This is a genomic window from Microcoleus sp. D3_18_C4 (genome assembly GCF_036702355.1).
Taxonomy (GTDB): domain Bacteria; phylum Cyanobacteriota; class Cyanobacteriia; order Cyanobacteriales; family Microcoleaceae; genus Microcoleus.
In genome coordinates this window covers 1-115343 of sequence record NZ_JAUBTF010000016.1, presented here as the reverse complement: position 1 = coordinate 115343, position 115343 = coordinate 1, and the positions used below count along the sequence as shown (strand labels likewise).

Genomic DNA, 115343 nt, shown 5'->3' with positions numbered 1-115343 from the left:
TATTTTTGATAAAATATTGTCTCGCAATCCGGCGGCAACGCTTAAAAAACTGGCAATTTTTGTCAGCCCGATCGCAGATAGACTCCCCCGACTTTACTCACGCCGCGCTGGCACGCCCGCTACGGCAAAATTATTTATCTATAAGACTCAGGTGAACAATAACCGTACTGTTTCAGATACTAAGCGAAGTTTCTATACGATTCACACTCGACCGATCAACTCAATTTACCGTCGAGTGGTGGAAGAGTTGATGGTAGAAATGCACTTGCTTTCAGCGAATGCCGATTTTCAATACGACCCGATTTATGCTTTGGGTGTAGTGACAGCTTTTGATCGATTCATGCTTGGGTACGCCCCAGAAGCCGACAGAGTTTCGATTTTTAACGCTTTGTGCAAGTCCCTAGAAGACGATCCAGAGCGCTACAAGCAAGACGCTCAGCGATTGGAAAGCTTGGCAGATAGACTTTCTGGGCAAGAGTTGCTCTCGTGGCTCGATCGCTCTACCAGCTTTGAAGATACAGCGGATTTGCAAGCGTCTTTAGGGGCGATCGCCAGCAACCCTCAATTTAAGTACAGCCGCTTGTTCGCGATCGGTTTGTTCTCGCTGTTAGAAAAAGCTGACCCTAACTTAGTAAAAGACCAAGAAACGCGAAACGACGCGATCGCTAAAGTCTGTGTGGCCTTGCACCTGCCAGAAGACAAAGTTAGCAAAGATTTAGATTTGTACCGCAGCAATTTGGAAAAAATGGCTCAAGCACGAATAGTGCTTCAAGATGTCATCCAAGCGGAACGGAAAAAACGCGAAAAGCGAGAAACAAAAGTTACCGCTGGCCCCTCCGCTGAGTCTTCTGACAGCAGCAATTAATCGTTTGAAGGAAGAAGGAAGTTCGGCAACGGATTCTCTAACGGATGTAACGGATGTCAGGAACAAGGAAGAAGGAAGTTCGGCAACGGATTCTCTAACGGATGTAACGGATGTCAGGAACAAGGAAGAAGAAAGAGGGAGTTTTTTATTTTTTACATCAAATAAAAACTCTTAAATTTTTAATTTTTTTTCTTGAATTCTGGCTTCGGCCTTGTGCCTTCAGATGTTGGTTGCCCAGAAACTAAAAATCCCGCTTTCTGAATTGAGCGGGATCGACTTAATCAAAATATAGCTGTTGGGGTGGTACTAAGGCTGGGGCTCAAAATTAGTGGCGTTAGCTTGCAGCCAAGTGCTTAGCTGTGAAAGAACTTCGTTTCCCGAAGACTTGCCCAAAGCTGTGGGGTTTGGGGTGTCGGGCCGATCCAAGTTGCGGGCGATCGCTGCGTTGACTTCTTTGGAAATCAAATCGTGAAGTTGCTCTTTAGCCCTAGCCCTTTGAAAGTGAGCGCCCTCTTCCGTCGTAGCGTACAGAGGTGGCAGCCTATTTAAAGCATAAGCTGCAATATCTCCCACATCCAGACTCAGGTCGCTCGTCGCCTCAATTTCTGCTACCCTAGCGATCGCATCGCTGAGTACCAACTCTTCCATCACGTTGATGAACTGTTTGCGTGGCAGAACTACAACTTCGCCAGTCAACAAAGAGCCCATCAGACGATCGAGAGCCATGTACTCTTCGATCGACAATTCCGAAGCCGTATTGCAGATCCGTCCCACCTCAGCTTCCATAGACGGCGTTAAATAGCCATCCTGCAAAGCCTGTTCAACAATTTTTTCAATACTCATATATGCGTCCCCGCTCAACGGCATCATCAATAAAGTTTTGTGAAGACGCGATTGTTAGCGTCTTGAGATTCGAGTTTTGAGAGTTGAGTTGAGAAATTTTATACAAATCCTAACTCAATACTGATAACCCATCACAGTTATCTGCACACCCTAGCCACAAACTTACCCCATAATTGACTGATAAATCCGTCAAAACCTGTAAAAACTCCTACTCAACTCCCTGAAGTCGCCAAGGTACAGGATCGACCGACTGCCCATGCACGTAAAGTCCCCAATGCAGGTGAGGGCCTGTAGAAGCCCCCGTTGACCCCACAGTACCAATTACTTGACCGGCTTTCACGACATCGCCTTCCTTGACATCAATCCGGCTGAGGTGCATCAAAATACTTGCTACGCCCTGACCGTGGTCGATACCAACCACGTTTCCGTGGATTTTGAAGCCTTGCGATTCACGTCCCACTAGAGACACGCGACCGGCTGCTGGTGCCACTACAGGGGAACCGGAAGGACCCGCGTAATCCACGCCGCGGTGGTAGTAGTCTTGAGCAAATACCCCATTATAATAGCGTCGCACCCCGTAAATAGTGGTAATTTCGCCGGAGTTGGGGCGCAACAATTTGCCGTCCCAAAATTTTTCGGGTGTCACGAGTGCTTTAAATGCGTCTACGCGATCGAATTCAGCATCTGTACCTTCCTCGTCTTTCCCAGGCGGTAGCCAGATGGATTGAGTGGGAAAATTTCGATCGCGCACTTGCACGCTCAAGTTCTGCACTTGTCCGTCACCTGCGACTTGGATTTGGCGGGCACCGGGTTTCTCTACCGGCGTCGTCGGCAACAGGGCCCGAAAGCGGCCGTTGCCGATCGGAAACGCGGGGTAGTTTTTTTGCTGTAGAGACACTTTGGGAGTTTCCCCGCCGTTACCGTCAACTTGAATCATTACTGACAGCGTATCTCCCAGTTGGGGATTGGCCGGCGTCACAACTACCTGCAAAGCTTGCACCGGCAGGGCAAAACTCAGAAAGCCAGCAACAATTCCCCCGATCGAACTAGCGGTTAGCTTGTTTGCTTTCAACTGCCCCCACCGCAAAATCCGACCTGTAATTATTTCCGTACTTAGCCCGCAGTTGTCTCGATTCACACTCATTACCATCACTAGCAGTCCTTAACCTTTCTCTCGCTGATATATTTTTAACTATCTAGACTAACTATAGCAATCCGCAATGAGTCCAGAGAAACAGCCGTAGATAAAAATTGAGAATGGCTATAATCTTATCACCTAAATTTATAGGGATTCAAAGGTAGCGGTGAAACCATTTAAGGTTAAGCATTCTTCCATAAATTCCTCTACATCATTGACATTCTCAAGCTGATATTCCATAATCCGTTGACCATCGCCTTTCATCTTTTTGGAAGAAAGAGGCGTAGCCGGATATTTATCAGCGATCGCTTTGAAAGCTTTGGAATGGGTATCCCAGCTTTCAGCAGAACATTTTATGGTTAAAAGCCACATGATGAAATTCCTCCTTGGGTTGGGTTTAGTAATAGTCTGACACGAGTAAAACTTAAATCGATAGTGCCGAAAAATCAAGAGATTCGGTGGTTTGGAAAAAAGCTAAAAGCCTAGCCACTATGCGAGCGACACCACCCTTAACATTCGACTCCACATTCAAAGGCATCACCGGATCATGGAGTGATAAGCGTAACAGAAACCAGCCGGATTCGCTAGCTGACGTGCTGGAAATTCGCAGACCTTCGTAGTTATTGGGAACTATTTTCCAGTCTGCTTGCGTCGAGACAAATTGTTGCAGTTGTTCAATAACCCGATCGCCGTGAGCCTTGAAATCATCCACACCAATTTTAATCCGAAATTCTGCACTTTCTTCGGGTTCTTTTAAATTCGCAATTAAATCCGGCAAAGATTGATTTGCTAGCTTTGATTTAGCCAATTCAATCAACAATTTGCTGACCAAATAAGCGCCATCATCCAGAAAGTAATTTTCTTTCAAAGCTCCATGTCCAGAGGTTTCAATCGCCAGCCATGATTCCTGTCCGGCTTCATTGAGGCGTATCGACTCGTCAATCACATTTTTGTAGCCGCGTTTAAAGCGATGGTGAATCCCTTTTAAATCTTGTTCGATGAATTGCGTTAAGCCATCGGAGGTGATAGAATCCGTGACAATGGTAGAGCCTGGGTGTTCTTTTAAGATGATGGCAGAAATCAAGGCAATTAAGCGATTGCGATTGAGTTCCTTGCCAACTTGATCGACGGCCGCACTGCGATCGACATCGGTATCAAAAATAATCCCAAAATCAGCTTGGTGTTCAATTACCGCTTGACAAATTGACTGCATTGCCTGTTTATCTTCGGGATTTGGCACATGATTGGGGAAAGTACCATCGGGTTCTAAAAACTGACTGCCCGTAGTGTCTGCACCTAAAGGTTTTAAGACTTTATCAACATAAAAACCGCCAGCACCGTTTCCTGCATCTACAACAATTTTTAATCCTGTTAGTGGTTGCTCAAAATTATCGGGATGATTGACTGCTTCCCTAATGTTGGTGACAAATTGGTTAGCATAAACTGAGATAAAATCATGCTTTGTAATCTTACCGGGCGATGAGGCGGGCTGAAAGTAATTGCTTTGGGCTAGTGTTAAGATATCTGTAATATCCTGCTTTTGTAACCCACCTTTGGCAGTGAAAAACTTTAAGCCATTGCGATTAAATGGCAAATGGCTAGCAGTGAGCATAATCGCGCCGTCGCAATCAAAACCAGGGGTAATGGTACTCATAAACATGGCGGGGGTTGAGGCCATGTCAAAGTCGTACACTGTTGCACCAACTGAGGCGATTCCCTCCATGACTGCTTGCATTAAGGTTGGGCCTGATAGGCGACTGTCACGCCCGATCGCGATCGTTAATTCTGCCGCTGGTTTATTGACTTTTTGCACCAGCCAACTGACAAATGATTTACCTAAGATTGTCGCAATTTCGGGCGTTAGGTTGACTTTTTCATTGGGAACTCCTTCGAGGGCGATACCGCGAATGTCTGATCCATTTTGAAGTTTTGTCCAGTTGAAGATTTGCATAATAATGGATGGTAAGTAAAAAGATCGGAGTCGGCGGTTGAAACCGATAATACAAAGTTTTGTCTGTAGCTAGACGGTTCGACTCAGCTTACCCGAACGTCTTTCGCGGACTAATAAATAAACAGGGGAGAAATTTGGGATTTGGTATTATTAGTCATTAGGGTGACAGAGTTTTTCAATTCAATCAGCTAATCGGCATTTAAGTTGTATTTAAAGAAACAATCCCAGTCTTGTGGGTGGGATTTGAGCAACGCCCAAAATATCCAATTGAAATGTTGACCCGCTGACGGAGAATTTTGACCCCATCACCGCTAAGCTTAAGCTCTAATTTCTTAGTCGCGTTCCACACTGTAAATTGCCTGCAAGCGGAACTCACCATGAGGGGGAACTTCGACAATATCTGTAGCTGCATTGGTCGTTTCTACGCAGAGTAAACGCTGATAATCTGCATCATCAAGGTCGGCCATATTTGCAGAAATTGTCACCCAGGGATTCCACACTACGACGGATTTACTACCAGATGATTTAATGCGAATCCGACGATTGAGGGCGCTATCGTCAATGACTAATTCATTGGTGACATCAAGATAAATACGATCGACTTCACCTGTTACTACTACTGCACCCACTTGAGTTTTTTCGACACCACCATCCGCTTTATCAAGATACTGGCTATTTTCTAAGCCTAAAATCTGCACGCGGTTGATATCGCCGACTTGGAAATAGGTGTGGAAAGCTTGGGTGAGGGGAAATGCTTTGTCGCCTAGATTGCGGGTGATTAATTCTACCGTGAGGCTGGTGCCGATCGTAATTGCGATCGCCAGTTCAAAGGCTTGGGGCCAAATTGCTCTAGTTTCATCGGTATCCTTGAGTCCGAGAGTGACTTTGGTTGCGCCGTCTGGGGTTGTGGCGGTTTCTAGCACATTCCAGAGGCGATTCCGCACAAACCCATGACTCGGACGCCCCAAGGCTTCGGGATCGGGGCCAAACCAGGGCCAACAGATGGGTATACCGCCTTTGATGGCTTTCCCTTCGGCATAGTAGGCTTTGTCGCTGACGAACATCAAGTCTGTGGTTTCGGTGGCGGGTTGAAAGGAGAGAACTTGACCGGAATACACAGAAATTAAGGCTTTGGCTTGACCGTTGTCGATGTGAATCATCGGGAAACCACCGTTTCCGGTGGCGAATGTGAGGTTCCCGGCAATGCCGTAGTCTGTGTTTAATTGGTCAATACTCATGCTGTTGGCTTGGTGAATTGCTTTACAATTATCCGATATTATGGTTGCGAGATTGATTAGATTGTTGGGTTGGACGCGGGAAGGTGCGATCAACACAATCATGCACTCAGAGAAACGAATTGGGAGTGCCAACACCTCGCCAGGGGATGTGCGATCGAACCCACCGACACACCTTGCTGAGTTCCCCGTCAGCCAGCTAATGCAGCAGTTCCTCAAAACACGGCGCAGCCGCCAAACTCCGCATCTCTTCGAGGGTGATTTCAGGTGACAATTGCCAGAAATGCGCCTAAAACAAGCCAAAGAGCGCTATCCGAGTGACTGCATCCGCTAGCGTTCGCATCGAATCACGTCACGGCAATGGGAACCTGCCTTGTACTTGAGGCCGCATCAAAAAAGCCTTTATTGAGCGACTGGTTTACAGAAACACTAAAAAAGTTATTCCTAGTGGATTTGTGTAAAACCGACGATCGCAAATCCGCTTAATTACCAAGCGCGATCGTATTGAATTGGAGCAGGCACCGACTGACGTAGTTGCTTCGCAGCCCGCATCGGCCAATAAGGATCGCGCAGCATTTCTCTGGCAAGTAACACCATATCTGCTTGACCTGTACGAATGATGTGGTCAGCCTGGGCGGGTGCAGTAATCATACCAACGGCTCCGGTGGCGATGTTCGCTTCGCGTCGAATGCGATCGGCAAAAATAGTTTGATAACCTGCACCCGTGGGAATCTTTTCACCGGGTACAATTGCGCCTGAAGAACAATCGATTAAATCAACGCCCAGTGACTTTAATTTATCGCTGAGTACAATACTTTGTTCAATGTCCCAACCATTTGGAACCCAATCGGTTGCAGAGATGCGAACCCAAAGTGGTATTCGATCGGGCAAAACATTTCGCACCGCTTGTACAACTTCACATAAAAACCGGATGCGATTCTCAAAACTGCCACCATAGTCATCAGTCCGTTGATTGCTCAAGGGAGACAGAAATTCATGTAGTAGGTAGCCGTGAGCAGCATGAATCTCGATTACCTCAAATCCGGCTTCTAGGGCGCGTTGAGCTGCGTTGACAAAGAGTGCCGTCTGCTTCTGAATCTCTTCGATACTCAGAGCAATGGGGGCGGGGCTATCGGGTTTAAATGGAATGGCGCTAGGGGCGATCGAAGTCCATCCTCCCTCAGATTCCGAAAGCACATCGCCGCCCTCCCACGGAAGTGCTGTACTGGCTTTTCGACCTGCATGAGCCAATTGAATTCCCGCAACCGCACCGTTGCGGTGAATTAACTCGACGATTCGCGCCAACATTTCAATATGAGCATCGTCCCAGATTCCCAAATCTTGCGGCGTAATTCGTCCTTCAGGCTCGACTGCCGCTGCTTCAGTCATGACAAGCCCTGCCCCTCCTACGGCTCGACTGACGAGATGAACCAGATGCCAATCATTCGCGAATCCATCAACGCTTGAATATTGACACATGGGAGAAACTGCAATGCGATTTCGGAAGGTAACGCCACGTTGATCCAATGGCTCAAATAAATGCGACATGGTTGTAAACCCGTGATTTATAAAATGCTACAGATGTCAAGTACAGACTTTCTTGACGCTGGGAAGTTGACTGACTTCATTCCACCAAGTCCGCAGTTTCGGAGTTTGAGCCATCGTTGCTTCGTACTCTGGGGTCTGCGATAGGTAGGTGAAGACCGGAATTAGGTAAAAATCGGCAATGCTCAGTTCGTGACCGAGCAAATACGGGTGTCCTACAGTTAGGGACTCGATCGCCTCTAGTGCAGTTTTTACAGGTGCGATGGCAGCTTTGTCCAACCTACATCCCGAATGGACAAGTCATTTTGAGGTATCAAGAGCAACGACCAAATCACTTGTCTAAAACCTAAATCTTTATTGTTAGCAAAACCGGGGATTACTAGAAAAAGACACAAAAGTGCCTGAGTAATTATCCAGTATATCGGGTAAATCCGCAAGCAGGGCTTGAATAAATAAAAACGATGTTAACTAATCCTTTTTACCGAGCGCCGATCTGTGAACGTAAACCGTGATAAAACCGCCCAATAGAAAAAAGTAATCAACACCACTTTATTCCGCCTGAAATTCATTAAATAAAGTAACTTGATTTAATCTCTCCGCGCTCATATCGTTGAGGTGAAACATTACCCTCAATCAAGGCGCAATGCCTCGATCTACTTGCAAGAGGTTAAGCTTCTTTTGAGGAGTGAAACTCTTTGGTATCAGAAAATACCTGGTTCTATAGTTGCAGTTGCCCTGACTCCCCAACTACATTCAACCCACTAAACATAATCAACACATTAGACACTATAATATAACTTTATACTTTTTTCATAAAGTTGTGCAAGAAGACTTCCGACTGATCGTTGACTTAGTTCTAGTTCTCGCTGCTGCCGCAGCAGGAGGACTCTTTGCATCGCTATTGCGACAGCCGGTAATTCTCGGCTACCTCCTTGGAGGGATCGTAGTTGGGCCGGCCGGTTTGGGGCTGATTAAAGAATTAATTCAGGTAGACACCCTGGCTGAATTCGGGGTTGCCTTTCTGTTATTTGCCTTGGGAGTGGAATTTTCTTTCGCCGAACTCCAGAAAGTTAAAGCCATTAGTTTGGGCGGGGGGGGCTTGCAAATTGTGCTGACGATCGCCATTACTACTGCAATTTCCTTGGCTGTAGGGTGGGTAGAATCGCCCGCTCAAGGCGTGTTTTTAGGATCGATTCTGTCGCTTTCCTCGACCGCAGTCGTCCTGAAATGCTTGATGGAACGCAATGAATCCGGTACTTCCCACGGTCAAGTCATGCTGGGAATATTAGTAGTTCAAGATCTGGCTTTGGGGCTAATGCTAGCAGTTTTGCCCGCACTCAATCAGCCAGCAGAGGCGATCGGCATGACGGTAGCGTGGGCCCTGCTGCGGATCGGGTTATTTGCGATCGGTGCTGTAGTCGCCGGCATTTGGATGGTACCGCAGTTGCTGCGATACCTCGCGCAAACAGAAAGCCGGGAACTGTTTTTGCTGGGAGTTGTGGTTTTGGCTTTAGGAATTGCACTACTGACAGAATATCTGGGTTTTTCGATCGAGATGGGCGCATTTGTGGCGGGTTTAATGATTTCGGAGGTGGAATATGCCGACCAAACTCTAACTTATGTCGAGCCTTTGCGAGATATTTTTGCATCCTTATTTTTTGTCACTATCGGGATGTTAATTGACCCGATGTTTCTGTGGAACCATCTAGAAGTAATTCTGGGACTGGTATTTATAGTATTTGTCGGCAAATTCTTGATTATAACGCCGATCGTCCGACTATTTGGCTATCCACTAAAAACAGCATTGATCGCAGGTTTGGGCTTAGCTCAAATAGGAGAATTCTCCTTTGTACTCGCTAGTGCCGGCCAAGTTATGGGGCTGGTTTCGCGGGACGTTTACCTGTTAATTTTAGGAACGACAGCCGTCACCCTCGTGCTAACTCCGTTTGTGTTGAGAAGCGTGCCACAGTTATTGAAATGGGCGGAAAATTTCGGGCCTTTGCAGCGCTATTTTGACGAAACATCTCAACCTGTGGAAATAGCTGAAAGTTTGCCGGAACAAAATTATGTTGTGGTTTGTGGCTACGGGCGAGTCGGCAGAATTTTAGTCAAAATGCTGCAAAGCCGCAACTGTTCTGTTGTGGTAATCGATGAGTCAGAAAGTAGAATTCAAGAGTGCAGAATGCAAGGAATTCCTTACATTTACGGGAATGCTGCCAGCTTGCACGTATTGGAAGCCGCGCGGGTGGAACGGGCAAAAGCAATGGCGATCGCCCTTCCCGATCCCATGAGCACTCGCTTGTGTCTGAAGCGGGCTTTAGAATTAGTCCCGGATTTGGATATTGTGGTGCGGGCCAACCAAGATAAAGATATCGAACTGCTTTACCAACTGGGGGCCTGGGAAGTCGTGCAGCCGGAGTTTGAGGCTAGTTTAGAACTGTCTGCCCACTTGTTGGCTAGTATTGGGATCTCGGCAATGGCGATCGGGCGGGAAGTGCAGCAAATTCGCAGCAGCCGCTATCTGGAATTGCGGCCACCGCGCGAACCTTTGGCGGTTTCGCGGGATTTGAAAGTGGCAGTTCGAGATATGAACAGCGAGTGGTACAGCTTGCCGTCGGGTTCTCCCATTGCCAGCATGACTCTGGAAGAAACTAACCTGCGCCAGTTGACAGGCGTCAGTGTGATGGCGATCGTCCGCGAGAATGGTGAGGAAATTGATTATCCTAACGGCAAGACAGCTTTGCACTCGGGCGATCGACTTTTTGTAGTGGGAGAACCGGAAGAACTCATCAGTTTTGAGTTGCTGGCGAAGGGGGAAGTTGCAGTACCGCAGGGTGACAGTTCTTGCCAGTGGCTGAGGCTGCCAGCAAAGAGCCCTTGGGCGGGCAAAAAACTGTCAGAGGTAGATGTGCTGACCCAGTACGGGGTGCAGGTGCGGGCGATCCGCCGGGAAGGGAAATTTACTCGCTGGCCCGACGGAAGTAGCAATTTGCAAGAAGGCGATCGTTTGCTGCTGTGTGGCGGCTTCTACGAGCTCGGCTTGATGCAGCGGACGGCCTCACCACCGGTGCCGCAACCTGCTTTCAAGCTGCCTTTGGTCAAGGCCCAAGTCAGCGAAAAGCTGTTTAGCGATTAGTCAGCGGGCAGTGGGCAGTGGGCAGTGGGCAGTGGGCAGTTGGCAGTTGGCAGTTGGCAGTGGGCAGTTGGCAGTGGTGAGCTTTCCAGCGAACAGTCAACAGCGAACAGTCAACAATGCCCCATGCCCCATGCCCCATGCCCCATGCCCCATGCCCCATTCACCATTCCCCACTCTCAGCCGTTGGGTTTGAGATAAGCAATGGCTGGTCGCGAGATCAGAATTTGTGTTTCTGAGGGATCGAGGAGGCAAATGCAGCTATTATCCTGCCAAAAAATTCTGCCAGCTACTAAGTCGCCGGTAAGGAGTTTAATCTCCACCTGTTTTTTGTCTTTGATGTAGCTTTGTATTAAGCGAACGCTGGGCAATCCGGTTTCAAATTCAGACATAGTTCAGAAAAATATAGTCAAATATTACCTTAAACCATATTCTTCTCTTTATACCGTTTAACCTTTACTGCCGCAACTACAAGCGCGTCTAATCGATGAGGGAGAAACCCATTGGCAGTTACTTTTCGACGAATATTCATTGAGCCATTGACATCAGCATTAAGTAGGTATCCCTGTGGAGTTATAAATATTATATTTGTTTATATTTCAGTAGAAAGGACTATAAATTGCATAAAGTTTTATAATACTGGGAACTGGGTAATTTGGTAATCAAATTATCTAATCAGCTTTAACCAAAAGAGGTTTGTTTTTATGCCGATCGAGTTTGCGAAGTATCAGGGACTGGGCAATGATTTTATTCTAATTGACAACCGCCACTCGTCAGAACCCGCGCTCACGCCAGAACAAGCTGTGGATTGGTGCGATCGACATTTCGGGATTGGCGCAGACGGTGTGATATTTGCTCTTCCGGGTCAAAACGACACTGATTATACAATGCGGATTTTTAACTCCGATGGTTCGGAACCGGAAATGTGCGGCAACGGGATTCGCTGTTTGGCTAAGTTTATCGCCGATTTGGAAGGGTCAGAGGCGAAAACTCAGTACCGCATCCACACTCTGGCTGGTGTGATTACCCCGGAATTGCGATCGGACGGTCAGGTGAAGGTGGATATGGGAGTGCCCCGGCTGCTGGCGGCGGAAATTCCGACAACTTTGGCTGCAGCGGATGCCAAAGCTATAGATGTGCCGATCGAAGTTGCTGATAAATCTTGGTCTGTTACCTGTGTCAGCATGGGTAATCCTCACTGCATTACTTTTGTAGAGGATGTTGCGGCTGTTGCTTTAGAAACTGTCGGGCCTCAATTCGAGCACAACAAAGCCTTCCCGCAGCGTACCAATACGGAATTTATTCAAGTGATACGTTCAGACTATGTAAAAATGCGGGTGTGGGAAAGAGGCGCGGGTGTTACTCTAGCTTGTGGGACTGGTGCTTGTGCTGCTGTGGTAGCTGGGGTGTTGGTAGGCAAGTGCGATCGGGTAACTGCGGTTGAACTCCCCGGCGGCGTTTTGGAAATCGAATGGGCAGAAGTTTCTGGACGGATTTACATGACTGGGCCGGCACAGCGAGTATTTACTGGTTGTATGAGTGATTAGTGATTAATCATTAATCATTAGTCATCAGTCATCAGTCATCAGTCATCAGTTATTAGTTATTAGTAACTGGTCAGAAGGTTTTTTGGGTGGAATTAACAAACAATAAAAATTATTGAATTCAAAATTTTTATTGAATTCTGACCAATGCCTTCCGCCTTCACAAGTTATTGGCTGCGGACTGAAGACTGAAGACTAATAACTAAGCCTGAAATCTAAAATCTAAAATCTAAAATCTAAAATCTAAAATTAACTAGGTGGGCTTGCATGGCTGGAGGTATTTATCTCATTCAGGACGACGATAGGCTGGTAGAAATGATGGAACAGCCCTACGACTCGGAAGACCAGTTACAAGATTTGCTAGTAACTTATCCTAATTTGATCGCGGGAGACCAAATCGATCGCGCGACGCCGCGCAGGTGGCTGTTAATTTCGCGGGAAGCTGCACCCAGCGATGAGGAAACAGCGGTGCAGTGGTCGCTGGATCATTTGTTTCTCGACCAAAATGCAGTTCCTACTTTGGTGGATGTGCGGCGAACTCCGAATGCCGAACTGCGGCAAAAAGTTTTGGGTCAGTCGATCGACTATGCTGCTAATGCGTTGTTTTACTGGCCCATCGATTCAATTATTGCTCTGTTTGAAGCTAATTGTCGCGATCGGGGTCGCGATCCTGAACAGATTTTTGAAGAGTTTCTCGGTGCGGATGCTAATGAAGACCTATTTTGGCAGAAGGTTAAAACTAATTTGCAAGCTGGTAAAGTTCGCTTAGTGTTTGTAGCTGACGAGATTTCCGCTGAAATGCGTCGAGTTGTGGAATTTCTCAACGAACAAATGGACCCGGTTGAAGTTTTGGCCCTGGAAATTAAGCAGTATGTAAGCGAAGACGGTTTGAAAACGCTGGTTCCCAGAGTGATCGGTCAGACCGCCGAAGCACAGCAGAAAAAATCCAGCGCAACGCGCGAAAGAAGGCGCTGGGATGAATCTTCATTTTTTGCGGAAATCAAAGCTAGACGAGGCGCGGACGAGGCGCAAATGGCAAGAGAAATTTACCTGTGGGCAAAAAGTCAAGAACCCGAAGTTCAAATCCAGTGGGGAACGGGGGATGCCTACGGCGGTTTCGCCGCTCAATTGCCTCAAAAGGGCAGAAAGCCCTATCAGTTATTCACTGTAGATATTGCTGGCAGAATGGAGATTTCTGCTGATAATTATGGTTCCCAGCAGCCTTTTAATGCGGAACAAAATTGGCTGGAATTGAGAAGTAAGCTGAGTTCGATCGGTCTGTCGCTGCCTACAGAACCGGGTGAGAGAAGGTCGCCGACTCTGGCTTTGTTTACTTTGCAAGATGAATCTGCCCTCAACCAAGTTATGGAAACTTTTGATTGGGTGATTGAGCAAATTAAAACCTTATAGTTACACTCAGAGATGAGAGAAACGGAGGACACGGCAGTGCCGTTTCCCTACCCCGATTAATTGTAGGGAAACGGCACTGCCCATTAGTGTGAATTTAACGTAAAACCGATAGTCCGGCAAGGGTTGAAACCCCTGCCTCAAAGCTAAAGTCCTCTCAAAGAGGACTAATGAGTTTTTCAGTCCTCTTTGAGAGGACTTTAGCTATTAGACAGGGAATTCATTCCCTGGCGGACTGTCGGGTGGGCGGGAGGACTGGCGCACAAAAAGCTTAAGTTGACACTTATGGGAACTGCGGTGTCCTGATTGTGGGTAATATTAATTCCGATGCTACCGGATTTGATATGACGCACCCTACCCTATGTGCTGGGTAGTATGTATATGCCCGGTTCAGCGTCATCCCCAGGCAGAATTTCACGGCTGCTTTTAACACCTTTACTTTCGCACAGATTTGCAAACGATTCTAAACCCTCTAATCTGGCTGCAAGTTCACTCAACCCATCCAAATATTCAGCTACAGCAATTTGGCGATGTGTCCATGTTTGATCAAATTTAGCAGAACTATAGCACATTTCAAACTCTACATCAACATAATTTTTTTTGCCTCTGATTTGGTCAGGAGATAAAGTGCGATCGCTTGGTGATATTTCCGTAATTCGTTCTACTCGTTCTGAGGCAATATGGTTTTTAAACCGAGAATTAGTAAAGCGATAAGCAGTAGATAGATAAGTGTTTTCATCATTGATTAGTGCCTTACCCCATCTTTCCGCGACTTGTTTAAATTGGGGGATTTGTAAGGCCAGTAATTCTTTAGCTTCTTGATGTTTCCCTATTTCTAAGAGAAGATTGGCTTCTGTTGCTATGGCTACAGCCCAACCTTGAATAGAAACATCAGCATTAAGCATAATTTCAGCATCTAATTCTGGGGTAGCTTGCATTGCTTGATTACTGAGAAATAATCCCACACGGGAAGCTGTTTTAATGGCTGATCTCGGTGATTCATCAGGAAAACGAGAGCGCTCGTCAAGTTCAGCTTTTAAAGCTGCAATTTCTTTAATTAGCATGGCTTGATGAAGATGGGAAATAGCTTTAGCAAGGCTTTTTTGCTTTTGGCGGCTGTCTTCTACCAATAAATACAGATATGCCAATTGTTCAGAGATAATATCTAAGCGATTATCAATCCGGTTAAAGCCTTCTTCCATTGACTGTTGAATGTGACCTAAAGTTTTTTGTACTTGGTGCAGTTTAGATCCCATATAGGCAAAGCCAGCAATACTGATACCAAGGTTTAAAACACTTGCGCCGGCAGCAATTTGACTTAGCCCCATCACTGAGGATAAGGTTTTTTCAAAGCCGATTAATTTACTATCGATACCGATTAATTTATGATCAACACCTATTAATTTATGATAGGTAAGCCCATGACCAATAACATCAATTCCTGCCAAAATGGGAGAAAATGGAACAGTCATCATTGTGCTAGTCACTCCGGGAACTTCGGCTAAATGGCGGACAATTTGACCAGCCTTTACAGTTCCCGCAGCCCATCTAATAACGCTTCCATAGCGTTGCATGGAACCATCAAGTAAACCCTTGAGAATTTCTGGATGTTTAACTAAAAAAGTGGCATCAATCAGCATTTTACTTTCTCCGGTTTAGCGATTATAAACTCCAAGTTTTTCATAGGCTTCTATTTTCAATCTATCAGACACTTTAACATTACCTGCTAAATCAGCTAATTTACGAAAAGCATCATATCTATCGAGTTGATTGACATTACGCTTAAATCCTTCGTCAGATTGCTTGAGTTTAATCTCAACCAAGTAAATGTTATATTCTGATTCGGCTCCTTGGGCCACTGAATACTCATTGATATGAGGTATTTTCTGAGAAAGTTCAGTTTCAGATCCTAGCCATAAATATCTCGTAATTTGGTAAAGTTGTTCTCCCTCACTAACATCAATCTGCTTTTTGTCTTTTAGCGATTCAAGAAAATCTGCGTGCGAGGCGGAAATCACTAAAACTAAAGAAGGTGGTTTGGGAGAAAGTATTCCTAATACTGCTTTTACTCCTAATACTGCTCCTCCTACTACTGCTCCTGCTAATACTGGTACTCCTAATACTATTAATAAACTCTCCATATCCGTAGATTCCATTTTTTAACTCCTGAATGTCATTAGGTTTAAAAGTTGCTTCACTGACGAAAAATCTCTTGTAACTTTTCACAATCTGCTGTTGCATGATCTTTTTTAGCTTCAAACTCACGCCAAAACTGTTTTTTTTGCTCAAAATTGCCCTCAATAATACTTGATTGTTGCTGCAAATCACGTTCAGCTAGATTGGTAATCTCATCAACGGATTCTTTAAAGATATCGCTAACATAATCTAACCGTTGGAGAATCCACTCAAGCAAAATATCCCACAAACTCCCTTTCCCTTTCTCAATTCCACTTGACCATTGTGTTGCCATTAAGCCTGGAGACGGAAGGAAAAGTTCGATGTATTCACCGTCTGTTTTTTTAGAACGGTTTTGCTTAATATTATTTTCTGGCAACTCAAAAAATCTTTCTGGTAAAGTTGGCAAGTTTGGAGCTAACTTTTTGCCTAAATTACTGATGGCTGCTTTTTCAAGATTAATCGAAGAAAAGTTGCCCTCGGTCAGAAAAACTTTTAGTTTCTTAACTTGTTCATCAACTAATGATTCTAAAGCTTGTTCAAACTGTTGTGCGTTTGATTGTAGAACAAACTCTGCCCTTGCAGATATAGCTTCTCTCATCCTGTGATAGAGCAAGCGAACATAGCGTTCATCATCTTCAAGTTCTTTTTTCCCCTTATCATCATCAGCCCGTATACGCTTAACTAAGTATTCTGACTCACCAGAAAATTTACTGAGTCTGCGACTAACATGATCATAGTATTTAGAAATATCCTCAGCTAATGAAGGTAATGTGACTTCCCTTAGTTTATCTCTTAGCTCAAAAGCTCCTTGATTATTTTTAAAAGCATCGCGAACGAGAACAATTAGAGATGTGGTTAAATCCCCTACTACATTTTTTTTAACCGCATCAAATTCAAGTTCTTTTTTCCCCTTATCATCATCAGCCCGTATACGCTTAACTAAGTATTCTGACTCACCAGAAAATTTACTGAGTCTGCGACTAACATGATCATAGTATTTAGAAATATCCTCAGCTAATGAAGGTAATGTGACTTCCCCTAGTTTATCTCTTAGCTCAAAAGCTCCTTGATTATTTTTAAAAGCATCGCGAACTGGAACAATTAGAGATGTGGTTAAATCCCCTACTATATCTTTTTTAACCGCATCAAAAATCCGCTGAAATCCATTACGTCCTTTTTTTACAGCCTCTTGTACGAGTTTATCATTAATTTTAGGATCATTGCTTTTCAAGCCTGCTTTCAGTCCCTCAATTTCTACCTTAAATTCTTTCCCAACTTCTTTGATATTATGAAAATAATGATGGCTTTTCTCTATTTTATTTCTTTCTTGCTCAACCTGTTCCTGTTGGGAAATTTTTATGGGTGAATCCGAATTTCCAGAGATTCTGCTAAAGCATTGTAAGGATCGAATACTTCCAACAATGCAGGAAGTATTACCAATTCAGCAAATGATTCTTGAACCCGCACACGGAAACGATCCCAAAGTTCTCTACCTCCACTCCATTCAAAAGAATAGTGGAGAATTTGCCGCATGGTTTCATCATCAATAGCCTCATTGTCTTCTACCCGATCTTCAATATCGCGAAACCAATTCTTTAAATCTCGGTTATCTTTAGTATTTGATTTAATAACTCCTGCACAGTCTTGAAACATAGCTTTAAGGAGTTTTAACCGTATCTCCTGACTCATCACTGACGGTTGGTTAAAAGCTCCTGAACCCCAAGCACACTGAGCATAATATAAAAGACGAGCATTAAAAGGCAGAACATCAGGAAGTTCTGGAAGCGATAAGACCTCTTTAATTTCTTCTCTTAACTTATCAATCCGCTCTGATAGGGGTAAATCATCGGTTCCTCGGTTATCGACCCGATTTAAGATAAAAATCATCGAATCTGTGCGACCTTGTAGATATTCGACAACTTTCTTTAATTCTTCTAATAAGCGTTTTCTGTGCTCATCATCTACCTGCATATAGTCCAAAGCCACTAAACTAAAAGCTTTATTAACTTGCTTTTGGATAGTTGCTAAGTTAGCCCGGTCTTGAACTGATTTCAATCCAGGTAAATCAATCAATTCGACTCCGATCCCGTTGGGTAAACCCAGTAAAGAAGCATCACAAGCAGGTAAAAGAGGAACATAAGCTGTTATTTGTGGCGCAACATACTCACGCTTTTTCCGCGCATGGTGATAGGAGTGCATCACGGTGCTAATTCGCTGGTATAAATCCTCATCGCTTAATCCCGTCCATTCACCAGTATCCCAAGCAGCATCTTCCGTTTCTGCAATCATTAATCTCTGTTCTTGAGAATGTTTGATGGTTAATACACCCCCACTCATTTCTCCGGCTTCAATCGGTGCGATTTTTCGACCAATCAGCGCGTTAACAATCGTTGACTTTCCAGAGGAAGTTGTGCCCAGAGTAGCAATCCGAAAACTAGGATTTTCTAGGCGTTGGACGGCTTCTTGATAAACAGTTAAAAAATCCTGTAGGCAAGATTGAATCCCCGAATCAGCAAAAACATCCGGGGACGAGTTGACTAAGCTAGAGACTGAGTTGCCTAATTCTTGTAAAAGGTTGCGGGTGTTGTTTAACTTAGATTCAATTACAGGCATGGCAAAAATGCTTCCTTAATGATCTTTGTTAAGTATAACTAAGGAGGCACGGCGTCGGACATCGTACATCCACGGATGTTTTAAACCTTGCCACAAAATAAAGAGTGACTCTTAAATCAACTTGTAGAGTGCGTCGGAGATTGATTATTTCGATTTTAACCGGTTTATTCTGCTCCGGGGCATCCTACACACTAGGCTGTCCCGCACCTTGCGTTATATTTTTCGGGCGGGCGGGACACCCCACAATAATTTCATCAAACTTGATTGTACAATTTGTATGCGCCTGAGCTTGTTAATCTCATTATTATGTTTAGGGGATAATGGGTGTCACCCTCAACATAATAATGAGTTGATGCAGAGTGAGCGGCCGATCGCCAATAACCAATAACCAATGACTACTGACTAATATCGAATGTTTGCTTGTTTCAAACGCCGCAGGGCTTCTCCCAGTCGATCGCAATCTGCAATTAAACTAATTCTCACATATCCTTCGCCGCCCGGCCCAAAAGCATTACCAGGAGTCACCACAACACCCGTTTGCTGCAAAACATTCAGGGCAAAATCAGTAGAACTCATGCCGCGAGTGCAGGGAACCCAAAGATACATTGCAGCCAGAGGTTTAGGAATATTCCACCCTAATTCTGCCAATCCTTCCACCATGAAATCACGGCGAGTCCTGTAACGATTCTGCACTTCGTGCAAGTAACTGTCCGGCAATTGCAGTGCTGTTTCTGCTGCTGTTTGCAATGCGGAAAATATACCGTAATCTAGGTTAGTTTTTAATGTCCGCAAACCTTGAATAATCTTGCTATTTCCTACTACAAAACCGACGCGCCAGCCTGCCATATTGTAAGTTTTGGACATGGTGTGAAATTCGACGCCGATTTCTTTACCGCCGGGAATTTCTAATAAACTTGTCGGTTGATAGCCGTCAAAGGCTAATTCCGCATAACACAAGTCGTGAACCAGCAAGATTTGATGCTTGTGTGCGAAAGCCACAATATCTTTGTAAAATTCGCGGGGTGCAGTTGCTCCAGTCGGATTGCTGGGATAATTGAAATAGAGTATTTTGGCTTGTTCGGCTACGCTGTCGGGAATGTCGGCTAAGTCAATTACCCAGTCATTTTCGGGTTTGAGGATGATGTTGTGAACTTTTGCACCCGCAATGATTGGCCCGCGAAATAATACGGGATAAGCAGGACTCGGTACTAATATTACGTCCCCTGGATTGATATAGGCGATCGCAAAATGTGCTAAACCTTCTTTAGAACCCAACAAAGGCAATGCTTCGCTTTCTGGATCGAGTTCAACATTGTAGCGACGGCTGTACCATTTAGTAATAGTACGGCGAAAACTGGCAGTTCCTTCAAATGGTGGATAGCCGTGATTTGCAGGATTTTGGATGGCTGCGACAGCGGCTTCTACTACTGGTTGAGGAGTGGCACCGTCGGGGTTTCCCATTCCTAAGTCTATTAAATCGAGTCCTTGTTCGCGGGCGCGGGCTTTGAGTTCGTCGAGACGGGCAAATACGTAGGGCGGTAGTTTTTGCAACCTGTCAGCAGGGCTAATCCAATCCAAGGTCATTTATTTTGTGTCAGTTGTCAGTTTTCCTGGTTTGTAGTAAGGACTTTCGTCCTTGCTAGCACAGCCTTTTCAGGACTTTAGTCCTTACTACAAACTGTTTTAATTCTTAATCTTTAATTCTCCCACAGGTGCGGTGGTAGAAACCATCGCTGCCATTAATTGTTGGGGAACAACTTTAAAAGGCAGTCGGTGGATGTCGGAATTGGGATTGCAGGCGATATCGGCGGCGCGCTGCAATTCTGCTATGGTAATGTCTCCGAGTCCGAGGTTCTCTAAAGTTTGGGGCAATCCAATTTCCGCGTAGAATTTTAGCAGTTGCTGTCTGGCGCTAGCGGCAAGTTGATTGTTTTGCAGCATTTCTTCTAGTCGCAGTTGCACTAAAATGCCGTAGGCAACTTTTTCGCCGTGCAATGTGCCGTGACTTGCTAATAGATGAGTTAGACCGTTGTGGACGGCGTGGGCGGCGACGGTGCGACATTGGGCACCACCAATTCCGCCGATTACTCCTGCTAGCAATACGGCGGCATCTGTGACTTCTTGCCAGGTTTCGCTACCGGGTTCTTTGAGGGCGGTGGCTGATTTTTGGAATAATATATCGCGCAGTATTCTAGCTTGTTGAACGGCGGAAATAATCAGGGTTTGTTCCGAGTGTCCGCTGCTGACTGATGCTTCGTACCATTTGGCGATCGCATCTCCAATTCCTGCTACTAATGTCCGCTGTGGTGCGGTTTGAATTAAGCCGTAGTCTAGTATTAATAAGTCGGGACATCTGGCTAATGTGACATCGTATTGGAATGCGCCTTGTTCTGAATAAATGTTAGAAAGGGCTGTCCAAGCGGCACAAGTGGCTGCTGATGTGGGAATTGTGACGATCGGGATTTTGCACTGATAAGCGACGAGTTTGGCAGCGTCTAAGGCTTTGCCGCCGCCTACACCGATGATGAAATCGGCTTCATGGGTTTGGGCTGCTGCGCGGAGGGTTTCGAGGCTGGTTTCGCTGCAATCCTTGCCGTAGGCTGTTTCAGCGGATTGTAACTGCTGCTGTTCGAGGATTGGTTGCAGGTAGGGTTGGGCGGCGGCGAGGGAGTTACTGCCGCCGACGATTAGCGGCCGCTTTCCGAAACGGGCGATGGCATCTCCGGCTTGTGCGATCGCCGATCGACCTCGCAATACACAGGCGGGAGCAATTGTCAAGGAATAAATTGCAGTTGCGGTGGCGGTTTTGGTGCTTTGGGTTTGAGTCATCGAACCACTGGATAAGTGACGAGAAGGTTGACGCTTTGCAGGATTGCTGGATTTTATAGGATAACTCTAACCCATGTTGGGCGATCGGGTAAGTTTTGTAAAGTTTTTATTAAGTATTGTTGGGCTGTTGGGGGATGGGAGAGGGGAGTTGAGGGCGATCGCTATGATAAATTTAGGAATATAAGCAATTTCAAGGATAGGGCAATGCTGACTAAACAAGATTGGGACTGGTTAGCAGTGTGTTCTCATTATCAAACGGCTGTCACAGTCCAGACACTTCTCAAAGAAGGAAAATCTATGGAAGCAACGGCAGGTTTAGAATCTTTAATTGAAGCAATGGGAAGAACCGAAAAACGAGCAGTAAAAAGCCAGTTAATTCGTTTAATGCTTCATATTATTAAATGGAAATTTCAACCTGAGAAACGAACTGCTAGCTGGGCTATTAGTATTCGTTCGGCGCGGCGAGAGATTGAAGAAAGTCAAGAAGAAATGCCTAGTTTAAACCGTGATTTTATTGAGTCTGTCTGGGAGAAATGTTTTAAAGTTGCGGTGAAAGATGCCGAGGATGAAATGGGTAAAAAATGTCAATTAACCTCACTTTCTTGGTCAGAAGTTTTTGAAGATGAATATACTTTGTCGGATGGCGCTTTAGAAGATGAAAAGTTTGAGTAATTTGCGCGATCGCATTTTTTGGACTGATGCAGTCACCTGGTTTCTCAACCTAACCTGTTTACTGATCGGGACTTACGCAGAACCTTTATATGTTATTAAAATTGAGGCTTAACGTACAAATCCCAGACTCGTTTCACTTCTGCTGCATCTGGTTGAGAAATTTGCCCGATTTTTGCTAGCAACAAAGACTTTTCCAGACAATCTAATCTAGACAAGCGTACTGTTGAAGCAACGCGCAAACCGCTGGCAGACCAATCATTAAGAAATACATCAGTTTGGCTGCGGGGTTTTGCAGAGGTAACGACTGCTGCTACCACATCCTCGCTATCCAACCACAGTAAAAGTATGGGGCGTTTTTTAGAGCCTGCGCCGCCTGTAAAGGGAATATTTGCTACCCAAAAATCACCAGGCTCAATAGTCGTCATAAAGTCCTTCGTCTTCGGGTGCGTAACCTTTCAAAAAAGCATCATGACTGCGAGTAATTGCTGGGTCAATTAAATAGTCTTCGCCGTCTAGTAGCGAGCGCTGGAGAGGCGGTGTTTCTGTTGTTGAAGTGCCAGATTCGGAACTTATGCTAAACTGCTTTGTCTGTTGGGCTTTGTACAAGAGGAATTGAACGAAATCGAGCACTTCCTCTTGTTTTTCTATCGACAGAAGTCGCAAATTTTCTGACACGGTTTGTTCGACATCAATAGTGGGTTTCATTGAATTTTTACCCTTCAGCTTTGTTATATTTCTGCGTTACCTACATATATTGTCACGACTCTCAAAGGTGAGAGCGTTCCTGATTCTAGCCAGTCCAACAATATAACCGGCCAAAGTTCCTCACCTCTGTGGTTTTAATCGTGGGAGGTGGGCTGCTTTTTCCGGCCAAACACACCCGACATACTTAAACCAGTCACTAGCAAGCCAATCATTCCCAAGCCGTTTAAAATCGGGTAAATTGCTTGCAGGTGAAAGATTTCACCTGTATGAATTTTTAACAAGAATCTTGATGAAATTTCTATACCAAGCGGCCACTCTCGGACAATTGTGATCACCATTCCAGTCAAGACAGTCAGCGCGATCGGCAAAGCAACAATAAGGCCTAGAATGCGGTGGTACTTGCGAAATGCTCTCTTCATAGTGGTTGAAAGTTTGGGAATACTGAGGTTATATAAGGAGCGAACGTTGAGTGCTTTTTTCTAAGTAACTGCGATCGCATAACTCTCACAGGACTTACGCACTCCGACGCACATAAACCGGATATTTTAACTTTTATTCAAGGTTTGAACCAATTACCGGAGTTAAAAAACTCGGTTTCTGCGTCCCAGACTTTAGAATCAAGCACTCACCACTTAAATTTAGGACTTAGGAATGCTAGTAATAGTCTTTTCAAGCGACTGCAATTGAGTTAGCACTTGGTCTTTACTTGGCTGAGACTTTTTGAGCGCAGTCATCACTTTTTCTGTGGTATCCTCAACTGCATCGTAGCTTTTAGGAGCTTTAGCTTTGATACCGTCTTCTACTTTCTTCCAGGCATTCTCGAATTTGTCAAATTCGGTTTTGGCTTTGGTAAAGTTTCCAGCCTGAACTGCTGCTTTGGTACTGGACACCACACCACTCAATTCTGCATAGTTTCCCTGGGATGCTGCTTTCTCAGTTTTAACAGCAGTAGCAGCAGGAACCGGGGCGGGTGAAGTTTGCGGAGTGGAAGCTTCCTTAGCGCTGTCGCAACCAGCCAAAGCTATAAGGCTGATGGCGCTAAGGACAAGGATTTGATTAAAACGAGCCATGAAAAATCCTCACATAGATGGATACTAGATTCTATTGTGTCACAAACAAATCAGATCCGTGGGAATAAATCAACATCCTGCGGGATAGTAAATTTTGAAGCTGGAAGTGGGCGGATAGTTGGGTAAGTTTGGTAAGTTTGGGTTTAGGGAGGAAACGCCACTAGATGATGGTTTGCCACTGTTGACCTGAATCCAGTGCCACCCAACCTATTGACTAGCCTCTGGTATGTTTTATGTTCAGAAAGCTAATTCGGGCGAGCGACATTCCTGGTTTTATGGAGGATAATCAACACAGATAATTAAGCTTATTACTAATTCTTGCACAACCGTTTCAGAAACTTTTCCGATACATCTGACAAATCGCTCAGTAGTTACACTCCGCCCTTGCAAAACCTTCCCTGCTGAGTCGGCGTTTCAACAGTTTTCTTCTGTTAGCTGAATCAGAATCATGAAAGGGCGACTTTAAAATTTAGGTTGCCCTGTAGCCACAGGAATTATAATCCGCATGGGGATAGAACTAAACATTTCCGAACTAATCACAACCGCAGGACGTGTTTTCTGAATTTCTTGTCCTCGGGTTGGATCAAGTTGTACCAGCCAAACCTCTCCTCGTTTTGGGTTAGTAGTCATACTCAGTCTCCCAGTCTTCGCCATCGAGTACCGAAAACTCGCTTAATTCAGGATATGTCAAAAAATCTTCGGCTGTAGCAGGTATAAATGGTGCTAGTATTTTATGGCGTTCTGCTATTGGCAGGCTATCAATTTCTCTAACTGATAGCTTGAGAGTAGGTTCGGTTGTTGACGAACTTTTAGACTCGGAACTTTCGCTGGATAACTGCTGTTTCTGTTCCGTTTTTTGCACCAGGAATTGTGCAAAGTCGAGCAATTATTGTTGTTTCTCGGTTGGCAACTGTCGCAAATTCTCTAACAGTGCTTGCTCAAAATTAATGGTTTCTGACATTTCAATTACTTTCCCTAAGTGTTTATCAGTTTATTCGTCACGCAGTCAAGTTTTGTAGTTCCATATTGGCCAATCGACCATAATTTTTATCTTTCCCTCTTACTTCACCCATCACACCGCCAAATCTTGATACTGCCATCATTACTGCCACTAACCAGAGTGTTTCCATCCGGGCTAAAACAGACCGAATTAACCCTGGCTGAATGCCCTTTGAGAGTGAAAATTGTGTCTCCATTTTTTAGATTCCAAAGCTTGATAGTGTTGTCTCCACTACCACTAGCAATAATTTGTCCATCCGGGCTGATGACAACGGAAAAAACCGACTCTGAATGCCCTGTGAGAGTGCGAATTTCCTGTCCGGTTTTCCGATTCCATAGTTTGATAGTGTTGTCTCGACTAGCACTAGCAATAATTTGTCCATCCGAGCTGATGACAACGGAAAAAACCAACTGTGAATGCCCTGTGAGAGTGCGAATTTCCTGTCCGGTTTTTAGATGCCAAAGCTTGATAGTATTGTCATAACTGCCACTAACCAGAGTGTTTCCATCCGGGCTGATAGCGACAGAACAAACCGAGTATGAATGCCCTCTGAGAGTGCGAATTTCCTGCCCGTTTTTCAGATTCCACAGTTTGATAGTATTGTCTTGACTGCCACTAGCAAGAGTTTCTCCGTCTGGACTAAAAGCAAGAGACCGAATTAAAGATGAGTGACCCTTTATGGTTCTAAATTCTTGTCCAGTTTCCAGATTACGCAGCTTAATTTGTTTGTCATAACTGCCACTAGCTAAAATTGTTCCATTAGGGTTAATTGCAACGCAATAAACCGCGCCTGAATGCCCAGAAAAATTACCAATCAGCTCTCCTGTATGGAGATTGCAAAGTTTGCTGCAATTTCCACTGCTGTTACTAGCAAAAGTCTTGCCATCGGGACTAATAACTACGCAATCAACAGATGACATAGCTACGCCATTAAGAGTTTTTACACATTTGAAGGAGTGAGCTTTTCTAATGATTTTTTCTTCTATTTGGTGTTGGCGTTGAGCTTCCGCTTTGGCAGCTTTTTCTATTGGTTGTTGGCGTTTTGCTTCAGCTTTGGCAGCCTTTTGAGATTGACGTTCAGCCTCTACTTGCTCCATCAGCTTTTTCAACTCCTGTTCATACTGTTCTCGCTGTCGCCGCTGAATATCCTGAAGAATATCAAAATAAGGTTTCACCCACTCTTCTGCTAATCCATATTCAGCCAATTCATCCTTTAAATTAAATAACAAAGGTTCATAGCTGGGGTCAATATTGAGATAATACAAATCCGCTAAAAAGCCCGCCAGCAATTTGTGAATCGCTACAATCAACTGCCGAATCATGCGGAGGGCTTTTTTCTCACTTACTCCAGATGCTAAAAGTGCATCTTTGGCCTCTTCCCAGTCAAAAACTTTGGTAGAAAACAGGGATACTTCCTGATTATTCAGGAATCCCCAAAAGCCGACGCGAAAAGTTACGGCATAGTCGCTGATATCGCTATATAAAATTGTAGTAGGAACCGGAGATAAAATTCGCTGCAAGCGTTCCACATCAATATCACCAATCGACTCAGTGAAATAGTCGCTATAAAACTTAACTGGGCGTAAGACATCCTGTTGAGGATAATGCTGTCTGAGAAAATCTCCCACACTTCTCATCTCAATTGGCAAATCTTCACAGAATGTTTCCGGGCATTGCTTGCTAATTTTGGGCGGTGATAGTAAGATTAAGAGGCGGTGTTGCTGCTGAAGTAAAATCTGCTTAGTTTCCTCTCGATTCAACTTAGAAAACCAAGTATTTTTATCCCAAATTGTTTGAATTTCAGCCAGCTTGACCTGAATATCCTTTGCTTGCAATTCCCGCATCAAATCCCGCTGCAAGGCTGCCAGCTTCAGTCTGTCTCGCTGTTCCTGTTCCTGCAACTCAAGGCGGCGTGCTGTTTGTGCTACTGTTAGCTTTAACAATTCCCGATCTCTAGTATCTTTGGCTTTCGCGTATTCCAACATTTCTTGAGAATAACGCTGTTTTGCTTGCTCTATCTCAGTCGAATCCGATGAATTATTGGGATATGGAATCAGGATATCTCGGTAATTTTGAGAGTTATTGCCGAAGGCTTCTCCTAGTTTGTAGCCAATATTTCTGGCGATGGGTGAGAGCACTCCCGATATGTAGGGAGCGATAGCGGCGATGATTGTTGGAAGCATAAATGTGGGTGAGGATGCGGTTATTAATAGTGTAGCAGGATGTTAGGAGGTATAATTCGGATGGTTGCCAGATATTCTGCACTTGTTGATTTTTAGATTTAATTTCATCATTGATACTCCTGGACGCAGAAACCAGGTTTTTTACGGAAATACTGCATTTGACGCTTAAATACTGGTGAAAAACCCGGTTTCTTTGGTATTTAGGCGTCCAGGACTAATTAAACTACCTCTAAACGTGCGATAATCTAAAATCTAAAATTTAAAATCTAAAATCGAATGACTGAACAGCCAACCGCAACCTACCGCACCGAAAGCGACTCGATGGGAGACAAACAAATCCCATCTAATGTCTATTATGGCATCCAAACTCTAAGGGCTATTGAAAATTTTCCGATCAGTGGCATTAAGCCTTTATCAACATACGTTGATGCTTGTGTTTTAATTAAGAAAGCTACGGCGCTCGCCAATGGCGAACTCGGCTGCATTCCCCAAGACATCAGTCAAGCAATTGTCCAAGCAGCAGATGAAATCCTAGCAGGCAATTTGCGCGATCAATTTGTAGTTGATGTCTACCAAGCCGGCGCCGGAACTTCTCACCACATGAACGTTAATGAAGTTCTTTCAAATCGCGCTTTGGAAATTATGGGCGACGAAAAAGGTAATTACAAGCGCGTCAGTCCTAACGATCATGTAAACTACGGTCAATCGACAAATGATGTGATTCCGACGGCGATTCGGATCGGCGGATTGTTGGCGTTAGAAAAAACTCTGTTTCCGGCTTTGTCGGATGCTGTAGTTGCCCTAGAAAACAAAGCAGAAGAATTCAAAAATATTGTTAAATCCGGCCGCACTCACCTACAAGATGCTGTGCCAGTTCGACTCGGCGACACCTTTGGTGCTTGGGCGCAAATTTTGAAAGAACATACCTTGAGAATTGACAGGGCATCCGATGATTTGACATCCCTGGGATTGGGGGGAAGTGCGGCAGGAACAGGCTTAAATACTCACCCTGAATACTGTCAAAAAGTTGCTGAAATTCTATCCGAATTAATCGACCAACCTCTGAAACCAGCAAAGCATTTAATGGCTGCTATGCAGAGTATGGCACCATTTGTAAATGTGTCTGGTGCACTGCGAAATCTCGCTCAGGATTGCGTTAAAATCTCCCATGACTTGCGTTTGATGGACTCCGGGCCGAAAACTGGTTTGAAAGAAATTCAACTGCCTCCTGTGCAACCAGGTTCGTCTATTATGCCGGGAAAATACAATCCTGTGATGGCAGAAATGACATCGATGGTTTGTTTTCAAGTTATGGGTTACGATAGCGCGATCGCCCTGGCCGCCCAAGCGGGACAATTAGAATTAAACGTGATGATGCCCCTGATTGCCTACAATCTCATTCACAGCATCGAAATTTTAGGCAATACCATCAGCGCCCTGACTACACAATGCCTCGCCAAAATTGAAGCTAAGGGCGATCGATGTCTCGCTTATGCTGAAGGTAGTCTCGCCCTCGTTACCGCCCTCAACACTCACATCGGCTATCTCAACGCCGCCGCTGTCGCCAAAGAATCTCTAGAAACCGGCAAATCTTTGCGGCAAATTGTGCTAGAACGGGGTTTAATGAGTGCAGAAGACTTGGCAAAAGTTCTAGATTTAGAGAAAATGAGTGCGATGCCAACATCTTCTGCTAACGTATAGGCGATCGCAGGTATCAGCTAGAAACTAGAAGGCTGAACTCGATTTAATTCTGCCTTCTGCCTTCTGAGTTCTGCCTAACGGCTGTCACAGGTTAAAGTTAAACAATTCAGAATTCAATTTTTTTAGATTTGATTCTGGATTTTTTTATAGTCTAAAGTTTGGGAGCAAGATTTATGCGCGCAGGTTCTTTTGCCAAATTAACTCAAGATAAAGAGAACACAACTCAAGTGACATTTCATTATGTGGAAGGTCAGGCTGAAACTTTCACTATTCCGATGCCTGCACAAGAATTCCAAGAGGAAGTGCTGACTTTGTTAAATCAACCTTGGTTGACTTTCCATTTAGCCGATCAAACGGTTTTTATCTGCACAGCCAGGGTGGTAAAAGTAGAAGTAAAACCTGCTATCCCTGAACTGCAAGGTCAAGGAATATTCTCTAACTCACTGCGAGTTAGTACCATGCAGCGGGCTGCTGTTGGTAGATTGCCGATGAATAGTTAGGGTTCATTTGTATTGAGATGATTCTTGGTAACGCAGGCGCAGATCACCCTGCTTAGGGTGTTCCGTGCCTGCGTTACATTGAGATTATTCCCCCATCGATAACCAATTACAAATTAATTCATAATTATGTCTGCTGTTAGTTTAGTTCAGGCCAATTCATACGATCGCCAAATCTTGCAAGTATCTTTAGAAAGTTTGCTCGCACCCTTGGGCGGAATCTCGGCTTTTGTCAAATCGGGCGATCGGGTTTTACTCAAACCCAATCTCCTCACCGGTTCTCGCCCTACAAAAGAATGCGTCACCCGCCCAGAATTGGTTTACTGCGTCGCTAAAATGGTCATTGAAGCCGGAGGAAAACCATTTTTAGGCGATAGTCCAGCTTTTGGTAGCGCTATGGGTGTAGCCAAAGCAAACGGTTATTTGCCACTGTTGGAAGAACTGAATTTGCCAGTAGTTGAGTTTCAAGGAAAACGCTACGAAACTGTCAGCGAAGATTTCAATCATCTGCGAATTTGCAAAGAAGCAATGGAAGCGGATGTAGTGATTAATTTGCCCAAACTCAAATCTCACGTTCAATTAACCGTGACAATGGGCGTGAAAAACTTGTTCGGCTGCGTCCCCGGCAAAATGAAGGCTTGGTGGCACATGGAAGCTGGCAAAGATAGCGCCAGATTCGGTGAAATGCTGGTAGAAACTGCCCGGGCAATTAACCCAAATTTGACGATTTTGGATGGCATTATCGGTCACGAAGGTAACGGGCCAAGCGGCGGCGAACCTAAATTTTTGGGAATTTTGGCCGCGTCTGATGATGTGTTTGCTTTGGACAGAACTTTAGTTGAAATTATTAATGCTGATCCGGCGGCGGTTCCCACTGTAGCTGCGGCGATGAGATTAGGACTGTGCTCGAATTTAGAGGAAATTGATTTTCCGCTGTTGCAGCCGGAAAATCTCAAGGTTTTGGATTGGAAGTTGCCGGAAAACATGATGCCGATCGACTTTGGTATGCCCCGCGTGATTAAGTCTACTTTCAGGCATTTTTATATCCGGTTTATCAAAGAACGGATGGGGGCTTACGCCGATCGATAGGAGGCATTCGCTACAAACTCATAAAAATGCGCGCTTGTCAATCAGCTCTTGTGCTGAAGATTAAAGAAAAGTTTGGCTTCCCAACTCAATTGGGAGCTAAATTTTCAGATCAAGGAACAGTAGCGGGCGCAACATTTGCGCCCACCGATATATGAAATGGCAAATTTTATACTTCGCTTTCGCAAAAGATTTCAGCAATATTATTGAGGTACAAATGCAAGAAAGTTTTTATTGGTCTCGCTCGCAGCCTACATCGCTACCCAGTTTTATAACTTAATTTATACTTGAAGTATTGCTGAATTCGTAAATATATGAAAACTTACTCAGATCCCGATCGCGGAATGTGAAGTTTTTTTATGCAAAGTGACAAAGCAAGTTAAATGGGTTAGCTTAAATTCGATGTAAGCTGAAAACCACGCCGCAGCAATCGTGTTTCCGAAACCTAATATTTTTTGGGCAGTCATCTGCTGTATTTCGGATTCTGCAATTGTTAATCGCACATAATTGATTTCTGGATTTGACATCCGACACGAGTGGTTATTAGTACGTCAAGTACCTAAATAATGAAAACTCCAATGCAAAGTCAAACGTCCTTAAGCCCTACCGTCGTCTGCCCGATATCGGGAGAGAGTATGAAACCGTGGCTATTCATACCCGGTGATTGGCGCAGACCTGCAAACAAAGAGTCATTTCAATTGTATTGGTGCGAAAAGTCACAACTTGGATGCATTCATCCTCTACCCGATCTCAACAAAATCGCCAGCTTCTACGACATCGATGAGTATTATACTCATCATATAGACTTTACAGGCTTCGTATCGGCCTCTTCTATTTCCTTCTTCGATAAATTGCGTACCCATCTAGCTTGGCGTTTTGATCGCGGAGTAGATGTCACAAGTAAATGGTGGAAGCAACAGTTCGGGACTGCTTCCTGCTCGATATTAGAAATCGGTTGCGCCAACGGGCACCTGCTGCAAGAATTGCAAGCAGATGGTCACAAAGTCTGGGGTGTAGAACCCGATCGACAAGCTTTGGTTTTGGCCCAACAGCGAGGTCTTGATGTATTTTATGGTACTGCTGAATCTTTGCCCCCGGAAGTCAAGTCTAGACAGTACGACCTAATTGTGATGAACCACGTACTCGAACATACCAGAGATCCTTTACTTGCACTCCGCAATGCCATGCAATTGCTCGTGGATGGTGGCAAATTGGTAATGGAAGTACCAAATAACTCTTGTATTGGGCTGAAGTCATCAGGGATTGCATGGATGCATCTAGATGTACCAAGGCATTTGTATTTCTTCACACCGCAGAGCTTCCGCGCTATCTGTGAAAAAGGGGGATTTGAGATAATTTCTACTGAGTTTAATGGCTACTATCGCCAATTTGCCAACAGTTGGATCGATGATGAAAGAAAAATTTTCAGTGTGTTCGATTCAATGGCATCTCATCAGATAGTAAAGCTCCAAGAAAACAGTAAATTCCAAGCTTGGAAGCTACTGCTGACAACAATTGTTGCTGCTGATGAAAACAAGTACGATTCGATCCGGATTGTGGCACAAAAGCCATAGCCAAATCGAGGTAAGGGCAATAAACTTTTGGTTTGATTATCAAGTTTGGTTATACACTCACACTACTTTTGTGATCCCCTGCGATCATCGCCCATGGCAGGATTACAGTCAAACCAAATGCGACTATTGACCCAGCAATCCACCTGACTCGATCAAAACTGAGGCACAAACTTTGTATGTAATGTGTGCAGTCCGCACCTTACCACATAGATAATTTAAAAATTGTTTTCTGGCGTAAGATCGTTTCCAGTTGCATCGGAATCATATATTTGGATCATGTCATATCATGTCCGGTCGTGCGACCGCGATTGTTGTAGGGCCTCCCCTCACGAACAATACCTGCCAATAATTGACAATCTCAAAAACCCGCCCCGACCGGGATATTATGGTTAATCGCTCGGACATGATATCAGTGGGGGCTTAAGAGCTCGCGATTTGGGTAGCGAGCTCTTAAGCTCCCACTATACTTCGGATGCCACCGGATTTGATATCAATTTTATTGAATAAGCTGTCGCGCATTTAAATTGTATATTCAGGGCGGGCGGGACGCCCACCCCACAAGACTTTAATTTTTTTTGACAGACAATTTAAATGCCGGAACAGCTTATGCGATCGCAGTTGCACCTCAAAACGATTAGTTACGATGTGTTTGCTTTTTAAATTTTTTCTTGTGAGCAGCAATAATTCACAAGAAACTTTTAAATTTCAACCATATAATACTTCTTCTACAGGCGGCGTCGCGTCTGTGGGGTCGAACTGTTTGATTTTCAAAGCTTGTAGCAAAAACAACCAGATATAAAGCGGATTCAAAAAAACATACCGCTGCCAAAGGCGCCGAGGTTCCTTCATCATCCGAAACAGCCATTCCAAACCTATTTTAGATAAAAAGTCAGGAGATTTAGCCAAATTACCCGCATGAAAATCGTAAGCAGCACCTACAGCAATCAACGGCATTGATAAGTCGTCCCGGTATTCGTAAGCCCAGACTTCTTGCCGGGGACACCCCAAACCGACAAACGTAATTGCTGCACCGCTGTTGCGAATTTCCTGTGCAATTTCTTGTTTCTCCTGGGGCGAAACGTGCCTAAATTTAGAAGGCTGAGTTCCAGCAATAATTAACTTGGGAAAACGCTGGCAGAGATTGCGAGATAAAGCTTCTAGTACAGAAGCTTGAGATCCGTACAAATAGATAGGCAATCCTTCTTCTGCCGCACGTTCGCAGATTTGTAACATCGCATTCGGCCCGCAAACTCGATCGGGCAATTCCGTATGGTATAGCCAATTTAACGCCCACCTGACCGGCTGTCCGTCTGGCAATACTAAGTCAATGTGATTAATCCGATAACGATGAGTGCTGTCTAGAACCCCAGTCATTACCCCGTGAACCGCTAAAGCAGAAACTGACATTGGTTTTCCGGCGCTGGCTGCTGCAATAATTTTGCTAACAGCCGCTTCATAATTAACGGCATTTACTAATATGCCCAGTACATTCTTTTTCCCTTTATCAATCATGGAGCACCTCTTTAAGTCAACGCTCGCAGTTACACTCATAAATCTCCCCTAAGATTTGTTTAACTTTGTATTCTTCAATCGTTTACCAAAATTCCCAGCACATTCTTTTTGCCCCGCTCAATCATTGGCATCTTCTTTCAGCCAACGCTCGCGGTTACATTCATAAATCTCCTGTAGAATTTGTTTAACGTTATATTTCATTTTCCAGTTGGGATAGTGACTGGAAAATTTTGAATTGTCGCTAATCCACCAAATGTGATCGCCAATGCGATTCCCTTCAGCATAAGTCCAATTAAACTTGCGTTCCGCAATTGCCTCGCACATCTGGATAGCTTCTAACATCGAACAATTGCTGTACCTGCCTCCTCCTGTATTATAAACTTGGGCGCTTTTGGGAGCTTTATAAAATTCATAAAATGCCGAAATTAAATCAGCGCTATGAATGTTATCGCGAACTTGCTTGCCTTTGTAGCCAAACACGGTGTAGGGAGTTCCCGTGACAGCACACTTCATCAAGTAGGCGAGGAAGCCGTGCAATTGAGCTCCAGAGTGATTTGGGCCCGTCAAACAGCCGCCGCGAAAACAAGCGGTGTTCATATTAAAATATCGACCGTATTCTTGGACTAAAATGTCAGCAGCTACCTTAGAAGCACCAAACAAACTGTGCAGGCACTGATCAATTGACATATCTTCCCGAATGCCGCTTTCGTAAGTATGGCCTGGTTCAATTTCCCACCTGTGTTCTAATTCAATTAAAGGCAAAGTGTTAGGCGTATCGCCGTATACTTTATTGGTAGAAGTGAAAATGAAAACCGCTTTAGGACAGTACAAGCGAGTTACTTCTAGAAGATTGAGAGTGCCGTTGGCATTGACGGTAAAGTCTATTTTCGGAGCACGGGAAGCCCAATCATGGCTGGGCTGGGCTGCTGTGTGAATTACTAATTCGATCGACTCGCCGTACCGCTGAAAGATATTGGTAATCGCTTCATAGTCGCGAATGTCCACATCTAAGTGATAATACTTGGTACCCAAAGACTTTTCGAGCAGTTGGCGGTTCCAGTTTGTAGAACCATCAGCACCAAAAAAGAACTGGCGCATATTATTGTCGATGCCAACTATATCTAAGCCTTGTTTGGCAAAGAACTTACACGCCTCAGAACCAATTAAACCCGCCGAGCCAGTAATGATTGCAACGCCCACGTTTCACCGCCTGAAAAAATATAGTTTTCTTTGTTTTGCCCGATCGAACAATCAGAAGTTATCCTGATTTTCCATCGAATACATCTTCGCACAATTGGGCAAAGAATAGACCTTTAACATCCCAATCATAGATTTCCCTGACGCGCGTTTGACCCGATCGACCCAAGCGCTCTCGCAATTCACGATTTTGCGCTAAACACACTATAGCTTCTGCTAGACCTTGCACAGTGCGATCGGGGTCAGTAGCAGCCACTTTAATCCCCGTTTGAGCCGTCACTTGAGTAGCCGGGCCCCCCAAATCCAAACAAATCGTCGGACGGCCAACCCCCATCATTTCCGTGCACACAAAACCTCCAGAGTCATGCAAACTCGGATGGAGGAGAACGTGAGACTCCCCCATTTTAGAAAGAGTTTCAGTGCGAGATAAAGTTCCCCAAAAAAATACTTTATTTGCCAGTCCCAATTCTGTTGCCAAAGCTTCCAAGCGCTGCCTTTCGGGCCCGTCTCCGACAATCCAGTATTCCGATTGTTCCAGCTTCGCCTCCGCAAATGCACGGAGTCCCAAGTGCACCCCTTTCCAGTGTAAGAGACGACCGACACTGATGAATCTAATTGGTTGCTCAGGCGGGGGAGAAAACTTCTCTAGTTCTTGAATTTCCTGCTGCGATAAACCGACTTGCGAGAAAATCTTCACGTTTTTTGCTTTGAGAAATCGCAGTCTGGCTGCGGTTTCTTCCGTAGTTGCCAGCGCCACGGCACTGCGACGCGCCGTCAGACCCACAAACGGATCTCGTTCTCCTACGCTTTGAGCCAATGCCCGCAGCGTTTCGTAAATTTTGCCCCGGCGGCTAAAATCTTGCCAAAAAGGCTTTGGTGCTGCTTCTGCACCCCCCACAGGCCCCCAAATAAAAGGATGCGGCAACAGCGCCAAGAAACTTGGAGACCAATGTTTGACATAAGTTACGTGATGTACTATGTCAAAACCAATTTCGCGATCGAGCTTCCGAGCGATAAAATAAGCCCAGATTTGCCACAGATAGTAGTGAAGTTGCAGCAATCCTTGTTTCCCCTTCCAATCTTCGCTCCACCCAAACGGATCAAAATAAACAAAGTGCAGATTTGGCACTGGGTTCCGCTCTAGTTCAGCTTCAATGTACGATCGACAAAACGTGCGAGTAAATACCCAACTTTCGTGATGTTTAGCAGATTGGATAACAGTATTCCATCCTACTCCCTCTTCGGAGCCGAGATTCGGTTCGCAGGCAAAGGCAGATAAAAGAACTTTCATCAACTTTTCTCCAATACTAGCGCTGTCACATCTGCTATTAATTTGGCAGCCTTTTCTGGTGTATGTTCAGCGATCAGTTGCTGGGACTTTTGCCCCATCATCACTAACTTTTCGGGGCAATCAATCAAGTCCCGCATCGCGTTTGCAATACCTTCCGACTGATAGGGATCAAAAATATAACCATTTTCACCTTCAACGATCATTTCGCAAGCCCCAGCCCATTTTGAACACAAAACCGGCTTACCAAATGCCATCGCTTCTAGCACCACCATTCCCCAAGTATCTTCTAACGTAGGAAAAACAAACACATCAGCTTCTAGAAAATAAGACCCCAAGTATCCGTATTCTATCCACCCTGTCCAAACAATTTGTTTTTCTAAACCCCATTCTTTTGTAAGTGCTTCTAGTTCCGGTCGCTGTTCTCCGTCTCCAACGATAATGACTGTGTAATTCGAGTACCCCTGGCTTTGCAAAATTGTGCAAGCTTCTAACAGATTCTTAATCCCTTTGCGAGAAATTACTTGACCCACGCACAAAAAAATTGGGTGGGGAAATGACAACGATACAGACTTATTATTTTCTAACTTTTGTACCAAAGCTTTAGCATCAGGAACCATGTAAGGTTTAGCAAAGATATTACTTTCGTCGGCCCCAATCACTTCTACCAAATATTCTTTACCTCGGCGACTATTAGAAACAAAGGTATCAGCAAATTTCCCCATCCAGCGTCGAATAGTCGAGCGCACCTTAGAATCTCGAAAGTCTACATTCGGGGAACTACTTTCATAAACTAAAACCAGTCGCCATTTCCCTATAGGCTTAAAGATTATAGCTACCAATGTCCAGATCGAAAATCCACTAGCAAAAATGACCTGGGGCTTGAATTTCAAAAGAGGAAAAATAATCCCAGGAGTAGCCTTAATATAACCACGACTGTACCCCGTTTCTATCTTTTGGGTGGTGATGAATTGAGTATCTCCCACAACTTCGACTACTTCTGTACCAGGAGCTTCCGGATCGTAGCGAGGCCAGAGACGACCTGTATAAAAAATCGTGTTCGGAATTAGTTTTTTGAGCTCATGTAAAACCGGCGGCCAATAGGCCCCAAATTCTGCCGAAGGAACGAGCCAAGCGATGCGAAATTCCTTTTTGTCAACCATCCTATTCACCTTGAGTTTTGTTTTTAGTCAATCCCAGTTTACTCAACACTGACAACCAAACTAACCTTCGATAAGGTAGCAGCCAATAAATTGGCCACAACAAACCACCATGCTGCTGAGTAAATACCTTCCATTCTCCAGGCGGTTGCAGGGTCGCATCTTTAAAAGATAAACCTTTAGGCGTGCTCATTTTATCTAACCCTTCGCTCAAATTTTTGGCAGCGGTTTTTGTCACCTGTGGGTTGAGGGAACAAGTTCCTAAATGACCGGGAGCAATCCAAACTGTACATCCTTTCTGTCTCGCTCGTAAACCATAATCCCAATCGCCAATATAATGAACAAAAGCAGGATTTAGGTTGCCCACAAGTTGGACGACATTGCGAGGAAGTAGAACGCAGTTGCCATGTATTGTGCTACAAAGTAGAGCTTCTTGAGTTGGTTCTACGAGGCGGTATCGGAAGGGAAGAAGGGGGTGGTCTCGCACCACGCCACCGTAAGTAGTTTTACCCGTTTGGGGATCGCAGGTAGAACCGGAGACGATGGCTTTTATTTCTCCTTTTTGAGCGAGTTGGTTGCTGGTTGTTAATAAGGTTTTAAGGGCTTCTGGATACATAATTGTATCGTCGTTCAGCCAAAGGTAGTAGTCGGGATCGTCTTTCATGGCTTCGGTGAAAGCAAAGCGCATTCCGCCGTTCCAGAATAAATTGCCATCCCCATGAAAAATCTTGACTTGAGGGTAGGCTTGGTGAACTGCTTCGCTGGTACCGTCGGTACTGGCATCATCGACTATATAGGTGGAAATATCTACATTGGCTGGAAGTGCCTGGTTAAAAAGAGCCTCTAAGCAAGCCAATGTTTTCTGTTTGCGATTGAAGCAAGTTAAAAGGACGGCGATATTAGTACGGTTCATTCTTCCCTGTGTTGCGGTTTTTAACGATAGGTAAGGCTAAAAGTAACAGTGTTTTATTTAGCCACTCGCTCGGCGGTTGCAACCGCCGCTACAAGAACGAAATTAGGGCTTACGCAGTCGCTCCCCCCTTTCACAAGAGGGCTTTAAGAGTGCACCACTTAGCCAAGGGGGTCGGGGTATCAAGGTTTGAGAGTTTAAGAGCGTCAGTCCTAGAAGTCTGGCTGGGTAAACTATTGCTGTATTATAGTTGACCCGCGAACTTTTTGGTGATAAATTGGAATTTAGAACTTAAGTTAACAGACCAACCCTGCAAGCTTCCTAGCACATTTATAATGATGAGTTCTACTAAGCAAAAATATTTATAATCCTTGGAGTTGAACAGTTTAAATGCCACATTCCCAGATAAAAACTCCCATTGTTTTCGTTGTTTTCAATCGAGTTGATAATACCGAAAAAGTCTTCGAGGCGATTAGACAAGTTAAGCCGCCTAAGCTGTTAGTAATTGCTGACGGCCCTCGTGCCAACAAACCTGGGGAAGCTGAAAAGTGCGCCGCTGTACGTGCAATTATCGATCGGGTCGATTGGGACTGTGAAGTTCTGAAAAATTATTCAGAGATTAATTTTGGTTGCAAGGATCGCATTTCTAGCGGTTTCGACTGGGTATTTAATACCGTAGAGGAAGCAATTATTTTAGAAGATGACTGTTTGCCCCACCCAAACTTCTTCCCTTTTTGTGAGCAGTTATTAGAGCATTATCGAGATGACAAACGGATTATGTCAATCGCTGGTGTAAATTTACAGTTTGGGAGAAAAAGAACAGAAGACAGTTACTATTTTTCGCGTTTTAGTAACTGTTGGGGATGGGCAACTTGGCGCAGAGCATGGCAATACTATGATATTGACATGAAGTTATGGCCTCAACTTCGGGAAGCAGGTTTTCTCGAAAATTTATTAGCTAATCCTCAATCTGTAAAAGTTTGGGATAGTGCTTTTCAAGTTTCCTATGATGGAACTCTCAACAATTGGTTTTTTAGATGGCTTTTTACTTGTTGGGTTCAAAATGGACTTGCTATTATTCCAGAAAAAAATTTAATTTCTAATATTGGATTTGGCAGTCAAGCTACCCATACTTCAGGAGAAGATAGTATATACAGTAATATGCCAACGGAAGCAATAACCTTTCCTTTAATGCATCCCAACCACGCGATCCGAAATTTTGTAGCCGATCAATTCACTCAAGATACATTTTATGATTATCATCCCCCATTAATCAGGCGTATTAAGAAAAAAATAAATAAGTTATGCGGGAACACAATATTTAACCTTGAATAAGTAATTAGTAACGATGTCTAAAATGTCAACACTTCTCAGTTCTCTACTCAAAAATCCGATCACTGAATATCTGCGATTTTTAGTCAATTGGTGGAAGAACAAGTTTAAATATGATAATTTTTATCAAGACTATATGGCTTTGGTTACCAATTCAACTATCAGTCACAATGTTAGTGTGTCTAGTCGCGTAGCCATAAAAGATTCTGTCATTGGTTCTTACACTTATGTGCGCGATAATACGCGAATTTTCAATGGTGTTGTCGGCAATTTTTGTTCTATCGGGCCAAACTGCATCATTCGCTTAGGCGTACATCCTGTAGGAAATTTTGTTTCAAGCCATCCGATATTTTATTCGCCCAAGATGCTAGTAGGGACAACCTTTGTAGACAAAAAATATTTTGAAGAAGAGGAAAAAACTGTCCATATAGGTAATGATGTTTGGATTGGCTCAAATGTTATTGTTGTAGATGGTGTAACTATTGGTGATGGAGCCATCATCGCAGCCGGAGCCGTTGTCACCAAAGATGTGCCACCTTATGCTATCTGTGGAGGAATTCCCGCCAAACTTATTCGCTATAGGTTTGATGAACAAAAGATTGATTTTCTGCTGAAGTTTAAGTGGTGGGACAAGGATGAACAATGGTTGAGAAAAAATGTCAAAGACTTTCACAACATTGACAACTTCATCCATATTTATAATACGGAAAATAGTTGAATGCTAGCCAATTCGGTATTATGTCTAAGTAGCCGGAGGTTATATAAAATCAGCAGTCATCTGGGATTTAAACTTAGACCACTTGAGAAGCATTACAGCCGCTATGAATGCCAGTGTATCATTGCTAGTCTGATACGGCAAAAATCTATAGCGAAAAGTAGCCATTCTCGGGTCGCTTTCTTGGTATAAAATATCTTGGGCAAAGTTTCCCCACCGCTCATCTATCAAATCAATTGTCATACCAGCATGACCAGACGGTAACAACATATTGGAGCCGTGAAGACCAATTATTAAGCGGCTCTCTGAATAAAGGTGGCAAATCTCCTTTTCAATTTTTTCATTAAAACTATCCACCCTGTAATCTTTAATCCATTCTGGAAACTTAGTTTTTGTCCCCAGGCCAGCCACTGCGAATTGTGCTTCTGGTACTTGCAACCTGATCTTCTCAAATAACTGCTGAATTTTTAAATTTTGCAATCGCAGTGACATTGCTTGTTGATCTATTTTTCTAAGCACTCGAAACAGCAAACGGTTAACTAATAAACGATCTTCGCGCCAAATAAAAGTAATTTTAATTTCTTGGTTCTCAAAGTTATGTTTGGGAACTCTAGTAAAGCGCGTGATGTCGAACTGACTGGGATGAGAATGGGCTTCGCTGACATAAATTTCATCAAAGCGTTTAGTTTCTTCTTCAACAAACTCGGCGAAACTGGGATAGTAATTCTGACCATTTTTTAAAGACATAGGTACTGTCCAGATTTCTGCAACTTCATCGGGAACCATCCACCTTAAGAACTTAGGAACTATCACAACTAACCCGTAGTCAGAATTGCATTCTAAGTGCCTTTGTGCATTTAGCAACTTGAGCAGGGAGTGACCATAAAGATGATCGATACAGTTTAAGATAATTACCCGATTGCAGGGTTTAAAAATTTCTTTTACAATCTCAAGTTGTTCCGGTTGAGGATTTTGGAGTGAATAGAGTAATGGTTTGCCTAACCATTCCTTTTTGTAAGTATCGGCTGCAAAAACTTCTCCTTTTATTAAATTAACTTGGATGTAGTTTTTCACTCCATGACCTACTCTCAAATCGTCGATTATCTCGCTGCCGCATCCCTCGCACTTAGAGTCTAGAACAATGTGGATACCGTGCCACAGAACATTTTTGGGATGAAGTTCTGTTCCACAATAGGGGCAATTCGATCGCTGTTCGATTTTAGGTTTAATTTGAATCACTTTATTAATCCTCTGATTCTACAAGCTGCCTTGTATAAGTTAAGGGATCGCCAGATGAAATTTCCGAAGGGGCGTAATTCCTTAATCAAGAAATTGACTAATATAATCACGTAAAAATAAGTTATAAGAGTAGCTGCAGTTGCTCCAAAAGCTCCATACTTAGGAATCAGTAAAAAGTTCAACGCTACATTGAAAATAGATCCAACTACAGTTAAGTAAAGGCCGTAGCGCAACTGACCTTCTATGTTCAAATATGTGCTCCGTGCTACTCCAAAGTTACTGCCAAATTGCGCCCAAACGTAGAGAGCCAGTACCGCTGCTGACTTCGCATATTTTTCACCGTAAAGCAGATGCACTATCCAGGGAGAAAGTAATGATATCGGTATGGCCACCCCCAACCATAAAAATATCATAATATCCGAGTAAATTTGAAATTTATTTAGATATTCTTCATAATTTGTCTTTCTCAAATTCGCTAATTTGGGAAAAATAGAGCTTGATATGATCATCGGCAAAAAATCGCAGATTTCCGAAATTTTAACAGCCGCAGCATAATAGCCCAGTTGAGCATTTTGATTCAGGGCGCCGAGCATTATCTGATCGGTTTTTGAGTACACATAAACTGCCAATCCCGACAAAATTATCGGCCAACTCTCCGATAGCAGTTCTTTACACCGTTCCCAACTAAAATGCCAATCCTTAATTTTATTCCCCGTAAGCTTATAAAAATATACATAAGCGATTCCTACCAATGCCACCTCTCCCAATCGAACCCAGGCGAAGGCAAGCAGGGGGGCTTTAATTGTCACTAACCCAATTCTGACAGCAGCAACTAAAAAACATACCGAATTTTTAGCCAACACTGTATATTTTGACTGGATTTGGGACTGAAACCAAAAATTGATAGCCTCAAAAGCATTAAAGATAGTTCCTGCTGCGATGATACCTACCAGCCACCGAGTCAGAGTGTCGTTGGGCTTGAGTAGCGCAATCACGGTGACAGTGAACAACAAAGTGATGCAGCCACCAGTAAATTGCAGTCCGAAGGCTGTTCCCAGAGTCTCATTTTTGCATTCTGGGTCGCGAGCGATATTCCTCACTACCAGAGTACCCAACCCCATCGTTGCCACTGAACTAAACAGCGATACAAAGGCGATCGCGTAGTTGAGCAATCCAAATTGTGTCGGACCAAGATAGCGAGCCACCCAAAGGCCTACAAACAGGCCTAGACCCATCTGCAAGATTTGGTCAGTGAACAGCCAAGCTATGTTGCTGAGTACCTGGCGCAGACTAGGGCCGAGCCTTTGACTGACCGCAGTTAACTTATCTAGCATCAGAATATTTTAAATCTTTACAAAACACAAACGCGGTTCTGGCAGGGTCGGCAATCTTGCAAAATTAGACTGGTTGATCCTATAACAACATACCACAACTTGAGGGAGCGTCTCCATGAAAGCAGCCAACCTAGAAATTGGAGTTTGGAGGCAGAAGGCAGGAGGTAGGAGGCAGAAGGAAAGAGGAAGAAGGAAGGAATCAGAAGAAGTGTTTTTACAAATATGAGATGTTCCCCTACTTGACCCACGATCCGCCCAATGGTTACTTCAATGGACAGTGTGAGCTAAAGAACGCCTTTGAGGGTTACTGGTGCTACTGTTAGAACTATTGTTAGCATTATCTATCGCAAGTCGAACCGTCAACATTGCGTAACTCAGCCAAGGATTTGCTATCTCTATAATATAACCTTCTGTGATGTTGCTTATAATAATAGACACTAGAAAACAAATAGGCATTCCCGCTTCTTCCAGGGTGCTACGACTCAAATACCGAACTGCGTAAGCTAAATTGAGTACCAAGGAAGTCATCATTAAAATTAATCCCGGCCAACCGAAGGCTAACAAGATCCCGATGGCGCCATTGTGAGGATTTTTCGGTTGAAATCCATTTGGAGTATAAATAAAATAAGCAGGAGTACCCGCTCCTAACTTATCTTGTTGAAAAAATCCATCGTATCCGTAGCCAAACCAGGGACGCTGATTGACCGCAGCGATTAACTGTGGCCAGAATTCTGTCCGCCCAGTTAGAGTCAAGTCCTTGCCTAACCCACCTACAATAATATCCTCTAGGTTGTCTACTACAAAAACAGTCATAATTATGCTGACCACCAGGAAACATATAATCGCAGTAAATGCCCACTGAAAACTTAATTTTTTTAGAAAATTTAGTGACGACACTGCCATTATTAATATGATAGTAATCACTAGAGCCGAGCCCGATTTATTAGCCCTTACTAGGTAAAAGGAAAAGAACATCATTCCCAAAGAAATCCAGCGCTCTTTCTGAGTTTTAGCTCCTTGAAAATAATGCAAATACCAAAATGCCGTACAGAGAGCTAAGACTCCCCCCAAAGAATTTTTAGATTGGGTTAAGCCGACAAAATCGCCTGCTCCAGGGGGTTCTATTACAAAACTTGCCAAACCTATTGCCGTGTATCCCCACCGCCAGAAACGAGATAAATCCTCCCATTTATATTGGGCTGCAATGTAAAACCCGAAAGCAGTAAATCCTGAAAAAGCTAGGCCTGCTCTTAGCGTTGCTTCAGGAACTAGAGACCATAATGTAGACAGTAATGGAAGTAATATATAAAGTAAGAAAAAAGGATTCATTGTCAATACTTTGGCAAAAATTTCTATAAAATTGCTACTAAATTTTTTAATTCTTGAAATTAAAATAAATACTACCCAGGGGTAAAAAAAATAAGGTATGAGTTTTAATATGCCACCTTCTGGATCTTTCAAGTTGACAAAATGCAAGTAATTAAAAGGAGGTTGTATCAGAAAGGGAGAGATAAAAATATAAAGACCAGCAAAGCTTTTTTCTAAAGCCAAACCTATTTTTTTATAGCTAGCAAATTGAAATAATAGTATAGTGGCTACCGCGACTATAGCAAGTAGCATCCATGTCAATGAAGAACTACCTAAAATCAGCTCTTTCAGCATATTTGGTAGAGACACTGGTTCAGTCATAATTGCTTTCCTTTATCCGAAAAAAGACCAAATTATCTAGATATAAAATATAGCCGTCAACCCGGAACCACGCTAACACAGAAATTAGGCATAAAGCACAAATACAGCATCGTTTTTTCGGCGATCGCTTAAAATAATGAGCTTTTTGCCCAGCACTAAAAAGGCTACACTTATATAAATCATAGTCAATAAAATTAGGTGGTGTATGGTTAACACCCATTTTCCAAGACAGATAGCCCGGTCGGTTGTGGGTGTTGTCTTGTTTGCTTCCAGTGTCCTCGCTGATGCTAGAAGCACCCCGGCACAACTTCCCATCCCGCTAGGCGCACAGCAAGCCCAGAACGTTGCGCCCGTTACGAGATCGCCGGAAAGCTATAAACTCGGCGGCGGCGATCGCATCCAAGTAGAAATACTCGAAGTACCCGAACTCAGCCGCGGCTACGAAGTCCTTTCCGACGGTTCAGTCAACCTGCCCCTAATCGGCTTGGTCTCCGTCCGCGGCCGCACCTTAGTAGAAGCCACCAACATCATCCGGAACGCCTACCGGCGCGTCCTCAAAGACCCCATAGTCACAGTCAGCCTCGTCGCCGCCCGCCCCCTCAACGTCGGCGTCATCGGAGAAGTCACCAGGCCCGGAAACTTCATCATTACCCTAACTCCTGGCCCGGGAGCCTCGCCGAGTGTGCAGTACCCCACCGTCACCCAAGCGATCAGACTAGCAGAAGGCGTCACGGGTGTCGCCGACATCCGCAACATCCGCGTCCGCCGTCCCCAACGAGACGGCCCGGATCAAGTCCTCAACGTCAACCTGTGGAAATTCTTGCAAGAAGGAGACATCTCTCAAGACATCATTTTGCAAGACAGAGACACAATCGTGATCCCCACAGTCGCCAACTTTAACCAAGCAGAAGCTCGTCAATTTGCGACGGCAAACTTTTCGCCACCCCCAGAAAAACCTCGATCAATCTCCATCGTGGGTCAAGTCACCCGCCCTGGGGCTTACGTCGTGATCGGTGGCAACACCACAAACGACCTCAGCCGCGAAGGTTTCCCCACCGTCATCCGGGCGATTCAGCTAGCCGGTGGCATCACCTCCGATGCGGACATCCGGCAAATCCAAGTGCGGCGCGTCACCAGAAGCGGCGAACAAATTATCCCAGTCAACCTGTGGCAGTTTTTAGAGTCCGGCGACGGTGCCCAAGATACAATCCTCCAGCAGGGAGACACGATCATCGTGCCCAAAGCTACGATCGTCAACCCTGCAGAAGCTGGCGTACTGGCGACCACTAACTTTGCCCCTGTCGGCATTAACGTTTATGTAGTAGGAGAACTCAGAACATCCCTCGATCCCGTGAGGCTCCCAGCTAATGCCACCCTGAATCAAGCTTTAATTTCCAGAGGATTTTTTGGCTACGAGAATACCAGAGCTAGAAGGGATAAAGTTGAGCTAGTCCGCCTCAATAACGATGGTACAGCTACTAAACGGACGATCGAAGTCAATTTGACTCAAGGAATTAACGAAGAAACCAATCCTCAACTTCGCAACAACGACATGATTATCGTATCTCGCAGGGGTCTCGTCAATTTTGTCGATCGCATGAACGCTGTAATCGGACCTGTCGGGCCAGCTACGGGAGTGTTAAATTTTATAAACGTTCTCCGATTTTTATTCAGGTAAGAAGGCGGCGGGTGAGGTGGATAATTCCTGGCAAAGGCTAGAATAAACGAAACAATAAGATTACCCAGCCGCGACCTGGCCGCTTCAAAAATATCAACCTCAAAAATATCAACCTCAAAAATACCCAGGCTGAATATGGATAGCAGACAAGATTATCAACCCTTCAAACCCAAATCGAATGGCAAACTGCCGGAGTTATCAGCTCAGAACTACAGATCTCACTTCGTAGAGGAGAGAGAAGAAGAAAAGCTAGACTTGTCCTGGTTGTTAGGGGTCGTGCGCCGTCGCTTCCTGGTCATGGCAGCAGCCACCATTGCTTTGAGCGCCCTGGCAGGAACAGCGATCGTCCTCACGTCTAAACAGATTACGATCGAGTATGAAGGCTCCTTTTCCCTGTTAGTAGAACCAGCCACGGCTGAAGGTTTGCAATCCAAACAATTAAACAACACCCAATCTGCAGACTTAGCAAGAATTAATATAGAAGGAATTAGCCTACTAGACTACGAAACCCAAATTAGGATTTTGCGAAGTCCCAAAATGATGCAGCCAGTGATTGAGGAATTGCGGGCTTCGTATCCCAAAATGAACTATAGCGAATTGATATCAAAAATGTCAATCCAGCGTATCAGCTACACGAAAGATGGCAAACAGCAAGGCACAAAAATTTTACAAGTTCGCTACAAAGATTCAGATCAAAAAAAGATTTACCGCGTATTGGATAAAATTTCTAAAGCTTATCTAGATTACAGCTTGCAGCAACGGCTGATGGGCATTAATCAAGGTATTAAGTTTATAGATACGGAGATGCCCAAGCTCCGAGAAAGAGTGGAAGTTCTGCAACTGCAAGTCCAAAGACTGCGACAGCAGAGCAACTTGTTTGAACCTCAGATGGAGGGAAAATCTCTCTCTGAACAAGTTCAAAGCATTCGAGGTAAGCAAGTAGAAATTAGAGTTCAGCTAAAAGGGATGCGAAACCTCTATCAAAGCTATGAAAAACTACTCAACGAAAATAATCCCCAGGGGCTGCTGATGACCCAAGGACAAGCTTACGCCGGACTCTTAGGTCAAATTCAGAGAATTGACTCGGAATTGTCATTAAAATTAGCTCAGTATAGAGAAGACAGTTTGCCAGTTTTAGCGTTGCGAAAAAGTCGGGAAGAACTGATTTTAACCGCCACTCAACAAGCAAGAAAAGTGGTGATGGGAAATTTAGAGACCCAAATCAAAGAAGTTGAAGCGCGCGATCGCGAAATGACCGCTTTGCAAAATGCTCTCAACCAAAAAATTAGAAATTTTTCAGTCACAACCCGACAATACGACAATTTACAGCGGGAACTGCAAGTAGTTACTAAAAGTTTTTCGGACTTCTTGGCAAAACGAGAAGCGTTGCGGATCGATGCAGCTCAGCAGCAAATCCCCTGGGTGCTGATAAATCCTCCGCAAATTCCGCTAGACAAATTCGGCCAGCCTATAACAGCTACCGTCAAACAAACCAGAAAACAGTTAGCGCTGGCAGTAATTTTAAGCACTCTCCTGGGCATAGCAGTCGGCTTGCTGGTAGAGGTACTAAATACTGTGTTCCACACTCCAGAATCACTGAGAATCGCCACAAGATTGCCAATACTCGGGGTGATTCCGTTTACCAAAAAAGTCAAGCGCAGGCCGCCAGCCAGACAGAGGAAACTAACATCGGCTCGATCGAACTCGAAAGTGGAAGTAGTCGAACCGGGCGAAGCTAGACATACTGGTCCGATGAGCGGGGGACCAAGTATTTTGAGCGACTTGGACTATCAATTTTTAGAAGCATTTCGATCGTTATACACGAACATTCACTTGCTGAGTGCAGGCAGGGCAATTCGATCGCTCTTAGTTGGTTCAGCCGTAGCCGGAGACGGCAAATCTACAATAGCTTTGCACCTTGCAGCCACAGCAGCAGCAGTCGGACAGCGAGTATTGTTAGTAGATGCAGATTTGCGCTGCCCGCAACTGCACGCTAAATTAGGACTGTCAAACGTGCGTGGCCTAGGCGATGCCATCTCCACAGATCTCAGCCTCAATGACGCGATTCAACGAGCCCCGAACCAAGAAAATTTGTTTGTACTCACTGCAGGCCAAATTCCCCCCGATCCGATCAAGCTTCTTTCTTCCAAAAAAATGCAGTATCTGATGGAGCAATTTCAAGCATTTTTTGACTTAGTAATTTATGACACCCCGCCACTAGCAGGCTTAGCAGACACCCACTTGATCGCAGCTCACACAGACGCTACGATTATGGTCGTCCAAATTGGGCAAACCGACCGATCGCAAGTTCGCAAAGTTTTAGAAGAATTAAAAATTTCTGGAGCTTCCGTTTTGGGAATCGTTGCTAATGGCTGCAAAAACACCGGTCACAGCTACCGCCAGCGCCCGGTCGTTTTAGAGACGGTCTACGACCAAAAACTATCCGCTTTTGGTACGAAAAATCCTAATTAGACAAATGTTGATGCAGGCGGCCGAGCGCCGCCGTCCTCAACGGCAAACGCACAACCAAGCTATACCCTGATTTTTTGATAATAGTACCATTTGAGAAAGAAAATGATAGACTAACGGACATAGCCTCGTGTGTCAACCGAGATTGCGCGGATCTTTAAATTTGGCGGTAATTACTCAGAAAATGATTGAGAAATCAGCAAAAGTGGGTAAACTACATTTAGCAGAGCGCAATCTCAATCAGGAAAAGACACCTTTGAAGGTGAACGTTAGTGTAAACGTTAATGAGAACGTTTCAACCCAGAAACTTGGTAGGGATTATTCTATGAGTACAGTTATGGTTGTTGATGATAGCGTCACTCTGCGGGAGATGATCGCCGACTTGCTCAAAGGTAGAGGACTCAACGTCACCGTAGCGAGTGATGGCGTAGAAGCTCTAGAGCAAATCAAGGCTAACCGCCCAGATTTAGTCGTTCTGGATATCGTGATGCCCCGGATGAACGGCTACGAAGTCTGTCGTCGGCTCAAAAGCGACCCTAAAACCCAAAATTTGCCGGTGGTAATGTGTTCGAGCAAAAGCGAAGAGTTCGATCGCTATTGGGGAATGAAACAAGGAGCAGACGCTTACATCGCCAAGCCATTTCACCCTCAAGAATTGGTCGGCACCATTAAGCAACTGCTGCGAGGTTGAGGTGGAGGAATAGGGACAGGAAAAAAATTGTCTTCAGCGCTGATTATTTCTGCTCCCGCAGCCTCTCTAAACTACTCGATTGACAATAGTCCAAACATCCCCGTCCGATCGCACGTATGGAACAGAAATACTTTTAAAACCAGTAATAAAAGGCTTGTAATAAACCTGCCAGTAGCTGGGACTAATTTGGTCGGCGATAGCTTTGAGTCCCTTCACTTCCGCCGCCAGTTCCGCCGCCAGTTCATTAATCCGTTCCGCGTGTCCCTGAGCAAGCACTCTTCCTTCTTCAACTTGCTCCTCCATCGGAGTGATTCTTTGCAACTTTACCGACTGCTGCTGTTTCTGACTCAGTTGAGCAGACAGAGCCGCGATCGCGTCATCTATCCCCTTGACTTCTGCCGACACTTGTGCTTTTTCCCTTGCGTGACGCCGATAAGCATCGGCGATCGCTTGGGGCGAATCACCTGCTGGGACAACATCGGCAATACTAAGCTGCTGGCGTTCCAGGCGCAATTCCTCAATTTGAGAGTAGATTGCCTCTATATCAGTCTGAAGTTTGTCCACCTAATTATTACCGCGTGGTTGTTGGATATTTTAGCATATTAACACAAACCAATCACCTAATCGGCATAGAAATTGCATATTTTAGGCGAGCTAGAAGCAAAGCCCCACAAGCAGAAGTGGAAGAGTTTGAAAAATACAAATTTTTATATTTCTCAATTTATCGATTTCCGTCGATATCCAGTCGGGTTAATCAGGATCGTGTACGGTATCAGCATTATAGATTGGTAGTGAGGAAGGCAAGTACGAGCGAGTTTTATGAGGATTAAAGTCGTCACTACAAGCACAATTCCCAATTCCAATTTACCACTTTCCACTTTCCAATTTCCAATGATTAAGAGATTTTTTTAAGTTGTTAAGCTGTTGCACATTTAAACTGTGATACAAGCATTGCCATTATTTTTGATTTTGCGCCCCCATTTAATTATTAATTAATTATCCTTCATTTAAGAGGCGAGGCCATAAACAGGGCGAACGCATCTAAATTTCATGTTAACAGAATCTGGTATAGCGGTTCTCAAGAAAGCGAGGTATGGGGGCGAGTCCTATGCCCTATGCTCTATGCCCTATGAGCACCTCATGTTACGGAGAAAGGCTATATATTGGAGAAGAATTATTGAGTAACTACAAAACATTTAATTAGGGTTTACCTGTAGGGAACTCAAACCTAAAATCACCATCGCCGACCATTTTGCCGAGTTAGAATATCCAAGAATTGAGCGAATGAAACATCATCAATTAATTGATATTATCACCCTGTCAATTTGTGCCGTGATTTGTAGTGCTGATACATGGGTGGATATTGAAGTTACGGGCGACCTAAATACGAATGGTTAAATAAAATTTTAGAATCGCCGAATGGCATACCTTCACATGACACAATTGCGCGAGGATTGTTTCGCCTAAAACCGGAGCAATTTCAGAAATATTTTTTGAGTTAGATTTAATGTATTAGTTGCTTCAATCCAGGAGAAGTAATCGCAATTGATGGCAAAACTCTTCGCCATTCTTACGATCGGGGAGGAGATAAAAAAGCAATTCATATGCTCAGAGCTGGGGCGACCAGTCAAAGATTAGTTTTAGGACAAGTTAAGGTTGATAAAAAGTCTAATGAAATCACAGCTATTCCGGCTTTACTCAAAATATTAGAATTAAATGAAAGCATTGTCACTATTGATGCTATGGGCTGTCAAAGGTCAATTGTGAAGTCAATTGTCGAACAAGAAGGAGATTATGTAATCACCTTAAAAAAGAACCAACTCTCCCTGTATGCCAGAGTAGAAGAGTTGTTTAAAGAATCAATTAGACAAGGATTTTTGGGATGTACACATACAGATTGTTCGACGAATAAAGAGAGTAACCAGGGTCGCTCAGACATCCGACATTACAACCATGTTAAGTGACATCAAAGAGCTGATTGACCCGACAATCAATGGGACAAACTTCACAGTATAGGCTTGATATAATCCGTGATAATTGTGAAGGAAAAACAACTATTGAAGCTCGTTATTACATTAATAGTTTACCAAATAATGCTCAAAAACGGGGTGAATCAGTCCGCCGCCATTGGGGAATTAAAAATTATTTACATTGGTATTAGATGTGGGTTCCCGTGAAGATGATTGTCGGAGAAGAAAAGATAATGCTCCGCAAAACTTTGCTATTATTAAACACATCTCACTCAATCTTTTGAATCAAGAAAAAATTTCAAAAACTAGAGCAAAAAATAAGTGACTTGGAGCCGGGTGGGATGATGACTATTTGACTAAAATCCTCGCTGTTGCAGTTAACTAAATTCTCTCTCTCCCACTCATTACTAACTATTATACAACTTGTAAACAGTGGTTGTAATATTTTTATTCTCTCAAAATTAGCAGAAACGTAAAAACCACCATTAATCAGTTACTGTTTTCTTACTAAAGTCATTACAAAGCGTGTCTGTAGGTTCTAAGAATGGTGAATTTATCTCAAAATATACTCACCACTGATAAACAGTGTTCAATAAGATGCGTTCCCCCTGCTTCAAGTTCGGCTAATTTAGAGTCGATCGCAATTTTCAAGTCGCGAATGGGCTGTTCCTGCCGGTTGTTGTCGGCGGTTAGCTGCTGAAATCCAACTACTTGTTGGTTGATGCGGGCGATCGCGCTGTGATACGGTTTAAATAACTTTATTTTCCTGTCACTAAATAACCGCGCTGTCCGGTTTCAGCATTTTTTAAGGTGGAAAGCGTGGTTTCGAGTTCGGTTAAAACTTTGTGAGTGTGGCTCACCCACCGTTCGTTTTCGACTAACTTAAGAGTATTGCGGTAGAAAGTTGCCGCATTTAAAATTAGCAGCGCCACGGCCATTCCGATACCTGCGGTGATTTGGCGAGTCAGCGATTGTTTCAGGAAATACTCGGCACGCGAGTCCTGCTTTTTCTTTTATTTTAGCTGGATTAAGACTACCCGAATTTTTGGCGCGGTCAGAGACGGCGACTAAAGCCTATAAATTTTAGGCTCAAATGTGCGATAGATCTTATTTCTAGTTTAGCCTCGCTCCTACTCGCATCCCCCTTAAGTCGGAGATGGCATAAATCGCTCTCTTGCGTTTCGTGATGCACGCAGACACCAGACAATCTAGGATAGCCTACAAAGCTTAATTCGCCTTTTTTTGCATCGATTTTTGTATCGTTCGTGTTCCTTGGGCAGTTTCAAATTGCGGCGCAAAGAAAAGAGTTTTTACCTATTGACTCAAGTTGATTTTTGGTGTATCATTTAGATAATGGTAGTGGTGACACAAATTTAAATCTTGCCAGTATTCCCATTATTAAATAATACATTATCAAAATAGCGAAGTCAAGCTTTTTACCCTCAAAAAAAGGCGAATTTTAAATATTTTATTTAAAAAATAATCTTTTGGAGGCAGGGAGAAATTCACAGAGGGGATGACGCGGGTGAATAGTATCAGAAATCAGAAATGCGAGCGAGCGGGTAATTGGGGAGAATTAAGGGGTTGAAATTAGTTTAACATCGGAATGATATCTTTTTGCGAGCGAGACGCTCGATCGCACTCGCAAAGAGAGACTGGCCCTGCACTGAGAAAAATATGCTTCCGAGTGCAGTGCCAAAATAATATAATTAGACCATCGCCGCCACTGCTTTCATCGCGAAAATGCGATTGATCGCATCTTCAACAACCTTATCCGGCGTAGAAGCACCCGAAGTCACGCCGACTACAATTTTACCATCCGGTAGCCAACCTTCAGTTACGATCAAATCTCCCCCCAAAGGCTTGTGTTCGATCCGATTTCCCGGTAAAATGCGCTCCGCACAATCAATGTGATAAGAAGGAACAGTTTTGTCGATCGCAATTTCCTGCAAATGCGTAGTATTAGAAGAATTAAAACCCCCAATCACCAGCATCAAATCCAGCTTTTCCTCAACCAAACTCAACATAGCATCTTGCCGTTCCTGAGTCGCATCGCAGATAGTATTAAAACTCAGAAAATGCTCGCTCAAATTCTCCGGCCCGAACTTCCGCATCATCGTTTTTTCAAACAACTTGCCAATATTCTCCGTCTCAGTTTTGAGCATAGTAGTTTGGTTAGCAATACCAACGCTTTCCAAATCCACATCTGGGTCAAAACCAGCAGAATAAGCCTTGCTAAATTTAGCAAGAAACTCAGCGCGATCGCCCCCCTGCAAGATATAATTGCTGACATATTCAGCTTCTTGCCAATTCAGGACAATCAAATACTTATCAGCAAAAGAACTCGTCGCTACAGTTTCCTCATGCTTATACTGACCGTGAATAATCGAAGTGTAATCCTTTTTTTTGTGCTTTTCAACAGTATTCCAAACCTTAGAAACCCAAGGACAAGTAGTATCAACAATCTTGCAGCCCTTATCATTAAGCAACTGCATTTCTTGGACACTGGCTCCAAAAGCAGGTAAAATTACCACATCGCCACTATCGACAACAGAAAAATCTTTCTGCCCTTTTTCAACAGCAATAAAACCAACTTCCATATCCCGCAAATGCTGATTGACAGACGGATTATGAATAATCTCATTAGTAATCCAAATCCGTTCCGAAGGGAAATGCTGGCGAGTCTCGTAAGCAATAGCTACAGCGCGTTCCACCCCCCAGCAAAACCCAAAAGCCTGAGCCAGCCGGATCGTAACTGCGCCGCGTTCCAGTCTGTAATTATTGTCACGAATTTGCTGGATCAGACTGCTTTGATAAGCCGTCTGCATCACCCCAGCTACCTCAGCTTCGTGTCCGAAACCCTTGCGGTGGTAGTTTTCCGACTGTTGGAGCGATCGTTTAAAAGCTTTAGTATCCATGCGGTATCGAGTAGAAATCTAGGTTAATTACCTTTGATTTTAGAATGCCGGGGGTGCGATCGCGATTATTGGCTCAGTAGCGAAGAGGGGATATGCTATTTATACGATCGACACATTGAATTGAGAGCCAAGAAAGAAGGAACGCGCCTTCGCGGTTCGTTAAAAAAAAACTTAAAAAAAGCCGAGAGACCCAGATAGCTGAGTCTCTGCACGATCGAACTTATTCACAAAATCAGCTTCAAACCTTCTTCGGCGAAAAAGGAGAACTCGATTCAAACGAACTGAAACCGCCGGCAAAATCCTCACCGTAAGCTTCTTCCCCGTGCTCGCCGATATCCAAACCTTGGTCTTCAGCAGATGACGGCACTCGCAGTTCCATAAACTGCCCCAAAATTTTCAGGATCACAAAAGTGCCCACAGCCGCAAACACGTAAGTAACTACAACGCCTATAAACTGGGTCACGATTAGCCCCGGATTCCCCGCAAACAGCCCGTCATTGCCGGCAGCATTAACCGCTTTAGTCGCAAACACGCCAGTCAGAATCGCGCCTATAGTTCCGCCGACGCCGTGAATCGGGAAGGTATCCAAAGAGTCGTCAAATCCCAGCTTAGCCCGGAAACTAACGGCAAAGAAGCAGCAAACCGAAGTGATCGATCCGATCAAAAGCGCCCCCACTGGAAGTACGAATCCAGCCGCAGGTGTGATGCCCACCAATCCCGCGAGGAAACCGCTAGCAATTCCCACTGCTGTCGGTTTGCCTCTAAGCACCCATTCCACAATTGTCCAAGTTAAACCGCCGGCTGCTGCAGAAATCATGGTGGTGACAAAAGCCACTGTTGCTAAAGAACCAGCTCCCAAAGCGCTACCGCCGTTGAAGCCAAACCAGCCGAACCACAGCATCCCAATTCCCAGCAAGACGTAGGGTACGTTGTGAGGGGTGTGGGGCTTGTTCAAGTGGTCTTTGCGGGGCCCGATCATCCAAGCTGCGACAACCGCAGAAACACCGGAACTAATGTGTACCACTGTGCCGCCGGCAAAGTCCAGAGATCCGATCGCCTGCAGCCAGCCTCTACCCCAAACCCAGTGGGCTAAAGGAGAGTAGATGAAGGTAGACCACAGCAGTACGAACCAGAAATAGGTTTTAAATGTTACCCGTTCGACGATCGCCCCTGAAATCAAGGCTGGAGTGATGATGGCGAACATCATCTGGTAAACCATGAAGACTTGGTGGGGTATTGTCGGTGCATAGCCGATCGGATCTGGTGCTTCCGCCGTGACGTTGTTCAAGAACATCCAGTCGAAGCCGCCGATGAAGCTTTCGATCCCCTTACCAAAGCCTTCGGACGCTGGAGTGGAAACGTCAAAGGCTAAACTGTAGCCCCACAACGTCCAGGTGACGCCGATCACTCCCATCATGACTAAGCTCATCATCATGGTGTTGAGGACGTTGCGCGATCGCACCAGTCCCCCGTAGAAAAACGCCAACCCCGGTGTCATCAGTAATACCAGTGCTGAGGAGACCAACATCCAGGCCGTATCGCCGGTGTTGATCGGATTCGGCGCCACCGCAGTAGCGGCACCAGCATCTTGAGCTAAGGCATTGCCTGTCAGCGGTACGCTTAACAGCCACAGTGCAATGATGCCGATCGTTAAACTTTTTTTGATCACGTTAGTTGTACCTTGTCATACTCAGCAATTTTCCGGGAAGACCGAGCCGATTTTAGATGTGAGGATTTTAGATGCAATAGTTATTTGGTTTTAAGTCCCTGTTTTAGCGGAACAAATCTTCAATAGATAATTCCCCAATCCTCAACCCCCCGACTTCGTATAGCCGGACTCATCTAAATTCGTCAACTATCAATCTAATGGTCTATGCCTTTTGGATTGCACCATTTGTACCAACAGTTATTCTGTATCACCCTATACTAAATAGCTAACTATCATGTTTCTTAATCTATCAGTGGATACTTGACATAGCCAGTGATCGCAGAGTAATCGGAGAGGGGGAGTTGAGGAGAGGGCGGGAGTGTTGAGTTGGGGAGAGTCGGAGGAGGAGAGGGGGAGAGTTAGGGAGAATGTTACTTTATCCTTTATCTTTCTAACTAAGGACTAATTACTAATAACTCATGACTCATGACTCATTTTTCAACTGCATCTGATCGAACAGTTGCAGGGCAGATCGCCAAACGAGATAACCTTGATCGTTAAGGTGCAGGCCATCTGTGCTGAGTTCAGTTGGCAAATTGCCGTCAGCATCCGCAAACAGCGGGTACAAATCCAGATACAAAACATTTTCCGAACTAGCAATTTCTTTCAGCCGTCGATTTATTGACCTAATCCGACTGTTAGGAATCGCCAACAGCCGATCGCGATTTTCCCAAGTAGCTTGTTCCCCGCTGTGGGGCAAAATCGACTGCACAACAACTTGTGCTTTGGGGTGAGCCCACCGCAAATCGCGAATAATCTGCCGCTGGTTGTCCAAAATCCCTTCGTCGCTGGTTCCCCGCAACAAATCGTTAATCCCAATCATCACAAACACTGTATCCGGCGCTGTGCGATCGAACAACTGCAACCGCTTCAGCAAACCCACCGAAGTCTCCCCCGAAATCCCTTGATTCAGCCAAATTCGATCGACTGGTAACAGCTTGGTCGGAAACCACATACTTAGAGAATCCCCAGCCAAAACACTCAGTCTGGAGGGTCGATTCGCCGCCGCCGCCTCAGCTTCGCGACCCAACTGCGTCACCCACTGCTGGTAAGTCCATTTATGTCGCGGTCCGGGAACGGGCACGTCTAGCACTGCCTTTGCAGAGATCGCCGGTTGGTCAATTTGTTCCTGGGCCACTTCTGCCCTCACCGCATCATTCGCCTGGAAGCTTTCTGTCAAGTTGTTTCCCCGCAGCAGTAGTTGAGCTACTGTAAGTATCAGTACCCCGTTCGTCACCAAAGATAGCAAAGCCCAAACCGGAACAGTTTTCGATCGGCTAACTTCCATCCCTAAGAGGGATTTATGAGTTCTACTTCTGCTACCTCCTCCAAACTTCTCCATAAACTCAAGCTATTTGCAGGCTTCACACCGAATAATTTGCACTGATTGCTGCATCAAATTTTACCGCTAAATTAGACCCTCAATTCTTGTAAGAATCAAGCACTGTGCTGTGTTGGGCGCGACGGCGATGCAGAACTTTGCTTTTTCGCACTACTTTACCATAAAAAATCTGCCTACCAAACTTTCCTGCACATAAATTGGATTTGTCAAAGCTGCCACACTGCACAAAAATATATCTAAAAGTGATCGAACTTACTCAGTCATGATGCTAAAATCCAAAAATGAAAAAATTAACTATAACTGAAGCAGCCAAAATTAAAGGTGTGAGCGCTTCCACCTTGCGCCGGTGGGAAGCCGAGGGCAAGCTAATACCCGAACGCACCGCTAATGGTCACAGACGCTATGACCTAGCTCATCTTCTCGGCTTAAAACCCAACGGAGCTTTAACCATTGCTTACGCTCGGGTTAGCAGTCAAAACCAAAAAGATGATTTAGACAGACAAAAACAAGTTTTGGAATTGTTTTGTGCATCTCAGGGATGGCAATTCCAAATCATTGATGATGTAGGTTCTGGGGTTAACTACAGTAAGCGGGGTTTACAACATCTAATTCGGGCGATCGCAGACAATCAAGTAGAAAGGTTGGTATTAACTCACAAAGACAGACTGCTGAGACTTGGTTCTGAACTAATTTTTAATTTGTGCGAACACTTTGGGACAGAGGTAGTGATTATAAATCAAACCGAAAATGCTAGCTGTGACGAGGATTTAGCTAAAGATATACTAGAAATAATCACTGTTGTCTCCGCCCGCCTTGATGGCAGGAGGAATGCCAAGAACAAGCGCCTCGTTGAAGAACTTAAGGCAATTGGCGATCAACTCTAACCAATACACCAGTTTTCAACGCTCGTGATTTACAGATTCTCAATTCCCATTTCCCCATTATCAATTACCAATTAATGGCGCACATCTCAGGCAATCGAAAACTGCTATATGTACGCCATTAAACGTAAACTAACAATAAAAATATGCCCGCGTTCGTATCGAAGATTGAAACGCGAGCACAACGATAGACAGCCATAAGTTGGCGGGTATTTCAGATTCGGGTGTTTCTGAATAAAGGGGTGAATTAGCTGATAAATAGCTAATTTAGGACACGAAAGCTGAATTGGTCGATCGAGCGCACGCTCTACATTTTGTTAGGCCTCCCACCAGAGCCCCCACCATAAGCACCGTAGCTACTCTCACTTCTGTTATCCAAGCTCGTTTCCTTCACAAACCCGGTGTAAGCTTCCATCCCGTGTTCGCCGATATCCAAACCTTCAGCCTCCTCTAAAGCAGAAACGCGGATACCCAGCAAAGCTTTGAGTGCCATCCAAAAAATCGTAGTCAGCAGCACGGTCATCCCGCCCACAGAGATAATGCCGACCAACTGCGCCCATAGTTGACCGAAACCTCCGCCCACAAGCAATCCGGCTGCGGGGCCTGTGGTATAAAGTCCAGTTGTAGGCCCGTCAGCAAATAAGCCAACTGCCAGAGTTCCCCAGATGCCGCAGACTAAGTGAACTGAAGTTGCGCCTACAGGGTCGTCAATTTTCAAGTTGTCGAAGAAAGTTACTGCGAAGACTACCATGATACCGGCGATCGTACCGATTATGGCAGAGTTGGGCACGTTGATCCAAGCGCAGCTCGCTGTTACGCCGACTAAGCCGGCAAGGATGCCGTTGATAATCATCGAAAGGTCGGGTTTGCCCAGGTACAGCCAAGCAGTAATGGTTGCAGCAGCTCCCCCGAAGGCACCGGCGGTGTTGGTGGTGAGCGCAATGTGGGCGATCGCATTTGGATCGACTGCCATTGTCGAACCGGGATTGAACCCGAACCAACCCAACCACAGAATCAAACAGCCCAGGGTGGCAATGCTCATATTGTGTCCCGGCATCGCCACAGTATCGCCGTCGCGGTACTTGCCGATCCGCGGCCCCAAAAATGCCGCTCCCATCAAAGCAGCCCAACCGCCTACCGAGTGAATCACTGTCGAACCGGCAAAATCGTAGAAGCCTGCGTCTGCTAGCCAGCCGCCGCCCCAAATCCAGTGTCCGGTAATTGGGTAAGCAATGCCTACTAGCAGCAAGCTGAAAATTAAGAATTCAAGGAATTTAATTCGCTCTGCAACGGCTCCAGAAACGATCGTCGCAGCAGTTCCCGCAAAAACTAATTGGAAAAAGAATTTAGCGTTAAGAGGCACTCCCGTCCAGTTAAGCGAGTCGAAAATACCTTGATAAGCCTCTCCTGTGGCGGGGCTGTTGTCAGCTACGTTCCACAGGAAAAATCCGCCGCTGGTGCCGATAAAACCGTTGCCGTCACTGAACATTAAGGCAAAGCCGATCGCCCAATATGCGATCGTAGAAAGCGCAAAAACAATCAAGTTTTTGGACAGCACGTTGACGGCATTTTTTTGGCGGCAAAAACCGGTTTCCAACATACAGAAACCCGCGTTCATAAAGAACACTAGCATCGCCGCCACCATGACCCACATGGTATCCATGCCCACCTTAAGGCTTGCTAATTGTTCCTCGGTGGTTGGTGCGGGAGCTGTTTGGGCTACCGCCGCATATCCCCACACCAAGACGATGATTGCAGCTAAAGGTATACAGGCTTGCCAACTTGGAGTGAGGCGGGCGATCGCCCTTTGTAATTTCTTCAACCTGTTAACTTTTGTCAAAAAGTTTGCTGCTGGCAAATTTAAAGTCTCCCGCCTGACTTGTTTCGACTTTTTCTTTCCGACAGTCATTTTAATCACTTTTACCCTCTTTACGGCTAGTAAGCTCAGCAATATTCGGAAAACTTTCCAATCTTACTACAAAAGTTTATGGATTATTTGTTGAGGTTGAGATAGTTATGATAGCCTAGCTCTTCTAGAAGATTTTGTTTTTTCAGTACAGATTCGGACAAAGTTTTGCGGTAATGCAAAACTCGCTCTAGTAATTCTGGCTGATGAGCTGCCAGTATCTGAACTGCCAGCAAGCCAGCATTCTTAGCGTTGCCGATCCCCACTGTTGCTACGGGTATGCCGGCTGGCATTTGCACGATCGAGTACAGCGAATCAACCCCTTGCAGGTGGCGACTCGGTACCGGCACGCCAATTACGGGCAAGGGCGTTAAAGATGCTACCATACCTGGGAGGTGCGCCGCTCCCCCGGCACCTGCGATAATGACTTTCAAGCCTCGCTGGTGAGCGGTTTGGGCGTATTCCACCATGCGATCGGGGGTACGGTGCGCTGAGACGATCGCCACAGTGCAAGCAACACTGAATTCTTCGCAAACTGCGATCGCATCTTTCATGGTTGGCAAATCCGAATCGCTACCCATGATAATTCCAACTGTCGCTTGATTCATAAAATTTTCAGATTTGAGATTTCAGATAAATGCTAATTTTAAATGATTGCGTTAACTCAAATTTAAATATTTTGTACCAAAACTGACCCTTAAAAGCAATTTTGCCACAAGCCCCCGTCTGAGCAGCCCTAGAGCCAGCAAAAAGCAAAAAGATCCCCCTCCTCATCGCCAGCCACCGGATTTATCCGTAGCGAATATTAAATCTAAAATCTAAAATCTAAAATCGGATGACTGAAGCCACAACCCCAACTGCCACCCCCACAGATATTCTCAATGTTCGCCTCCCAGGTTGCAAGGATTTGCAGATGCTTGCTGTTGACGAAACGGGAATCATTCAAGAAGTTTTGCCGATGGACGCCGTATTTAAACGGATTTGTCCTCCCCATTTGCACGTGCTTGATGTAGCAGGCGATTGGCTTTCTCTGGGCGGTGTTGACTTGCAGATTAACGGCGCTCTCGGTTTTGCTTTTCCCGATTTAGAAAGCAAGCATATTGAAATTTTGCCGAAAATTTGTCAATTTTTGTGGAATCAGGGAGTGGATGCTTTTTTGCCGACTTTGGTGACAACTTCCGTGGATAAGTTTAGGCGATCGCTCTCGACTATAGCTGATTATATCCGCACTGTACAAACCGCCGATGGCGCAACAATTAAACCCAAGACAGCGGAAATTCTCGGCGTTCATCTCGAAGGCCCTTTTCTCAACCCCCAGAAGCGAGGCGCTCACCCAGTTGAGTTTTTGCTACCGCTAACTATAGAAAATGTCAAGCAAGTTTTAGGAGATTGTGCCGATATTGTCAAAATAATTACTTTAGCGCCGGAGTTAGACAGCACTGGTGAAGTCATTTCCTATTTGCAAAGTTTGGGAATTTCCGTCAGTCTTGGACACTCCCAAGCGACGGCAGAGCAAGCTCAACAAGCATTTGAGCGGGGAGCTTCAATGGTAACTCACGCTTTTAATGCGATGCCGAGTTTGCACCACCGAGAACCGGGTTTGTTGGGAGCGGCGATTGTTTATCCGGGCGTAAAATGCGGTTTAATTGCTGACGGGAAGCACGTTTCTCCGACAATGATTGATTTTTTGCTACGCGCTGGTAGGTATCAAAAAGGCGTTTTTTTAGTGAGCGATGCTTTGGCTCCCCTGGGCTTGCCTGACGGTGTTTATCCTTGGGATTCCCGACAAATTGAAGTCAGAAAAGGTACAGCTTGGGTAAGATTAGATTATCACTCGGCCCTGGAATGTGCTACTTTGGCAGGTACTACTCTGCCGCTGTTGGCGGGAGTGCAGAATTTGGTGGAGTGGGGAATTTGCGATGCCGAAAGTGCGATCGCCTTGGCAACTGAATCTCCGAGAAGGGCGATCGGAATTTCGGGAATTATTGGCAAATCGGCAAGTCAATTGTTGCGCTGGAATTTAAATGCTGCGACAAAGCAATTGACTTGGCATCGGTTATTTTAACCTGTTATACCATTTTAAATTAAAGAATTTCAGAAGTGGGAATGTGCGAACTGGTATTACCCGATCGATTTGAGATTTTAGATGTGCCGTTTTAATCTAAAATCTCAAATCGCCAATCTAAAATCGGTTGTTGCAAGTTGCACATTTTCCGAACCGGATTGCTATATAATATCTAACCGTTGGCAATAAATCAGCAGCAGGCAGATCGATGAATTTGGTAGACGACAAGACTATAGTTAGACAGTATTTTAACTCGACGGGATTCGATCGCTGGCAGCGAATTTACGGCGAGGGCAAAGTCAATAAAGTTCAGCTAGACATCCGCACCGGGCATCAGCAAACGGTGGATACAGTCATCAAATGGCTGCAAGCTGACGGCAATTTGCCTGGGCTTTGTGTCTGCGATGCTGGCTGCGGTGTAGGCTCTCTGAGCATTCCTCTGGCTGACGCTGGGGCAATTGTTTGCGCTAGCGATATCTCTGAAAAGATGGTAGCAGAAGCTTATGATCGATCGACAGCAGTTCCCGGCAAGCTCTACAACATCTCCTTCGCCGCCCAAGATTTGGAAGCTTTAACCGGCAAATTCCACACAGTGATTTGTTTGGATGTGCTAATCCACTATCCTCAAAATAAGGCTGCAGAAATGATCGCTCACCTAAGTTCGATCGCCGAATCTCGACTAATTCTTAGTTTTGCACCCAAAACCTTAGCACTCACCGCCCTCAAAAAAATTGGTGAACTTTTCCCCGGCCCGAGCAAAACTACCCGGGCTTACCAGCACCGCGAAGCTGATATTATCAAAATCCTAGAAAACAATGGTTTTGTTATTAACAGAACAGCGATGACTAGCACTAGCTTTTACTATTCTCGCTTGTTGGAAGCTGTGCGGAAATAGGTTAAAAATATCTACAAGAAAGCTAATTTCTCATCAGCCTAGGGTGCGCCTAGCGCACCTTCCCTTACCAAAGTTAGGCAAGTGAATTTCCATACTCTGCGATTGCTTCGCTCCCGCTGGCAATGACAAAGACGGCACGCAGCGCGCACCTTCGATATCAACAATTAGATGTTTTTTCCTCTTCCTTCTTCCTTCTTCCTTCTTCCTTCTTCCTTCTTCCATCGGACTGACATCCGTTACATCCGTTACATCCCGTACATTGCTCGTTGCCGAACTTCCTTCTTCCCAATTCAATAAATATTATGTCAACGCTAATTTTAATTCGTATTTTTATAGCAGTCGCAGCGGTATTCGGAGGTTTATCCGTTGCAGGCGGTGCTTTCGCCTCCCACGCTTTGAAAAATCAATTGAGCGATCAAGCTTTAACAATTTTTGATACCGGCACCCGATATCAAATGTACCATGCCCTGGCTCTATTACTCGTCGCTTTACTCTTGAGCCGCGCCCAAGAGTCTCAAACCTTTTTTGCAGTCGCTGGATGGGCTTTTATTGCCGGCACTATCATATTTTCAGGCAGTTTGTACGCCCTAAGTTTGAGCGACATCAAATGGCTGGGTGCAATTACGCCACTGGGGGGAGTTGCTTTTATTGTTGGTTGGGGATGTTTGGCAGTCGCAGCTTGGAGTTTTAAATAGAGATGGGCAATTCCCAATGCCAAATCCCTCCGCGAGAGTTCCGCTTTTTGACCCCATGCCTTATGCCCTATGCCCTATGCCCAATACCCTAATTATCAAACACATCCCTGGAAAACATCTCTGTCAAAGTACGCAAGTAAGGTACAAATACCGTTAAATCTTCAGCAGGAAGCCGATCGCATATTTCCCAAAATAAAATCAGCAGCATATCCTGCACTAACTCCCAACTTACATGAAGTTTCGGATACAACATCACGCAAATTGGAAACAATTCTTGCTGTACCGGGTGAATGCTACCTTCCAAAACGCACCAGCACAAATAGCTTTGAAAAATCTCGACATCCCGGATACCAGAAATTTTTACCTCGCGATCGCTCAAATACCCGCTGCTGCTGCGGTATCCTTGATGCTGAGCACTAGCTCGATCGTACACTGCAATAGCAATCTGAGTCGTGTGCTGCAACAAATGCTGAACGGCTAATAGAGCTCTTGAATTCGGGGGCTGATTCGCCGCAGCCTCGTTAATCTCTCCGTAGGGAATGTGCAGGTAGTCGTCTACAACTTTTAAGTAGGGCGCAAATTCGGCTCTCTCTGACTCCGAAAGACATCCTAACAAGATTTTGCTAGTGTATTGAAACTCCATTGTCACAAATCCCAGCACTAACGGATCAGTCTTTGAATATTTTCGCCTCACTTTGATAATATCTTTTCCCACTAGGACTGACAAGCGGAAAACAGGTTCTCTATCTGCATAAGCGTCTATTGCTTTCTTATATAAGGTGCGAGAATCGGCGGCCATTTCTAAAGAATTAATTAAACTTGGATCGATCGCGTGCCGCTGTATTTGTTTCCCTAAAAGAGCTTCTACTCTACTCCAAGCTATCTCGCTGGCTAATTTCAGGGTATCTGTCAATTTGTCAACTATTGGGGCTCTATTTCCCTCAAAATTAATTAAATCGAGGCTTGGGAGAATTTGGCGTGGCCCTTGGTTCTCTCGTGCCGCAACTGTACTGTAATATTTTTTTGCCCAGCTAACTGCGAAGGAAGAAACGCTGACACCTTTAGCTTTTGGGAGTTTGTCAGTGTCCAGTCCGGTAATACCTTGGGGCGCCTGACTTGCGCCCTGTTGAAGTTGGTCGGCTGCTGGTAAAGATTTTGAAGATATTTGTGAAATACCCGTCATGATAAACCTCGTTTTTTTATTAAGTCGCACCCGATCGATTCCCCTAATTTTTAACGTTGTTAACTACAATTTTCTGCATTTGTACGTTGACAGTCATCAGCCATTACGCTTAAAGCTATAAGCCATTTCGCTCGACTGCCTGCATCTTTTATAAGTTGCACGTTAATAACGTTATTTATTGTGCGATCGATCACCATCATTCTGTGATCGCGATCCTAATTTATTTTTTTGACCTATAAAGAGGACTGGAAATAAATTTAATTTGTCTTAAAATCTAATAACTAAAGTCAAGTCTGCCTCAAAAAAACTGCTGCTTGAAATACTTTATCTTTGTTGTGGAGCGCTTTGGTTGATCGCCCTAATTTCTTAATGAAGCTAGGCTACAGCACGATCTAGCGATGACTTTGGTTAATTTATTTCTATAGGTCAATTAGAAATGTATTTTGAGCCTGACGATTGTTATGAAACCCCAATAAATTTAACGCTCGGTTTTTCTAAATAAAAAATTAAATTTGAGATGAGAATCAGATTTATGTGCATTTAGTTAATGCCATTGCCAGGGCAGTTTTTTGTGATCAGTTGTTTAGCTTCCCCGTGAAGCGAAGCTATCCCGTAGGGAATCGCCCGCAATTGATCGTCGTCCATTCGATCAACCACCTACCCTTCAAAACCGGAATTAGCGAGTGACTCCCCCGGTAGCGGGCACATTTTGCCAAATCCGGCGGGTTCGAGTCCTCTGTCGGAGGCGGAAGCCTGTCCCGACAACGAGAGGATTAGGTTGATGCGGCCCCCACCGGCGATCAATCCTCACAAACAGCACGGCCAGTACGTCTTTAAGGCTATGGCTTCGGGTAGGATTAGTAGGACGAGAGGAAGTGGATAAAGTCAGTAACTCAGGGCTAAAGCCACTGAGCTTGTAAGAGAGAGCTCTCGCAAGCTGTACTGACCAGCCTAAGTCTTCACTGACTACGTTATTTAGGTCATAACACCGGAGAATACGTCGCTAGTTTTCCGCTCTGTTGTTTACAGTTAAACAGTCTTAAAGTCACTGAGACAGTGCTGTAAGCGTGACAAGCCTTCATAACATTGGCGAAGCGAACTTTACCCCGAAAGGGAGATTGAGGCAACCATACCTCACTGGAGAGGTTGATTAAATTCCCTCTCCAACCCCGAAAGGGGATTCAAGGCGATTGAAATCGCCGCGCCGTTTTCCTCTCAGGGCTAAAGCCGCTGAGTTTCCCACTTACCGAGTTTTTTTATGAGCGCTAGCAGCAATTCAACTGAAATTAAGTTCGGAACCGATGGGTGGCGAGGACTGATTGCCCATGACTTTACTTTTGCCAACGTGCGAAAAGTCACCCGGGCGATCGCCAGTTACCTAGAAACCGCTTACACCAAAGACCGCCCAGTTCTAGTCTCCTACGATACCCGCTTTCTGGCAGACGAGTTCGCCCGCACCTCGGCGGAAGTATTGGCAGATTTGGGATGGACAGTGAAAGTGGTCGATCGAGATTGCCCCACACCAGTCATCGCCTACAGCGCCAAGCATCTCAACTCCGCAGGGGCCCTGATGTTCACGGCTTCGCACAATCCCGCACCTTACTGCGGCATCAAATACATCCCGGACTACGCCGGCCCGGCTACCCCGGAAATTACTGATACAATTGTGGCAAATATTGCTGGTGCTTCTGATGCCCCAGCCAAAGGCAGCCACAACGATAAAATCTCCACTTTTGACCCGAAACCCGAATATCTGAAGTTTCTTTATACTTTGATCGATGTGGAGCGGATTCGCTCTGCTAAGTTGAAGGTGAAGTACGACGCTCTCTACTCGACTTCTCGCGGCTATCTCGACGGCGTTTTGGAACACTGCGGCTGCGAGGTCGAAAGTTTTCACACCTACCGCGACGTGCTGTTTGGCGGCGGAATGCCCGAACCCAAGGGCGAACAGTTGGTTGAGTTAGTGGAAGCTGTTAAGAAGGATGCGGCGGATTTGGGTTTAGCTACCGATGGCGACAGCGATCGCTTTGGTATTGTTGACGAGTTGGGAAATGTCTTGACTCCAAATACTGTACTGTTGCTGCTGGCCCGTCACTTGGTTAAGAATAAAGGATTGACTGGGGCGATCGTCCGTACAGTCGCAACTACCCACTTGCTGGACAATTTGGCCGCCAAGTACGGTTTAACAATCTACGAAACCGCAGTCGGCTTTAAATACATCGGCGAAAAAATGCGGGAAACTGCGGTGCTCATCGGTGGCGAAGAATCTGGCGGTTTGAGCGTTTTGGGTCACATTCCCGAAAAAGACGGGATTTTGGCTGATATGCTAGTTGCTGAGGCGATCGCCTATGAAGGCAAACCGCTGTCTCAGCTAGTCGAAGAAGCCATTAAAGAAGCCGACGGCCCTCTGTACAACAAACGCTTGGACTTGCACCTAGAAGAAGCCCACAAAGCAGCCGTTTTGGAATCTTTTACCAAGAATCCCCCCAAAGAAGTAGCAGGTATCGGCGTTAAGGAAATCGGCCGCAAAGACGGAATTAAACTTTATCTTGAAGACGGTGGCTGGGTACTGCTGCGGCCTTCGGGAACCGAACCCTTGATGCGCGTTTACATGGAAACCAATTCTGTGGAAAAAGAAAGCCAAGTTGCCCAACACATGGAAAAGGTAATTTCCCAGTTAGAACCTGTTTAATTTTCTACCTATTCCAACGGGGGTTTTTTCCCTAGCGTTTGGGATTGTGAGGTGCGCTTGGCGCACCTTACGTATTTTTGATAACTGCTGGGTCAGTTATATATTTGCAATACACTTGGATTTGTTTAAGTTTGGGAAGTGTCAATTTGTTTATGTTTGTTAAATTTTTAATTAATTTAAAAAATCCTCTCTTTTTCCGCATCTACTTGACTTTTCCCCTAATTGTATTGTAGAGTATTATATAATGGGATGTTTGCCAAAATAAAAATTTTACACGTATTTAAATTATAAAACAACTATACAATTTAAATTATTAGCCTGTCAACCGGTTTATGAAAACAATTCCTCTGCTCGCCATTAGTTTTTTAGTAGCAATTTTAGTAAGCGCGATCGGCATTGTTTCAGTGCAGAACGCTGCCCCCGTATCCTTAAACTTTATCTTTTTTCAATCGATACAAATGCCCGTAGGAGTAGTATTGGCAATGAGCCTGAGTGCAGGACTTATCGGAGGTGCGCTACTGCAACCGCTGTGGAACCTTTCAGATTCCCAAAACTCGCGTCCTAAATTTCAGGCAAATCCAGAAGAATCCGACACCGTACAATATTAAATAGATTTTATCCCTTAGAGGGAATATACCTGACCGTCAATCAGCAATCGAGTAATTCCCTTAGCTCGCAAATAAGGTGCTGCTTTTTGCAGCATACTGCTGTCAGGAATCTTGAAAACTCTTTGATTGCGAGTAGCAAATCGGCGGGCCACTCGGTGATTGTCAAACACTGCCAGGGTTTTCTCGCGAATTTCCGCCGCCGGAATTTGACCGAGTTCGCCAAAAGCTTTTAGAGGTCTAGTGATTAACTCTGCCGCCCGATCGACCACCAAATAACAAATTTTGGGCAGAGATGCTTCGCTTAAAGGCAAAACTTGAATCAGTCCTGTACCCCGAAGCTCGTTAGCGAAGCCCTCGAAGAGGATCGACTCGCCCGACGATAGTGAACCCAGGAGACTGCCTTCAAACAGAGAGTCTTCATCCTCTACATCTTCGTCGAAGTCGTCATCTAAATCGTCTTCATCCTCCTCATCCTCGTCGTCGTCCTCGAAATCCCTAAAGTCTTCACCTGCCAGCAGCCCTTCTGCTGGCAGCATTGCCTTTAGTTCACCAGTCACAACAGCGCGGTGGCTTCGATCGGCAAGATTGGCTGCTGGGGCATCTGGCACATCAGAAACATCTAAATCAGACTCTACATTGCCTCGAATTTCTGGTTCTGCAACTGGTTCAGGGACTGAGTTAGAACGCTTTCGGATTGTCGGTCTCGAATTTGAGGCTGACGGCAGGACAGGGACTGACTCCGACAGGGGGACAGCTACAGGATCGGTTTCGCCATCATCTGCCAACGACTCAGTAGTCGCCTCTGTCGGTTCAGAAACACTGCTGCGATCGGACAAACGCTTTTGTTTTTGCTGCACTAGAAATTCGTATTCCGGCTCCGACAAAGCCCCCTGAATGATGCGCCTCACAGTAGAACTGCTCACTCCGTAGCGCTTTGCCAGAGTGATAGTATTCTCGTTTGACTGTCGGTACAGCCTGATGAGTTCGCGTTTGTCTGAATCGGAGAGTTTTGTAGGCGTCATGCCAAGTTTCCCAGCAAAAAGACTTGAAAAGACGCAGGCTAGCAGTCAGCGAACTGTGATTTTTCATCTTCGATTTCAAGCTCAGAGATGCCGACAAGGGCAAAGAAGCTTTCGCGTCCCCATCGCTTGCCAAAGCAACCCCAATCTCCAATCGCTACGCTGCGCGACGACTGCGCCTGCTCTGACGAGAGCGGGTTGAGATGTCATGTTCCAAGATAGCTCCAATCCCAAACAGGATGGCGCTGAAAACAAAAAAGACTTCCAGCAAACTGCCGCTTTGATAACTACCCTCAGCCTGAGTATCGCGCCATTTAAAGTACATATCTGCGATGTAAAGCGAAAAAGTTGCAGCCGCAATCATTCTCCAAGATTGGGAAAAACGTCCTCCCCAAAACGCCAGCAGCAATGCAGTAGCAATAATCAGGAGAAAAACATCCCCAACGATGTAAAACAAATTGATTGCGTTTTTGTGAGGCGCCAGTTGCTTGTCAAGTGCCATCACCCATGCGGGAGCTTTGATTTCTGCTTCTTCTTCTTCGGGTGCTGATGCAGCATCGGTCGCGGCTGCTTTTGCCTGTAACTTAGACGAATTTTCCAAAGCAGGCGCTCTTCCTGTGGCAGCGGTTGCTGGTGCAGATGTCACTACTTCTTCTTGAGTGGCTGCCGGAGCCATTCCTAGCTGGGCCCTCCAAGAGTCAGGTGCAGCAACCCAAATAGCTACAGCTATCCCGAAGGCTGCAATTCCCGCTAACAAAGCCCACTGCCAAATTTCTAGATTCAGCCGCTTGGAAGTCACAGCTACAACCATGCCCCCGATCAGTACCACATAGCTGGCCAGATAAAACGCATCTGCTGGAGACACGTCCGGGTCTAACCCGAAATAGAGTTCCCAAATCCCGAACAGCACGCCGGCTATGAAATAGAACAGCATCCCCAGACCTATGCCCAGCCAGACGTTGCGCCCGCTGACCATGTGGGGGCTTTGCCAGTTTCTAAAACAGACTAAAGCCGCTCCCAAGTATGCTCCGCATTCAAAAATATAAGTGCCGATCGAGTACCACAGAGGTAAACCCTCTTCTGCTGAGAGGGGGACGCTGAACAGCAAAAAAAACAGCAGCGCCATGACAGCCCAGACAATGCCTGCAATCACTAGGGTCTGAGCTGACAGTAAAGATGAAGATGTAGATGACTTTTCTGAAGTGCTACTCATAGGGATTCCACGAGACCTAACTAGCGGTTGAACGCACCCCATCTCAATCTTTGATTGTAGATGAGGATTCTTTCGCCAAAAAAACTTAAAAAACCTAGATCTGACGCTTCCGGAATAACTGGCGTCCTCAGTGTGTCGTCGGGACTTTTGCCCTCGTACACTATAGAAAGACTAAGCAAGAATAATCTCTATTTACTAATTCAATAAATTAGTCGTTAGTCGATCTTGTACCCGGAAATATAATGATAGATATACGGTAGATGTCTCCACCATTAAGGTTTTTACAGTACCAAATCTATCTCTGAAATTATACCCTCAAAGGTTGAGGGAGCTGTTTTTTTGCTTTCACTCTTCCCCACTCGTATCAATGATTGTGACTGGGGAGTGCGATCGAAACTGAGTTAAATTGCCAGACCATAGGTGGCATCCAAACCGAATCAACAATTTGGTTGTCAATACAAGTTGGCAATCCAACTTGTATATCGCGTACCCCCTACAGTGCAATTATCTAAGCTGAATTATCTGGACCCAATTGTCTGAGAAATTGTCACAGATTTTCTATCCTGCGATCCACAACTTGTTGAGGGCTGATTGTTTCAGCCAATCTAGAAACTGAGTCCGATCCGGTGCTGGCATATCTTGCAGCACATCGCTCACTCCCTCCGCGAAGTCCGTATTGCCAAAATATGATTTGCCCAAGCGGTGGAGTTCTTGCAATAAGGTTTTGAGATGCTGCTCTTGCCAAGGAGGCACCTTGTGAGATTGCAAGGGACTAACGGTTAGCCAGTTTTTTATCGCATCAGGGGAGTCTGCCTGGGGGAAGTTTCCCTGCTGAAATACCTTGGCGATATCTTTCTGAAACGATGTGGCTTGCCTTGCGCCTAAAAGGTCTTCTACATCGAAGTAAACAGCTTGGAGTAGCAGCAGACAAGCCTGCGCGAACAGTGGTGCTTTGGCTGCTTCATTCCCTGCCGGTTCTTCACCGGCAAGCTGATCTAAACGGACTTTTCCCCAGACGCTATATCGATCCGGCTCTTCTAGCAGAACACAGGCTTTGCCTCGGTTGTCGGTTAAGTCCCGCCACAAGGCTCTGGCGTCTTCTGCTTGCTTGCCGTTGAAGGCGCTGATCAGGCGAAAAGTCTGCCCCTGATAATTGAGAATGGGAATTTGTTGATCCCGTTTTGGGTGTTGAAAATTGGTTATTTCAACATCCTGCCGTTTCAGAATAAACATGACACTGCGATTTGACTCCTGTCATGGCCGAGGTGCTGTGCTTTTGACACTCCCGATGCCTAAAGGCGAGGGGATTCTTGATTCAGCGAGTCCACTTAAATTAGCAGGATTGCTCCCGATCACCCAGAGATGGTTCTCTTCTCAAGCGTTCCGATACTTTTTTGCTAACAAATGCTAACAAATATCTAAGCTGAAATTGTCTCTCAGCCTTGGCGTATAAATCAATGCACGAAGGAAAATCCCCCGCGCACAATTTACGACTGCTGTACTGGCAACGCTTGATTTTCTCGCTCGTGCCGAGCAGGCGATTGACTGTTTTGCTTTGATGCCGTAGAGGAAGCTTATATAGAGGCTCCGTACCATCAGGGATTTTCACCTGAGTCTTTCAATCCTAGTTCTACCACATTTTTATCAAATATCAAGTCGAGCATAATGTTAGCCAACATAACTCAAGATCAGCAAATTAGTCATTCTGGCTCAACTCATACCTCAAATCAGGAGACGAGCTCTGGTTTTTCGCTAATGGGGTCAGCGTTTTAGGCTTTGCCACTAGGGGAGGTTAACATAACCAATAGACATCTGGGAAAAAGCACCTGTGACTCTTTTGCTGTCTGAGTTCCGTCTTAATTGGGAGAGATATCCGATCGACCAAATAGTTGGGTTTCAACTCGACCCCTAAATACTTTACGCGAGTTCACGTCCTACCTAGTTTTGATTGTAAATTTACAATTGTGCTGTTTGCAGGTGAGTTCCTCCAGCTTTTGTCAGATACAGTCTTGAAGGCAAAGGCACTCTCATCATCTTGGTTTTTTTCCCGAACCATCGCACTGCACGCCATATTTTTGCACCTCAAAGCGGTTTCTGCGTAAGTCATCACATAATTTACTTGCTCGATCGCACACTGCACCTATACAATAATGTTGTTAGCGATTTTTGAGTTGGGTGCGTAACTCAGTTGGATAGAGTAGCTGCCTTCTAAGCAGCGAGCCGCAGGTTCAAGTCCTGCCGTACCCGTTAATAAAACCTAATACCATCAATGCTTTGAGCCGTTCTTTACCGAAAAGGAGAGAGTGGCTCAAACCTTATTTGTTGTGCTTTTGTTGTGCTTTTGTTGTGCTTTTGTTTCGCACAACAAATGCGAAACACCGCTTATCTGGGTCAGGTGGTATCCCGGCATCCTGTCGGTAGACACGGGTTAACTCTCCGAACCCAATATTTCCAAGAACGTATCCACCTCTGCCAAGTCCGCTCTGGATTTTTTGCGTCGCGCTTTTAACTGGTTGAGCAAGTCGGCCGCTTCTGGAAAAACTGCGACGGTCGGACCGGAGTTTTTATTTTCCTCCCGCTCGCGCTGCACTTCCTTGAGTTCTTGCTCCAGCATCTGAACCTTCAGTCCCAAATCGCCGTTGCGCTCGTGTAACTGATTCAGTTCCTTGTCCCATTCTGCAAGTTGCTTGTTGGCCGCTTTCTATTCCTACCTGAGCGATTCATCGTTGCCATCGCTAGGGTTTCAGCAGTTTTCTCCTGCCAAGAAAAGAGAGGCTGAGATATTATTTGCTTCGGATTTGTTTTGGATTTCGGGCATCCAAAACAAATCCGAAGCAAAAGCCCCACCTGCCAAACTGGGCGAATCTTCCTGCTTCTGGGCGATCGACACTGCTACCTTTCTGAGTATAGGTTTTACACAGCCGATGTATTATCATAAAAAGTCTATTGTGTCAATAGACTAGATCCTGCGATGTTCAAACACCACCAGCAGCAGGTTGTGGGCCGAGTAGCCCTCAGAGGTTATCCTTAGTAATCAGGCTAGTTTCCGACAGGTTTGGATATGTTCCCAACAACTCTATTTAATGTTCCCCAAAATTTAATGCTATTACTCGACCGCAGCGCGATCGACCGCTTAAAGCCCCTATTGGCGCAAACAACCGGAATGCCTATAGTTGCATCGGAAAATACGGCAACAATTGCGCTCGTATTGGTTGCTCTGGGAATTCTGGGTTGGGGATTTTATCGCGCCAGACCTTTTGGCAAACTGGGAATTTTGGCTTGGTTGCAGTCTGTTGCGCTGATGAGTCCCTGGCTGCTGTTCTTTGGTTTGTTCGCCGCCGGAATTTACCTCAATCTAGTGGCGGTATTGTTGCTGCTAGTGGCATCCACGGGATTGTACATTTATCTGGGCCGGCAATTGCGTAAGGCTGCATCCGATACAGTGCTGCCGCGGCCGGATGCTGCTGAGGTAAAGTCCCAAAGCGATGCTTTCTCTGCCCCTGAGTCGCAGCGACCACCAGGCCCAGAAACCATTAAGATCGTCACCTCGTCGCCTGCGAATAATGAATCAGAAATAATTCCCGTTCCGGTGGAAGACCTCAAGGCAATTAAAGGCATCTTTGGAATTGATACTTTCTTTGCCACAGAAACGATTCCCTATCAAGATGGGGTAATTCTCAAAGGCAATCTCCGAGGAGACCCAGAACAAGTACACTCACGTTTGACGGCAAGTTTGGAAGAAAAATTAAACGATCGCTACCGCCTATTTTTAGTAGAAAATCAGGACGACAAGCCCGTAGTTATTATCTTGCCCAGCACCAACGACCCGCAGCCCACAACTGTGTCTCAAAAAATCCTAGCAGTCGTCCTGCTGCTGGCAACAATTGCTACTAGCTTAGAGACAGGCGGTTTGCTGCTAAGTTTCGATTTCTTTAACTCGCCCGCTAGATATCTAGAAGTTCTGCCAATTGCAGCGGGAATTTGGGCGGTTTTAGGCTCTGGGGAAATTGCTCGCCGAGTGCTGGCAAATCGGTACAAGGTTGGCTTGAGTTGGCCGTTTTTTATACCAACTTTGCAGATAGGTTGTTTTGGAGCGATCGACCGTTTTGAGTCGCTGCTGCCCAACCGTAAAGTTTTGTTTGACATCGCTTTTGCCGGGTCAGCCGCTGGGGGAATAGTTTCTCTGCTAATGCTGGTAACGGGTTTGCTGCTGTCTCACCCCGGCAGTTTGTTTCAAATTCCCGCAGAATTTTTCAAGGGCTCGGTTTTGGTGGGAACTTTGGCAAAAGTGGTTTTGGGTTCGGCGTTGCAGCAGCAGATTGTTGACGTTCACCCGCTGGTAGTTATCGGTTGGTTGGGCTTGGTAATAACGGCGATTAATTTGATGCCGGCGGGACAGTTGGACGGCGGTAGAATCGTGCAAGCCATCTACGGTCGGAAAATAGCCAGTCGCACTACTTTGGCGACTTTTGTGGTGCTGGCTATCGTTTCTTTAGTTAATCCTTTGGCTCTGTATTGGGCGATCGTGATTCTGATTTTACAGCGGAATCTGGAGCGGCCGAGCCTCAACGAGCTGACTGAGCCTGACGACGCTCGCGCGGCTTTGGGTTTGCTAGCTTTGTTCTTGATGATTGCTGCGCTGTTGCCGTTGACTCCGGCTTTGGCTGGCCGTCTGGGAATAGGGAATTAGCAGTAGTCGGGCATCTTTGGTAATAGGCTCTTGGGTTGCGGTAAATTAGTGGAATATAGGAATTGAGCGATCGAACTGGTAACTGAAGGGCGATCGGGTTCCTAACTACTAATTTCCCATTAATACCCGCGCCCAGGGCAATTTATCTACTACCAAAAGTTGATTTTTTTACAACCAAAAATTTGTTTAAACTCGATCGATTAAGTTTAAATAAGTTATCTGAGCCTATAGGATACAGTCATGGCTAATCAACTTCCTCCTGTATTGGTAACTTTTGATGCAGATGTTTTAATGACTGGCCGAACCCAAGTTTGGCAAGAATATGCGAAGGTGGGAACTTGCTATATCCCGGAAGTAGTGTACGACGAAATAGATCGTCTGACAGGGCAAGCGGTGGAAAAAGCTCAAGAGCAAGTAGCTAGAGAGTTTATGCGATTTTTTGCCGACAGCGGCTGGATTGCAACTGACGCTCAGGAAACACACCGCGCTCTCGAACCTTCGATCAAAAATCAAAGCAAGCCAGCAATGCTGGTGGTGGCGACGGCTCAGTGCGTTTACGGTTTGGCTCAAGAACACCCGGACGCATTGGTGATTTTTGTGTCCAACAGCCAGCCTCTGCTGAAGCGGCTGGCTTCTGTAGGCGCTACGAATCTCTGCGGGATTACCGGGGCGATGCTGTTAAATTGGGCGAGGAAAGGGGAACGCCCGCCGGCGGCGACTCAGCAATTGCAAAGTTTGATGCGTACCCTCGCCGAACGCAAATCGACTCAGCGCCCTAACAGCAGAATTCAGGATGCTGCTGTTGGCCACACGGGGGCTTCTGTTAGTAAGTTAACGGGAACCCGCGGCGCTTCTGAGCTAAAGTCGCCCAGCAGTTTTACTAAAACTAATAAAACGGGTTTGACTGAGAGCCGCAGTGCGAGTTCGCGGCCCAAAACACCGCGACGTAATCGCGAGGAGGCGAGAGATTACGAGCCGGCTGTATATCGCATGAAACATATTACACCTCCGAAAAAAAGGGACAGCGGTTTTCTGTCTACTGTGTTCAATTTTTTGGGAGCGTTATTTTTCTTGACGGTAGCGGTAGGTATTTTGTGGCGAGTGTTCGATGTTAGGGGTTTTAGAAAGACTTTTGTGCCGGCTCTACCACAGCCTGTGCAACAATTTGTTAAGTCGATCGACCCTAAATAATCTGGTTTTCTGAAAATTTCACTTTCTGATGTGGCTGATTGGTGCTTTCGGTCATCGTTAATCTTGCACCTTGGGAAACTGGAATAGCACGCTTGGTTCACAAATGAGTTCCCTCCCCTAAATATAGCGGTAAGCGGCTCGTGGCGCACCCTACGGTTAGAATTTCTGGCATTAGTCCGCTGGGAATTTTCAACGGCTACTATCACAACAGAAGGCGAACGCTTCAATTTAGTGCTCTAAAAATTCCTTGCCATGCTGAACGGGAACGAAATAATTAGTGGATTAGCACTGGCTGTTGGGGGTTTTGCGTATGCTTTAGTATTTTTTGTTCTTCTTCCCTTCAGACAGTACGATTATGCAGCACCACTTGGGGCAATAGCAATGGCGATCGCCCTTACTATTGCAATGAATTGGCTACTATCTGCATCGTTGCTAACTGGGTGGAGTTGGGTGGCGGCATTATTGGGTTTTCAGGTAGCCCTGATGCTTTTTGGTAGCGTGTTTCTGGAAGATGGGCTGTACCTGCCCAATTTGTTGTTTTTTGGAACTATGAGCGTAGGATATGCGAGCGTTTATACCAGTTTTTCACAACAAAAAACACTGGCAATTGTGGGTTTATTGACGGTATTTTTCCTAGCTTCAATGTACTTATTTTGGATTGGTGGCTATGTGATCAAAGGCAAAAATCCGTTTCAGGGTTCTTCTACCCAGATGCTGCCACTGTTGAATAAAAGGGTAGAAATTATCACGGACAATCCCAAACAATTGTATTTGAATGGTAAAAGTGGCGAACTCACGCATATTTACCGTTATGAGGTGACAGTGAAACTAGATTCTGGAGGAGACGAGAGATTGATGTGGCCCTATGTCGATGTTTGGTGGCAGGATATCAAGGCTGCTAGCTAACAGAAATCGCAGTAATTTATATCGTTTCCGGTTGCACCGTCCGTGATAGTCAACAGTCAACAATCATGAGGAGTGCAACCCGAATTGATATCATTCACTATTTATTTAAAGCTGGTGCTGTTCCTTCTACAGGTCGAATAATGACCGATTTATTAGTAGATTGTTGCTGAAAAAGTGCCTTGAGTGCTAATTCAAGATTTTCTGCCATGACGATGCGGTTTTCGTAGGCAACAATAACTCTGATTAAAGTTGGCAAACTATTGCGTTCGGCTTCTAAGTAAAGAGGTTCCACATACAGTAAAGATTGTTCAATGGGAATTACTAATAAGTTTCCTTGAATTGCTTTTGAGCCCTGGCGATTCCATAGAGATATTTGTTCGGAGATAACCGGATCTTGGTTAATTAAAGCTTCTATTTGTTCCGGGCCGTAAACTAATCGCTGTTTGGGGAATAAATACAGCAGCAATTTTCCGTACTCGCTACCATCCGATCGCCCTGCAATCCAAGCAATTAAATTGTTGCGACTTACTGGTGTAAATGGCAGCAGCAAAATAAATTCTTCTGCTGTTTCCGTTGGCAGCTTCATAATCAAATAATACGGTGCTACGGGCTGCTGTTCGCTGCCATAAATTTCATTGGGAACTCGCCACAAATCCTCCCGATTGTAAAATACTTGCGGGTCTTCCATATGATAAGTTAGCAAGCGTTCTGATTGAATGCTCAACAAATCTACTGGATATCTGATATGTTTGCGGAGAGCCGGAGGCATTTTGTCAAGGGGTTTGAAGAGTCCGGGAAAGATAGCCATCCAACTGTTAATAATCGGATCGGAGGGATTGGCAACGTAGAAGTCAACAGACCCGTTGTAGGCATCAATCACTACTTTAACGGAGTTGCGGATGTAGTTAAATTCATGCTTTCCTGGGTCAGAATATGGATAGCGATCGCTCGCTGTATAGGCATCGATAATCCAGTAAAGATAGTTGGGAGATTTATCAGTAGCCGAGGGTGAGGGTTTAATCTTGTTGATAGTTTTATCTTTTTCTTTTTCTATATCATCATGGCTAAGATTGGCGTTGGCTACTACTAAATACGGATCGGAATCGTAGCGCAAAAAAGGAGCAATCGCCCGGACTCTTTTATTAATATTTCGACGGTACAGCAATTTAGTTTCTGGTGTAAAATTGCGCGTCAGTGCCATTTGCCAATTTTTGAGATAATTAGCAAACAGCCAGCGCCGCCACATAGAACCGATCGCAATTCCGCCCTTACCGTTGTAATTATTGTAAACATTTTCTTCGCCGCTAGGATAATCGAATTCTTTGACTTTTGTGGGCGTCATCGCGTCTGTATCGGTGATTTCGCCGTAGTAAATTCGCGGGTAGCCGATCGGAATACTGGCCCGAATTCGATCGCTAGTGACTTCCAAAGCAGTCTCTCCTTTCTGGGCTGCAACTCCAATATCTTTGACAAAATAATCGGGTAAACCCCCGACACCGACTGTATTTACGGGAGAAAGAGTAAAGCCGTAACCGTGAGTGTAAACCAGGTGCTTGTTCACCCAAGTTTGAGCTTCGGGGGCAACTGCTGTGTAATCTAATTCCCGCGCTGCCAGAAACACTTGTTGGCTTTCAGAATCTCCCTTTTTTGCTTTTTCATTTTTGATTGTGTAGCGCTCGATATCAGCATCAGGAAATGTATAATAGGGTCTGATTTGCTGTAACTGTCGGTTGGTTTGCAGCAGCGGTCGCTTGTCCCACAGCCGGATGTTGCTAATCGTAAGTTGATTTTTTTCTAAGTCTGCATAAGTAAGTTTCCCGGCGGGATCGAAAGTTTTTATTTCAATTTCTTTGAGGTCAAAGGCTTCTTGAGTAAAGGCAATGCTGCGCTTCATGTACGGCTTTTCTCGTGCTAGTTCGTTGGGTTTAACTAGGAGTTGCTGCACAATTTGTGGCAGCAGGAAAGTTCCCAACAAACTTAAAGTTATCCACGCTAAAGTAATCTTTTTTATGAGTTCATTTTTAATTTTGAGTTGGTAAACCTGGCACAGCATCAAAAGTGCGATCGCCCCTGCCAAAATACTCAAAAATCCATAGACGGGTAGCCGCACCGTCACGTCAGCATAATTTGCCCCGTAAGTAACGTCTCCCCGCGAATACAGCAATGCGTAGCGCCCCAGCCAGTAGCGGAATGCAACGGCTAGCATGGAAGCTGCACCCAACCCGTACAAGTGCCGCTGCTGCGATCGAGAAAACCCCAAAAAGCTCCCTTGACTCAGGCTATTCCCTGAGAGCAAATATGTTAAAGCACAAGATACTAAACTGTACAAAAATACAACTGTCAGCCCGAATCCTAGCAAATCTAAGATTGGGAAAATAAATACATAAAAGCTAATATTTTGATTAAAAAGAGGGTCGGTTGTGTTAAAATTAATAGGGTGCAAATATTGCAAAACATTTGTCCACCGACTTGCGACAATCAGCCCGATCGCCAAACTGAGAAAAAGGGCGATCGCCCGCAGCCAAAACTCAGGCTTAATTACCACAGCTAACATTGTCCCCAGCAGCAAGCTCAACTGCCACCAGCTAGAAAATAACTGCACCGCTATTTGCTGGATTGACTCAATTCCCAACTGCACGGGCGGTGGAGGTAAATTGCCAGCTATACCGAAATAGGTGAGGCTGTTTGCAGCTAACAGCCCGCAGTGAATTATTATAAAAGTTGCGATCGAACTCAATCCTAATACTGCCAACAGCAGCCAGGAAAAGCTAATTGGGGATTTAGCAACAGGTATTTCGCAATTCTTCCGGGTATTCTTCCCGGTGTTGTTCGCCCTCAGTGAAGCGAATATGGCCCCCGCCACCGGCGATTTCATTTCCTCTGCGGGATGTTGCAGGCGGCGGGCTAAAGCCAAATTTCCCAGCAAAAAGACAGAAGAAACAGCAATTGCGATCGTCCCCAGCAACCCTTGAGTTTTCAGCTTTAACAGAAAAACCTGAAGATATCCAACTTCCTGAAACCAGAGAATTTCTGCCGCAATGCGGGAGGCTAATTCAAAAACCAGCCATAGCCCCGCAATCAGTAGGATTATTTGACAAATTCGCCTATTAGTCATTAGTTATTAGTCATTAGTTATTAGTCATTAGTTATTAGTCATTAGTTATGGGTTGAATGATAACTGATATCAGGTTTGAGCAATTTACCCTCCCGAATGATGCTTTGGCCGCAAGGGTTGGAGGCATTTTTATTCATGGTAATTGACCGGGCATAATATGACTCCTGCTTTCCAGTCAACGGCTAACTGCTTTCCTGTCAACTGACTAATGACTAATGACCAATGACTAATGACAAACTAGCTGTACTGCTGATTGACATCCACATCCAAATTAAACAGTGTTTGCAAAGTTTGCATCGCTTGCCGCCGCGCCTCAATATCCTGCTGAGCGCGCAACTGTACCATCGGATCGTGCAAAATCTTATTCACAATCCCCCTTGTTAAAGATTCAATCACATCTTGATGTTTCTCCGAAAATTCCGAACCCAGACGCGATAAAGCTTTTTCTAACTCTTGTTCCCGAATCAATTCTATCTTATCCCGCAAACAGCTAATAGTAGGAACCGTTTCCAGACTGCGCCACCAGAGATCAAAAGCCTCTACTTCCTGTTCCAGCAAGCCCTGAGCTTCCATTGCCATTTTGCGGCGGCTTTCGTGATTTTGAGCTACCACTGCTTTCAAGTCGTCCACATTAAACGATCGCACATTAGCGAGTTCATTCGCATCCGAGTCAATGTTGCGTGGCACAGAAATATCCACCAACATCAAAGGGCGATTCGGGTCTAAAACAGCTTCCAATTTAGCTTTATTTAACAGTGGCTCGGTAGCTGCGGTACTGGTAAAAACCAAGTCAGAACTGGCAATTATCTGCATCATTTCCGAGAGCTGATACAGGTGCAATTCAGCATCTTTAAACTGACCGGCCAACTCTAGGGCGCCTCGCACAGAGCGGTTGACGATCGAAATATGGCTAGCTCCTTTTGAGAGCAAATGCTGCACCAAAAGCCGCGACATTTTGCCAGCACCAATAATTGCAATTTTGCTGCTTGCTAAATGCTGACCCTTCATTTGAGCCAATTCTGCCGCCGCCGAACTAATCGAAACTGCACCGGTACCGATGCTAGTTTCCGTGCGAACTCGCTTCCCTGCTGTGAGAGCTTGCTTGAACAAGCGCTCTAAAATTCTGCCTACACCTTTGTACTGCTGGGCAAGTTTGTGAGTTTGTTTCACCTGAGCCAAAATTTGTCCTTCTCCGAGCACCAAACTGTCGAGGCCAGAAGCCACTCGCATTAAGTGCATCACCGCATCTTCGTGCAGCAAAATAAACAGGTGAGGGCGCAAAGACTGCAAAGGAACTTTACTGCATTCAGAAAGGAACTGAATAACCTCTCGCACACCAGGTTCCGACTCGCTGGTAACAATATAAATCTCTAAGCGGTTGCAAGTGCTGAGGATGGCAACCTCTTGAATGTGCGGGTAGCCGCGCAATTGGGCGATCGCTGCTTCAACTTTCTGTTCTGGAATGCTCAGTTTTTCGCGAACTTCTACCGGCGCTGTTTTGTGGCTGAGACCTACGACTGCAATATTCATATCTGTGATTTGTCACTATTTCTTTCTTAGTTGTTAACAGTCACCTGTTATTAGTTCTTAGTTTATCGCTAATTGCTAATCATCGGTGACTGTTAACCGTTAACTGTTAATTGTTAACATTTAACTGTTAACCACTAACTAATCACTAATTCAATTGCAGAGATTTCGGCTGGTCAAACATATGGATTGTATCCACAAACCGAGCAGTTTTCGACTGAGAAGAAATTACCAAACTTTCAGTGCGAGCGCCGCCGCCAAAGAAGCGAACTCCATCCATCAGCGTTCCGGGAGTAATCCCGCAAGCTGCAAACAGAACTGTTTCTCCAGATGCCAACTCTTCAGCATTGTAAATCTTGTCTGGGTCTGTGATGCCCATGTCTTTAAGTCGAGCGATATTGCTCTCTTTGCTTTCACCGATCAAACCAGTTTTTACAACAGCCGGATCGTAAATTAACTGCCCTTGGAAGTGACCGCCCAAGCAGCGCATTGCTGCTGCAGAAATCACACCTTCGGGTGCAGCGCCAATACCCATAAGTGCGTGGATGTTGGAACCAGAAAACGCGCAAGAAATCGCTGCCGAAACGTCGCCGTCGCTGATCAGCCGAACTCTTGCACCCGCTTGCCGAATTTCATTAATTAAATCTTTGTGTCGGGGGCGATCCATGACCACCACCACCAAATCTTCAATACTGCGGCCGAGACAATCAGAGATAATTTTGAGGTTTTGAGTCGGCGTTTTGCGAATATCTACATGATTCTTAGCAGCCGCGGGAGCAGCCAATTTGTTCATGTAGAAATCCGGTGCCGCAAACAAACCACCTTTTTCAGAGATTGCCAAAACTGCCATCGAACCGTTTTGACCGTAAGCAACCAGGTTAGTACCTTCGCAGGGGTCAACAGCGATGTCAATTTCGATCAATTCATCTATGTTGCAGACATCTTTGGCATCTTCGCGGGTACAAATACCTACTTGTTCACCGATGTAAAGCATGGGTGCGTCATCGCGTTCGCCTTCGCCGATCACGATGCGGCCGCGCATATGAATTTTGTTCATGCGCTCCCGCATGGCTTCTACAGCCACTCTGTCGGCTTCATCTTTCTCGCCTTTGCCCATCAAGCGAGCGGAGGCGATGGCTGCCTGCTCAACTACTTCGATAATCTCTAAACCGATTACATTGTCCACGAACTAGATCCTCCCAACTGCTGATGCGTGCCTTGTGCTCTTTTGCACTCCCAGCCATCAAGTTTATCAGAGGCGGGGATCTGTGCGAGCGCAAGCAGTTGCTTAGTTTGTGTTAACTTTTGCTTCTTTGATACTGGGGCTGGAAAATCTGAGTCACACAAGCTCAAAGATCCGACCAAGAGGGCCGGCACGGGGAGTAGGGGTAGCACGGCCCCTACAAGAGAATGAAACAGCCCTGCCGTCTGAGGGCTAAATCGCGGACTCCAGAGGCTCTGCGGCAGCGATCGGCTGTTTCAGGCAACTTGTCATCCCGAATGCCGTTAAAGGTTTTATGATTAGTTTGCGATCGCACGATTTCTCAGAAACCGGGTTGCTAAACCGGATTTATCGTTACTAAACCCAACATCTTGGTAGAAAGCGGGTTTCTGAGGGTAAGTCCTAATGATGATCACAAATCAAATGGACAGCCCCAAATCGCGACGCAGTAGACTTTATCAGCGGGAAGGAATAAAAAATGATGATGAAAGCCCAAGATATTATGACAACAGAAGTTGTTACCATTCGCGGTTCAGCAACGGTAGCTGAAGCGGTGGCGATGATGAACGATTTATGTTTGCGTGCGTTGATTGTGGAACGTCGCCACGAACAAGATGCCTACGGCATTGTGACAGAAACGGATATTGTCTATAAAGTAGCAGCCTACGGAGTAGACCCGAAAAAAGTCCGCGTCTTCGAGATTATGACCAAACCGTGCATTACGGTCAATCCTGACTTGGGGGTGGAATATGTGGCTAGGTTGTTCGCGAATACCCGCATCCGCCGGGCGCCTGTGATTAAGGACGAGCTAGTGGGCATTATTTCGGTCACGGATATCTTGACAAAAAGCGATTTCCTTGAGAAGCCGAAGAGTGTTTTATTTGACGAAGAAATCGAACAGGCGATCGCGGATGCCAGAACTATCTGTGCCGAAAAAGGCGCTACTTCTAGAGAGTGCGCGGTAGCGTGGGATATTGTAGAGGAAATGCAGGCTGAGGCTTCTCACCAGCGATCGATGAAGCTTGAAAAAACGGCTTTTGACGAGTATTGCGAGGAAAATCCAGAGGCTGCTGAAGCGCGGATTTACGACAGTTAATTTAGTTATTAGTCATTAACCATTAGTTATTAGTTATCAACTCTTATTTAGGGAGTGATAACTAATAACTAACGCTCGGAAATAGCTTTTTTTCGGCTCGCCTCACGAAAAATAAAAATCTTAAGTGTTTGGCCCTGTCATACAAAATACGTTCAGCTTATTCCCCTCAAGATCCCGAAAATATCCCGCATAAAACCCCGGCAACGCGCCTCTTGGTCCTGCTGGCCCTTCATCCTTAGCCCCAAGTTCGATCGCTTTGTTATAAACTAAGTTGACTTTTTCTGGACTGTCAACTTGAAGAGCTATCATTACTCCATTGCCAACAGTTGCTGTGTTACCATCAAATGGTTTTGTAATAGCAAGTGCTGGTCCATTGGGAGAAACACTCCATGCGATAAATCCGTCGAATTCCATGAATCTTCGAGCGCCAATTTCAGCCAGCAAAGCATCATAAAACTTGGCGGCACTTTCAATATCGTTGGTACCCAGTGTAACGTATCCGATCATATTTTTTGTCTTCTAACTGATGTTAAGATTTAAAAAATGTTTGAGCAAATAACAACTGAGTTAAACTGCTCCTTAGAAAACCCAAGCTACAACTCAAACATCATTTTACATCATAACTCAAACTATCTCGGTTTTATCCGCTCCAATGATTTATTGTCGATCGCTAATACATTCGGGACTGTCTCTAGTTGGACTATTGACGATCGCACTTACCGCCTTTGCTTTCATCGCTTCGGAAGCATAGGGTTTTAACAAGGGCAAAACTTCCTGAGCATTTTTAACAGCAGGATCTAGCCACTGTTCCCAATCGCTGTCGGGGAGAATTACTGGCATTCGATCGTGCAGCGGCTGCACTGTTTCGTTAGCAGCGGTAGTAATTATACTGCAAGATACAATGTTTTCTTTTTCAGGAGATTCCCAATTTTCCCACAAACCGGCAAAAGCAAAAGGTTCGCCGTCTGCCTTTTGAAAATAGTAAGGCTGTTTGTTCTTTCCCTGCTGTTGCCATTCGTAGAAACCGTCAGCGACTATCAAACATCGCCTGTGCTTAAGGGCGCTGCGAAAAGCAGGTTTTTCGGCTACAGTTTCCGATCGCGCATTGATCATCTTGCTGCCTATTTTCATGTCTTTTGCCCAACTTGGAATCAAACCCCAGCGCATAAATTGAAACTCTCGCTGCATTTTTTCGGGTTCAACTGTTATTGTGGCAACTGATTGAGTTGGGGCGATATTGTATCGCGGTTTGATATCGGGAACTGCCGACAGTTTGAAGAACTCGGCTATGATTTCACCTGAAGTAGTTAAAGTGTATCGTCCACACATAATTTTATAGTTGGTATTAAGGCGGTTTTTTCTTATTCCGGCAGTTCGACAGTCGGGTAATCCGGCAGTCCGGCAGGGGTTTAAACCCCTGCCTCAAAGCTAAAGTCGGTTAAAACCGACTGGAAATACGATCTCAATATCTATCTATTTTAGTCCTCTTTTAGAGGACTTTAGCTATGAGACAGGGGTTTTTAACCCCTGTCGGACTGTCGGACTAAACCGGGCGGGCGAGACGCCCACCCCACAAGAAAATTCATTCTTTGTGGAACAGGCATCTTGCCTGTTCTTGCGGGACACCCCACAAGAAAATTCATTCTTTGTGGAACAGGCATCTTGCCTGTTCTTGTGATTTACCGTTGGGTGCGGGTGAATTTTCGAGATGGTTGGTTTGAGGCAATTATTGTTGGTAAAACCCCACCCTAAGAGACATTACTCAATTGTGGAACATTCGCAGATAACCATTCGGCGCGCAACTTTTCAATAGCTAATTCTTTAAATTTAGCTTCTACTTCAATCCAAGGAGCTTGATAATAGCAATTAGGCATTTCTGTAATTAAATCGCTGTGGCGCGGATCGGCAAAAAATTCTCTGCCATTCGATATGTGCACTAATTGCAATTCAGGAACAGACCAACTTGTGCGGGCTGCTGCGAGCATTTCGGCAACGCTGGGATCGTCGTAAGTTTCTAAATGTTCGTGAATGACGTGGTGGTGGGCGTCAAAAACCATTGGTACGCCGGTATCGAGACAAACTTCTAAAATTTCCGAGGAACTGTAAGCGTATTCGTCATTTTCAAAGGTTAAGCGCGATCGAATTGATTCGGGTAAATCGCGGATGACTGATTTGAGCTGGGAAATGCGATCGCTCTTGCCGCCGTGAATGTTCATCAATGCCTCTGGCGATCGGGGCTGTCCCAACATATCTAAAATTAAAGCATGAGCCGCGAGAATTTTAATGCTGTTTTCAACTACAGAAAGCTTGTCGGAACTGAGGACGACAAATTGATCGGGGTGGAGTACCAAACGGATGTTGAGGGAAATTGCGCGATCGCCCGTAGTCCGCAATTCTTTACTCATGGAGTGTAGCACTGCTTCCCCCAACTCTGTATCTGCAAAAGGGAACAGTGCAGAAGTCATGCGGTAGAGCTTAATTTGATTAGCAGAACAGAAGTCGATCGCTTTGTCAAGCCGCTTTAAGTTGTCTGTATAAAGCTCGCGCAATACTGTTTCTTGTTCTGTTTCCGAAAGCTGTAAAAGTCGCTTCCTCGTCACAGTGCGAAAGCGAACTGCATCGGATGTTGTAATGCAGACTAACCCCAATTCCGGCAATTTGTCCTTTTCCAATACTTGGTTAATCCCGCTCATTTATCAATAATTCCTAACTTGAATTTTAGGTTAAATAGTTTTGTCGTCAGGATTTTAGTCCTTTGTTCTGAAGCTGTGATATCAATTCCGGTTGTATCGGAATGATTCAACCACAGAGGGCACAGAGGACACAGAGAAAGAGAAGAGAGAGATAATAATTCCGATGTCAACGGATTTGATATGAGGTACTACTGAACCTGCCCCAATAGTCCGCCAGAGATTTAACTCCTTGGCGGACTCTGGAAGTGCAAGATGTAATTAGTACAAACCTAATTTTTATCAAACCTCTAATCAACGGCGTCGCAGCTAGCATATCGATGACAATTTAATCGATATAACTATTGCTGTTCTTCGCCAGACTCAGCCTCTTCGTCGGGCCGCGCGGTGGCAACAGGATTTTCCATTGCTTCGTTATGGAACGGATAACCGGATGTTTCTTGATTTAGCGGGTCAGCGGGTTGGTCGTCAGGGGATGTAATTTGACCGTTAGTATTGGTATTGGGTTTTGTGGAAGAGCCTTTATGGCTGGCGTGACCGCTACTCATCTTTTTTTCCTCAATTAGGTTTATGGAACAATTTCTAGCTTAGACTTAGCGGCTGCGGGCGATCGCCTATCTTAAGTCAGAGATGTTGATTAATAGTTGAGGATGCTATAGCCTTTCTTGGCAACAGTGCGGTAGATAGGAAAACCGCAGATTAAGGCAGATAAACACAGATTAACGCCGATAAATTCAAGATATCTCTGCGAATGGCAATCCGATCGGGAATTGGTCGCCTGTGTACCTCACGAAAATTGATAAAGGCTATATATCTCATGATTTTCCCCCTTTCTCCTTGACAATTAACTCCGCAAACGCCCCGATCGCATAATGCTAATAACTAACCACAAACCCAAAAAACTCGCCGCCCCAAACAAACCCGTGCTCAGAAAAGATAGCTGAGGAGTTTGTGCGTTAGAAGAAATAATTGCCGCCCCCACAATTAGCGAACCCACGACAATACTAAAAGAAAGTCGGTTCGCAGAATCCCCCAGAGTGCGACGCAGCGGGTCGAGTTCTTTTAGGGTCAAGTTCCACTTCAAAGTTTCCGAAGTAACTCGGTCTAAAAGCACTTCCACCTGTCGCGGAGATTGCAAAGATAAGCTTTTGAGATCCAGGGCAGTTCTCAGCAGAGCTTGGATCGGATCGTCTCCTAATAACTGACGCCGAAACATATCGGTCATCAGCGGTTTGACCTGCTCTACAATATTAAATCGGGGATTAAAAGAGCGCGCCAGTCCCTCCAAATTAGCTAGAGTTTTTGCATACAAACCGAGATTGCTGGGCAGTCGAATTTTATTTTTGCGGGTTATTTCCAGCACCTCATAAAAGATTTCCGACAAGTTCATTTGCGACAAGCTGACATTGTAATACTTGCGGAGCATTCGAGCTAAATCGTTCTCTAGATTAACTAGACTTGTCGGCTGAGCAAATTCGGCCATTTCTAAAGTTAATTGAGCGCAGCGCTGAGCGTCTAAATCGACAATTGCCAGCAACATTTCTGTCAAATTCTGCTGAGTTCGCGGGTCTAATCTGCCGACCATGCCGCAGTCCAGCAAAGCTATCCGGCCGTCTTTGAGATAAAATAAATTGCCGGGATGCGGGTCTGCGTGAAAGAATCCGTCGATGTACAACTGCTGGAAGAAAACGCGGCAAAGCAGCGTTGTAATTTCTTCACGTTCGGCATTTATATCTCCTTTGTGGCGAATTCCTTGCAAGTCGCCTAACAAAATTGGGACTCCGTTCAGCCACTCCATTACTAAGAGTTTTTTTGTAGTCAACTCCCAGTTAATTTCTGGTAGGACAACTTGTGTGGGGTCAAACCATTTACTTTTAGATAAATTGCGGCGCAGTTCGTCTGTGTAGCTGGCTTCTTGAATGAAGTCTAATTCTGCACGCAGGGCGATCGCAAATTCTTCTGCTAGGGCGACAATATCGTATTGTTGACCGAAGTCTGTGAGCATGACAAGTTCTGCCAAACCTCGGAGCACGGCGATGTCTTGTTCGATGACAATCTCAATACCGGGGCGCTGAACTTTGAGGGCGACTTCGCGACCGTCTTTTAAAGTAGCTTTGTGGGTTTGGGCGATCGAACCTGCGGCGACGGCTTGAGTGTTAAATTTAGCGAAGGTATCTTCGAGAGATTGTGTGAGTTCCTTGCGGACGATAAATTCTACTTCCGACCACGGTACGGGCGGCACTTCCGCTTGTAGGGTGGAGAGGATTTCGATGTAGGTGGCTGGTAAAAGGTCGGGACGGGTGCTCAGCAATTGTCCCAATTTGACAAATACTGGGCCTAATTCGACGAGGATGTTGCGGAGAACTGCTGGAGTTGGGAGACTGGGTGCGTCGGTTTTGCGGCCGGTTAGGAGGCTTTTCATGTAGTCCCAACCGTTGCGGAAGACGACCTCTAGAATTTCTCCTTTGCGAGAATTGTTTTGAACTAGGCTAAACAAGGGGCCTCCGGGTCGATCGGGTTTAAGGGCTATATAACTACTAGGATAGCGCTGTTGACCGGGCTGACCAGTGTCTTGGGGAATAAATTGGGGGTGGTGGGAATGGGCGTGACAGATTTCGGGTGTGGGGGCGATCGGTCTTTGGCCGTGGCATTGCTCCTCATAGTAATATACAGTTAAAGCAGACATGATATTTTTATAATTAAATTTATTGACTTGAAAAGATGTGTCCAATAATTGAATGAGTAAGTTATTACAAACCCGATTCTCAATGTGTTTAATACCGTATAAGAGACATGATTGCCATCCAATTTCCTACCAACTCGATCGAATTATCCATCAACTTAAGTGACGAGCAATTTTTTGAGCTTTGTCAGCACAACCGCGATTATCAGTTTGAACGTACAGCATCAGGGGAATTAATTATTAGGCCACCGACAGGCAGTGAAACTAGCAAGCGCAATATGGATCTATCGTATCAACTTCAAGCCTGGAGTCGGCAACATAATCTAGGAGTTGCCTTCGACTCTTCGGGAGGCTTTACACTCCCCAATGGGGCCGATCGCTCTCCTGATGCCTCTTGGGTCAAAAAAGAACGCTGGGATGCTTTAACACCGGAACAAAAAGACAGTTTTGCTCCTTTGTGTCCTGATTTTGTTGTTGAGTTGCGTTCTCGGACTGATGGGTTGAAAAAAATTCAAGAGAAAATGCAAGAATATATAGATAACGGTGCTAAATTGGGTTGGTTAATTGACAGGCAAAATCGGCGGGTAGAAATTTATCGCCCCGGTCAAGATGTTGAAATTATCGAAAATCCTGCCACTCTATCAGGGGAAGATGTACTGCCTGGTTTTGTGTTGAATTTAGAAGAAATTATGTAAATAAAGTAAATAGTAAGGCACAACACAGATTCAAAAAGGAATGCCGGGATCAACAGTGATGAATAGTTGGTGTATCCGCCATCAGAATCCGTGTCGTGCGGCCTCATCTCACCTTCACAGCAAATCTTTCAATTTCTCATCTTCTCCCAACACCTTAATTACCTGTTTAATCTCCTGCGTCCTGTCCTTTTTCACAATCAAAGTCACATTGCCATCTCTGACAACTACCACATCTTCTAAACCAATGGTGACAATCACCTCATTCTCATCGGCTGCATAAAAAATGCCGCCTTTGGTATCAATTCCGACGTGTTTTGCTAACTCGACATTGGGTTTATCTCCTTGCAGCAAACGACCGATCGCATTCCAATCTCCCAAATCGTCCCAGCTAAAGCCTACGGGCAGAACACAGGCTTTTTGCGTCTTCTCCATCAGGGCGTAATCTATGCTAATTTTGGGTAATTCCGAGTAAGCCTGCGCGCCTTTTGCTTCCAAAGCTGCCATCATTTCCGGTACATGATTTCGCAATTCTGTCAAGACAGTTCCAACTCGAAAGACAAAAATTCCGCCGTTCCAACTAAACTTGCCGCTGGCTACAAATTCTTCAGCAGTTGTGCGATCAGGCTTTTCCGTAAACCTCGCCACTCGATAAGCCGGAAAACCTCCAAAACTGCCAATTTCCTCGCCTTGTTCGATGTAGCCGTAACCAGTCGAAGCATAACTCGGCTTGACTCCCAAAGTGGCGATCGCATCCTGATTTTTCGCCAACTCGGCCGCCGCCTCTAAAGTCTTGATAAACTCCTGTGGTTCCCCAATCCAGTGATCCGCGGGGAAAAAACCAACAACCGCATCCTCACCGTAACGCTTGCCAGTTTCTATAGCAGTCCAGGCCACCGCTGGCGCAGTATCCCGCCCCTCCGGTTCCGCCAGCAAATTTTCCGGTGGTAACAGCGGCAACTGTTCGCGAACCCCCGCAGCCAACATTTCCGACGTTACTACCCACAAATCGTCCCAACCGTTACCTAATGTTAATAGTCGATCGGCAGTTGCTTGCAGCAAACTCTTGCCGCTACCGTCGAGACTCAAAAACTGCTTGGGCCGCTGTTTGCGACTCAGCGGCCAGAAACGTTCGCCTTTACCGCCGGCGAGAATTACGGGAATTAAGGTTTTGGTCATGATTTGAAGTTAAAGGGTTCTGATCTATTTTGCCTGACACTTGAGGGATTGAAACGATCGTGATATAATTGATAAAACTTATTAATTGTTGGCAGCGTGGCGTTAAGGCGCTAAGCTTTTTATTTAGTAGAAATTTTAAAAATTCCTAGGATGGATTTTGGGTTATCTTGTCAATCCAATTAGCATAAAACGATACCCGCGTGTCGCCGGAAATTTCCCCGAAACTGCCATTGTCGTCAATTTTATCAATATCGGCGATGTTTGTTTTGAAAAATCCCCGATCGCTATAACCCCAAGAACTAATCCCCGCAATCTTGCCCTCGACAAACGAAGGCCCGCCGGAATCTCCGCTAGCCGTAGCTATCTCATTTTTCCCCAAACCTCGATCGCGCAATCTCGGAAAATGCCTCCCCAAAGCATCGTGTTCGCTAGTTCCCGCATCAAAATCAAAGATTAATTGACTTCCCAAAACCAATTCCGACATATCTGATTCTGTAGCATCTTTCAAAACATCAATTAAAGCATCATACCGATTCTGTCCGCTATATCTTTTCGCCTCAGAATTAGAATTTTCATCTTGTCCCTTTGCACCTAACCCTATATACCCGTATCCTACTTTTGTCAATATTTTACCGACTTCATTTTTGTTTCTATTTATCTCGTACTGTTCGATCCTTGGCGGCACGATCCTTTTCAGCTTTAAAATAGCAATATCGTTGCCAACTTCCGATTCGTAACCAGTCCAGCCCGGATGGATATAATATTTGCTAACGGGGATGCTAACTTCACCTCTAGGCAATTTAAAAATTGCTTTAATTGCCGTTTCAGCAGGAACCTTAACTCCGCCTTCATTCAGACAGTGGGCCGCCGTGAGAAGGTACAACCCTCCCGTTAGCAGCGAACCAGTACAGGAAGCCGAATCGAGATAGGCGACACCTGTATATTGATTTAAAGCTAAAGGTTTGCGGGAACTGCTGTCAGGAAAAGCGCTAATTATCGATCGCCCGATTTCTGCTGTTTCTAAAACTAACAACACAGTCAAAACTGCCATTAATAAAACTTTGATTACTGACTGCATTTTTGATATTGAACTGATTGAATAGCTGTTATATCAAATCCGATACTATTGGAATTAATTTTACCCAGAATCAGGACACGGCAGTGCACTTTCCATACAATTAATCCGGGTATGGGCACGGCACTGCCGTGTCCTCTTATGGCAATATTTTACTTCGATAATTCGACGTTGAGTTCGTTCACAACACGGCGTTTGAGGGGGATTGATTTTTCTCTGGGCAGCAAGTCAAAGACTTTCCGAAAAGCATCATCTACCTGTTCAAATGGTATTTGTCCTTTCTCATTAAAAACGACTTTTCCCGATTGGTCGAGGATGAGAGTTTGAGGTACGAAACCTTCGTAATAATGGCTCGGTTCGGTAAGTTCCGGTGACGGTTGCGGAGGCAAAGAGTCAATGCTTATGGGCATAAAATCGGCTTCGCGGCCGTAAAATTCCTGGAGTTGAGAGACGACGATCGCATATTGCTTCGAGTCGCTGCTGTCATCAGTATAAAAAACTAACAGTACGGGTTTATGGCGTTTGAAAGAATCTACAAGCTTGACTTTAGGAGGAACTAGGGAACCGTTGCCGGCGTAGAGGGCAAAGATTGTACCGTCGAAGCGATCGTCGGTGAGAGTTGCTAAGGCTGGTGGCGTGCCGGTTAGCAGTATCAAGCTAAGTGAGATCGCCACTGTTAAAAGACTGGCTGACAAGATTCGCCTCAGCCAGTGGATGCCAGAAGCAGCAGTAACAATTGAATTTTTGTTCTCAGGAAATATCATAGGTTGTGGGCAGTTGCTGTAACAAAAGCGAAATCAGATGCAAAAACTTTCCTAAGTTTATCAGCAAAATGTAGGCAAATGTTCTTGAGTAGGTTAAAGTAGTTTCGGCTCGACGATCGTAAATTGCTGATAGTGGCGATCGACAAGGCGATTCTACAGACCGAAGATCACTATGTGCGATAGACTTTTCAGGGGCGGACTGGAACTGTCCGCGCCACAATAAAATTTATTTGTGGTGGGGTGGGCTTCTAGCTTCCCAGAAGGGTGCAAGATATTAAATTCAACTGATTACTAGAAACTGACAACTGGGAATTTACAACTAATGATAGCTTTGCTTGATGCACTCCTCGCCCAAACGCCCGCTGCTGATGTTTCCGGGTCTGCTCAAATTAATCTAGTGCAGGCGCTTGTTTTAGGAATTGTACAAGGATTAACAGAGTTTTTGCCCATCAGCAGCAGCGCTCATTTAAAGGTAGTGCCGATCGCCCTGGGATGGGGCGATCCCGGAGTTGCTTATACTGCTGTTATTCAGTTGGGCAGCATTATTGCCGTGCTTTGGTACTTCTGGAAAGACTTGACAAATATAACTGTTGGTGCAGTAGAAGCCTTGGTGCAGCGCAACTACAAATCGCATGAGTTTCAAATGGCTGTGGGACTGGTTTTGGGAACAATACCTATAGTATTTTTTGGGCTGCTAATCAAGGCATTGGTTCCAGATTTTGACAACTCGCCACTCAGAAGTTTGGCCAGCATTGCTATTGCTTCGATCGTCATGTCGCTACTTTTAGCAATAGCAGAAAAAATTGGCAAGCGCAATCGCAATTATGAAAAGTTAACTGTCTTAGACGGTATTTTGATGGGATTAGCTCAAGCAATCGCATTGATTCCGGGGTGTTCGCGATCGGGTTCCACTCTAACAGCAGGATTGTTCATGGGATTGGAAAGACCCGCCGCCGCGCGGTTTTCTTTTTTATTGGGAATTCCGGCAATTACTCTGGCTGGATTAGTGGAATTAAAGGGTAATTTGGGGCAAGGAATCGGCGATGCAGGAGTTGCAGCTTTGATAGTGGGAACGATTTCATCATTTTTGTTTTCTTATTTGTCGATCGCGTGGCTAATGAAGTTCCTGCAAACTCAAAAAACGTGGATATTTGTGTTGTATAGGCTAGCTTTTGGCGTAGCCATTTTAACGGCGCTCGCAGGTGGGGCAGTTAAAAATGCGTAGGTTGTTATAATTACAAGGACAGGCATCTTGCCTGTTCCACAAAACAAGAACAGGCATCTTGCCTGTTCCACAAAGAGTAAATTTTCTTGTGGAACGGGCCGGAGAGCCAGTTCATAAAAAGCTGATTAATAGCTGACAAGCTGTTAGCTTTTAACTCAAAGTGAGCGTCGCCGTAAAGGATGTAAAATGCCCGAAGATAGCGACCGCCAAAATGCACAATTAGCGCTAATTATGCTGCTAGCATTGGTGTAGGGATGTCCTTCTTTATCACTCCCGGAATTGTGGAACAATAGTATCAGATTTCAAACGGCTTTTCGGTTCATAATCCCAGTGCTAATACATGGAAGAGTATCGCAACAAAAGCGATTATTTCCCGCACGTCTGGGTTGATAAAAGAGCGGTGTTGTCCGGGCAGAAACAACTAAGGAATGAGAATTAAATAACTTACAATTTTGATGGTTCTTGTGGGATGGGCGTCCCGCCCAACCCTACTCCCCACAAACTTGTGTAAATTATTTAACTCCCGATCCTAAGCCTGTCAGGAACCCGTCAAAATTTTGAGTTTCATAAATACATATTTTTGATACATCCTCTCACAGCAAAGCTAAATTCACAACCCAGAACTTATCCTGCTTGTAAAGGCGATCTACTTTAGCAAACGGCTAAGCTAAAGAGAGAAAACTAACACTGCCATCAATCTCAAAATGCTACTTGTTACTACGGCTGAACCAATTTCGCTGGTGGCTGATGCAAACGGTGTGATTCGCGTTAGCAGAACCCGCGTCACCCTAGATACAATCATTACAGCTTTTCTTGAAGGCTGCACAGCAGAAGAAATCAGAAAACAGTACCCGTCTCTCCAACTTTCCGATATTTATTGTGCGCTCGGCTACTACTTGCGACACCAATCCGAAGTTAACGCTTATCTGATGGAACTTTAACGTCTTGCCGCAGAAGTTCAGCAGGAAGCAGAAAGGCATTTTAACCCAGTTGGAATACGCGATCGCCTATTAGCAAGACGCGACCAAAAAGGGTAGTATTATATGCTGCGATTCTTGGCAGACGAGAACTTTAACAATCAGATTGTCCGAGGTATTCTGCGGCGGAATCCCGACGTTGAGATTGTCCGCGTTCAAGATATCGGCTTGATCGAAGCAGATGTAGCAATGATGACCAACTTCGCCTACAGACGAATGCAAACAGGTCTTGGGATGCCAGGGTTATTTGAAGTAAGTCGCCATGTTTCCGTAGGTTTGGCGATCGAGGAAATTTTGGTAATAACTGAGTGCAGTCTGGAAGGAGAATGGGAAGGGCAAGTACGATTTTTACCTTTACGCTAAGGAGCTTAGCAAACTTATGTCAATACCGAAAAAAGGAACAAGAAAAATAATTGTTGATGAGGAGGCTTTCATCTGGCTAATCCGAAGACAAACTACTAATACGCAAGCAGAATCCGGCTGCGGACATCTTCATGTTGCTGTCGAACACGCTGAACAACCAGGATCGGTGTTAGTTATCCTCACCGATCGACCTCATCCTCAAGGTTGGAGCCAAACTAACTGTGAATTTATACCGGTAAAACCTCCAGATGGAGCGCCACAAGAGGTAAAAGTATGGCAGATTATTTCCACGCAAGAAGTGAAACCAGTAAGACCCTCTGATGTAGCACAATGGATACGGCAAGCGGTGCGACTCGGATGGCAGCCTCGGCGATCGGGAATCACTTTTAATGTGCAGATTGCAGGAGAACGTGCAGAAAAAATATATTCGAGGGGGGAGTATCGATCGGCTATGCTGAAGACAGAAAATTAACACTACACTCAAACTCAAAATGCTAGTCGTTCCCAGCAGTTAATATTGATTTAGCACAAAAATATATATCCTACACCAACCACCACGATTCGGCTGTCGCCGACGCTAAGCGATGTCTACCGAAACATTAGTTAACTGGCTCGAATCGAGCACCGAATTAGGCATATTATCCCGCGAGATTTTACAGGCGATCGCGGATGAAATGGAGATGTCAACTTTTCCCCCTGGATTTCGAGTGGTAATCGAAGATACACCAGTCACTAATCTCTATATCCTAGAACGGGGACAAGCCGATCGCTATCGCCGCAAACAACCGGGATTAATGTGGGCGAGTAGTTTGTTGCCGGGGGCGATCGTCAATTTATCGGCCCTCCAGCGATCGCAGCCTGCCGATAGTCGAATTATAACTCGGACAGAATGTCAATTTTGGGTAATTAGTGCCGATCGCTGGCCCAATTTGCTAGAAAGATATCCACGCATTACCGAAGCCTACACTCAACGCTTGGCAGCGAAATTAGAACAGTTAGAAGCAGAAATTGCCTACGAACGAGAGCGTCAAAATGCCCTCCGCAGCTATCTAGTACCTAGGGCGAGACGGGGAGTAATTGGCAATAGTCGTTATGCAGTGAAATTGCGCCAACAAATTCGCACGGCATCGAGTGACAGCCGATCGGTATTAATCTCTGGTGAACCTGGTTTAGAAAAAGATAATTTAGCAGCTTTAATTCATTTCGGTTCTCACCGCCGCAGCGAGCCAATTATTCAGATTAAAAGTGCTTTACTTCAGAGCAATGGAGCGGAATTATTCGGGCGGTTGGGCGGCAAACCGGGGCTACTGGAATGGTTGGGGGAAGGGACGTTAATTTTAAATGACGTGCAAGAATTACCCGCTCAATTATGCCCCCAAATTCAGCAATTATTAACCGAGGGAACCTATACGCCAGTTGTCAAGGAAGGACAAATACCACCATCACCGCGTTCTAGTAAGGCCCGGATAATTTTAATCTCAGAAATTGTGCAGCCCAAGCTAGATAAGCTGACACAACACAAGATTAAAGTCCCATCCTTGCGGGTGCGAAAATCAGATTTAGAAGCACAGGTTAACTATTATCTCAACCTCATTTGTCGGAAAAAGAAATTAGTCAAACCCCAAGTTACACCGGAAGCAATTCGCCGCTTACAAGCCTACGATTTTCCAGGGAATTTGCAGGAATTGCAGGGAATGGTCGATCGCGCTTTAGTTCAAGCACAGGGGAGTCAGGTATTAACGGAAGAAGTGTTTTGGGCCCAGGCAGCAAAGAAACAAAAGTTTCGGCTGAATTTATTAAATATTTATCCAAAATTTCGGCAATTTTTACGGAGCGATTGGTATCCCGATCGCGTGAATTATTGGTTTACTACCTGGGTATTTGCATTGGTGGTAATTATCCTCTTTGTTGCTCCCCAAGATCGACAACATAATTTTGCGCTAAATATTTTTTGGGCGTGGTGGTGGCCGCTAATTTTATTATTATTCCCCATCATCGGGCGATTGTGGTGTGCTTTTTGCCCTTTTATGATTTATGGGGAAATCGTCCAAAAACTATCGCTGAAAATTTTCCCTCGAACTCTCAATAAATGGCCGCGCCAACAAGCAGAGAAATGGGGTGGCTGGTTTCTATTTGGACTATTTACTCTGATATTTCTGTGGGAAGAGTTGTGGAATTTAGAAAATACCGCCTCTTTGTCCAGTTGTTTGTTGTTGCTCATCACCGCCGGGGCGGTAATTTTTTCCCTAATCTTCGAGAGGCGATTTTGGTGTCGTTATTTATGCCCGATCGGGGGAATGAATGGATTATTTGCTAAACTCTCAATTATCGAACTTCGCGCCCAACAAGGAACCTGCGCGGCGGAATGCAGCACCTACCAATGTTACAAAGGCGGCCCCGGCTTGGGGGAAGGATTAACTACTAATGGCTGTCCGATTTATTCCCATCCCGCCCAATTAACCGATAATAAAGATTGCGTGTTGTGTATGACTTGCTTGAAAGCTTGTCCGCATCGATCGGTAGAATTAAATCTGCGCCCTCCCGGCATCGAATTATGGACTACCCACGTTCCTCACAGTTATGAAGTTGCCCTGTTATTTCTATTATTAGGCGGTATTTATCTGCATCGCTTGCCGGAGATAAATAGTTGGTTGGGGCTGGGCATCAATTTAGAGCAATTTTTACCTCATTTAGGACTGTCGATCGCAGTGTTAATTATCCCGCCGATGATTCCCATAATGACCTACGCAATCATGCAGGCAATTTATCGATTGGGACAAGCAGAAACCATGCCATTTACCACCTACAAACCCCTCTCATTTGTCTCTCTCGCCTACGGTTATTTACCCTTAGTCTGGGGCGGTAGTTTGGCTCACTATTGGCGATTGGGTTTGCAGGAAGGGGGTCGAGTGATTCCCGTGACTTTTGCCACTTTCGGACAAATTAGAGACGATTTACCTAGTTTTATTGGCGATCCAGCAGTGATTAGTTTTTTGCAAGGTTTAACTTTGATTGTATCATTATTAGTTACAATATTTGTGACTCAAAAAATTGCCAAGCGCTCAATTAAATCTTTGATTCCACAACATTTAGCGAGTTTGTGCCTGATGCTGAGTTTGTGGTATGCGATCGTAGGAACCTGAGAGTGAGTATGCGCGGTCTATTACTTTGAGTTTTAATTGTTTACTCGCTCTGACCAATTTAAGAGCAGGCTTCTTGCTGACAGGTACAGCAAAACACCATTACAAAGATGCCAGAGGAAATGAGTCCCTGTTGAAAAGAAAGGGCAAATTGCCCGATCGAGGGTACGGAATGCAAGGGCGAATAGGAATACACTCGTTGCGGCTAAGAGAATAAATGGTTCGCGCTTTTGCTGTCGATAGTGGTAAAGTCCAAGTCCCAGCAAAACCAAAAATGCAGGAGCATATGAAAGAGAACCATTGAGAACATTTGTAAATTGCTTGCTAACATTACTAACAAAGAAGAATCCTGCCAGTAATACTCCTGCATATCCTCGCTCCATCCTAACTACCCGACGACTGTAAAGCCAGATAAAACAAAGCTGAAAGAGCAGAATAGGAATCACATCTAGTAAATTTGCCCATCGCGTTGCAAATGTATGAAACAGGAAACTTCCGATACCAATACTGGTGGCTAAAGCAATCAGTATCCAAATACCAGGTGATATTTTGTAGTGTCGCCGAGCTAATTGCCAAATAGCCCATGCTGCAATAATGAAAGACACATTGGAAATAGCATTCAGTGGCTCGCTCCCTAAACCAGGAATGAGTCGCTCACAGTAAAGGTCGATATAATCATTCATCGCTCTACCATTGATTTTTTCAAGGTAACTTATAATTGTGTCGCACATGCGGTACAATACACTATCTAATCTAGAATACCGCAAGTCGCTGATGTATCTAAGCCCCTTCTTACTCCCCTTCAGCATTTTAAACTCAACTAAACCTGTATAATTGAGACAGGTGCATGGGAGATAGTATGAAAATTTATTTACACATTAAAATTTACCAAATTTTTGTCAAAAACACTTAATCAAAGCCAAAAATAAATCAATAAATCATGAGCGAATCCTCAATCAAACCTGCCATAATTACCAAAGTAATCCCCGACAGCATCTGCGCGGAAATGGGATTTGAACCAGGAGACTCAATCGTCGCCGTCAACGGCCAAAAACCCCGCGACTTGATCGACTATCAATTCCTGTGCTCCGATGAATTTCTCGAATTAGAAGTATTAGACACTAAAGGCAAAATCCACAAATTAGAAATAGAAAAAGAGTACGACGAAGATTTAGGATTGGAATTTGAAACTGCTCTCTTCGATGGACTAATTCAGTGCAACAACCGCTGCCCTTTTTGCTTTATCGACCAGCAGCCTCCGGGAAAGCGCGAAACTCTCTATCTCAAAGATGATGACTACCGACTTAGTTTTCTTTATGGTAGCTATCTCACTCTCACAAATCTGACTCAAAAAGAGTGGGACAGAATCGAACAAATGCGGCTTTCTCCTCTTTATGTTTCCGTGCACGCTACCGAACCGGAAGTGCGAATTCGGTTGTTAAAAAATCTCCGGGCTGGCCAGATTTTAGAGCAAATCAAATGGTTTCAAGAACGCCGCTTGCAAATTCACGCTCAAGTAGTTGTTTGTCCCGGTATTAATGATGGCGAACATTTAGAACGTACTTTGTTAGATTTGGCAAAGTTTCATACTGGAAGTATTCCCGCTGTAGCATCGGTGGCTGTAGTGCCGGTGGGTTTAACTCGCTTTCGCCCTGCCGAAGATGAACTGATCGCAGTAACTGCGGAAAAAGCGCGAGAAGTAATCGAGCAAGTGCAGAAAATTCAAGGGCTTTTGAGTACAGGAAAAGGCGGCCGAAAAGCTAAAAAGCAGAATTCAAAATCGCGGTGCATTTGGCTGGCTGACGAGTGGTTTTTAATAGCTGGTTTAGATTTGCCGTCGGCTGCTGATTACGAAGATTATCCGCAAATAGGTAACGGTGTCGGTTCTATCCGCCAGTTTATCCAGCAGTTTGAAACGGCTTTTGAGAAGCTGCAACCGATGCCAGTCGAGCCTGCGCGCAAGTTAGTTTGGGTGGTGGGGAATGCTGTCGAAAAAGCTTTTGAGCCGATCGTACAACAACTAAACCAAATTCCCGGCTTGTCCGTCAACATGGCAGCTTTGTGCAGCCACTACTGGGGACAAACTATCACTGTTACGGGTTTGCTCACCGGGCAAGATTTACTCGAAGCTTTGCAGGGGCGAGACTTGGGAGATGGCATCCTGCTGCCGTCGGTAATGCTAAAACAGGGGGAACCGCGTTTTCTAGACGACATGACCCTCGAACAGCTCGCTAGCTCGCTGAAAACCCGGATTTTGCCCGTGAGCGGAGTAGAGGAACTAATCTCGGCGGCGATCGGTCTGGCAAATGCTGAGGTTGAATTCTAAATTTAGAATCGAACATTCAAAAGCTAAGATGAGTAGGGTAATTCTGACTTGTAACTGGAGAGTTCAGGCTACAAACTAGAAACTTGAAGCCAAATCTTGCTCTAAAATTGTCTCTAGAATTGCAGACTAATTAAAAAATTATGCGTGTTTTTCATCAAATCGTGGTAGTCGGAGTGGGCGCTGCAATTACTTTCAGCAACGCCGCACAGAGTGCTTCAGCACAGCCTCCGGCTCAATCTCAGGACAGTTTGGCCCGCTTCAATCAGCTCGAATTAGGGCCCATTATTCGATCGACCTCGAACACAGCGGCAGAATCAGCATCACAGGCCGAACAGTCGATCGCCCTTAATCCTCAAACCTCCGAGTCTCAGCAACAAGGGGGAGTCAAGATCGCATCAACTCGAACCCAGCCCGAGCAAGCATCAAAGCCTCAACAGGCTGCTCCGGCTGCCCCATCAACTCTGTCTCAGGGCGGTTCCACACCACTAAGAGGTTTGGAACCGACAGAGGTTCAGCAGCCTCCCCCGAACCCTCCCAACAATGTTCCTGTGCCCAGTTCCCCAGTACCAATTCTCCGGGGCACTCCGAACGAAAGTTTCCCCCCTGTCCCTCCGAGGGGCATTTTAGACACCAAGCCTCCGGCTTCCCTAGAACCCAACCCGAATCCGCTGCTGTTTCCGACAAACCCGGAGGATGTCAGGATCGAGCAAACTGAGTCAATTACCTTGCAGCAGGCGATCGACCTAGCCCGCCGCAACAGCCAAGTTTTGCAAATCGCCGGACAGCAAGTGGAACAAAGCAGAGCAGCTTTGCGCGAACAGCAAGCTGCTCTTTATCCAGACCTGAATTTTCAAATGGACGCCAGCCGTTCTGTGACTGCCGGCGGAGAACTTGGAATCCGGGCTGGGCAGCGCCGCCTCAACGCTCTGGCTAACCGAACCGGGCAGCCCGCTGAGCAAGCCGGCACAAATTTCGGTAACAACAGTCTCAACAGCACTTTGCAGTTGAGCTATGACATCGATTTGTTCGGAAGGCGACGGGCTAACATCCGCGCGGCAGAGGAACAGTTGCGCCTTCGGGAATTGGATGTGGAACGCCAAGCCGAGGAACTCCGCTTCGACACTGCTGAGGCTTACTACACCTTGCAAAACGCGGACGGACAAGTTGCCATCCGCCAAGCTTCGGTCAGAAATGCCCAGCAAAGTTTGCGGGATGCCGAAGCCCTGGAACGGGCAGGGGTAGGAACCCGGTTTGCTGTGTTGCAGGCTCAGGCAAATTTGGCTAACGAAGTGCAACAACTGTCAGTGGCCCGTCGCGATCAGCGGGTTGCCCAGCGGCGACTGGCTGAGATTTTGAATATCAGCCAGTCGGCGAACTTGACGGCGGCTGATCCGGTAGAGCAAGCGGGCTCTTGGAGGCTGTCTTTGGAAGAGAGTATCGTGCAGGCTTTTAAGAATCGCCCCGAGTTGGAACAGCAGTTGGTGCAGAGGGATATCAGCAAGCAGCAGAGGCGATCGATTCAGGCGGGGCGTTTGCCTCAACTGAGTGTTGGGGGTAGTTACAACGTGCTGGGACAAGACCCTGATAACCCCGATCCGTATACTGCTCGCGGCTGGGCCGATGGTTATTCGATCCGGGCGAGTCTGACTTGGAGTATCTTCGATGGGGGCGCGGCGAACGCGAGGGTAAAACAGCGGGATGCGGATATTACGATCGCCGAAAGTCGATTTGACCAACTCCGCAATCAGGTGCGCCGGGAAGTGGAACAAGCTTATTTTGGCTTAGAGTCGAGTTTTGAGAATATCGAAACTTCTGAGGCGGGGGTTTTGCAGTCAAGGGAAGCTCTGCGTCTGGCGAGACTGCGGTTTCAAGCTGGTGTGGGTACTCAGACGGATGTGATTCAGGCGGAAACTGATTTGACTAGGGCTGAGAGAAACCGATTGTCGGCAATTGTCACCTACAACCTGGGACTTTCGTCTCTTCAGCGGGCTGTGAGCAATCTGCCCACTAATAACCTCTCGGATGCTCCTTGAGATTGGGTTGGGGGGAGCTTTAATTACCAGATCAATTGGACATCCTGTATTAAACGTCCGACACATTAGTTAATATTTTGTAATAGAGTTCCATGTCAACTGCGTTAAGGGATCGGCAATGGCCAATATCAAGTTTGTGAAGGAAAATCAGGAAGTCATCGCAGCAGACGGAGCCAATTTGAGGCTCAAAGCTCTAGAAAACCGCATCGATTTGTACACATTTTCGGGAAAGATGATGAATTGCGGGGGCATCGGTCAATGCGGCACCTGCATTGTGGAAATTGTCGAGGGTAGTGAAAATCTGTCGCCCCGCACTGACTTTGAGAATCGCAAGCTCAAGAAGAAGCCCGAAAACTATCGGTTGGCTTGTCAAGCTATGGTCAATGGCCAGGTGAGCGTGAAGACTAAACCGTGACTCTCAGAAGGCAGAAGGTTGATTAACAGAAAGAAAATGCAGAATGCAAAAATTGTGTTTTTTTTCCTATTTCACTGTATAATCACGCTTTTTGCTCGCCTAGGAAAAGAAACTTGGTTTCTAGGACAAATAAGAGATGGGGCAGCGAGGCATCCAAGCAGAAAGAGGGTTTCGACGCTTGTCGGTAAGCTCTTCTTCTGTCTTCGAGTTTGCCTTTTGCCTTTGAGTGATATCCTAGTTGTGTGTGTTTTTCTATTTTCCGATAGAGGCGAGCGTCTTCATGGAAGTTAACGATTTAGGGTTTGTGGCAACCATTCTGTTTGTATTGGTTCCCAGTGTTTTTCTAATCATTCTGTACATTCAAACAGCTAGCCGTCAAGGTAGAAAAGATTAGCAACTGCTGCTATTTCTGTCTGGCTTTGCTGCTTACAAAAAAAAGCGCCAACAGCTTTTTGCTGAGGCGCTTTTTTTGTTAACTGTTGAGTGTTAGCTGCTAACTTGTTAACTATGAGATTCTAGCCGACTGTGCGGGCTAGCAAGACGGGACAGTTGGCATAAACTCGCACGTAGTCTGATAGCGAATTTCCCAGGAGTCGATCGATATCCACAAAGTTTTTGGCAACGCTGGGTCGCCGATCCGGGGAACCGATTACCAACAAGTCGGCATTCAACTCGTCTGCAATCCGACAAATTTCTTCCCCTGGCTTGCCTGTAGCACTCACGCAGCGGTAGCTAACTCCCATTTGTTTGGTTAGTGCTACTGCTGGGGCCAATACAGCGTCTTTTTCAGCACTTGTTGTTAAATCTGTGCTGGATTTTCCCGTCAAATCTTTGGTGACGTGTACTAAAATTATCTCTCCGCCACTGACTTCTTTGACCAAAGATAGCGCAAGCTGTAATGACTGTTTGGCAGATTCTGATTTGTCTACCGCCACCATGACGCGCTTGATTTTTTTGACGTAGATGTCGTCTTTTACTAACAACATCGGTCGGGATGTTAGCTGGAAAACGTACTGGCTGACTGAGTTTTCCAAAATCGATTGCAGCCGTCCGAGTCCCCGGGAACCCATAATTACTAAGTCGGATTGTTCTTCTTCTGCGACTTGGCAAACTGTGGTTTTTGGGTCTCCCTGTTTGAGCCGAGGGTTGACTTTGCTGGGATCTATTTTCAAAGACTGGACTGCTTGTGCTAAAATCTTGCCTCCTTCTTCCAGTTTCTCGGCCATGCCATCGGAGGTTACTTGGGGCGGCACGACGTGCAAGACGGTGACAGAGGTTTGTTGCAAGGAAGGGATGTCCATCAACATATTAAACATCTCTTCGCACAAGCCGCGACCGGCGACGGCTACTAAAATTTTTTCTATCATGGTTTTGGCGGTAAAAACAGTTGAGTTTTCTTGTGCGACGTTAAACTAGGCCGTTGGTACTCTAGTTCGTTAATGTTAAGCATAGACCTGAAGTTTGTCTTATGATTTGTAGAAATGTAGCGTTTTGGAACGATTTGTAAAGTGTTAGAGAACGATCGAACTCAACCAGAGCTCGCACCGGCTGGTGCTATTCAAAATCGGCGTGGGATAGACTCTGATGGCTGGTTTGAATATTTGGTGCGAGTTTACCCTCACCATACTGACTACAGCGGTGTGGTTTGGCACGGGACTTATCTGGCTTGGATGGAGGAAGCTAGGGTGGAAAGTTTGCGCTCTCTTGGCATCGAGTATGCGGATTGGGTGGCGCAGGGTTTGGAATTGCCCGTGGTGGAACTTTCGCTGCGCTACCACCGGGCTGTACAAATGGGTCAATCTGTGGCAGTCAGAACGCGGATGGCTGCTACCGAGGGTGTGCGGCTGCTTTGGGATTACGAAATTCGATCGGCTGATACTCAGGAGTTATATGTGACAGCACAGGTAACTTTGGTTGGTGTCGATCGCGACAAGAACAAGATTATCCGGCAATTGCCGCCGGCGCTAAAGGAGGCTTTGACAAGGCTTTCTGTTAAACCTTCAACCTAAGCTGCTGTTAACTATAAAAAATAGTTTTTGCAGCCCTAGTAAGTAGAGTGCGTGACTTTTGAGTCACTCCATTCGTCGCCCAAATTTTCTTTTGTCACGCACCCTACACAACTGCCTTCTGCCTTCATTGGAACTTTTAATAATGTCAAAAAAACTGGGATTGCCAGAGCCAAATATTGAACTTCAGCGCAATATTTTGGAAAAAACCGAGTTAAACTCTGCCTTAACAACTGAAGACAAAATTCTTGTTTCGGGAAAGCCAGACAGTTTAAAAAACGGTGAATTAGCTGACAGTCCAGGCAAAATTTGGGCGATCGCATCGCTGTCGGCGGCGCTGCTAGCGGTGTCGCTGGCGGCGATTTTTATTAGGTTGAGCGAACGGGAAATCAGCCCGAATGCTACTGTTTTTAACCGTTTGTGGATAGCAACTGTGGTATTTGGAGTGTGGAATGGTGCTGATGCTGCGCGTCGCCGAATGTCTGGGGGACAAGTTGAAGAGCGATCGAACTACACTCTGCAGGATGTGATGCTGTTAATAGCCGTAGGCGTGGTTTCTTCTGCTTCTGTGGGTTTCTGGGCCTGGTCACTGAGTCAGACTAATGTCGCTAATTCTACTGTACTGCGAAACTTAACTCCTTTATTTACTACTTTGGGGGGATGGCTGCTGTTGGGGCGACGCTTTGACAACAGGTTTTTGGTGGGACTGGCGGTGGCTTTGTCTGGCGCAATTGCGATCGGAATCGACGATTTGCAAACTGCGGGAGACAATCTTGTCGGCGACGTTGCTGCTCTTTTATCGGCGATGTTTTATGCAGGAAACCTGCTAATTTCCGAACATTTGCGAACCAAGTTTCCGGCGACAACTATATTGATGTGGCGCTGTTTTATGGGCAGTATCTTGGTTTTGCCACTGGTTCTCCTTGCGGGCGATCGAGTTTTCCCTTATTCTTGGGAGGGATGGCTGACGGTAATTGCTTTGGCCGTGGTTTGCCAAGCTTTTGGTCAGGGACTGCTTATCCACAGTCTAGGTCGTTTTTCGTCGGAATTTGTAGCTTTTTTCCTGCTCCTAGAACCGGTAATTACGGCTATTATGGCTTGGGTGCTGTTTTCGGAAAGTTTGAGCTTGTTTAATTGGTTTGCTTTTTCTGTGGTTTTGGCGGGAATCTACTTGGGAAAATCTAGCAGTTCGGTGGCTAAAAAATGAAACAAAAAGGAAAAAATACTTACAATGACTCCAACATCAATCAGCCTGAATAGCTGGTCTTATGACTTTAGTTTGCTGCCTCAATATTTGGAGGTGCTGTTTGCTAAATTGCGGATTGCGGTGGTGTTCGCCGGCGACTGCGATCGCCCCGGCTCAGTGATTTACAAAACTCACAATCCCCGCGCTTGGAAGAGTTACGAAATCGTCGCCCGCGAGATTGCTACAGCCTTAGCAGAAATTGGCTTTAAGCACGTCTTTGTCCTACCTGATGACATGAACTTGCCGGAACAACTCAAACAAAAAAATATCCATTTAGTGTGGCTGAATACTGGCGGAGTCCAGGGCTACAATCCTGTTTGTCACACTCCCGCATTGTTGGAAATGTTGGGAATGCCTTATGTGGGTCACAATCCTTTAAACAGTTCAACTTTAGATAACAAACACGCTTTTAAACGGGAACTGCAATCAGTCGGAATTAAAACCGCTCCGTTTATGACTTGGCATCCTTCTCAAGGGATTTTGCAGCCTAATTTACATCAGCGTTTTGCCATTGCTTTTGGTGACTATCAAGGGCCGTTTGTTGTTAAACCAGTATCCGGTCGCGCTTCGCTGCACGTTCATTTTGTAGACAAGATTGAGGGTTTGTCTCAGGCGGTTTCGGACGTTCACCGAGATACTCACAATACTGCTTTAATTGAAAAATATTTACCGGGAAGAGAATTTTGTGTAGCGGTTTGTGGCTATGTTACTTATGCTAAAGGCATATTTGATAAAAATACCAAACCCTTTGCTTTTTCGACTGTCGAGCGGGTGCTGGAGCCGCAAGAACGCATCTTTACTTCTATGGATAAAAAGGCGATTACGGCCGACCGAGGACGGTTGATGGGCGGTGAGGAACCTGAACTAAAAAAAGATTTAATTGAGTTAGCTCGAAAAATTTATTGGGAGTTTAGTTTGAACAGTTTGGTGAGGATTGATGTCCGAAGTGATGCTGATGGCTCACTTTATGTTTTGGAAGCAAATCCCAAACCGGATCTGAAACATCCAGGGGAAAATGTGACGAGTTTGGTAGCTTTAGGTTTGGCGGAATACGGAATGAGTTATAACGATTTAATTTTTAGTTTACTGGCGGATAGGTTGGATTATTTGTTGACTCAGCATATCGAAATTATTCCTCATATTGTGGATTTGCTTCATTAATCGGACTTGCAGGGTGCGCTGCACCTTACCTGTAAACAAAACGGATTTGTAAAGAAATATAAATTGTTGAGCCAAGTGAACACAGGCTGGCAAGTTGTGATAGCTTTGAGTAATATCAATTCCGGTTGCACTCCTCATGACAGTTGACAGTTGACAGTTGACAGTTGACGGGCGGGTCGCAAAACTGAATGGTTGATTGTTAACTGTAGACTCGATTTTCTTATTCCGATGCAACCGGAAACGATATAAGATAGCGAGTTGTGGATGTCCATTTTTTTCGTCAGCATCAAAATCACTCAATTTATATTAATTAGATAAAACAAATGGAAGCATTACTTTTATTAATAGGATTTGGAGGCGGGGCATTAGTCTGCTGGCTAATTTTGAATAAGCGAAATTCACGCAATTTGGTGCGGATGCAGGGTTCGCAGGAGGCTATATCGAATTTGGCTGCTCAGTTGGATGCCCGAACTTCGGAATTGCGACAAAAGCTACAGAATGAAAATCAGCTAAATTCTGAATTGTCCCAGTTGCAAAGTCGGTTGGAAACTGTGACTGGCGAGCAAGAATTGTTAAAAAATCAAGTGTCGGAAATGGAAGAATTTTTGGCAGGAATTGCCCAGGATCGATCGCAAATAGATGCTCTGATTGCTGATTTGCAGTTTCAGTTAGAAAATGCTCACCAAGCTGAGTCCCAGTTAGCAGAAGTGGCAGAACTTAAAGAGCTGTTAGAAGTTGCGGAGCAGGAGCGATCGCAGCTTAACGCTCAATTGCTGGAAATGCAAGCAGAGTTAGAGGCGGTTGATGCAGAACGTTCTCAATTTCACGCTCTGCTGTCGGAATTTGAGAGTCAGTTGGAAACGGCTAGCCAAAGCCGATTGCAGGTACAGTACCAGTTGTCGGAAATTCAAATTAAGTTCGATCGCTCGATTGAAGAGCGGCACCAACTTCAGTCTCAACTGTCGGGTTTGCAAACTCAACTGCAATTAGTCGAAGCAGAGCGATCGCAATTTACTTCGGAATTGTCAGAGCTACAAGCTCAATTGGAGAGTGCAGAGCAAGAACGCGAAATACTCAACTCTCAATTGCAAACCGCTCGCGAACAAGCACAGCAACCTCCATTTGAATTATTAGAACTGCAAAGAGAGTTAGAAGCTGCTAATCTAGATAAAATGCAGTTAAACTCTCAAGTTCATGAACTACAACTTCAATCCGAAATGGTTGTTTTAGAGCGAGAGAGACTGCTGTCTGAGTTGTCAGAATTGGAGTCTCAGATACATCGCAAGGAGGAAGATAGCTCGCAACTCCAGTCTCAGTTATCAGAACTGCAAGCTCAATTAGAAACTGCTAACACAGAACGATCGCACCTTTATTCTCAACTCTCGGAATCCCAAAGTCAAATCGAGACAGCCCATCAGAATCAAACTCAACTTCAATCTCAAATCTCCCAGTTAGAACGCCAGTTAGAAAGTGTGCGTCAAACTCGCTCTGAATTAGAATCTCAGCTAGAAACTGCTAACACAGAACGATCCCAACTTTATTCTCAACTCTCGGAAATTCAAACTCAAGCCGAGACAGCTAACCAGAATCAAAATCAACTTCAATCTCAAATCTCGGAGTTAGAACACCACTTAGAAAGTGTGCGTCAAAATCGCTCTGAATTGGAATCTCAACTCAGTTCTCAAATCTCCCAATTGCAAAGTCAAACCGAGACAGCAAACCAGAATCAAAATCAACTTCAATCTCAAATCTCTGAGTTAGAACACCAGCTAGAAAGTGTGCGTCAAAGTCGCTCTGAATTGGAATCTCAGCTCACTTCTCAAATCTCGGAATCCCAAAGTCAAATCGAGACGGCTAATCAGAATCAAACTCAACTTCAATCTCAAGTATCCGACTTAGAAAATCAGTTAGAAAGTGTGCGTAAAACTCGTTCTGAATTAGAAGTTCAGCTAGAGACTGCTAACACCGAACGCTCGCAACTTTATTCTCAAATTTCGGAATTCCAAACTCAAACCGAGACAGCTAACCAGAATCAAACTCAACTTCAATCTCAAATCTCCGAGTTAGAACGCCAGTTAGAAAGTCTGCGTCAAAGTCGCTCTGAATTGGAATCTCAGCTCACTTCTCAAATCTCGCAATTGCAAAGTCAAATCGAGACAGCCAATCAGAATCAATCTCAACTTCAATCTCAAGTATCCGAGTTAGAAAATCACCTAAATATTGTGTATCAAACTCGCTCTGAATTAGAAGTTCAGCTAGAAACTGCTAACACAGAACGATCGCACCTTTATTCTCAATTCTCGGAATTACAAAGTCAAACCGAGACAGCAAACCAGAATCAAAATCAACTTCAGTCTCAAATCTCCGAGTTAGAACGCCAGTTAGAGAGTGTGCGTCAAAGTCGCTCTGAATTGGAATCTCAACTCAATTCTCAAATCTCCCAATTGCAAAGTCAAATCGAAACAGCTAATCAAAATCAAACTCAACTTCAATCTCAAGTATCCGACTTAGAAAGTGAGTTAGAAAGTGTGCGTAAAAGTCGCTCTGAATTGGCATCTCAGCTAGAAACTGCTAACAGAGAACGATCGCACCTTTATTCTCAACTCTCGGAAACTCAAAGTCAAATCGAGACAGCAAATCAGAATCAAGCTCAACTTCAATCTCAAGTATCCGAGTTAGAACATCAGCTAGAGACAGTTTATCAAGAACGCTTGCTGGTAACATCGCAACTTTCCGAAGCGGGCTCACGACAAGCTGAGCATTTTGAGTCGAAGTCAGGGCAAATTAAAGCATCTACTTCTGATCCCAAAGTTTTGAAGAGTCAAAAATTTGTTGTTTCTCAGCAGGGTCAAGGCGATTATACTACTATTAGCGAAGCGCTGAAAAATGCAGCACCGGGCACGCGGATTGACGTGCATCCAGGCGTTTATCGCGAAAGTCTAATTCTCGACAAATCGGTAGAAATTATCGGCAGCGGAGATGTCGATCGCATTGTGGTTGAAAGTATCAACTCAAACTGCATTAAAATGGCAACTGATACTGCTTTAGTGCGGGGTTTAACCCTGAGCGCCACTGGGAAATATTACACTGTCGATATTCGCAAAGGCGAGTTGATCGTAGAAGACAGCGATATCACTTCTGCGGACTATTCTGTGGTGGGAATTTGCGGCCCTGATGCAAATTCTATCCTGCGCCGCAGTCAAATTCATGATGGGGTATGGAACGGAATTTTTATATCGGATAATGGGAAAGCAACGGTGGAAGATTGCAGTATTTTTGACAACGGCAGTTTGGGAATAGGTGTCGGATTGGGAGGAAAATTGATCGTGCGCCGGTGTCGGATTAATGGTAATGAAGGTGAGGCAATCGGCATTTACAGAGATGGCATTGCTACCGTGGAAGATAGCGATTTAACGGGCAATGCTGGGGGTGCTTGGCGCATTGCAGATAACGGATACCTGCGCGGCAAAGGCAATCAAGAATAGAAGAAGGAAGTTCGGCAACGAGCAATGTACAAGATGTAACGGATGTCAGGAAGAGGGAAGTTCGGCAACGAGCAATGTACAAGATGTAACGGATGTCAGGAAGAAGGAAGAAGGAAGAAGGAAGAGGGAAGAAGGAAGAGCAAAGAGGGAAGAGAATTCCCAATTAACGGTTCCCAATCCCCGATTGCCAATTACCAATTACCAATTACCCGTTCTAAATGCCTAACAATCGAGCTGGATTGTGTTTCATCATTAAATCAATTTCGTGCGGAGAAATGCCTTGATTTATCAATTTTTTCACAAATAATTTGTAACCTTCTGCAGGTAAAGGATCGGGTTTTCTTCCCAAATCTGTACTCATAACAAAATGCTCGGCTCCTATTAGTTTAATCGCTGCTGCCATCTTACTAATAGGAACTTGATGCCAGTTTTTGTGTCCGTCATCAGCGGCATTTTCTCCCATCAAATCGTTGACAAATGCGAGTTCTAGAAAAGCTCCCATCTGGGCGGCTGTTTGCATATTTTCTAGGGATAAACCGGGTACATCCGCCATGGCGTGGGTAATCAGGATGTTTTTAATGCTGAGCAGGTTGGCTTCAGCTACAACTGCCATCACTTCTTCTGAGGAAATATGACCAGTTTCCAATACCAAATTCTCTTTAGCTACCATCTTCAACACCGCTGCTGTTTGCGGTAAAACTTTGCCCTTTTCCGCAACTTTAATCCCCCTTCCCGACTTTTGAAAAACCTGCAAGTGATGCTCAGCATCAACCGTTGGCAGCCACACTACTTTACCGTATTTGCCGCCGATGCGGTGCATTGCTTCGACAGCTTGGGGATTAATGCCGCCGACAGCATAATTGAGAACAACTCCTCCGAAAACTTGGATTTCTGGTACTATTTTATTAACCAGAACCGCCCGCGCTGCTGTGCTGGCATAATGATTTTTCAATACCACAGCTTTCATCTTCGCCCTAGCAGCTAATTTCGCTACTTCAAAATCGTCTAATCTGCGAGGAATCACATCAGGAGAAGAATGAATGTGAAAGTCGATCGCACCTTCGATCGTACTCTTTGCCAAATTGACCATCGGCGAATCTCCGACAGCATAAACTGGCAGACAAAACCAATAGCAAACCATCCAAACTAACGTAAAAAAAACAGCTTGCATTCATCCCCTCTTCTCTTCTCGCCTCTGCGTTCTCTGCGACCTCTGCGGTTCATTCCCTCTTAATTCTCTCAAATAAAAGATTTAACCGCATTTGCTAAAGCTGCTGCATTCTCTTCGTGCATTCCCAAGGAACCAGGAATAACTCGCGATTCAACACCGGGTAATTCCGTTAATGCTTCCATTTCAGCCTTTGATTTGGGCGGCGCATTCTCAGCAATTACAACCATCACCGGCACTGCTAATTGTTGAAAATTATCTGTAAATTCCGATCGCACTTTTGCCGGATCTAAACCACCAGTCACAAAGGCAGCGGAACCGTATCTAGCACCGGGTTTTTGCGTCACTTGCCATTTACTTTGGATGAAATCGGGCGTGACTTTAGCTGCATCAACATAGACGTGGCGGCGGTACATCAAGCTGAGGAATGACGGCGCAGTGTTGAGTTTGTATAGGAATTGTCCCAGTAAGGGCGATCGTACTAATTCTCTCACAATTCCATGCCACCCGCTTTGCTGTTTGCTCATCGTCGGCAAAGGCCCGCGCCAAGTCGGCGCAGCTAACACAATCTTTGACCACACATTGGGCTGTGATTGCGCTAACTGCATCACATAACCCGCAGCATGACCTGCCGCAACTACAGCAACCGGACTATTAAAAATTGCCTCAACAAAATTCTTGATAAATTGATGGTATAGTTGCGGTTGATAGTCAGTTCGCGGTCGATCCGATTCGCCAAAACCCGGCCAATCTAAGCTCACAACTTGAAATTCAGAAGCTAACAATTCTGCTAAAGGACGCATTTCTTCTCGCGTCGAAACTGTACTGAAAGCAGGCAGCAGCAATACAGGATTTCCCTGTCCTCTGGTTTCGTAAATAACTTTGATTTGCGTTTCTTGCCAATTCCAGATATATTCTTGAACGGCAGCGGGATAGTTCCCCGAACCTGATTTTGTTAAATTGGTAGTTTGAGTCATAACTTTTTATTCTTTTAATTTGCTTCGGCTTGCTTGCTCAATTCACAAGCAAGCGCCTTATTTTTCATCATTTGAAAAATGTTGTAAAAGCCGTTCGCGCGGGAAGGTGTCAGACTCACATTCAATCCCGTGTCTTGAATAAAATCTGGGGTAATGGTGACAATTTCAGCAGGTGTTAATCCGCTCAAACCTTCCACCAGCAAGCCAACTAATCCTTTGACTAACTGAGCGTCTGAATCGCCCTGATACAGAACTTTTCCGTCTGCCAAATTTGCAGTAATATAAACTTGCGACACGCAGCCAGAAACTTTGTTTTCCGGCAGTTTGTCGCTTTCGGAAAATGCTGGGAGTCGCTTGGCATACCACAGCAGTTGTTCGTAGCGCTGTTTCGGATCGGAGTGTCGCTGAAAGCGCTGGACGATTTTAGCTAGGGCTGCGGGTAGTGCGGTGTTTGTGGACATGATTCACTCGTAGCGGTTTACTGCGTTAATATTATACCTTCAATTGTAGCAGGTAAGGGCGATCGATTTGAGATTTGAGATTTGAGATTTGAGATTTGAGATTAGGATTTATGCATGAGATAGTAGGGACACGGCATTGCCGTGTCCTCATGGGTTTTTCAGACACGATCTTAAACTAAGCAACTGTTCAGGTGTTCTCGAATTTGAGTGGTATCTAAGTTGCGGCCGATGACTACGAGTTGATTGTTAGGTGCGGTAAACCATTCGGAAGCATCTAATTCGTATCTGGGGCCGCTGAGTTGAAAGATGTGTCTCATTGGACTGTCGTTAAACCAGAGAATTCCTTTTGCCCGAAATACATCGAAGGGCATTTTTTCAGTGAGAAATTCTTGAAATTTGCGGACATCAAAAGGTCGATCGCTCTCAAATGATAATGAAATAAATCCGTCGTTATCTAAGTGATTGGAGTGATGTCCGTGATGATGGTGTTCGTGTTCGTGATCGTGTTCGTGTTTTTCCTCAATTTCAAGACTGTTGAAAATATCTGCTTGCGTTAAACCTACACCCAAAATTAAGGGTAGAGGAACTTCACCGTATCGAGAGTGTAAAATTCTCGCTCCTTCCTTAACTGTGCGAATGTAAGATTCTAACTCTTCTACTTTTTCTTGAGGAGCTAGATCGGTTTTGTTCAGCAGCACAATATCTGCAAATGCCACTTGTTTAAAAGCTGCTTCGCTGTCAAAATGATCGGGAGTGAATGTTTCGCTATCGACTACGGTAAGTACAGAATCTAGATTGGTTAAATCCCGCAATTCGGTGCCGACAAATGTCAGGATAATCGGCAGCGGGTCGGCCACTCCGGTGGTTTCAATTACCATGCAGTCGATGCGTTCTTCTCGTTCTAAGACTCGGTAGACTGCATCGACTAAGCCTTCGTTAATAGTACAACAGATGCAACCGTTGCTAAGTTCTACCATGTCATCTTCTGTAGAAACAAGAAGCTGCGAATCGATGTTGATATCGCCAAATTCGTTAACTAAAACTGCTACTTTTAAATCTTGGCGATTTTTGAGTATTTGATTGAGCAAAGTGGTTTTGCCGCTGCCGAGAAATCCGGTAATTATAGTTACTGGCATCCCTTTTTTGGGAAGATCGGCAATTAAATCTGGGGTTTGTACGGTGAGATTAGTCATTGTTATTCATTGGTTAATTGTAAAGGCATTGCTGTTAATTTCCAAAGCCGATCGCACCTCATCGCTGACAGCCCGGTGCGATCGCCTCTGCTAAGATACGGGCGATCGAGCCGATCGCGTACCGAGTCTGATAATCATTCTCACTATACCTGAAAATGCGGTTGCCGCGCAAGCTCTACAATTATAGTAATTTCAAATAAATGTGAGACAAATGCAAGATGATGTAAAATTAAGAAAAATTGTTAACTCGGAGCCGAAA

Annotated in this window: 101 protein-coding genes, 1 tRNA gene and 1 pseudogene; 43 read left to right on the top strand and 60 right to left on the bottom strand. The window is 45.2% G+C overall.

Annotated elements, in window-relative coordinates; translation table 11 throughout:
• Positions 1–151 precede the first annotated feature (151 nt).
• Positions 152–865, top strand: a complete 714-nt coding sequence (gene psb29, locus QUA90_RS11100; protein WP_333445455.1) for a photosystem II biogenesis protein Psp29 — start codon at positions 152–154, stop codon at positions 863–865.
• A gap of 4 nt (positions 866–869) precedes the next feature.
• Positions 870–1040: a hypothetical protein gene (locus tag QUA90_RS11095; RefSeq protein WP_333081766.1), complete on the top strand. Its 171-nt coding sequence runs from the start codon at positions 870–872 to the stop codon at positions 1038–1040.
• 131 nt (positions 1041–1171) lie between these two features.
• Here QUA90_RS11095 and QUA90_RS11090 read toward each other — a convergent pair whose 3' ends face one another.
• From QUA90_RS11090 to QUA90_RS11070, 5 genes are all read right to left on the bottom strand, one after another.
• On the bottom strand, positions 1172–1708 hold the full coding sequence (locus tag QUA90_RS11090) for a late competence development ComFB family protein (protein ID WP_006631395.1): 537 nt from the start codon (positions 1706–1708) through the stop codon (positions 1172–1174).
• A 208-nt stretch (positions 1709–1916) separates the two neighbouring features.
• Entirely contained in the window at positions 1917–2858 is a 942-nt protein-coding gene (locus QUA90_RS11085; protein ID WP_333445453.1) for a M23 family metallopeptidase, read from the bottom strand.
• 132 nt (positions 2859–2990) lie between these two features.
• Positions 2991–3218, bottom strand: a complete 228-nt coding sequence (locus tag QUA90_RS11080; protein ID WP_333322729.1) for a hypothetical protein — start codon at positions 3216–3218, stop codon at positions 2991–2993.
• A gap of 52 nt (positions 3219–3270) precedes the next feature.
• The gene (locus QUA90_RS11075) at positions 3271–4797 is read right to left on the bottom strand and encodes a phosphomannomutase/phosphoglucomutase (RefSeq protein ID WP_333389374.1); all 1527 of its coding nucleotides are present in this window, start codon (positions 4795–4797) and stop codon (positions 3271–3273) included.
• A 332-nt stretch (positions 4798–5129) separates the two neighbouring features.
• Positions 5130–6035: a D-hexose-6-phosphate mutarotase gene (locus QUA90_RS11070; protein WP_333389373.1), complete on the bottom strand. Its 906-nt coding sequence runs from the start codon at positions 6033–6035 to the stop codon at positions 5130–5132.
• A 40-nt stretch (positions 6036–6075) separates the two neighbouring features.
• Here QUA90_RS11070 and QUA90_RS11065 point away from each other — a divergent pair, with 40 nt between their 5' ends.
• Positions 6076–6303 (top strand): hypothetical protein, encoded by a 228-nt coding sequence (locus QUA90_RS11065; protein WP_333389372.1) that lies wholly within the window; start codon positions 6076–6078, stop codon positions 6301–6303.
• 215 nt (positions 6304–6518) lie between these two features.
• Here the strand turns inward: QUA90_RS11065 and QUA90_RS11060 are convergent, their stop codons facing one another.
• Positions 6519–7580 carry an NADH:flavin oxidoreductase/NADH oxidase gene (locus tag QUA90_RS11060; RefSeq protein WP_333389371.1) on the bottom strand — a complete coding sequence of 354 codons (1062 nt, stop codon included), beginning with the start codon at positions 7578–7580 and terminating at the stop codon, positions 6519–6521.
• Between the two features lie 36 nt (positions 7581–7616).
• Positions 7617–7856: a glutathione S-transferase domain-containing protein gene (locus tag QUA90_RS11055; RefSeq protein ID WP_333322734.1), complete on the bottom strand. Its 240-nt coding sequence runs from the start codon at positions 7854–7856 to the stop codon at positions 7617–7619.
• A 541-nt stretch (positions 7857–8397) separates the two neighbouring features.
• Between QUA90_RS11055 and QUA90_RS11050 the strand changes: the two genes are divergently transcribed.
• Complete coding sequence (locus QUA90_RS11050) at positions 8398–10713, top strand: cation:proton antiporter domain-containing protein (RefSeq protein WP_333445448.1); 2316 nt, start codon at positions 8398–8400, stop codon at positions 10711–10713.
• A gap of 176 nt (positions 10714–10889) precedes the next feature.
• On the opposite strand, the gene QUA90_RS11045 is transcribed toward QUA90_RS11050, so the two are convergent.
• Positions 10890–11102: an Hfq-related RNA-binding protein gene (locus QUA90_RS11045; RefSeq protein ID WP_333150164.1), complete on the bottom strand. Its 213-nt coding sequence runs from the start codon at positions 11100–11102 to the stop codon at positions 10890–10892.
• 312 nt (positions 11103–11414) lie between these two features.
• Here QUA90_RS11045 and dapF point away from each other — a divergent pair, with 312 nt between their 5' ends.
• Positions 11415–12257, top strand: a complete 843-nt coding sequence (dapF, locus tag QUA90_RS11040) for a diaminopimelate epimerase (protein WP_333389369.1) — start codon at positions 11415–11417, stop codon at positions 12255–12257.
• 264 nt (positions 12258–12521) lie between these two features.
• Positions 12522–13664 carry a hypothetical protein gene (locus QUA90_RS11035; RefSeq protein WP_333445446.1) on the top strand — a complete coding sequence of 381 codons (1143 nt, stop codon included), beginning with the start codon at positions 12522–12524 and terminating at the stop codon, positions 13662–13664.
• 356 nt (positions 13665–14020) lie between these two features.
• On the opposite strand, the gene QUA90_RS11030 is transcribed toward QUA90_RS11035, so the two are convergent.
• The 6 genes from QUA90_RS11030 to QUA90_RS11005 all read right to left on the bottom strand — a co-directional run bounded on the left by QUA90_RS11030 (position 14021) and on the right by QUA90_RS11005 (position 21281).
• A complete protein-coding gene (locus tag QUA90_RS11030; protein ID WP_333445444.1) occupies positions 14021–15301 on the bottom strand; it encodes a hypothetical protein in 1281 nt (426 codons plus the stop codon).
• Positions 15302–15316: 15 nt separating this feature from the next.
• On the bottom strand, positions 15317–15817 hold the full coding sequence (locus tag QUA90_RS11025; RefSeq protein ID WP_333445442.1) for a hypothetical protein: 501 nt from the start codon (positions 15815–15817) through the stop codon (positions 15317–15319).
• Positions 15818–15855: 38 nt separating this feature from the next.
• Complete coding sequence (locus QUA90_RS11020; protein ID WP_333445440.1) at positions 15856–17070, bottom strand: hypothetical protein; 1215 nt, start codon at positions 17068–17070, stop codon at positions 15856–15858.
• Positions 17071–17195: 125 nt separating this feature from the next.
• A complete protein-coding gene (locus QUA90_RS11015) occupies positions 17196–18452 on the bottom strand; it encodes a dynamin family protein (RefSeq protein ID WP_333445437.1) in 1257 nt (418 codons plus the stop codon).
• 402 nt (positions 18453–18854) lie between these two features.
• On the bottom strand, positions 18855–20036 hold the full coding sequence (locus tag QUA90_RS11010; RefSeq protein WP_333322738.1) for an aspartate aminotransferase: 1182 nt from the start codon (positions 20034–20036) through the stop codon (positions 18855–18857).
• 99 nt (positions 20037–20135) lie between these two features.
• The gene (locus QUA90_RS11005; protein WP_333445435.1) at positions 20136–21281 is read right to left on the bottom strand and encodes an iron-containing alcohol dehydrogenase family protein; all 1146 of its coding nucleotides are present in this window, start codon (positions 21279–21281) and stop codon (positions 20136–20138) included.
• 204 nt (positions 21282–21485) lie between these two features.
• On the opposite strand from QUA90_RS11005, the gene QUA90_RS11000 reads away from it, so the two are divergent.
• Positions 21486–21953: a DUF29 domain-containing protein gene (locus QUA90_RS11000; protein ID WP_333389367.1), complete on the top strand. Its 468-nt coding sequence runs from the start codon at positions 21486–21488 to the stop codon at positions 21951–21953.
• 95 nt (positions 21954–22048) lie between these two features.
• On the opposite strand, the gene QUA90_RS10995 is transcribed toward QUA90_RS11000, so the two are convergent.
• The 7 genes from QUA90_RS10995 to QUA90_RS10965 all read right to left on the bottom strand — a co-directional run bounded on the left by QUA90_RS10995 (position 22049) and on the right by QUA90_RS10965 (position 26911).
• On the bottom strand, positions 22049–22378 hold the full coding sequence (locus QUA90_RS10995) for a type II toxin-antitoxin system PemK/MazF family toxin (protein WP_333389366.1): 330 nt from the start codon (positions 22376–22378) through the stop codon (positions 22049–22051).
• Entirely contained in the window at positions 22365–22658 is a 294-nt protein-coding gene (locus QUA90_RS10990; protein ID WP_333389365.1) for a hypothetical protein, read from the bottom strand. Before QUA90_RS10990 ends, QUA90_RS10995 begins: the two co-directional genes overlap by 14 nt.
• Positions 22659–22792: 134 nt before the next feature.
• Entirely contained in the window at positions 22793–23077 is a 285-nt protein-coding gene (locus QUA90_RS10985) for a peptidase (protein ID WP_333322743.1), read from the bottom strand.
• A gap of 219 nt (positions 23078–23296) precedes the next feature.
• On the bottom strand, positions 23297–23728 hold the full coding sequence (locus tag QUA90_RS10980; RefSeq protein ID WP_333322744.1) for a hypothetical protein: 432 nt from the start codon (positions 23726–23728) through the stop codon (positions 23297–23299).
• Between the two features lie 462 nt (positions 23729–24190).
• A complete protein-coding gene (locus QUA90_RS10975) occupies positions 24191–24358 on the bottom strand; it encodes a type II toxin-antitoxin system PemK/MazF family toxin (RefSeq protein ID WP_333389364.1) in 168 nt (55 codons plus the stop codon).
• Positions 24348–24614, bottom strand: a complete 267-nt coding sequence (locus QUA90_RS10970) for a hypothetical protein (RefSeq protein WP_333389363.1) — start codon at positions 24612–24614, stop codon at positions 24348–24350. Before QUA90_RS10970 ends, QUA90_RS10975 begins: the two co-directional genes overlap by 11 nt.
• A 179-nt stretch (positions 24615–24793) precedes the next feature.
• Positions 24794–26911: a WD40 domain-containing protein gene (locus QUA90_RS10965; protein ID WP_333389362.1), complete on the bottom strand. Its 2118-nt coding sequence runs from the start codon at positions 26909–26911 to the stop codon at positions 24794–24796.
• 276 nt (positions 26912–27187) lie between these two features.
• On the opposite strand from QUA90_RS10965, the gene QUA90_RS10960 reads away from it, so the two are divergent.
• From QUA90_RS10960 to QUA90_RS10945, 4 genes are all read left to right on the top strand, one after another.
• On the top strand, positions 27188–28612 hold the full coding sequence (locus QUA90_RS10960; protein WP_333389361.1) for an aspartate ammonia-lyase: 1425 nt from the start codon (positions 27188–27190) through the stop codon (positions 28610–28612).
• A gap of 173 nt (positions 28613–28785) precedes the next feature.
• Positions 28786–29112: a hypothetical protein gene (locus tag QUA90_RS10955; RefSeq protein ID WP_333081738.1), complete on the top strand. Its 327-nt coding sequence runs from the start codon at positions 28786–28788 to the stop codon at positions 29110–29112.
• A gap of 126 nt (positions 29113–29238) precedes the next feature.
• Positions 29239–30198, top strand: coding sequence for a DUF362 domain-containing protein (locus QUA90_RS10950; RefSeq protein WP_333389360.1), 960 nt, complete (start codon positions 29239–29241; stop codon positions 30196–30198).
• A 632-nt stretch (positions 30199–30830) separates the two neighbouring features.
• Positions 30831–31769 carry a class I SAM-dependent methyltransferase gene (locus QUA90_RS10945; protein ID WP_333389359.1) on the top strand — a complete coding sequence of 313 codons (939 nt, stop codon included), beginning with the start codon at positions 30831–30833 and terminating at the stop codon, positions 31767–31769.
• A gap of 705 nt (positions 31770–32474) precedes the next feature.
• Here the strand turns inward: QUA90_RS10945 and QUA90_RS10940 are convergent.
• From QUA90_RS10940 to QUA90_RS10920, 5 genes are all read right to left on the bottom strand, one after another.
• On the bottom strand, positions 32475–33320 hold the full coding sequence (locus tag QUA90_RS10940) for a WecB/TagA/CpsF family glycosyltransferase (RefSeq protein WP_333389358.1): 846 nt from the start codon (positions 33318–33320) through the stop codon (positions 32475–32477).
• A gap of 78 nt (positions 33321–33398) precedes the next feature.
• A complete protein-coding gene (locus QUA90_RS10935; RefSeq protein WP_333322753.1) occupies positions 33399–34481 on the bottom strand; it encodes an NAD-dependent epimerase/dehydratase family protein in 1083 nt (360 codons plus the stop codon).
• A gap of 58 nt (positions 34482–34539) precedes the next feature.
• Positions 34540–35769: a glycosyltransferase gene (locus tag QUA90_RS10930; RefSeq protein WP_333322754.1), complete on the bottom strand. Its 1230-nt coding sequence runs from the start codon at positions 35767–35769 to the stop codon at positions 34540–34542.
• Positions 35769–36929 carry a glycosyltransferase family 4 protein gene (locus QUA90_RS10925; RefSeq protein ID WP_333322755.1) on the bottom strand — a complete coding sequence of 387 codons (1161 nt, stop codon included), beginning with the start codon at positions 36927–36929 and terminating at the stop codon, positions 35769–35771. Before QUA90_RS10925 ends, QUA90_RS10930 begins: the two co-directional genes overlap by 1 nt.
• Before the next feature lies 1 nt (position 36930).
• Entirely contained in the window at positions 36931–37839 is a 909-nt protein-coding gene (locus tag QUA90_RS10920) for a glycosyltransferase family 2 protein (protein ID WP_333322756.1), read from the bottom strand.
• 387 nt (positions 37840–38226) lie between these two features.
• On the opposite strand from QUA90_RS10920, the gene QUA90_RS10915 reads away from it, so the two are divergent.
• Both QUA90_RS10915 and QUA90_RS10910 read left to right on the top strand, forming a co-directional pair.
• The gene (locus QUA90_RS10915; protein WP_333445433.1) at positions 38227–39171 is read left to right on the top strand and encodes a glycosyltransferase family 2 protein; all 945 of its coding nucleotides are present in this window, start codon (positions 38227–38229) and stop codon (positions 39169–39171) included.
• A gap of 22 nt (positions 39172–39193) precedes the next feature.
• Positions 39194–39886 (top strand): CatB-related O-acetyltransferase, encoded by a 693-nt coding sequence (locus QUA90_RS10910; RefSeq protein ID WP_333445431.1) that lies wholly within the window; start codon positions 39194–39196, stop codon positions 39884–39886.
• A 39-nt stretch (positions 39887–39925) separates the two neighbouring features.
• On the opposite strand, the gene QUA90_RS10905 is transcribed toward QUA90_RS10910, so the two are convergent.
• From QUA90_RS10905 to QUA90_RS10895, 3 genes are all read right to left on the bottom strand, one after another.
• Positions 39926–40957, bottom strand: coding sequence for a hypothetical protein (locus tag QUA90_RS10905; protein ID WP_333445429.1), 1032 nt, complete (start codon positions 40955–40957; stop codon positions 39926–39928).
• Positions 40958–41118: 161 nt separating this feature from the next.
• Positions 41119–42456 (bottom strand): flippase, encoded by a 1338-nt coding sequence (locus QUA90_RS10900; RefSeq protein ID WP_333322760.1) that lies wholly within the window; start codon positions 42454–42456, stop codon positions 41119–41121.
• Positions 42457–42723: 267 nt separating this feature from the next.
• Positions 42724–44145 carry an O-antigen ligase family protein gene (locus QUA90_RS10895; protein WP_333322761.1) on the bottom strand — a complete coding sequence of 474 codons (1422 nt, stop codon included), beginning with the start codon at positions 44143–44145 and terminating at the stop codon, positions 42724–42726.
• 259 nt (positions 44146–44404) lie between these two features.
• Here QUA90_RS10895 and QUA90_RS10890 point away from each other — a divergent pair, with 259 nt between their 5' ends.
• From QUA90_RS10890 to QUA90_RS10880, 3 genes are all read left to right on the top strand, one after another.
• Positions 44405–45823, top strand: coding sequence for a polysaccharide biosynthesis/export family protein (locus QUA90_RS10890; protein WP_333445427.1), 1419 nt, complete (start codon positions 44405–44407; stop codon positions 45821–45823).
• A gap of 135 nt (positions 45824–45958) precedes the next feature.
• Positions 45959–48295 carry a polysaccharide biosynthesis tyrosine autokinase gene (locus QUA90_RS10885; protein ID WP_333445425.1) on the top strand — a complete coding sequence of 779 codons (2337 nt, stop codon included), beginning with the start codon at positions 45959–45961 and terminating at the stop codon, positions 48293–48295.
• Positions 48296–48617: 322 nt separating this feature from the next.
• Positions 48618–48983, top strand: coding sequence for a response regulator transcription factor (locus tag QUA90_RS10880; RefSeq protein WP_039886668.1), 366 nt, complete (start codon positions 48618–48620; stop codon positions 48981–48983).
• Positions 48984–49049: 66 nt separating this feature from the next.
• Here QUA90_RS10880 and QUA90_RS10875 read toward each other — a convergent pair whose 3' ends face one another.
• Positions 49050–49547, bottom strand: a complete 498-nt coding sequence (locus tag QUA90_RS10875) for a hypothetical protein (protein ID WP_333445423.1) — start codon at positions 49545–49547, stop codon at positions 49050–49052.
• Between the two features lie 669 nt (positions 49548–50216).
• Between QUA90_RS10875 and QUA90_RS10870 the strand changes: the two are divergent.
• Positions 50217–51278, top strand: a pseudogene (locus QUA90_RS10870) (ISAs1 family transposase).
• Between the two features lie 433 nt (positions 51279–51711).
• Here QUA90_RS10870 and QUA90_RS10860 read toward each other — a convergent pair.
• The 4 genes from QUA90_RS10860 to QUA90_RS10845 form a co-directional block, all read right to left on the bottom strand.
• Positions 51712–51885: a CHASE3 domain-containing protein gene (locus QUA90_RS10860; protein ID WP_333389102.1), complete on the bottom strand. Its 174-nt coding sequence runs from the start codon at positions 51883–51885 to the stop codon at positions 51712–51714.
• Positions 51886–52662: 777 nt separating this feature from the next.
• On the bottom strand, positions 52663–53871 hold the full coding sequence (locus QUA90_RS10855) for a 4-hydroxy-3-methylbut-2-enyl diphosphate reductase (RefSeq protein WP_333389101.1): 1209 nt from the start codon (positions 53869–53871) through the stop codon (positions 52663–52665).
• Between the two features lie 238 nt (positions 53872–54109).
• Positions 54110–55537: an ammonium transporter gene (locus tag QUA90_RS10850; RefSeq protein ID WP_445300102.1), complete on the bottom strand. Its 1428-nt coding sequence runs from the start codon at positions 55535–55537 to the stop codon at positions 54110–54112.
• A 466-nt stretch (positions 55538–56003) separates the two neighbouring features.
• Positions 56004–56867: an SGNH/GDSL hydrolase family protein gene (locus QUA90_RS10845; protein ID WP_445300101.1), complete on the bottom strand. Its 864-nt coding sequence runs from the start codon at positions 56865–56867 to the stop codon at positions 56004–56006.
• Positions 56868–57202: 335 nt separating this feature from the next.
• Here QUA90_RS10845 and QUA90_RS10840 point away from each other — a divergent pair, with 335 nt between their 5' ends.
• On the top strand, positions 57203–57805 hold the full coding sequence (locus QUA90_RS10840; protein ID WP_333445417.1) for an IS607 family transposase: 603 nt from the start codon (positions 57203–57205) through the stop codon (positions 57803–57805).
• Positions 57806–58109: 304 nt separating this feature from the next.
• Here QUA90_RS10840 and QUA90_RS10835 read toward each other — a convergent pair whose 3' ends face one another.
• The gene (locus QUA90_RS10835) at positions 58110–59711 is read right to left on the bottom strand and encodes an ammonium transporter (protein ID WP_333445414.1); all 1602 of its coding nucleotides are present in this window, start codon (positions 59709–59711) and stop codon (positions 58110–58112) included.
• Positions 59712–59794: 83 nt separating this feature from the next.
• The gene (gene purE, locus QUA90_RS10830) at positions 59795–60316 is read right to left on the bottom strand and encodes a 5-(carboxyamino)imidazole ribonucleotide mutase (protein ID WP_333445412.1); all 522 of its coding nucleotides are present in this window, start codon (positions 60314–60316) and stop codon (positions 59795–59797) included.
• 227 nt (positions 60317–60543) lie between these two features.
• Between purE and nagA the strand changes: the two genes are divergently transcribed.
• Together nagA and bchM are read left to right on the top strand one after the other, a co-directional pair.
• Entirely contained in the window at positions 60544–61773 is a 1230-nt protein-coding gene (gene nagA, locus QUA90_RS10825; protein ID WP_333445410.1) for an N-acetylglucosamine-6-phosphate deacetylase, read from the top strand.
• A 208-nt stretch (positions 61774–61981) separates the two neighbouring features.
• On the top strand, positions 61982–62668 hold the full coding sequence (gene bchM, locus QUA90_RS10820; protein ID WP_333322779.1) for a magnesium protoporphyrin IX methyltransferase: 687 nt from the start codon (positions 61982–61984) through the stop codon (positions 62666–62668).
• 33 nt (positions 62669–62701) lie between these two features.
• Here bchM and QUA90_RS10815 read toward each other — a convergent pair whose 3' ends face one another.
• Positions 62702–62962, bottom strand: coding sequence for a hypothetical protein (locus QUA90_RS10815; protein ID WP_333389095.1), 261 nt, complete (start codon positions 62960–62962; stop codon positions 62702–62704).
• Positions 62963–62970: 8 nt separating this feature from the next.
• Between QUA90_RS10815 and QUA90_RS10810 the strand changes: the two genes are divergently transcribed.
• Entirely contained in the window at positions 62971–63363 is a 393-nt protein-coding gene (locus QUA90_RS10810; protein ID WP_333445408.1) for a DUF423 domain-containing protein, read from the top strand.
• A gap of 88 nt (positions 63364–63451) precedes the next feature.
• Here the strand turns inward: QUA90_RS10810 and QUA90_RS10805 are convergent, their stop codons facing one another.
• Complete coding sequence (locus QUA90_RS10805) at positions 63452–64546, bottom strand: hypothetical protein (protein ID WP_333445406.1); 1095 nt, start codon at positions 64544–64546, stop codon at positions 63452–63454.
• A gap of 1258 nt (positions 64547–65804) precedes the next feature.
• On the opposite strand from QUA90_RS10805, the gene QUA90_RS10800 reads away from it, so the two are divergent.
• Positions 65805–67238, top strand: a complete 1434-nt coding sequence (locus tag QUA90_RS10800) for a phosphoglucomutase/phosphomannomutase family protein (RefSeq protein WP_333389094.1) — start codon at positions 65805–65807, stop codon at positions 67236–67238.
• A 332-nt stretch (positions 67239–67570) separates the two neighbouring features.
• Positions 67571–67846, top strand: a complete 276-nt coding sequence (locus QUA90_RS10795) for a LapA family protein (RefSeq protein WP_333322789.1) — start codon at positions 67571–67573, stop codon at positions 67844–67846.
• Between the two features lie 14 nt (positions 67847–67860).
• Here QUA90_RS10795 and QUA90_RS10790 read toward each other — a convergent pair whose 3' ends face one another.
• From QUA90_RS10790 to QUA90_RS10780, 3 genes are all read right to left on the bottom strand, one after another.
• The gene (locus QUA90_RS10790) at positions 67861–68868 is read right to left on the bottom strand and encodes a hypothetical protein (protein ID WP_333445404.1); all 1008 of its coding nucleotides are present in this window, start codon (positions 68866–68868) and stop codon (positions 67861–67863) included.
• A gap of 154 nt (positions 68869–69022) precedes the next feature.
• Entirely contained in the window at positions 69023–70078 is a 1056-nt protein-coding gene (locus QUA90_RS10785; RefSeq protein ID WP_333322793.1) for a hypothetical protein, read from the bottom strand.
• Positions 70079–70636: 558 nt separating this feature from the next.
• A complete protein-coding gene (locus QUA90_RS10780) occupies positions 70637–71311 on the bottom strand; it encodes an Npun_F0813 family protein (protein ID WP_333322795.1) in 675 nt (224 codons plus the stop codon).
• A gap of 940 nt (positions 71312–72251) precedes the next feature.
• On the opposite strand from QUA90_RS10780, the gene QUA90_RS10775 reads away from it, so the two are divergent.
• Positions 72252–72325, top strand: a tRNA-Arg gene (locus QUA90_RS10775).
• A 181-nt stretch (positions 72326–72506) separates the two neighbouring features.
• On the opposite strand, the gene QUA90_RS10770 is transcribed toward QUA90_RS10775, so the two are convergent.
• A complete protein-coding gene (locus QUA90_RS10770) occupies positions 72507–72692 on the bottom strand; it encodes a hypothetical protein (protein WP_333445402.1) in 186 nt (61 codons plus the stop codon).
• A gap of 447 nt (positions 72693–73139) precedes the next feature.
• Here QUA90_RS10770 and QUA90_RS10765 point away from each other — a divergent pair, with 447 nt between their 5' ends.
• The 3 genes from QUA90_RS10765 to QUA90_RS10755 all read left to right on the top strand — a co-directional run bounded on the left by QUA90_RS10765 (position 73140) and on the right by QUA90_RS10755 (position 76865).
• A complete protein-coding gene (locus tag QUA90_RS10765) occupies positions 73140–74768 on the top strand; it encodes a site-2 protease family protein (RefSeq protein WP_333322799.1) in 1629 nt (542 codons plus the stop codon).
• Between the two features lie 240 nt (positions 74769–75008).
• A complete protein-coding gene (locus QUA90_RS10760) occupies positions 75009–75959 on the top strand; it encodes a hypothetical protein (protein WP_333445399.1) in 951 nt (316 codons plus the stop codon).
• 252 nt (positions 75960–76211) lie between these two features.
• On the top strand, positions 76212–76865 hold the full coding sequence (locus tag QUA90_RS10755; RefSeq protein WP_333445398.1) for a hypothetical protein: 654 nt from the start codon (positions 76212–76214) through the stop codon (positions 76863–76865).
• 97 nt (positions 76866–76962) lie between these two features.
• Here the strand turns inward: QUA90_RS10755 and QUA90_RS10750 are convergent, their stop codons facing one another.
• The 4 genes from QUA90_RS10750 to QUA90_RS10735 form a co-directional block, all read right to left on the bottom strand.
• Entirely contained in the window at positions 76963–79980 is a 3018-nt protein-coding gene (locus QUA90_RS10750) for a UPF0182 family protein (RefSeq protein ID WP_333445396.1), read from the bottom strand.
• A 237-nt stretch (positions 79981–80217) separates the two neighbouring features.
• Positions 80218–81510 carry a glutamyl-tRNA reductase gene (locus tag QUA90_RS10745; protein ID WP_333083528.1) on the bottom strand — a complete coding sequence of 431 codons (1293 nt, stop codon included), beginning with the start codon at positions 81508–81510 and terminating at the stop codon, positions 80218–80220.
• A 145-nt stretch (positions 81511–81655) separates the two neighbouring features.
• On the bottom strand, positions 81656–82693 hold the full coding sequence (gene glpX, locus QUA90_RS10740) for a class II fructose-bisphosphatase (protein WP_333038520.1): 1038 nt from the start codon (positions 82691–82693) through the stop codon (positions 81656–81658).
• Between the two features lie 214 nt (positions 82694–82907).
• Positions 82908–83045 carry a hypothetical protein gene (locus tag QUA90_RS10735; protein ID WP_333445394.1) on the bottom strand — a complete coding sequence of 46 codons (138 nt, stop codon included), beginning with the start codon at positions 83043–83045 and terminating at the stop codon, positions 82908–82910.
• Positions 83046–83207: 162 nt separating this feature from the next.
• Here QUA90_RS10735 and QUA90_RS10730 point away from each other — a divergent pair, with 162 nt between their 5' ends.
• Complete coding sequence (locus tag QUA90_RS10730; protein WP_333226874.1) at positions 83208–83825, top strand: CP12 domain-containing protein; 618 nt, start codon at positions 83208–83210, stop codon at positions 83823–83825.
• Positions 83826–83945: 120 nt separating this feature from the next.
• Here the strand turns inward: QUA90_RS10730 and QUA90_RS10725 are convergent, their stop codons facing one another.
• The 5 genes from QUA90_RS10725 to QUA90_RS10705 form a co-directional block, all read right to left on the bottom strand.
• Positions 83946–84332: a VOC family protein gene (locus tag QUA90_RS10725; RefSeq protein WP_333445392.1), complete on the bottom strand. Its 387-nt coding sequence runs from the start codon at positions 84330–84332 to the stop codon at positions 83946–83948.
• A 150-nt stretch (positions 84333–84482) separates the two neighbouring features.
• Positions 84483–85154 (bottom strand): SOS response-associated peptidase, encoded by a 672-nt coding sequence (locus QUA90_RS10720; protein WP_333445390.1) that lies wholly within the window; start codon positions 85152–85154, stop codon positions 84483–84485.
• Between the two features lie 419 nt (positions 85155–85573).
• Complete coding sequence (gene uvsE, locus QUA90_RS10715) at positions 85574–86518, bottom strand: UV DNA damage repair endonuclease UvsE (RefSeq protein WP_333445388.1); 945 nt, start codon at positions 86516–86518, stop codon at positions 85574–85576.
• 338 nt (positions 86519–86856) lie between these two features.
• Positions 86857–87063, bottom strand: a complete 207-nt coding sequence (locus tag QUA90_RS10710; RefSeq protein WP_172190898.1) for a hypothetical protein — start codon at positions 87061–87063, stop codon at positions 86857–86859.
• A gap of 296 nt (positions 87064–87359) precedes the next feature.
• On the bottom strand, positions 87360–89012 hold the full coding sequence (locus QUA90_RS10705; RefSeq protein ID WP_333322829.1) for an AarF/ABC1/UbiB kinase family protein: 1653 nt from the start codon (positions 89010–89012) through the stop codon (positions 87360–87362).
• A gap of 296 nt (positions 89013–89308) precedes the next feature.
• On the opposite strand from QUA90_RS10705, the gene QUA90_RS10700 reads away from it, so the two are divergent.
• Positions 89309–89893: a Uma2 family endonuclease gene (locus QUA90_RS10700; protein WP_333445386.1), complete on the top strand. Its 585-nt coding sequence runs from the start codon at positions 89309–89311 to the stop codon at positions 89891–89893.
• A 114-nt stretch (positions 89894–90007) separates the two neighbouring features.
• On the opposite strand, the gene QUA90_RS10695 is transcribed toward QUA90_RS10700, so the two are convergent.
• From QUA90_RS10695 to QUA90_RS10685, 3 genes are all read right to left on the bottom strand, one after another.
• Complete coding sequence (locus tag QUA90_RS10695; RefSeq protein WP_333322814.1) at positions 90008–91069, bottom strand: mannose-1-phosphate guanylyltransferase; 1062 nt, start codon at positions 91067–91069, stop codon at positions 90008–90010.
• 145 nt (positions 91070–91214) lie between these two features.
• Positions 91215–92147: a trypsin-like serine protease gene (locus QUA90_RS10690; RefSeq protein ID WP_333445384.1), complete on the bottom strand. Its 933-nt coding sequence runs from the start codon at positions 92145–92147 to the stop codon at positions 91215–91217.
• A gap of 149 nt (positions 92148–92296) precedes the next feature.
• On the bottom strand, positions 92297–92908 hold the full coding sequence (locus QUA90_RS10685; protein WP_333389084.1) for a thylakoid membrane photosystem I accumulation factor: 612 nt from the start codon (positions 92906–92908) through the stop codon (positions 92297–92299).
• Between the two features lie 322 nt (positions 92909–93230).
• Between QUA90_RS10685 and QUA90_RS10680 the strand changes: the two genes are divergently transcribed.
• The 5 genes from QUA90_RS10680 to QUA90_RS10660 all read left to right on the top strand — a co-directional run bounded on the left by QUA90_RS10680 (position 93231) and on the right by QUA90_RS10660 (position 98616).
• Positions 93231–94133, top strand: coding sequence for an undecaprenyl-diphosphate phosphatase (locus QUA90_RS10680; RefSeq protein WP_333445382.1), 903 nt, complete (start codon positions 93231–93233; stop codon positions 94131–94133).
• 704 nt (positions 94134–94837) lie between these two features.
• On the top strand, positions 94838–95074 hold the full coding sequence (locus QUA90_RS10675) for a DUF433 domain-containing protein (RefSeq protein ID WP_333445380.1): 237 nt from the start codon (positions 94838–94840) through the stop codon (positions 95072–95074).
• 102 nt (positions 95075–95176) lie between these two features.
• Positions 95177–95473 (top strand): hypothetical protein, encoded by a 297-nt coding sequence (locus QUA90_RS10670; protein ID WP_333445378.1) that lies wholly within the window; start codon positions 95177–95179, stop codon positions 95471–95473.
• Between the two features lie 16 nt (positions 95474–95489).
• Complete coding sequence (locus QUA90_RS10665; protein WP_333389082.1) at positions 95490–95945, top strand: hypothetical protein; 456 nt, start codon at positions 95490–95492, stop codon at positions 95943–95945.
• Positions 95946–96057: 112 nt separating this feature from the next.
• Positions 96058–98616, top strand: coding sequence for a sigma 54-interacting transcriptional regulator (locus tag QUA90_RS10660; RefSeq protein WP_333445376.1), 2559 nt, complete (start codon positions 96058–96060; stop codon positions 98614–98616).
• 32 nt (positions 98617–98648) lie between these two features.
• Here QUA90_RS10660 and QUA90_RS10655 read toward each other — a convergent pair whose 3' ends face one another.
• Positions 98649–99296, bottom strand: a complete 648-nt coding sequence (locus tag QUA90_RS10655; RefSeq protein ID WP_333445374.1) for a ceramidase domain-containing protein — start codon at positions 99294–99296, stop codon at positions 98649–98651.
• Positions 99297–99553: 257 nt separating this feature from the next.
• Here QUA90_RS10655 and QUA90_RS10650 point away from each other — a divergent pair, with 257 nt between their 5' ends.
• From QUA90_RS10650 to psbM, 4 genes are all read left to right on the top strand, one after another.
• Complete coding sequence (locus QUA90_RS10650; RefSeq protein ID WP_333445372.1) at positions 99554–100939, top strand: TIGR03279 family radical SAM protein; 1386 nt, start codon at positions 99554–99556, stop codon at positions 100937–100939.
• A gap of 140 nt (positions 100940–101079) precedes the next feature.
• The gene (locus QUA90_RS10645) at positions 101080–102972 is read left to right on the top strand and encodes a TolC family protein (protein ID WP_333445370.1); all 1893 of its coding nucleotides are present in this window, start codon (positions 101080–101082) and stop codon (positions 102970–102972) included.
• Between the two features lie 118 nt (positions 102973–103090).
• Entirely contained in the window at positions 103091–103387 is a 297-nt protein-coding gene (locus QUA90_RS10640; RefSeq protein WP_333083505.1) for a 2Fe-2S iron-sulfur cluster-binding protein, read from the top strand.
• Between the two features lie 280 nt (positions 103388–103667).
• Positions 103668–103781 carry a photosystem II reaction center protein PsbM gene (gene psbM / locus QUA90_RS10635; protein ID WP_015177760.1) on the top strand — a complete coding sequence of 38 codons (114 nt, stop codon included), beginning with the start codon at positions 103668–103670 and terminating at the stop codon, positions 103779–103781.
• Positions 103782–103902: 121 nt separating this feature from the next.
• Here the strand turns inward: psbM and QUA90_RS10630 are convergent, their stop codons facing one another.
• Positions 103903–104754, bottom strand: a complete 852-nt coding sequence (locus QUA90_RS10630; protein WP_333331358.1) for a universal stress protein — start codon at positions 104752–104754, stop codon at positions 103903–103905.
• A 141-nt stretch (positions 104755–104895) separates the two neighbouring features.
• On the opposite strand from QUA90_RS10630, the gene QUA90_RS10625 reads away from it, so the two are divergent.
• The 5 genes from QUA90_RS10625 (at position 104896) to QUA90_RS10605 (ending at position 111511) form a co-directional block, all read left to right on the top strand.
• Positions 104896–105396, top strand: coding sequence for a thioesterase family protein (locus QUA90_RS10625; protein WP_333331360.1), 501 nt, complete (start codon positions 104896–104898; stop codon positions 105394–105396).
• A 142-nt stretch (positions 105397–105538) separates the two neighbouring features.
• Positions 105539–106600 (top strand): DMT family transporter, encoded by a 1062-nt coding sequence (locus QUA90_RS10620; protein ID WP_333445368.1) that lies wholly within the window; start codon positions 105539–105541, stop codon positions 106598–106600.
• A 24-nt stretch (positions 106601–106624) separates the two neighbouring features.
• Positions 106625–107800 carry an ATP-grasp domain-containing protein gene (locus QUA90_RS10615; RefSeq protein ID WP_333445367.1) on the top strand — a complete coding sequence of 392 codons (1176 nt, stop codon included), beginning with the start codon at positions 106625–106627 and terminating at the stop codon, positions 107798–107800.
• Between the two features lie 323 nt (positions 107801–108123).
• The gene (locus QUA90_RS10610; protein ID WP_333445365.1) at positions 108124–111285 is read left to right on the top strand and encodes a right-handed parallel beta-helix repeat-containing protein; all 3162 of its coding nucleotides are present in this window, start codon (positions 108124–108126) and stop codon (positions 111283–111285) included.
• Positions 111242–111511 carry a hypothetical protein gene (locus QUA90_RS10605; RefSeq protein WP_333331374.1) on the top strand — a complete coding sequence of 90 codons (270 nt, stop codon included), beginning with the start codon at positions 111242–111244 and terminating at the stop codon, positions 111509–111511. The genes QUA90_RS10610 and QUA90_RS10605 overlap by 44 nt, the downstream gene beginning before the upstream one ends.
• Here the strand turns inward: QUA90_RS10605 and QUA90_RS10600 are convergent.
• From QUA90_RS10600 to QUA90_RS10585, 4 genes are all read right to left on the bottom strand, one after another.
• Positions 111500–112456 (bottom strand): DUF6282 family protein, encoded by a 957-nt coding sequence (locus QUA90_RS10600; RefSeq protein ID WP_333445363.1) that lies wholly within the window; start codon positions 112454–112456, stop codon positions 111500–111502. The genes QUA90_RS10605 and QUA90_RS10600 overlap by 12 nt on opposite strands.
• A gap of 68 nt (positions 112457–112524) precedes the next feature.
• Positions 112525–113430, bottom strand: coding sequence for an alpha/beta hydrolase (locus QUA90_RS10595; protein ID WP_333389076.1), 906 nt, complete (start codon positions 113428–113430; stop codon positions 112525–112527).
• Between the two features lie 14 nt (positions 113431–113444).
• Positions 113445–113891 carry a SufE family protein gene (locus tag QUA90_RS10590; RefSeq protein WP_333083494.1) on the bottom strand — a complete coding sequence of 149 codons (447 nt, stop codon included), beginning with the start codon at positions 113889–113891 and terminating at the stop codon, positions 113445–113447.
• A gap of 170 nt (positions 113892–114061) precedes the next feature.
• Positions 114062–115084, bottom strand: coding sequence for a GTP-binding protein (locus QUA90_RS10585; RefSeq protein ID WP_333389075.1), 1023 nt, complete (start codon positions 115082–115084; stop codon positions 114062–114064).
• Positions 115085–115343: the final 259 nt, after the last annotated feature.

Coding starts and splice junctions, on each gene's coding strand:
- QUA90_RS10985 (WP_333322743.1), bottom strand. CDS start 23,077: ATGAAGAGAGCATTTCGCAAGTACCACCGCATTCTAGGCCTTATTGTT.
- nagA (WP_333445410.1), top strand. CDS start 60,544: ATGACTGAAGCCACAACCCCAACTGCCACCCCCACAGATATTCTCAAT.
- QUA90_RS10670 (WP_333445378.1), top strand. CDS start 95,177: ATGCTGCGATTCTTGGCAGACGAGAACTTTAACAATCAGATTGTCCGA.
- dapF (WP_333389369.1), top strand. CDS start 11,415: ATGCCGATCGAGTTTGCGAAGTATCAGGGACTGGGCAATGATTTTATT.
- QUA90_RS10750 (WP_333445396.1), bottom strand. CDS start 79,980: ATGACTAATAGGCGAATTTGTCAAATAATCCTACTGATTGCGGGGCTA.
- QUA90_RS11045 (WP_333150164.1), bottom strand. CDS start 11,102: ATGTCTGAATTTGAAACCGGATTGCCCAGCGTTCGCTTAATACAAAGC.
- QUA90_RS10915 (WP_333445433.1), top strand. CDS start 38,227: ATGCCACATTCCCAGATAAAAACTCCCATTGTTTTCGTTGTTTTCAAT.
- QUA90_RS10785 (WP_333322793.1), bottom strand. CDS start 70,078: ATGAGTAGCACTTCAGAAAAGTCATCTACATCTTCATCTTTACTGTCA.
- QUA90_RS10950 (WP_333389360.1), top strand. CDS start 29,239: ATGTCTGCTGTTAGTTTAGTTCAGGCCAATTCATACGATCGCCAAATC.
- QUA90_RS11085 (WP_333445453.1), bottom strand. CDS start 2,858: ATGGTAATGAGTGTGAATCGAGACAACTGCGGGCTAAGTACGGAAATA.
- QUA90_RS10690 (WP_333445384.1), bottom strand. CDS start 92,147: ATGCAGTCAGTAATCAAAGTTTTATTAATGGCAGTTTTGACTGTGTTG.
- purE (WP_333445412.1), bottom strand. CDS start 60,316: ATGAATCAAGCGACAGTTGGAATTATCATGGGTAGCGATTCGGATTTG.
- QUA90_RS10855 (WP_333389101.1), bottom strand. CDS start 53,871: ATGGATACTAAAGCTTTTAAACGATCGCTCCAACAGTCGGAAAACTAC.
- QUA90_RS10710 (WP_172190898.1), bottom strand. CDS start 87,063: ATGAGTAGCGGTCACGCCAGCCATAAAGGCTCTTCCACAAAACCCAAT.
- QUA90_RS10910 (WP_333445431.1), top strand. CDS start 39,194: ATGTCAACACTTCTCAGTTCTCTACTCAAAAATCCGATCACTGAATAT.
- QUA90_RS11060 (WP_333389371.1), bottom strand. CDS start 7,580: ATGTCGCATTTATTTGAGCCATTGGATCAACGTGGCGTTACCTTCCGA.
- QUA90_RS10960 (WP_333389361.1), top strand. CDS start 27,188: ATGACTGAACAGCCAACCGCAACCTACCGCACCGAAAGCGACTCGATG.
- QUA90_RS10945 (WP_333389359.1), top strand. CDS start 30,831: ATGAAACCGTGGCTATTCATACCCGGTGATTGGCGCAGACCTGCAAAC.
- QUA90_RS10665 (WP_333389082.1), top strand. CDS start 95,490: ATGTCAATACCGAAAAAAGGAACAAGAAAAATAATTGTTGATGAGGAG.
- QUA90_RS10835 (WP_333445414.1), bottom strand. CDS start 59,711: ATGACTGTCGGAAAGAAAAAGTCGAAACAAGTCAGGCGGGAGACTTTA.
- QUA90_RS10940 (WP_333389358.1), bottom strand. CDS start 33,320: ATGAGTGTAACTGCGAGCGTTGACTTAAAGAGGTGCTCCATGATTGAT.
- QUA90_RS10900 (WP_333322760.1), bottom strand. CDS start 42,456: ATGCTAGATAAGTTAACTGCGGTCAGTCAAAGGCTCGGCCCTAGTCTG.
- QUA90_RS10650 (WP_333445372.1), top strand. CDS start 99,554: ATGAGCGAATCCTCAATCAAACCTGCCATAATTACCAAAGTAATCCCC.
- QUA90_RS10620 (WP_333445368.1), top strand. CDS start 105,539: ATGTCAAAAAAACTGGGATTGCCAGAGCCAAATATTGAACTTCAGCGC.
- QUA90_RS11000 (WP_333389367.1), top strand. CDS start 21,486: ATGCTGACTAAACAAGATTGGGACTGGTTAGCAGTGTGTTCTCATTAT.
- psbM (WP_015177760.1), top strand. CDS start 103,668: ATGGAAGTTAACGATTTAGGGTTTGTGGCAACCATTCTGTTTGTATTG.
- QUA90_RS10980 (WP_333322744.1), bottom strand. CDS start 23,728: ATGGCTCGTTTTAATCAAATCCTTGTCCTTAGCGCCATCAGCCTTATA.
- QUA90_RS10975 (WP_333389364.1), bottom strand. CDS start 24,358: ATGACTACTAACCCAAAACGAGGAGAGGTTTGGCTGGTACAACTTGAT.
- QUA90_RS11030 (WP_333445444.1), bottom strand. CDS start 15,301: ATGCTGATTGATGCCACTTTTTTAGTTAAACATCCAGAAATTCTCAAG.
- QUA90_RS11075 (WP_333389374.1), bottom strand. CDS start 4,797: ATGCAAATCTTCAACTGGACAAAACTTCAAAATGGATCAGACATTCGC.
- QUA90_RS10730 (WP_333226874.1), top strand. CDS start 83,208: ATGATGATGAAAGCCCAAGATATTATGACAACAGAAGTTGTTACCATT.
- QUA90_RS10880 (WP_039886668.1), top strand. CDS start 48,618: ATGAGTACAGTTATGGTTGTTGATGATAGCGTCACTCTGCGGGAGATG.
- QUA90_RS10720 (WP_333445390.1), bottom strand. CDS start 85,154: ATGTGTGGACGATACACTTTAACTACTTCAGGTGAAATCATAGCCGAG.
- QUA90_RS11025 (WP_333445442.1), bottom strand. CDS start 15,817: ATGGAATCTACGGATATGGAGAGTTTATTAATAGTATTAGGAGTACCA.
- QUA90_RS10845 (WP_445300101.1), bottom strand. CDS start 56,867: ATGGAAGTTAGCCGATCGAAAACTGTTCCGGTTTGGGCTTTGCTATCT.
- QUA90_RS10615 (WP_333445367.1), top strand. CDS start 106,625: ATGACTCCAACATCAATCAGCCTGAATAGCTGGTCTTATGACTTTAGT.
- QUA90_RS11080 (WP_333322729.1), bottom strand. CDS start 3,218: ATGTGGCTTTTAACCATAAAATGTTCTGCTGAAAGCTGGGATACCCAT.
- QUA90_RS11015 (WP_333445437.1), bottom strand. CDS start 18,452: ATGCCTGTAATTGAATCTAAGTTAAACAACACCCGCAACCTTTTACAA.
- QUA90_RS10585 (WP_333389075.1), bottom strand. CDS start 115,084: ATGACTAATCTCACCGTACAAACCCCAGATTTAATTGCCGATCTTCCC.
- QUA90_RS10595 (WP_333389076.1), bottom strand. CDS start 113,430: ATGACTCAAACTACCAATTTAACAAAATCAGGTTCGGGGAACTATCCC.
- QUA90_RS10990 (WP_333389365.1), bottom strand. CDS start 22,658: ATGAAACCCACTATTGATGTCGAACAAACCGTGTCAGAAAATTTGCGA.
- QUA90_RS10760 (WP_333445399.1), top strand. CDS start 75,009: ATGGCTAATCAACTTCCTCCTGTATTGGTAACTTTTGATGCAGATGTT.
- QUA90_RS10645 (WP_333445370.1), top strand. CDS start 101,080: ATGCGTGTTTTTCATCAAATCGTGGTAGTCGGAGTGGGCGCTGCAATT.
- QUA90_RS10700 (WP_333445386.1), top strand. CDS start 89,309: ATGATTGCCATCCAATTTCCTACCAACTCGATCGAATTATCCATCAAC.
- QUA90_RS10920 (WP_333322756.1), bottom strand. CDS start 37,839: ATGAACCGTACTAATATCGCCGTCCTTTTAACTTGCTTCAATCGCAAA.
- QUA90_RS10780 (WP_333322795.1), bottom strand. CDS start 71,311: ATGTTTATTCTGAAACGGCAGGATGTTGAAATAACCAATTTTCAACAC.
- QUA90_RS10725 (WP_333445392.1), bottom strand. CDS start 84,332: ATGATCGGATACGTTACACTGGGTACCAACGATATTGAAAGTGCCGCC.
- QUA90_RS11035 (WP_333445446.1), top strand. CDS start 12,522: ATGGCTGGAGGTATTTATCTCATTCAGGACGACGATAGGCTGGTAGAA.
- QUA90_RS10640 (WP_333083505.1), top strand. CDS start 103,091: ATGGCCAATATCAAGTTTGTGAAGGAAAATCAGGAAGTCATCGCAGCA.
- QUA90_RS10755 (WP_333445398.1), top strand. CDS start 76,212: ATGCTGAACGGGAACGAAATAATTAGTGGATTAGCACTGGCTGTTGGG.
- QUA90_RS10655 (WP_333445374.1), bottom strand. CDS start 99,296: ATGAATGATTATATCGACCTTTACTGTGAGCGACTCATTCCTGGTTTA.
- QUA90_RS10610 (WP_333445365.1), top strand. CDS start 108,124: ATGGAAGCATTACTTTTATTAATAGGATTTGGAGGCGGGGCATTAGTC.
- QUA90_RS10810 (WP_333445408.1), top strand. CDS start 62,971: ATGTCAACGCTAATTTTAATTCGTATTTTTATAGCAGTCGCAGCGGTA.
- QUA90_RS10660 (WP_333445376.1), top strand. CDS start 96,058: ATGTCTACCGAAACATTAGTTAACTGGCTCGAATCGAGCACCGAATTA.
- QUA90_RS10745 (WP_333083528.1), bottom strand. CDS start 81,510: ATGAATATTGCAGTCGTAGGTCTCAGCCACAAAACAGCGCCGGTAGAA.
- QUA90_RS11065 (WP_333389372.1), top strand. CDS start 6,076: ATGGTTGCGAGATTGATTAGATTGTTGGGTTGGACGCGGGAAGGTGCG.
- QUA90_RS10590 (WP_333083494.1), bottom strand. CDS start 113,891: ATGTCCACAAACACCGCACTACCCGCAGCCCTAGCTAAAATCGTCCAG.
- QUA90_RS10695 (WP_333322814.1), bottom strand. CDS start 91,069: ATGACCAAAACCTTAATTCCCGTAATTCTCGCCGGCGGTAAAGGCGAA.
- QUA90_RS10770 (WP_333445402.1), bottom strand. CDS start 72,692: ATGCTGGAGCAAGAACTCAAGGAAGTGCAGCGCGAGCGGGAGGAAAAT.
- QUA90_RS10995 (WP_333389366.1), bottom strand. CDS start 22,378: ATGACGACTATTGAGCCTGGTGATTTTTGGGTAGCAAATATTCCCTTT.
- QUA90_RS10930 (WP_333322754.1), bottom strand. CDS start 35,769: ATGAAAGTTCTTTTATCTGCCTTTGCCTGCGAACCGAATCTCGGCTCC.
- QUA90_RS11090 (WP_006631395.1), bottom strand. CDS start 1,708: ATGAGTATTGAAAAAATTGTTGAACAGGCTTTGCAGGATGGCTATTTA.
- QUA90_RS10885 (WP_333445425.1), top strand. CDS start 45,959: ATGGATAGCAGACAAGATTATCAACCCTTCAAACCCAAATCGAATGGC.
- QUA90_RS10805 (WP_333445406.1), bottom strand. CDS start 64,546: ATGACGGGTATTTCACAAATATCTTCAAAATCTTTACCAGCAGCCGAC.
- QUA90_RS10630 (WP_333331358.1), bottom strand. CDS start 104,754: ATGATAGAAAAAATTTTAGTAGCCGTCGCCGGTCGCGGCTTGTGCGAA.
- QUA90_RS10790 (WP_333445404.1), bottom strand. CDS start 68,868: ATGACGCCTACAAAACTCTCCGATTCAGACAAACGCGAACTCATCAGG.
- QUA90_RS10680 (WP_333445382.1), top strand. CDS start 93,231: ATGATAGCTTTGCTTGATGCACTCCTCGCCCAAACGCCCGCTGCTGAT.
- QUA90_RS10795 (WP_333322789.1), top strand. CDS start 67,571: ATGAAAACAATTCCTCTGCTCGCCATTAGTTTTTTAGTAGCAATTTTA.
- QUA90_RS10800 (WP_333389094.1), top strand. CDS start 65,805: ATGAGCGCTAGCAGCAATTCAACTGAAATTAAGTTCGGAACCGATGGG.
- QUA90_RS11070 (WP_333389373.1), bottom strand. CDS start 6,035: ATGAGTATTGACCAATTAAACACAGACTACGGCATTGCCGGGAACCTC.
- QUA90_RS10895 (WP_333322761.1), bottom strand. CDS start 44,145: ATGACTGAACCAGTGTCTCTACCAAATATGCTGAAAGAGCTGATTTTA.
- QUA90_RS10675 (WP_333445380.1), top strand. CDS start 94,838: ATGCTACTTGTTACTACGGCTGAACCAATTTCGCTGGTGGCTGATGCA.
- QUA90_RS10840 (WP_333445417.1), top strand. CDS start 57,203: ATGAAAAAATTAACTATAACTGAAGCAGCCAAAATTAAAGGTGTGAGC.
- uvsE (WP_333445388.1), bottom strand. CDS start 86,518: ATGAGCGGGATTAACCAAGTATTGGAAAAGGACAAATTGCCGGAATTG.
- QUA90_RS10955 (WP_333081738.1), top strand. CDS start 28,786: ATGCGCGCAGGTTCTTTTGCCAAATTAACTCAAGATAAAGAGAACACA.
- QUA90_RS11010 (WP_333322738.1), bottom strand. CDS start 20,036: ATGACCTTGGATTGGATTAGCCCTGCTGACAGGTTGCAAAAACTACCG.
- bchM (WP_333322779.1), top strand. CDS start 61,982: ATGAATTTGGTAGACGACAAGACTATAGTTAGACAGTATTTTAACTCG.
- QUA90_RS10685 (WP_333389084.1), bottom strand. CDS start 92,908: ATGATATTTCCTGAGAACAAAAATTCAATTGTTACTGCTGCTTCTGGC.
- QUA90_RS10600 (WP_333445363.1), bottom strand. CDS start 112,456: ATGCAAGCTGTTTTTTTTACGTTAGTTTGGATGGTTTGCTATTGGTTT.
- QUA90_RS10925 (WP_333322755.1), bottom strand. CDS start 36,929: ATGGTTGACAAAAAGGAATTTCGCATCGCTTGGCTCGTTCCTTCGGCA.
- QUA90_RS11005 (WP_333445435.1), bottom strand. CDS start 21,281: ATGACTCAAACCCAAAGCACCAAAACCGCCACCGCAACTGCAATTTAT.
- QUA90_RS10765 (WP_333322799.1), top strand. CDS start 73,140: ATGTTCCCAACAACTCTATTTAATGTTCCCCAAAATTTAATGCTATTA.
- QUA90_RS10965 (WP_333389362.1), bottom strand. CDS start 26,911: ATGCTTCCAACAATCATCGCCGCTATCGCTCCCTACATATCGGGAGTG.